Annotated in this window: 99 protein-coding genes and 2 pseudogenes; 16 read left to right on the top strand and 85 right to left on the bottom strand. The window is 46.0% G+C overall.

The window, feature by feature from the left end:
* From M4I42_RS02870 to M4I42_RS02840, 7 genes are all read right to left on the bottom strand, one after another.
* The coding region (locus tag M4I42_RS02870; RefSeq protein WP_268850740.1) for a hypothetical protein at window positions 1-327 on the bottom strand (327 nt) is incomplete at its 3' end.
* Window positions 324-746 (bottom strand): type II toxin-antitoxin system death-on-curing family toxin, encoded by a 423-nt coding sequence (locus tag M4I42_RS02865; protein WP_268850739.1) that lies wholly within the window; start codon window positions 744-746, stop codon window positions 324-326. The genes M4I42_RS02870 and M4I42_RS02865, both read right to left, overlap by 4 nt.
* Before the next feature lie 20 nt (window positions 747-766).
* Complete coding sequence (locus M4I42_RS02860; RefSeq protein WP_268850738.1) at window positions 767-1048, bottom strand: AbrB/MazE/SpoVT family DNA-binding domain-containing protein; 282 nt, start codon at window positions 1046-1048, stop codon at window positions 767-769.
* Between the two features lie 915 nt (window positions 1049-1963).
* A complete protein-coding gene (locus M4I42_RS02855) occupies window positions 1964-3346 on the bottom strand; it encodes a HAMP domain-containing sensor histidine kinase (RefSeq protein ID WP_268850737.1) in 1383 nt (460 codons plus the stop codon).
* Complete coding sequence (locus tag M4I42_RS02850; RefSeq protein ID WP_268850736.1) at window positions 3343-4017, bottom strand: response regulator transcription factor; 675 nt, start codon at window positions 4015-4017, stop codon at window positions 3343-3345. Before M4I42_RS02850 ends, M4I42_RS02855 begins: the two co-directional genes overlap by 4 nt.
* A gap of 13 nt (window positions 4018-4030) precedes the next feature.
* On the bottom strand, window positions 4031-4561 hold the full coding sequence (locus tag M4I42_RS02845) for a hypothetical protein (RefSeq protein ID WP_268850735.1): 531 nt from the start codon (window positions 4559-4561) through the stop codon (window positions 4031-4033).
* A 117-nt stretch (window positions 4562-4678) separates the two neighbouring features.
* Window positions 4679-5299: a PepSY domain-containing protein gene (locus M4I42_RS02840; protein ID WP_268850734.1), complete on the bottom strand. Its 621-nt coding sequence runs from the start codon at window positions 5297-5299 to the stop codon at window positions 4679-4681.
* Between the two features lie 175 nt (window positions 5300-5474).
* Between M4I42_RS02840 and M4I42_RS02835 the strand changes: the two genes are divergently transcribed.
* Together M4I42_RS02835 and M4I42_RS02830 are read left to right on the top strand one after the other, a co-directional pair.
* Entirely contained in the window at window positions 5475-5756 is a 282-nt protein-coding gene (locus M4I42_RS02835) for a hypothetical protein (protein WP_268850733.1), read from the top strand.
* Window positions 5757-5852: 96 nt separating this feature from the next.
* Entirely contained in the window at window positions 5853-6287 is a 435-nt protein-coding gene (locus tag M4I42_RS02830; RefSeq protein WP_268850732.1) for an Hsp20/alpha crystallin family protein, read from the top strand.
* Window positions 6288-6314: 27 nt separating this feature from the next.
* Here the strand turns inward: M4I42_RS02830 and M4I42_RS02825 are convergent, their stop codons facing one another.
* The 4 genes from M4I42_RS02825 to M4I42_RS02810 all read right to left on the bottom strand — a co-directional run bounded on the left by M4I42_RS02825 (window position 6315) and on the right by M4I42_RS02810 (window position 11082).
* Complete coding sequence (locus M4I42_RS02825; protein WP_268850731.1) at window positions 6315-7328, bottom strand: LacI family DNA-binding transcriptional regulator; 1014 nt, start codon at window positions 7326-7328, stop codon at window positions 6315-6317.
* A 66-nt stretch (window positions 7329-7394) separates the two neighbouring features.
* Window positions 7395-8951, bottom strand: a complete 1557-nt coding sequence (gene galT / locus M4I42_RS02820; protein WP_442864066.1) for a UDP-glucose--hexose-1-phosphate uridylyltransferase — start codon at window positions 8949-8951, stop codon at window positions 7395-7397.
* Window positions 8906-9898: a UDP-glucose 4-epimerase GalE gene (galE, locus tag M4I42_RS02815; RefSeq protein ID WP_268850729.1), complete on the bottom strand. Its 993-nt coding sequence runs from the start codon at window positions 9896-9898 to the stop codon at window positions 8906-8908. Before galE ends, galT begins: the two co-directional genes overlap by 46 nt.
* Window positions 9895-11082 carry a galactokinase gene (locus tag M4I42_RS02810; RefSeq protein WP_268850728.1) on the bottom strand — a complete coding sequence of 396 codons (1188 nt, stop codon included), beginning with the start codon at window positions 11080-11082 and terminating at the stop codon, window positions 9895-9897. Before M4I42_RS02810 ends, galE begins: the two co-directional genes overlap by 4 nt.
* A gap of 142 nt (window positions 11083-11224) precedes the next feature.
* Between M4I42_RS02810 and M4I42_RS02805 the strand changes: the two genes are divergently transcribed.
* Window positions 11225-12010, top strand: coding sequence for an EcsC family protein (locus tag M4I42_RS02805; protein ID WP_268850727.1), 786 nt, complete (start codon window positions 11225-11227; stop codon window positions 12008-12010).
* A gap of 49 nt (window positions 12011-12059) precedes the next feature.
* On the opposite strand, the gene M4I42_RS02800 is transcribed toward M4I42_RS02805, so the two are convergent.
* The 6 genes from M4I42_RS02800 to M4I42_RS02775 form a co-directional block, all read right to left on the bottom strand.
* Entirely contained in the window at window positions 12060-14195 is a 2136-nt protein-coding gene (locus M4I42_RS02800) for an alpha-galactosidase (protein ID WP_442864067.1), read from the bottom strand.
* Between the two features lie 147 nt (window positions 14196-14342).
* Window positions 14343-15980: a glycerol-3-phosphate dehydrogenase/oxidase gene (locus M4I42_RS02795; RefSeq protein WP_268850725.1), complete on the bottom strand. Its 1638-nt coding sequence runs from the start codon at window positions 15978-15980 to the stop codon at window positions 14343-14345.
* Window positions 15981-16137: 157 nt separating this feature from the next.
* Window positions 16138-16701 carry a glycerol-3-phosphate responsive antiterminator gene (locus M4I42_RS02790; protein WP_268850724.1) on the bottom strand — a complete coding sequence of 188 codons (564 nt, stop codon included), beginning with the start codon at window positions 16699-16701 and terminating at the stop codon, window positions 16138-16140.
* Between the two features lie 12 nt (window positions 16702-16713).
* Entirely contained in the window at window positions 16714-16869 is a 156-nt protein-coding gene (locus tag M4I42_RS02785; RefSeq protein ID WP_268850723.1) for a hypothetical protein, read from the bottom strand.
* A gap of 22 nt (window positions 16870-16891) precedes the next feature.
* Entirely contained in the window at window positions 16892-18298 is a 1407-nt protein-coding gene (locus tag M4I42_RS02780; protein ID WP_268850722.1) for a HAMP domain-containing sensor histidine kinase, read from the bottom strand.
* Window positions 18295-18969, bottom strand: coding sequence for a response regulator transcription factor (locus M4I42_RS02775; RefSeq protein WP_268850721.1), 675 nt, complete (start codon window positions 18967-18969; stop codon window positions 18295-18297). The genes M4I42_RS02780 and M4I42_RS02775 overlap by 4 nt, the downstream gene beginning before the upstream one ends.
* Before the next feature lie 413 nt (window positions 18970-19382).
* On the opposite strand from M4I42_RS02775, the gene M4I42_RS02770 reads away from it, so the two are divergent.
* Entirely contained in the window at window positions 19383-19850 is a 468-nt protein-coding gene (locus M4I42_RS02770) for an Hsp20/alpha crystallin family protein (protein ID WP_268850720.1), read from the top strand.
* A 134-nt stretch (window positions 19851-19984) separates the two neighbouring features.
* Here M4I42_RS02770 and M4I42_RS02765 read toward each other — a convergent pair whose 3' ends face one another.
* Window positions 19985-20122: a ribbon-helix-helix domain-containing protein gene (locus tag M4I42_RS02765; protein WP_268850719.1), complete on the bottom strand. Its 138-nt coding sequence runs from the start codon at window positions 20120-20122 to the stop codon at window positions 19985-19987.
* A 66-nt stretch (window positions 20123-20188) separates the two neighbouring features.
* On the opposite strand from M4I42_RS02765, the gene tnpB reads away from it, so the two are divergent.
* The gene (tnpB, locus tag M4I42_RS02760; protein WP_268850718.1) at window positions 20189-21346 is read left to right on the top strand and encodes an IS200/IS605 family element RNA-guided endonuclease TnpB; all 1158 of its coding nucleotides are present in this window, start codon (window positions 20189-20191) and stop codon (window positions 21344-21346) included.
* A gap of 198 nt (window positions 21347-21544) precedes the next feature.
* On the opposite strand, the gene M4I42_RS02755 is transcribed toward tnpB, so the two are convergent.
* The gene (locus M4I42_RS02755) at window positions 21545-21889 is read right to left on the bottom strand and encodes a YppG family protein (RefSeq protein ID WP_268850717.1); all 345 of its coding nucleotides are present in this window, start codon (window positions 21887-21889) and stop codon (window positions 21545-21547) included.
* Between the two features lie 165 nt (window positions 21890-22054).
* Here M4I42_RS02755 and M4I42_RS02750 point away from each other — a divergent pair, with 165 nt between their 5' ends.
* Window positions 22055-22255, top strand: a complete 201-nt coding sequence (locus M4I42_RS02750) for a YppF family protein (protein ID WP_268850716.1) — start codon at window positions 22055-22057, stop codon at window positions 22253-22255.
* Between the two features lie 76 nt (window positions 22256-22331).
* On the top strand, window positions 22332-22502 hold the full coding sequence (locus M4I42_RS02745; protein WP_268850715.1) for a hypothetical protein: 171 nt from the start codon (window positions 22332-22334) through the stop codon (window positions 22500-22502).
* Between the two features lie 64 nt (window positions 22503-22566).
* Here M4I42_RS02745 and M4I42_RS02740 read toward each other — a convergent pair whose 3' ends face one another.
* Window positions 22567-22800, bottom strand: a complete 234-nt coding sequence (locus M4I42_RS02740) for a hypothetical protein (protein WP_268850714.1) — start codon at window positions 22798-22800, stop codon at window positions 22567-22569.
* Window positions 22801-22999: 199 nt separating this feature from the next.
* On the opposite strand from M4I42_RS02740, the gene recU reads away from it, so the two are divergent.
* Window positions 23000-23593 carry a Holliday junction resolvase RecU gene (gene recU, locus M4I42_RS02735; protein ID WP_268850713.1) on the top strand — a complete coding sequence of 198 codons (594 nt, stop codon included), beginning with the start codon at window positions 23000-23002 and terminating at the stop codon, window positions 23591-23593.
* Between the two features lie 17 nt (window positions 23594-23610).
* Window positions 23611-26265 (top strand): PBP1A family penicillin-binding protein, encoded by a 2655-nt coding sequence (locus M4I42_RS02730; RefSeq protein ID WP_268850712.1) that lies wholly within the window; start codon window positions 23611-23613, stop codon window positions 26263-26265.
* A gap of 53 nt (window positions 26266-26318) precedes the next feature.
* Here the strand turns inward: M4I42_RS02730 and M4I42_RS02725 are convergent, their stop codons facing one another.
* The 7 genes and pseudogenes from M4I42_RS02725 to M4I42_RS02695 form a co-directional block, all read right to left on the bottom strand.
* Window positions 26319-26819 carry a YpoC family protein gene (locus tag M4I42_RS02725; RefSeq protein WP_328284579.1) on the bottom strand — a complete coding sequence of 167 codons (501 nt, stop codon included), beginning with the start codon at window positions 26817-26819 and terminating at the stop codon, window positions 26319-26321.
* 16 nt (window positions 26820-26835) lie between these two features.
* Window positions 26836-27480, bottom strand: a complete 645-nt coding sequence (gene nth / locus M4I42_RS02720; protein ID WP_268850710.1) for an endonuclease III — start codon at window positions 27478-27480, stop codon at window positions 26836-26838.
* Window positions 27481-27528: 48 nt separating this feature from the next.
* Entirely contained in the window at window positions 27529-28227 is a 699-nt protein-coding gene (locus M4I42_RS02715) for a DnaD domain-containing protein (protein ID WP_268850709.1), read from the bottom strand.
* A gap of 197 nt (window positions 28228-28424) precedes the next feature.
* Window positions 28425-29717: an asparagine--tRNA ligase gene (asnS, locus tag M4I42_RS02710; protein WP_268850708.1), complete on the bottom strand. Its 1293-nt coding sequence runs from the start codon at window positions 29715-29717 to the stop codon at window positions 28425-28427.
* Between the two features lie 529 nt (window positions 29718-30246).
* Window positions 30247-31449: a transposase gene (locus tag M4I42_RS02705; protein WP_268850707.1), complete on the bottom strand. Its 1203-nt coding sequence runs from the start codon at window positions 31447-31449 to the stop codon at window positions 30247-30249.
* 271 nt (window positions 31450-31720) lie between these two features.
* Window positions 31721-32122: an IS200/IS605 family transposase gene (tnpA, locus tag M4I42_RS02700; protein ID WP_268850706.1), complete on the bottom strand. Its 402-nt coding sequence runs from the start codon at window positions 32120-32122 to the stop codon at window positions 31721-31723.
* Between the two features lie 339 nt (window positions 32123-32461).
* Window positions 32462-33563 (bottom strand): annotated as a pseudogene (locus tag M4I42_RS02695) (IS4 family transposase).
* A gap of 14 nt (window positions 33564-33577) precedes the next feature.
* Between M4I42_RS02695 and M4I42_RS02690 the strand changes: the two are divergent.
* Window positions 33578-34549, top strand: a complete 972-nt coding sequence (locus M4I42_RS02690) for a hypothetical protein (protein WP_268850705.1) — start codon at window positions 33578-33580, stop codon at window positions 34547-34549.
* Window positions 34550-34599: 50 nt separating this feature from the next.
* Here M4I42_RS02690 and M4I42_RS02685 read toward each other — a convergent pair whose 3' ends face one another.
* The 14 genes and pseudogenes from M4I42_RS02685 to M4I42_RS02620 form a co-directional block, all read right to left on the bottom strand.
* Window positions 34600-35784, bottom strand: a complete 1185-nt coding sequence (locus tag M4I42_RS02685; protein ID WP_268850704.1) for a pyridoxal phosphate-dependent aminotransferase — start codon at window positions 35782-35784, stop codon at window positions 34600-34602.
* Between the two features lie 19 nt (window positions 35785-35803).
* On the bottom strand, window positions 35804-36280 hold the full coding sequence (locus M4I42_RS02680; RefSeq protein WP_268850703.1) for a cell wall elongation regulator TseB-like domain-containing protein: 477 nt from the start codon (window positions 36278-36280) through the stop codon (window positions 35804-35806).
* A gap of 13 nt (window positions 36281-36293) precedes the next feature.
* Entirely contained in the window at window positions 36294-36464 is a 171-nt protein-coding gene (locus M4I42_RS02675; protein ID WP_268850702.1) for a YpmA family protein, read from the bottom strand.
* A 264-nt stretch (window positions 36465-36728) separates the two neighbouring features.
* Window positions 36729-37787: pseudogene (locus tag M4I42_RS02670) on the bottom strand (exonuclease domain-containing protein); the annotation flags it as partial.
* A 64-nt stretch (window positions 37788-37851) separates the two neighbouring features.
* Window positions 37852-38235: an aspartate 1-decarboxylase gene (panD, locus tag M4I42_RS02665; protein ID WP_183251093.1), complete on the bottom strand. Its 384-nt coding sequence runs from the start codon at window positions 38233-38235 to the stop codon at window positions 37852-37854.
* Window positions 38236-38251: 16 nt separating this feature from the next.
* Window positions 38252-39103, bottom strand: a complete 852-nt coding sequence (panC, locus tag M4I42_RS02660; protein ID WP_268850700.1) for a pantoate--beta-alanine ligase — start codon at window positions 39101-39103, stop codon at window positions 38252-38254.
* Window positions 39100-39939, bottom strand: coding sequence for a 3-methyl-2-oxobutanoate hydroxymethyltransferase (panB, locus tag M4I42_RS02655; RefSeq protein ID WP_268850699.1), 840 nt, complete (start codon window positions 39937-39939; stop codon window positions 39100-39102). Before panB ends, panC begins: the two co-directional genes overlap by 4 nt.
* A 232-nt stretch (window positions 39940-40171) precedes the next feature.
* Entirely contained in the window at window positions 40172-41161 is a 990-nt protein-coding gene (locus tag M4I42_RS02650) for a biotin--[acetyl-CoA-carboxylase] ligase (RefSeq protein WP_268850698.1), read from the bottom strand.
* Entirely contained in the window at window positions 41119-42333 is a 1215-nt protein-coding gene (locus M4I42_RS02645; RefSeq protein ID WP_268850697.1) for a CCA tRNA nucleotidyltransferase, read from the bottom strand. Before M4I42_RS02645 ends, M4I42_RS02650 begins: the two co-directional genes overlap by 43 nt.
* Complete coding sequence (gene bshA / locus M4I42_RS02640) at window positions 42330-43466, bottom strand: N-acetyl-alpha-D-glucosaminyl L-malate synthase BshA (RefSeq protein WP_268850696.1); 1137 nt, start codon at window positions 43464-43466, stop codon at window positions 42330-42332. Before bshA ends, M4I42_RS02645 begins: the two co-directional genes overlap by 4 nt.
* The gene (bshB1, locus tag M4I42_RS02635; RefSeq protein ID WP_268850695.1) at window positions 43463-44176 is read right to left on the bottom strand and encodes a bacillithiol biosynthesis deacetylase BshB1; all 714 of its coding nucleotides are present in this window, start codon (window positions 44174-44176) and stop codon (window positions 43463-43465) included. Before bshB1 ends, bshA begins: the two co-directional genes overlap by 4 nt.
* Entirely contained in the window at window positions 44166-44588 is a 423-nt protein-coding gene (mgsA, locus tag M4I42_RS02630; RefSeq protein WP_268850694.1) for a methylglyoxal synthase, read from the bottom strand. The genes bshB1 and mgsA overlap by 11 nt, the downstream gene beginning before the upstream one ends.
* Window positions 44589-44609: 21 nt before the next feature.
* A complete protein-coding gene (dapB, locus tag M4I42_RS02625; protein WP_268850693.1) occupies window positions 44610-45410 on the bottom strand; it encodes a 4-hydroxy-tetrahydrodipicolinate reductase in 801 nt (266 codons plus the stop codon).
* Window positions 45407-45742, bottom strand: coding sequence for a nucleotide pyrophosphohydrolase (locus M4I42_RS02620; protein WP_268850692.1), 336 nt, complete (start codon window positions 45740-45742; stop codon window positions 45407-45409). Before M4I42_RS02620 ends, dapB begins: the two co-directional genes overlap by 4 nt.
* A gap of 131 nt (window positions 45743-45873) precedes the next feature.
* On the opposite strand from M4I42_RS02620, the gene M4I42_RS02615 reads away from it, so the two are divergent.
* Window positions 45874-46749 (top strand): YitT family protein, encoded by an 876-nt coding sequence (locus M4I42_RS02615; protein ID WP_268850691.1) that lies wholly within the window; start codon window positions 45874-45876, stop codon window positions 46747-46749.
* A 37-nt stretch (window positions 46750-46786) separates the two neighbouring features.
* On the opposite strand, the gene M4I42_RS02610 is transcribed toward M4I42_RS02615, so the two are convergent.
* From M4I42_RS02610 to M4I42_RS02425, 38 genes are all read right to left on the bottom strand, one after another.
* A complete protein-coding gene (locus M4I42_RS02610) occupies window positions 46787-46882 on the bottom strand; it encodes a sporulation protein YpjB (protein WP_268850743.1) in 96 nt (31 codons plus the stop codon).
* Window positions 46883-46890: 8 nt separating this feature from the next.
* On the bottom strand, window positions 46891-47784 hold the full coding sequence (locus tag M4I42_RS02605; protein WP_442864065.1) for an Rpn family recombination-promoting nuclease/putative transposase: 894 nt from the start codon (window positions 47782-47784) through the stop codon (window positions 46891-46893).
* A gap of 320 nt (window positions 47785-48104) precedes the next feature.
* Entirely contained in the window at window positions 48105-48893 is a 789-nt protein-coding gene (gene ypjB, locus M4I42_RS02600) for a sporulation protein YpjB (protein WP_268850689.1), read from the bottom strand.
* Between the two features lie 59 nt (window positions 48894-48952).
* Complete coding sequence (locus M4I42_RS02595) at window positions 48953-49546, bottom strand: DUF1405 domain-containing protein (RefSeq protein WP_268850688.1); 594 nt, start codon at window positions 49544-49546, stop codon at window positions 48953-48955.
* Between the two features lie 193 nt (window positions 49547-49739).
* Entirely contained in the window at window positions 49740-50507 is a 768-nt protein-coding gene (locus M4I42_RS02590; protein ID WP_268850687.1) for a menaquinol-cytochrome c reductase cytochrome b/c subunit, read from the bottom strand.
* Between the two features lie 45 nt (window positions 50508-50552).
* Window positions 50553-51227, bottom strand: coding sequence for a menaquinol-cytochrome c reductase cytochrome b subunit (gene qcrB / locus M4I42_RS02585; protein WP_183251107.1), 675 nt, complete (start codon window positions 51225-51227; stop codon window positions 50553-50555).
* A gap of 3 nt (window positions 51228-51230) precedes the next feature.
* Complete coding sequence (locus M4I42_RS02580) at window positions 51231-51740, bottom strand: QcrA and Rieske domain-containing protein (protein WP_268850686.1); 510 nt, start codon at window positions 51738-51740, stop codon at window positions 51231-51233.
* Window positions 51741-51884: 144 nt separating this feature from the next.
* On the bottom strand, window positions 51885-52340 hold the full coding sequence (locus M4I42_RS02575; protein WP_268850685.1) for a YpiF family protein: 456 nt from the start codon (window positions 52338-52340) through the stop codon (window positions 51885-51887).
* A gap of 81 nt (window positions 52341-52421) precedes the next feature.
* Window positions 52422-52952, bottom strand: a complete 531-nt coding sequence (locus tag M4I42_RS02570) for a ReoY family proteolytic degradation factor (protein ID WP_268850684.1) — start codon at window positions 52950-52952, stop codon at window positions 52422-52424.
* 50 nt (window positions 52953-53002) lie between these two features.
* Window positions 53003-54262, bottom strand: coding sequence for a tetratricopeptide repeat protein (locus M4I42_RS02565; RefSeq protein WP_268850683.1), 1260 nt, complete (start codon window positions 54260-54262; stop codon window positions 53003-53005).
* Between the two features lie 13 nt (window positions 54263-54275).
* The gene (locus M4I42_RS02560; protein WP_268850682.1) at window positions 54276-54548 is read right to left on the bottom strand and encodes a hypothetical protein; all 273 of its coding nucleotides are present in this window, start codon (window positions 54546-54548) and stop codon (window positions 54276-54278) included.
* Window positions 54524-55099 (bottom strand): hypothetical protein, encoded by a 576-nt coding sequence (locus tag M4I42_RS02555; protein ID WP_268850681.1) that lies wholly within the window; start codon window positions 55097-55099, stop codon window positions 54524-54526. Before M4I42_RS02555 ends, M4I42_RS02560 begins: the two co-directional genes overlap by 25 nt.
* 91 nt (window positions 55100-55190) lie before the next feature.
* Complete coding sequence (gene aroA, locus M4I42_RS02550) at window positions 55191-56483, bottom strand: 3-phosphoshikimate 1-carboxyvinyltransferase (protein WP_268850680.1); 1293 nt, start codon at window positions 56481-56483, stop codon at window positions 55191-55193.
* A gap of 5 nt (window positions 56484-56488) precedes the next feature.
* Window positions 56489-57592: a prephenate dehydrogenase gene (locus tag M4I42_RS02545; RefSeq protein WP_268850742.1), complete on the bottom strand. Its 1104-nt coding sequence runs from the start codon at window positions 57590-57592 to the stop codon at window positions 56489-56491.
* A 52-nt stretch (window positions 57593-57644) separates the two neighbouring features.
* Window positions 57645-58742 (bottom strand): histidinol-phosphate transaminase, encoded by a 1098-nt coding sequence (hisC, locus tag M4I42_RS02540; RefSeq protein WP_268850679.1) that lies wholly within the window; start codon window positions 58740-58742, stop codon window positions 57645-57647.
* Window positions 58739-59557, bottom strand: a complete 819-nt coding sequence (trpA, locus tag M4I42_RS02535; RefSeq protein WP_268850678.1) for a tryptophan synthase subunit alpha — start codon at window positions 59555-59557, stop codon at window positions 58739-58741. Before trpA ends, hisC begins: the two co-directional genes overlap by 4 nt.
* Window positions 59538-60749: a tryptophan synthase subunit beta gene (trpB, locus tag M4I42_RS02530; RefSeq protein ID WP_268850741.1), complete on the bottom strand. Its 1212-nt coding sequence runs from the start codon at window positions 60747-60749 to the stop codon at window positions 59538-59540. The genes trpA and trpB overlap by 20 nt, the downstream gene beginning before the upstream one ends.
* Complete coding sequence (locus tag M4I42_RS02525) at window positions 60730-61428, bottom strand: phosphoribosylanthranilate isomerase (RefSeq protein ID WP_268850677.1); 699 nt, start codon at window positions 61426-61428, stop codon at window positions 60730-60732. The genes trpB and M4I42_RS02525 overlap by 20 nt, the downstream gene beginning before the upstream one ends.
* Entirely contained in the window at window positions 61367-62143 is a 777-nt protein-coding gene (gene trpC, locus M4I42_RS02520; protein ID WP_268850676.1) for an indole-3-glycerol phosphate synthase TrpC, read from the bottom strand. Before trpC ends, M4I42_RS02525 begins: the two co-directional genes overlap by 62 nt.
* Window positions 62136-63155 carry an anthranilate phosphoribosyltransferase gene (gene trpD / locus M4I42_RS02515; protein WP_268850675.1) on the bottom strand — a complete coding sequence of 340 codons (1020 nt, stop codon included), beginning with the start codon at window positions 63153-63155 and terminating at the stop codon, window positions 62136-62138. The genes trpC and trpD overlap by 8 nt, the downstream gene beginning before the upstream one ends.
* Window positions 63148-64659, bottom strand: a complete 1512-nt coding sequence (trpE, locus tag M4I42_RS02510; protein WP_268850674.1) for an anthranilate synthase component I — start codon at window positions 64657-64659, stop codon at window positions 63148-63150. The genes trpD and trpE overlap by 8 nt, the downstream gene beginning before the upstream one ends.
* 281 nt (window positions 64660-64940) lie before the next feature.
* Complete coding sequence (gene aroH, locus M4I42_RS02505; RefSeq protein ID WP_268850673.1) at window positions 64941-65321, bottom strand: chorismate mutase; 381 nt, start codon at window positions 65319-65321, stop codon at window positions 64941-64943.
* Entirely contained in the window at window positions 65314-66420 is a 1107-nt protein-coding gene (gene aroB / locus M4I42_RS02500; RefSeq protein WP_268850672.1) for a 3-dehydroquinate synthase, read from the bottom strand. The genes aroH and aroB overlap by 8 nt, the downstream gene beginning before the upstream one ends.
* On the bottom strand, window positions 66420-67583 hold the full coding sequence (gene aroC / locus M4I42_RS02495; protein ID WP_268850671.1) for a chorismate synthase: 1164 nt from the start codon (window positions 67581-67583) through the stop codon (window positions 66420-66422). Before aroC ends, aroB begins: the two co-directional genes overlap by 1 nt.
* A gap of 114 nt (window positions 67584-67697) precedes the next feature.
* The gene (locus M4I42_RS02490) at window positions 67698-68471 is read right to left on the bottom strand and encodes a CheR family methyltransferase (protein ID WP_268850670.1); all 774 of its coding nucleotides are present in this window, start codon (window positions 68469-68471) and stop codon (window positions 67698-67700) included.
* Between the two features lie 70 nt (window positions 68472-68541).
* Window positions 68542-68988, bottom strand: a complete 447-nt coding sequence (gene ndk, locus M4I42_RS02485) for a nucleoside-diphosphate kinase (RefSeq protein WP_268850669.1) — start codon at window positions 68986-68988, stop codon at window positions 68542-68544.
* A gap of 97 nt (window positions 68989-69085) precedes the next feature.
* Entirely contained in the window at window positions 69086-70048 is a 963-nt protein-coding gene (gene hepT / locus M4I42_RS02480; protein WP_268850668.1) for a heptaprenyl diphosphate synthase component II, read from the bottom strand.
* A gap of 26 nt (window positions 70049-70074) precedes the next feature.
* Window positions 70075-70779, bottom strand: a complete 705-nt coding sequence (menG, locus tag M4I42_RS02475; protein WP_268850667.1) for a demethylmenaquinone methyltransferase — start codon at window positions 70777-70779, stop codon at window positions 70075-70077.
* A 4-nt stretch (window positions 70780-70783) separates the two neighbouring features.
* Window positions 70784-71596, bottom strand: a complete 813-nt coding sequence (locus M4I42_RS02470; protein ID WP_268850666.1) for a heptaprenyl diphosphate synthase component 1 — start codon at window positions 71594-71596, stop codon at window positions 70784-70786.
* 71 nt (window positions 71597-71667) lie between these two features.
* Window positions 71668-71889, bottom strand: a complete 222-nt coding sequence (mtrB, locus tag M4I42_RS02465; RefSeq protein WP_268850665.1) for a trp RNA-binding attenuation protein MtrB — start codon at window positions 71887-71889, stop codon at window positions 71668-71670.
* Window positions 71890-71905: 16 nt separating this feature from the next.
* The gene (gene folE, locus M4I42_RS02460) at window positions 71906-72472 is read right to left on the bottom strand and encodes a GTP cyclohydrolase I FolE (protein ID WP_268850664.1); all 567 of its coding nucleotides are present in this window, start codon (window positions 72470-72472) and stop codon (window positions 71906-71908) included.
* Between the two features lie 156 nt (window positions 72473-72628).
* Window positions 72629-72901 carry an HU family DNA-binding protein gene (locus tag M4I42_RS02455; RefSeq protein ID WP_149917072.1) on the bottom strand — a complete coding sequence of 91 codons (273 nt, stop codon included), beginning with the start codon at window positions 72899-72901 and terminating at the stop codon, window positions 72629-72631.
* A gap of 300 nt (window positions 72902-73201) precedes the next feature.
* Window positions 73202-74680, bottom strand: a complete 1479-nt coding sequence (gene spoIVA / locus M4I42_RS02450) for a stage IV sporulation protein A (protein ID WP_268850663.1) — start codon at window positions 74678-74680, stop codon at window positions 73202-73204.
* Window positions 74681-74834: 154 nt separating this feature from the next.
* Entirely contained in the window at window positions 74835-75554 is a 720-nt protein-coding gene (locus M4I42_RS02445; protein WP_268850662.1) for a hypothetical protein, read from the bottom strand.
* A gap of 20 nt (window positions 75555-75574) precedes the next feature.
* Window positions 75575-75778 carry a DUF2768 domain-containing protein gene (locus M4I42_RS02440; protein ID WP_268850661.1) on the bottom strand — a complete coding sequence of 68 codons (204 nt, stop codon included), beginning with the start codon at window positions 75776-75778 and terminating at the stop codon, window positions 75575-75577.
* A gap of 166 nt (window positions 75779-75944) precedes the next feature.
* Window positions 75945-76973 carry an NAD(P)H-dependent glycerol-3-phosphate dehydrogenase gene (locus tag M4I42_RS02435; protein WP_268850660.1) on the bottom strand — a complete coding sequence of 343 codons (1029 nt, stop codon included), beginning with the start codon at window positions 76971-76973 and terminating at the stop codon, window positions 75945-75947.
* Between the two features lie 19 nt (window positions 76974-76992).
* Window positions 76993-78303 carry a ribosome biogenesis GTPase Der gene (gene der / locus M4I42_RS02430; RefSeq protein ID WP_268850659.1) on the bottom strand — a complete coding sequence of 437 codons (1311 nt, stop codon included), beginning with the start codon at window positions 78301-78303 and terminating at the stop codon, window positions 76993-76995.
* 109 nt (window positions 78304-78412) lie between these two features.
* Window positions 78413-79006, bottom strand: a complete 594-nt coding sequence (locus tag M4I42_RS02425) for a YphA family membrane protein (RefSeq protein WP_268850658.1) — start codon at window positions 79004-79006, stop codon at window positions 78413-78415.
* 114 nt (window positions 79007-79120) lie between these two features.
* Between M4I42_RS02425 and M4I42_RS02420 the strand changes: the two genes are divergently transcribed.
* The 5 genes from M4I42_RS02420 (at window position 79121) to M4I42_RS02400 (ending at window position 83499) form a co-directional block, all read left to right on the top strand.
* Window positions 79121-79252 (top strand): YpzI family protein, encoded by a 132-nt coding sequence (locus M4I42_RS02420; protein ID WP_268850657.1) that lies wholly within the window; start codon window positions 79121-79123, stop codon window positions 79250-79252.
* Between the two features lie 135 nt (window positions 79253-79387).
* The gene (locus M4I42_RS02415; RefSeq protein WP_268850656.1) at window positions 79388-80989 is read left to right on the top strand and encodes a spore germination protein; all 1602 of its coding nucleotides are present in this window, start codon (window positions 79388-79390) and stop codon (window positions 80987-80989) included.
* Window positions 80982-82079, top strand: coding sequence for a GerAB/ArcD/ProY family transporter (locus M4I42_RS02410; RefSeq protein WP_268850655.1), 1098 nt, complete (start codon window positions 80982-80984; stop codon window positions 82077-82079). Before M4I42_RS02415 ends, M4I42_RS02410 begins: the two co-directional genes overlap by 8 nt.
* Window positions 82076-83275, top strand: a complete 1200-nt coding sequence (locus tag M4I42_RS02405) for a Ger(x)C family spore germination protein (RefSeq protein WP_268850654.1) — start codon at window positions 82076-82078, stop codon at window positions 83273-83275. Before M4I42_RS02410 ends, M4I42_RS02405 begins: the two co-directional genes overlap by 4 nt.
* Window positions 83272-83499: a hypothetical protein gene (locus M4I42_RS02400; RefSeq protein WP_268850653.1), complete on the top strand. Its 228-nt coding sequence runs from the start codon at window positions 83272-83274 to the stop codon at window positions 83497-83499. Before M4I42_RS02405 ends, M4I42_RS02400 begins: the two co-directional genes overlap by 4 nt.
* A 41-nt stretch (window positions 83500-83540) precedes the next feature.
* Here M4I42_RS02400 and fni read toward each other — a convergent pair whose 3' ends face one another.
* From fni to M4I42_RS02370, 6 genes are all read right to left on the bottom strand, one after another.
* Window positions 83541-84593, bottom strand: coding sequence for a type 2 isopentenyl-diphosphate Delta-isomerase (fni, locus tag M4I42_RS02395; protein WP_268850652.1), 1053 nt, complete (start codon window positions 84591-84593; stop codon window positions 83541-83543).
* Between the two features lie 12 nt (window positions 84594-84605).
* Entirely contained in the window at window positions 84606-85763 is a 1158-nt protein-coding gene (gene rpsA / locus M4I42_RS02390; RefSeq protein ID WP_268850651.1) for a 30S ribosomal protein S1, read from the bottom strand.
* A gap of 132 nt (window positions 85764-85895) precedes the next feature.
* Window positions 85896-86483, bottom strand: coding sequence for a lysophospholipid acyltransferase family protein (locus M4I42_RS02385; protein WP_268850650.1), 588 nt, complete (start codon window positions 86481-86483; stop codon window positions 85896-85898).
* Entirely contained in the window at window positions 86480-87151 is a 672-nt protein-coding gene (gene cmk / locus M4I42_RS02380; protein WP_268850649.1) for a (d)CMP kinase, read from the bottom strand. The genes M4I42_RS02385 and cmk overlap by 4 nt, the downstream gene beginning before the upstream one ends.
* 74 nt (window positions 87152-87225) lie before the next feature.
* Window positions 87226-87408: a YpfB family protein gene (locus M4I42_RS02375; protein ID WP_268850648.1), complete on the bottom strand. Its 183-nt coding sequence runs from the start codon at window positions 87406-87408 to the stop codon at window positions 87226-87228.
* A gap of 52 nt (window positions 87409-87460) precedes the next feature.
* Window positions 87461-88132, bottom strand: coding sequence for a flagellar brake protein (locus tag M4I42_RS02370; protein WP_268850647.1), 672 nt, complete (start codon window positions 88130-88132; stop codon window positions 87461-87463).
* Window positions 88133-88211 lie beyond the last annotated feature (79 nt).

Genomic DNA, 88211 nt, shown 5'->3' with positions numbered 1-88211 from the left:
ATATAACTGCATTACATTATAGTCAATATCTGATTTAAAATGGCGGCTGGGAAGTGGCGGAAGAAGAACGCGGCAGTTTTCCGTTGATTCCAAGTTTACTAGATAGAGAGAAAAATTTTCAGAAATCGTGCCCCAAAAATTTCTGTTGTACAATTTTATTCCATCATGCTTGCCCGCAATCATATGGTACAGGACAAATTGTTCGCAACTACCGGCCACACCTTTAATGTATAATGCGATATACCGAATGATGAAAGGTAAAAATACAAAAAAGTGACATAAAGCTACGAGTAGCAAAAAGGCGGCTTTTGGCCGCCTTTTTCTCATTCTTTTTGTTTTTGGATGGGGCGGATGTAACCTTCTAATTCGCGGACAAGGTGCTGGATGCAATCATTTCCTCGGAACTTGGCATCCTCGGCAAGATATACCGTGAAATCCTCCACTTCTTTATTGGTCATCGTGAATTCATACCCATTCAAATCAAGGAATGTGATGAATACGGCTAAAGCCGTCCGCTTATTGCCGTTGTGGAAAATATGCCCTGTCGCGATGGAATGGTAATAGCAACACGCCTTTTCAATAATCGAAGGGAACTGTTCCTCCCCGAACAATTTCGTTTTTGGCCTTTCTAACATCCATGCGAATTTATCGGGGAATTGGATCCCTGCTTGTTCTGCGTCGCCATACATTTCCATTATCGTGTAATGGATAAATATGATTTCTTCGGCTGTCAAATAATAAACCATGCTTTCCCCCGGTTGCTTCTTTATCTATATTTCAAGTTGCGCAGCGCTTCGTCATATTTGGAGATCGCGCGGTTCATCGCCATCACAACTTCCGGACGGACCACCTTTGGAATCCGGTTTGCGCGTTTCATCACGATTTCCCCTCGTTCCTCATTGTAATATATTTCGATTTCATCGCCTTTATTTAGGTTTAACATAGTGGCTAAATCTTTCGGTATACTAACGGATAAACTATTCCCGACTTGGCTAATCCGGCGTGTATACGTTTTGTCATCCTTGCTTCCTAACATTTCCACGCCCATTTCCTTTTCATCTCCTTTCCATAATATGGACAAAAAAGGACGTTTTTATCCATATAATTATTACTGTATAAACAATTATAACAACGTTTTTCCGAAAAGCAATACCGAACAATAAAAAAGGGCTTCTGCCCTCTAACGAGAAAACCGTTAAAGTCCGCGAAATGGTGTAAAAACAAAAATTTATTTTTCTGCAAGCCAATTTTGCTGCACTGGTAATGAAATTTTACAAAACCATTTGAACTTGACTAGAAAACCCGTATGCTATTTTCGAATGGACGACACTGGGAAAGTGGGCGGCCCGCCGCGGCCAAAGCCTAACGATCATGTAAATCTGCGAATTCGGATCTTTGGACAATAAAGTCGATTTACACAATGCGAAACTTCGTCGTTTTTCTATTTGCGTTTTTGCTCCGATTGTGGCTGTCAGAAAAGAGGACGAAAACTGAGGAGTGGATATGCCAAAATTGCGGAGCGCACTAAGCCTAGACGTAAATGCCACTAAAAACGCCTTGCAAGAAGGGACGAGGCTTATTTACCGCCGCGCTGGAGGATTTTAAGCTGAAAGGATTATCCGAGAATCTCCGCCTTTAGGCATGGGAAGTGGTGATGCAAAGCAAGAATTTTTCTTCTACTAAAAAATCACTTACTCCAAACGATATTCTCTTTCCTTTGTTGATAACTAATTTAAAAGTAATGACAAAAAAGTAAAATAATAGAAAAAAGCAAAATAAAAAAGGTGATTGGTCTTATCACACCCGATGCTACAACATCGGAAGGCAATCACCCTCACACCAACAAAAAACTCACACAAAAACACTCTTGGGACAATATACAGCAAAGTAGCAAGATGATCAAGCAATATTGAACATCTAGATAAAAATAGGTGTTCCTTCGTGTTGAAAAGAACACCTTCAATTACAGTCTAACAACCGGAAACGCCATTACAACCGTCGTTCCTTGACCTTCTTTGCTTTCGATGGAAATCGTTCCGCCATATTTTTCAACAAGACGCTTTGCAATGGAAAGTCCGAGGCCGTTGCCGCCTTGTTTTCTGCTGCGAGCTTTGTCCACTCGATAAAATCGGCGAAAGACGTAAGGAAGATCCGCTTGCGGAATCCCGATTCCAAAATCTTTCACTTCTATTTTGGCAACATCGTCCTCTTGATATATGGAAACGTGGATTTCTTTCCTTGATTCTTGGCTATATTTCACCGCATTGTCCAATAAAATGACGAAAATTTGTTCTAAATGACGCGCGACAATACGGATATATGCTGATTCGCTTCGTATTTGCCGAAATGTGTAATCAGCATATACGTTTTCAAAATTTCGAATGACAGAATCCATAACTAGGCGTACGTCAACCATCTCCCATTCTGTCATATTGGGCGCTTCCGATTCGGCACGTGATAGCTCTAACAGTTCGTGCACTAATTGATTGAGTCGTTCGACCTCTTTTAAACTGGACTGTAACGATTTGTTTAATACATTCGGATCATGTTTCCCCCAACGATTTAACATCGTTAAATGTCCTTTAATGATCGTTAATGGTGTTCTTAGCTCATGGGACGCATCTTCGACAAATTGCTTTTGTTGTAAAAACGATTGTTCTAAATCGTCCATTAAGTCATTAAAAAGCTTGCCAAGCTGTGCAAGCTCATCGTTTGTATCATTGACAGGCACACGCTCATTCAATCCATTTTTTTTAATTCTTTTCACCGTATTCGTCATCGCTTGAACGTTGACAAGAAGTTGTTTGGCAATAATACTTCCGCCTAAAAAACTTAAAATCACAGCTCCCGCGACCGTTGCTACCATAACGAGAAAAATCGTATCTCGAAAATCATCAAACGTTTCCATGTTACGAACAATTTCAATCGTTCCTGAGAACGCAGTCATCGGGGAACGAAGAATCAATAATCGATCTTCGTAGTGATGAACGATTTCATATTGTAACGATGTCGCTTTTTTCGGTTTGACCCAGCTGCTCGGGACGGAATGGGAGACCGTAAACACCGGCTTCCCTTTCTCATCTAAAATCCGAATCATTTGATTTTTTTCATTAATCGTCGCAAAATAGTGATCGTAACGTTGTAGCTCAGAAGGATCTCGTATCGACTTTTCCTTCAAAAATGCCTCGATTTCCGTTAGCTGATGCTGCATGTTTTGCTGTTCGTAGCTGACACTCCATTTTTCAATAACGATATACTGCAAAAGATTGTAAGAGATAAACAACACGCTTAACAGCACAGAAGACCAAATTGTCAATTTCCATTTAATCGGAAGTTTTTTTATCATTCTCGCATCACATATCCAACGCCGCGAACTGTCTGGATATACTGTTCTTTATCTTCTGCGTTCAGTTTATTGCGCAAATAGCGGACATACACATCGATCACGTTCGTTTCGATGGCATAATCATAGCCCCATACTTGATCTAATAACATCTCACGCGTTAGTACGCGGTTAATATTTCTCATAAACATTAAAAGCAACTCGAATTCTTTATTTGTTAACTCAATAAGCTCCTTTCCGCGTTTGAGCACGCGTGATTCAATGTCCAACTCAAGATCTTTAAACGTCAAAAGAAGCGGTTTTGCTTCCCTTTTTTCTTCGCGGCGCAAAATGACGCGAATCCGTGCCAACAACTCTTCAATGGCAAACGGTTTGACAACATAATCATCTGCTCCGCTATCAAGCCCCATGACACGATCCATGACGCTATCTCTTGCGGTTAACATAATAATCGGCGTATCTTTCTCATTCCGTAGGCGACGACAAACTTCCACTCCATTTAACCCCGGCAACATCAAATCAAGCAAAATGACATGATAGTCTTGCTTCATCGCAAGTTCAAGTCCCTGCCTTCCATCATAAGCTACATCCACTTCGTATCCTTCATATTTCAGTTCAAGCTCTAAAAATTCCGCCAATCCTTCTTCGTCTTCAATGATTAAAATGCGGTACATATTACCCCCTACCTTACATGAGCAAATGAATGACTAAGCTGATCCCGAACAAAAGAGCGATCCATTGATGCATTTTTTTATAGCTTTTTCCGTTTTTTCCTTTTCCAAACCGCTGCAAAACATATCCGAAAACGACAACCAATGTTAAACTGACAAACGCTCCAATTCCGCTATACACCCTTCCTATTCTATCAACACCGCTAAATAAAAAGTAAGTGCCATGGCTTATAACAAGCAAAAGCGTGATCCATCCGAATAACGTATGATATCTTCTAAAAAATAAAAACCATTCTTTCACATGATGTTGCCATGTTACGTTTCGTTTTTTCAATTGGATGAAACCGTGACGGACAAGCCATACGCCCCCGCCGGCGATCGCGCTAAACTCCGCTAAACTGCCTAAAAATTTATACATTTCTTTATAAGCTTCGCTTTGCCCTGTTAACAGCCCTAAAATAAACATCGCTACACTCAAAGCTACTAACAACGCCCCAACTACTTTTACGAATAAATGAAACAGGTGATGTGATAAAACCGCCCTCATTTTTTTGACTCCCTTCTATATTTATCATACCGTACTTTCATAAAGAGAAAAGAGAAAACAAATGAAAAAATTTTCATAAAACCAGCTCCTCCGAATATCCGAAGGAGCTGATTGACGTTAGTTTTGATCGTCTGCTTCTACTTTCAATACTTTTCCTGTTTCTGCATCAATTTTGACTTCTTGTTTTCCTTGTTTTGTTTGAATGGTTACACTATAAACCGCCTCATCGTTTTCTTTTTCCACATCCGCTTCTTTGACTTCTCCGCTTACTTCACGTAAAGCAATGTTGGTGGCTTCTTCTTTCGTGATTTTTACCGAATCCGCTTCATCTCCATTTTGGTCATCCTTTGTTTCTTTGTCGCTATATTCCCCCTCGTTTTTATCTTGATCGTTTTGATCAATGTTTACAACAGCACCTGTTTGTGCATCCACTTTGACATCAGACAATTTTCCTTGTTCATCTTTCACTTCGACTGCATACACAACGACACCGTCTTCATTTTCAAGTTCCGTTCCATTTTCTTGCCCCTTTACATGTTGCAATGCAATGTCAATCGCTTGTTTCTCCGTAATTTTCGCTTTTGCTTGCAGTTGGCCTTGCTCTTGTTCTTCAGGTACTTCTTTGTTTGCCGTCTGCGTTTGGCTTGCAGCAAACGCATCATGCTTGAATGTGGCGCCAACGACCCCACCTCCAACAATAGAAAGAGCTAATGCTGGGATTAAAAACTTTTTGTTCATCTCATTTCCTCCTCATACTGCAAAATTGTTTTACAGTTATGATCGTACCTTTTGCAAATGAAACGAACGAAAAACGGATATGAACAAGCACTAATATGTTCATGAAAAATTTTTCACATTTTCTCTCTTCGCTTGTATAATGATAACCGTACAAACGGAACAAAGGGGGGTTTTTGTGCTTACGTTTATGCAACTTTTCGAAGCATACCGTTCGCTTTGGTCGAATCGAGCATTGGCAAAAGAGGAGGCGTTGACAGAAGAAACGTGTAAAGCGTTGCTTTATGAGGCGATCGAAAAAGAGCTGCGCGATGAAATGACCCATCCGCGCGTTCGACAAGCGCCAGAAGTGAAGTTTCATTATGCCGTCAAACGAATCATGGCCGCACCTTTAGCAGAAGCGGAAAAACTAGATTTAATTGACCTGCATTTAGAAGTGATGGATCATATTATTGTATAAAAAGTAAGCGTAAATCGCTTACTTTTTCATTTATTGGTCATAAAACAAACGAAGTTGAACAAACTATGTACCGACATCATGAAAGGAGGAGATTCGATGCCTTTAGTTCCTTATGACCCGTTTCACCATTTGGAAACGATGCGACGTGATTTCCATCGTTTTTTCACGACTGATTTTCCGTCGCTTTTTCGGGCGGATGAGATGATGCCGCGCATCGATATGCATGAAACGGAGCGCGAGTATATCGTCTCATGCGATCTACCTGGTCTTGAGCGGAAAGAAGACGTACAAATTGACGTGCATAACAACGTGTTAACAATTAGCGGGACGATTCAACGCAATGAAACGATTAAAGAAGAGCAAATGCATCGCCGCGAGCGCTTTTTCGGTCGATTCCAACGGTCGATTCCGCTGCCGGCGAACGCTTCCGCGGACCAAATTCATGCGACGTACAAAAACGGCGTACTCGACATTCACATTCCAAAAATCGCGTCCGATCAACGGAAAAAGGTGGATATTCAGTTTCATTGAACAAGAAAACAGGTGAACCCGTTCTGTTCACCTGTTTTTGCGTGGGCCGCTGCTTTCGCGGACGATTAACTGAGTTGGAATGACCACTTTTTTTGACAGATGGCGCTTTGTCGTCAGCCTTTCCACTAACAATTCGACCGCCGTTTCGCCCATGAATTCGGTATATACTTTCACGGTCGTTAATGGCGGCTGGACAAATTCCGCCGTCGGAATGTCGTTAAACCCGACAAGCGAAACATCTTCTGGCACGCGAACACCGGCTTCGTGAAGCGCCCGCAATGCACCGATTGCCATCGAGTCGCTGGCGACAAAAAAGGCGGTTGGATAATCGGTTGTTAACGCTTCTTTCATGAGGCGATAGCCATCTTCGGCAGTAAACCGTCCCGTCCATACATAATTTGGCTCGCACAGTCCTTTCACATATAAATATTCATAAAACGTCGTTTCCCGCTCGTCGCGAATAAGCATCTCACCGTCCACATATTCTCTCCCGCCAATGTAGCCGATTTTTTCATGCCCAAGCGAAAGCAAATAATCCAACACCCGAATCATCGACTGGCGAAAATCGATCACGACGGAATCAAACCTCATTTCGTCTGGAGAACAATCAACAAACACGATTTGTTCTGTACTTGTCGTAAACACTTCCATATCTTTCGGGCCAAACTTTCCGACCGCGATAATGCCGTCTAGTCCTGCGAGCCATTCGGACTGGTACGAGTCACCTTGTTTAAACAGTTTAACAAGCTCGATTTGACGGTCAAAGCATTCTTTCTCCACCCCGAGCCGAATCGCCATGTAATACGGGTCGCCTAATTCTTGCAGTTCAGAATACCAATGTACTAATCCAAACCTTAACCGCTCTTTCGTTGTATGTTGATTTCGCTCGCGCAACGTTTTATAGTTCAGTTGTTGCGCGACTTCAAAAATTTTTTTCCTTGTTTCATCGGAGACAGATAGCGTCGGGTCATAGTTCAACACTCGCGACACCGTCGCCACCGACACCCCGACTTTCTCGGCGATTTCTTTTAATGTTGCCATTGATTCACCTCGCGTTTCATTGTAATATGCGATTGCTTTTCTTTCATGCGATTTCCAAAAGGGCGATCACTTGACACTGCCTTCGACCACCGTTTGCAAAAACCGTCGAAACGCCTGCTTGCCTTCTTCCGTTCGTTTGAATACTCCCGCATGCTCAAGTACGGTAATAAAGCGCTTCCCTACCTCTGTTCGTAAAATGTCCCACACATTTTCCTCTTGAATGGAAGGATGGGAGGCGCGAATTTGTTCATACCACTCCCAATGTTTGTGCATCGCTTCTTCCCATTTGTCTTTGCTTACGTTGTGAACGAGATAGGTGGCTAATGTTTTTAATTCTTCCGAAAGCCTTCCTGGCAATACGGCTAGCCCCATGACTTCGATGAGCCCGATGTTTTCTTTTTTTAGATGGTGCAATTCTTCATGCGGATGGAAAATGCCGTACGGATGCTCAGGCGATGTTCGGTTATTGCGCAACACGATGTCCATTTCAAACGACTCGCCGCGCCGTCTCGCAATCGGCGTAACGGTATTATGCGGCGTGTCGCCAGTATAGGCATAAATCCCGACGCTTGGGTCGCTATACGTTTGCCACGTGCGGTAAAGCAAATCGGCCGCTTCAAGCACCTCCTCTTTCCGGCCGCGAAGACGAACGACCGACATCGGCCAGCGGACGATGCCAGCAGTTAGCGTCGGAAATGCCGGCAATGAGATATATTCCTCCATTTCTGCTTTTTCCATCGCAAACGTATAACGCCCGCCTTGAAAATGGTCGTGCACTAAAATCGAGCCGCCGACAATCGGTAAATCGGCATTTGAGCCGATAAAATAGTGCGGGAATTTTTCGATAAAATCAAGCAGTCGTTCAAACGTTTTTCGTTCCATTTTCATCGGCACGTGCTCGGCATGAAAGACGATGCAATGTTCGTTATAATACACGTACGGCGAATATTGAAAATACCACCGCTCCGCAAGAAGGGATAACGGAATGATGCGATGATTCGCACGCGCTGGATGATGCCACGTTCCTTCATACCCTTCATTTTCTGCGCAAAGCACACATTTCGGATAAGCAGACGCAGGAGTTTCTTTTAATTTGGCGATTTCTTTCGGGTCTTTTTCCGGCTTTGCTAAATTAATTGTAATATCAATCTCTCCATATTCGGTTGCCACTTTCCAATGTTCGTTTTTCGCCAATCGCTCTGTTTGAATATAGTTCGAGGCGCGGCTAAGCGCATAAAACCAGTCGGTCGCTTGCTTTGGCGTTTGCTGATACCGCTCATAAAAGGTACGAATGACTTCCGATGGACGCGGCATTAAGCAGTTCATTAGTTTTGCTTCCCATACATCGCGTTCTGTCGTCGTGTTCGTCTGCAATAGCCCCTGCTCGTACGCCCAATCTAACATAGACGACAAAATCGCAGGAAGAGGGAGGGAGGAAGGTGCTCCCTCGGGAGGCTGCCATTCGTCTAGCTGTAACGCCGCAAGCAGCCGGTTGCGCGTATAAATGACGTCTTCTTTTTGCAGAAGTTCGTGCATAAGACCGTGCTGAATCAATTGTTCGATTGCCAAATAAATATTCACCGCTTCCCACCTCGATAGCCGTTTGGATTTGCTTGATGCCATTCCCAAGCGGAAGCGACGATGTCGTCGATTGTTGTGTATGTCGGCTTCCAACCGAGTTCGCGTTGCGCTTTTTCGGAAGAAGCAACGAGCCGCGCCGGGTCGCCCGCGCGTCTTTCAACGACTCGCGCTGGAATGTCATGTCCAGTGACGCGGCGTGCTGCTTCAATCACTTCTTTGACGGTAAATCCGTTGCCATTGCCAAGGTTAAATACGTCGCTTTTTGCGCCGCTTCTTAACTTTTCGACCGCAAGCCAATGAGCATCGACTAAGTCGAGAACGTGAATGTAATCGCGGATGCACGTTCCGTCATGGGTATCATAGTCATCACCAAAAATATGAATCTCGTTTCGCTGTCCGAGCGGAACTTTTAATATCAGCGGGATTAAATGCGTTTCTGGATCATGATCTTCCCCTAAGTGAGCGCCGTAAGCACCAGCGACGTTAAAATAGCGCAAGGAAATATAACGAATGCCGTACGCTTCGTCGACCCATTTCATCATTTTTTCCATCGCGAGCTTCGTTTCCCCATATGTGTTCGTTGGGACGGTCGGGTCGGTTTCGACAATCGGGATTTGCTTCGGCTCTCCGTATACCGCTGCAGTCGAGGAGAAAACGATTTGTTTCACCCCAAATTCGTGCATGACTTCCAACAATACTTGTGTTCCGTATACGTTGTTGTCGTAGTATTTTAGCGGCTTTTCCATGCTTTCTCCGACAAGCGAGTTGGCCGCAAAATGAACGACCGTATCAATGTCATGCTTTCGGAATACGTCGCGCAAAAAGGCGCGGTCACGAATGTCCCCTTGGTAAAACAACGCTTCGTGATGCACCGCCTCGCGATGCCCTGTCTGCAAATTATCGACGACGACCACTTGTTCCCCTTTTTCGATGAAGCGATGCACCGCATGGCTACCGATATAGCCAGCCCCGCCGCAAACAAGAATCATAACATCATCTCCTCTTTTTCTGTTATTTCTTTTGCGCCGTCACCAATTTTCACGACGTAAAAACTTGCTTCATAGCCGATTTTTTCCGCATATTCACGCCCGACTTGCTCAATGAACGAAGGAATGTGTTCATCTTTCACCATGTTCACCGTACAGCCGCCAAAACCAGCACCGGTCATGCGGGCACCGATCGTCCCTTCGTGCTTCCACGCTGCCTCAACAAGCGTATCAAGTTCTATCCCCGTTACTTCGTAGTCATTGCGCAACGAAAGGTGGGATTGTTTCATCAGTTCACCAAAGCGGGTGAAGTTGCCGTTTTCCAATGCCTCTGCCGCCTGCATCACTCGTTCGTTTTCCGTCACGGCATGGCGAGCGCGTTTTTGTTCGACAGGAGAAAGAACGTGTGCGTATTTCGCCAGCTGTTCGCTTGTCAGTTCGCCGAGGGAAGAAATCGGGAGGTGTTGCTGCAACTTCGTAAGCGCTGCTTCGCACGTCGCTCGCCGCTCGTTATACGCCGAATCGGCTAACCCGCGCTGCTTGTTCGTATTGGCGATGATAATTGAGCAATCGTTCAGTAAAAGCGGTAAATAACGATAATGCAACGTTTGGCAATCTAATAAAATCGCACGATCTTTCTTTCCCATTCCGACGGCAAATTGGTCCATAATGCCGCAATTGACGCCAATATAATTATTTTCTACGTTTTGGCTCATTTTCACAAGTTCAAGCGTGCTGAAGTTTGCTTGAAACAGTTCATTGACCATGACCGCTGTGACAAGTTCAATCGAAGCAGAGGACGACAACCCCGCTCCGTTCGGAATGTTTCCGTAATATAGCACATCAAACCCGCTGTCGATGATAACCCCTGACGCTTGGAACGCTGCGAGAATTCCTTTCGGATAGTTCGCCCAGCCATGTTCGTCGCGATATGCTAAATCTGTTAGCGGAACGGTAATCACCCCTTTTTCCGGAAAATTTTGCGAATACAGCCGAACGTTACCGCTTTTTGTTTTTCTCACGAAGGCATAGGTGCCGATTTCAAGGGCACACGGCAACACATGCCCACCGTTGTAGTCCGTATGCTCCCCGATCAAATTCACGCGGCCGGGGGCGAAGAAGGTGCGGATTTCTTCCCTTCCCCCACCAAACCATGCAAGAAAATCCGTCTTTACCTTTTCAATCATTGTTCTTCCTCCTAAACTGCTTTTATAGTAAATATTTTAGTAAATTTTTTAGTTAATCACAAGTGGATGGAAACATTTTTTTCTGACAAACGTATAACAATTAGCCGATTCATCCACGTTATGTATAAAGGGGGCTTTTGCCATGGAAACGAAACAATGGTTAGAACAAGAATTAGCAAAAATCGAACGATGGGAGCGCAGTCAAAAAGATTTATGGTTTTGGGAAAAAATTGGGCGCCTTCCGTTTAAAGTATTGGATAAGCTAACACCACCGATCGTACATAAAAAACTTGGACAGCTGCTCGACGAACTCGGTAGCTACATCCAAAGCGGCGGGCAATATTTAGTGAACGAAGCGAAAATGCTCGAAAAGTTTCCTGCGGCTTCTATTGAGCAAGTTGGACAGTTGCCGCTTGCAACGATGGATCGCGTATGCGACGAATTAGTGGAAGCTCGCATTACATTCGCCCAATACCAAGGGGCAACGACCGGTGTAGGCGGACTGTTTACGCTAGCCATTGACATTCCCGCCATGCTCGGGTTAGCGTTAAAAACGCTGCAAGAGATCGCGATTACTTACGGCTATGACCCGAAAGAAAAAAAAGAGCGCATTTTTATCGTGAAGTGCTTGCAGTTTGTCTCCAGCGACATCGTCGGCAAAAAAGCGATTCTCGACCAGCTCACGTCGTTTTCCAACGACCATCAGCAAGTATTTTCCCAGCTGCAAGGCTGGCGGGAAGTCATGATGACGTTCCGCGACCAATTCGGCTGGAAAAAACTATTCCAACTCGTCCCAATCGTCGGCATTATTTTCGGCGCCATGTTTAATAAAATGTTTATCAAAGACATCGCCGAAGCGGGGAAAATGCTTTATCGGAAGCGGAGGGTGTTGGAGAAAATTGCTCAATTAGAAACCGGTGCCGAATGAGACACCGGTTCTATTTCTTTTAGACACCTTGATAAGTTGTTTTTAATGGTCAATCTACGCTTCTAAGCCGCCATATTACGCTAACAAAATCGCCGTGACGTTCTGGCACGTTGAGCCCCACATACATCAGTTCATCTCCGCCATACACTTCTCCGGTACCCATGATCTCGTACTGTTTCTTCGGATTTAGTCCTTTCAGCCGTATAAGCGACAGTGGGGCGTTGGCTTCGGCTAGTACACGAAAATAAGCAACAAACGCTTCGGATTGGTCTTTCGATACAACCATCCAAGCCGCTTCATTGCCTTCAAACGGGCTTAACATTCGGTAAAAAGTGCCGAATTGCACAAGATGGCGAATTTCTTTGTAAAATTCGACTTGGTTTTTAATCTCTTCTTTTTCTTTCTCCAGTAATTTCGTCACATCAAGTTCATACCCGAAGTTGCCGGACATCGCCACATGCCCCCGCATCTCCAATGAGGTGATGCGATGAACTTGGTGGTTCGGAACTGCCGATACGTGTGCGCCGATGGAGCTAATCGGATAAACAAGGCTTGTGCCGTATTGAATTTTTAAGCGCGATACGGCATCTGTATTGTCACTCGTCCACGTTTGCGGCATGTAATAAAGCATTCCAGGGTCAAATCGTCCTCCGCCCCCAGAGCAGCTTTCAAATAAAATGTGCGGGAAGCGAGAAGTGATTTCATCCATCACTCGATATAGCCCGAGCATGTAGCGGTGCGCTGTTTCCCGCTGTCGCTCGGGAGGCAATGTGGCCGACCCAATTTCCGTCATGTGGCGGTTCATGTCCCATTTCACATAGGAAATCGGTGCACTTGCCAATACGTCGGAAAGCACTTGAATCATGTAGTCGCACACTTCTTTACGGGAATAGTCTAAAACAAGTTGGTTTCTTCCTTCCGAACGCGGGCGGTTCGGCACATGAAGACACCAGTCGGGATGCTTCCGGTATAGTTCGCTGTCCACGGAAACCATTTCTGGTTCCACCCATAAGCCAAACTGCATTCCTGTTTCGTTCACGCGTTTCGCCAATCCTTCTAATCCGTTTGGAAGTTTCCGTTTGTCAACGAACCAGTCCCCTAACGAACGTTTATCATCGTCACGCTTTCCAAACCAGCCGTCGTCTAATACAAATAACTCGATTCCTAGTTCCGATGCCGTTTTGGCGATCGTCAAAATCTTTTCCTCATCAAAATCAAAATACGTCGCTTCCCAGTTGTTGATCAAAATCGGGCGCTCCCGGTCGCGAAACACCCCACGCGCTAGACGAGTACGATATAATTCATGAAACGTTTGCGACATGCCGTTCAATCCTTCGTCAGAATACACCATCACCACTTCCGGTGTTTGGAACGATTCACCCGGCTCTAATAGCCACGTAAAATCAAATGGATTAATCCCGAGCGATACGCGTGCGGTATGAAACTGATCGACTTCGACTTGGGCGAGAAAATTGCCGCTGTATACGAGATTAAAGGCATACACTTCTCCGTGATCTTCATCCGCATTTTTTCTCAATAAGGCGATAAACGGGTTTTGTTGGTGGCTGCTCGCGCCGCGGCGGCTTTCCACCGATTGCGTGCCGACAAACAACGGTTTTCGTTCGATATATCGTTCTCGGCAATGTGCCCCGTAAAGATGAAGGAAATCAAACTGATCATCCGAAAAATCGACGTTCATACTTAACGCCCTTAATAGTTTGATATGTTCTGATCCATGATTTTCTAAACGAACCGAACGAGTAATGACGTTCCATTTTTCATAAACCGTATACAGTAACATCGCTCGTAAGCCTATTACACTGTCCTCTAAAACAATTTCGAGTGTTTCTGCTTCATTTTCATGTTCGACATACGTAGCCGGTAGCCCCTCTAGCTTCGGCTTTCCTTTATAGATGCGATGCGTTTTATAACGCAAATCCGAAATCGTTGAACCGTTTTCCAATTGCACTTGATACGCCGGTGTGCGGAAATCGGTATTTCCGTACGCCGGATACTCTTGCGGCAGCGTATCTAACGAAAACGCTCGGTCGGACGGGTCGGGGTTTGGGGAAAATCCACGGTCAAAAAACTGTAAACTCCTCGACAACCGAGGGATTCTAATTCTTTTCCCCCAATACATATGTGCTACATATCCATGTTGCGTAATTTTTAGTATGTAACTCATCCCACAGGATTGAATATGAAACACAGACTGGTCCAAGTAATAAGTAATCATGCTTCAAACCTCTTTTCAAAAAAATTCTCTCTATTATCACAATAGCATTTATTTAGTAAAAAATCATTATTTTTTAGTAAAAAAAGAAATGCCCTTTTAGGCATTTCTAAAATCTCCGACCGCTTCTTTTAACGCTGTTTCTAGTTCTTCTGTATACTCTCGCGTCATCTCCTCCGGCCATTGCCAATACTCCGTCATGAAGCGAATGACGGCGTCTTTCCATGTCCGCACCCATTGAATGTTAAATAAAAGGGCGCCGGTGCGGCGGATGAAGTAATCAGAAGGTTTGACGGCCATTTCGCCTTCGAGCGCGTATACAAGCGTTGCAAACACTTCGCGCGAAAGCCCGCAGTTTTCTTCATAATCCTTGCTTAATGTAAATATGCGGTCAACGTTCGTTCCGTATTGTTTCGCCAGGCGTTCTCCTTCTGCTTTCGTAAAGCCGTAGCGCGTCGCTTCTTCCGCTTTTTGCGCGATAAACGCAGGCAATTGGTGAGAGCCGCCGACATCGCCGCCAGAAATCGGCAAATGTTTCGTTTGGCAAGGACGGAATGTTAGTCCTTCTTCTTTTTCAAGCTGTTTGACGACTAAATCGACGACCGTTTCGGCCATTTTCCGATAGCCGGTTAGCTTTCCGCCTGCAATTGTCACAAGCCCTGACGGGGATTGCCAAATTTCATCTTTCCGCGAAATTTCCGATGGATTTTTCCCTTCTTCATAAATAAGCGGCCGCACTCCTGCCCAACTTGATTCGATCTCCCTTGCCGTCACGCGCACGGACGGAAACATATAATGAATCGCTTGCAGCAAGTAGTCACGATCTTCGTCCGTCATTACTGGATTCGTCAAATCCCCGTCGTAAAACGTATCGGTCGTGCCGACGTACGTTTTGCCATCGCGTGGGATGGCAAACACCATTCGCCCGTCCGGTGTATCGAAATACACGGCTTGTTTTAACGGAAAGTGTTTTTGGTCGATGACAATATGAACGCCTTTTGTAATTTTTAACATTTTCCCTTGTTTCGAGCCATCTTTTTCCCGCAGTGCATCGACCCATGGGCCAGCCGCGTTAATCACCTTTTTCGCTCGTACCGTATACGTTTGACCGGTAAGTTCATCGCGACAGCGCGCCCCGACGACGCGTCCGTTTTCGTAAACAAACGCTTCTGCCTTGACGTAATTTGCGGCGTCTGCGCCGCACTCGATCGCTTTTTTCAACACTTCGATCGTTAAGCGGGCATCGTCTGTACGATATTCGACATAATATCCTCCACCAATTAGCCCATCTCTTTTCAACAGCGGTTCTTTTTGTAGCGTTTCCTCCTTGTTTAACATCGTCCGGCGCTCACTTCGTTTCACCCCCGCTAAATGATCGTACACCCATAACCCAACCGATGTGCTCCATTTGCCAAACGTTCCATCTTTATAAATCGGCAACAACATCCACTCCGGCGTCGTTACATGCGGACCGTTTTCGTACACGATCGCCCGCTCTTTTCCAACCTCGGCAACCATTTTCACCTCGAATTGCTTCAAATAACGAAGCCCGCCGTGCACAAGTTTTGTCGAACGGCTTGATGTTCCGGCCGCGAAATCTTGCATTTCTACTAACGCGGTTTTTAACCCACGCGTCACTGCATCCAGCGCAATGCCGCAGCCCGTAATCCCGCCGCCAATAATCAGCACATCGTAATACTCCTTGTTCATTTTTTCTACCATCGTCGCACGTTTCATCGTTTCTCCTCCCCCTTTTTAAAAGCAAAAAGAGACCACAACAAACACGACAAGCCTTCGCTTATCATGTATGCATGGTCTCTCCAAATCTCCTGACATGTTATTAACTTACCTTCATTATAGCGAAAATCGCCCCGTTTGGCTAGCGAAAAAATCGTCAGCGCACCGCCGCATAATGCTCCCAAAGCGCTTTGTTTGACGTCGTAATCGCCGTCGCTCCGGCTGCTAATGCGCGCTCGACATCTTCTAACGTTCGCACAAGCCCGCCTGCTAAAATCGAGAGGCCTGTCCGCTCCTTCACTTCTTGAATGACATGCGGCATCGCGCCCGGCATCACTTCAATAAAGTCCGGCTTTGTTTTCTCAATCAACTGGTAGCTTTTTTCAAGGGCATGTGAGTCTAATAAAAAAATACGCTGGATCGCTAACACCTTTTTTTGCTTTGCTTTCATAATCACGCTTCCCCTTGTCGAAATCAACCCGCACGGCTTCAGCTCTTGGCACAAATATTCCGCCGCATACTCATCGTGGCTCAGCCCTTGAATTAAATCCGCATGGACGAACAAACTTTTGCCGCATTGACGCGCGTATTGGAAGACGCTTTTCAGCTGCGAAAGGTGCAATTCGAGCAACACCGCATATCCATATGGACTTTGCAAAAACGTTTCGAAGTCTTTCATCGTTTTAATCGCAGGAATGATTTTTTGTTGATGAAGGTTCAAAAAAATCGCCCCTTACTCATGATTTTTCGCTGCATCGGCTGCTGCTAAGCATGACGTAAGCAACGCCCGCGGCTTGCAAGCGCTTATTTTAATCCCCCGCTTTTGAAATTTCTCGATCACGTGCTGGATTTCCTTCTTTTGTCGATTGCTAGGCAAATGCTCTTCCATCTCTTCTCACCTTTCTTTTCCCCTATTCTTTGCTTTTCACTTTCGGAAGGAACAACTCTACGGTTGTCCCTCCCCCAACTTCGCTTTCGATCACAATTTGTCCACCGTATTTATCGACGATCTCTTTTGCGATAGCAAGCCCTAGTCCTACTCCGCCTTTCTCTCGGCTTCTTGCTTTATCCACCCGATAAAATCGTAAAAACACTTTTTCTAATTCGTCGCGCGGAATCCCGATTCCTTGGTCGCATACCGAAATAGACACATATTTTCTTTCCTCTTTTATGAAAATGGTGATTTCTTTTTGGTGCTGCGAATATTTGACCGCATTATCTAGTAAGATTAGCAACAGCTGTTCTAAATGATGTTTCGCGATCCGAACAAGCGCCTTCTCCCGGATCTCGTCGACGATGCGGAACTGAAAGCTTGGATGGAGCACTCGAAAATTTTTCACAATCTGCTCCGCAGCTTCTCTTGGAGAGGTCGGCTGCAACTCCGCAGGGATCGCAATCGCTTCGGCATGAGATAAATCTAAAAGCTCAAGCACAAGCTTTTTTAAGCGATACACTTCTTGCACCGCCGCTTCCAACGATTCCTCTAAAATCTCGCGATTATTTTTGCCCCATCGCTTTAACAGCGAAAGATGGCCTTCTAAAATCGCAAGCGGCGTCCGCAATTCATGGGAAGCATCTTCGATAAACTGCTTTTGCTGTCGGAACGAATGTTCAATCTCGTCCATCATTTCATTAAACATCGTCATCAACTTTGACATTTCATCGTTCGCGGCAGGAACGTCGATCCGTTTTTGAAATCCGTTATTTTTAATGTTCCGCATCGTGTCCGTTACTGCTTGCAAGCGCCCAACAAAATGTTTGGCAATAAATAGCCCAATGAATGCGCTCATAACCATTGCCACGACCCCGATTAACGTCATGATGAAAAAAATCGTATTAATCATTTGTTGAAATTTCACGAGATGGCGGACGATTTCAATCGTTCCACTCATCCGTGACACATGAAACGGCTTGCGCACAACAATCGAGCGCTCATCGTTGACTAAATGGTAATCCACCTCTAACTTCTCCGGTGTTTCCGCCGAAAGCAACGAAATAGGAGCACGGTTAGACACCGATACGATGACATTCCCTTTTTCATCTAAAATACGGATCGCCTGATATTTTTCATTTAACTTTTCGAGCAATGACTTGCCTTGACGAATATCGCTCAAAGATATATTACGTTTCTCCGCATAATAAGTTTCAATTTCTTCGATCGTTTTTTTCATCGCTTTTTCTTCTTCGTTCAACAGCCACTGCTTCACCGTTTCATATTGCAACCACGTAAACAAAAAATAAACGATAAAAATCACTGACGCCGAAAGAACCGTGAGCTTCCACTTTAATGAGACGTTTTCTAAACGAAAAAGTTTCATGACCGCATCACATATCCCGCCCCACGCACTGTCTGGATATAACGTTCCTTGTCCGTTTCGTCTAACTTATGGCGTAAATAGCGGACGTACACATCGACTACGTTCGTTTCTACTTCCGTATCAAATCCCCATACTTTATTAAGCAGCGCATCTCTTGTCAGCACAATGTCAACATTTTGTAGAAACGTCACGAGCAAATCGTATTCCCGCTTCGTTAATTCAATCATTTGTCCTTCTTTTTTCACAATGCGGGCTTTCATGTCAACGACAAGATCTTTAAAGGTCAAGCACTCTTGCTCCATTGACGGATGAACACGTCGGAACAAGGCGCGGATGCGCGCTAATAATTCTTCGATCGCAAACGGTTTCACAATATAATCATCCGCCCCGCTATCTAGCCCCATCACGCGATCAAACACACTATCCCTTGCTGTAATCATAATCACCGGCGTTTTTTTCACCGCTCGTAGCCTACGGCATACTTCCATGCCGTTTAAACTTGGAAGCATTAAGTCCAATAAAATGAGACCCCATTCCTCGGATAAAGCTAGTTCTAATCCTTCTCGACCATCGTGACATACGCGCACTTCATATCCTTCATGCAGCAAATCCAACTCGATAAACCGTGCTAAATTCGCTTCGTCTTCAATAATTAAAATACGTTTGTTCATCTTTTTCCCTCCTGTCCTTTATCATATCAAAAAGAAATGCCAACCGCTTCAAGCGGTCAGCAAGATGATAGCCGATTATGAATGTTTATCAAACAAATCGATAAATGCCTGCACAATTTCGATGAATTGGTACATAAGCAAAGATGCAGCTGTTCCTGAGAAAAAAAGTGTAATAACCATATTCATGCGCGCTCCTCCTTCTTGCTGCCGGTCTTTCGGTACTAAGGATGGAGCTATGATTTTCACAACATTTTTGCTTGTTTTCTAAGGAACGTTGCTTACATACCGGCTTTTTTTCATCATAGCTGTTCAATCTTAAAAACACATGAAATTTCGCTAAAAAATAATAGTGACCTTTTCTGCCGGTTGCACATACATTTAAAGATAGAGAAGAACGGAAGGAGCTGAATACGGTGAACGATCATTTTCAACCGCCAACAAGAAAAAAGTGGGATGAAGAACCGCTTCAACGTTTGCGCGAGATGGTTGACCAATTTTTTGACGAACGCCCGCTCAAAAAAATGTTTGAAACACTCGATGAATATTTTCACGAAACATTTTTACGCTCGTATATCCCGATTGACGTCCATGAAACCGCCGCTGAATACATCATTACCGCTCATCTCCCGAACGTCAAACGCCAGCAAATCCAGCTTGAATTCGATGACACGATGCTGCATCTCACCGTTCATAACAGCGAAGTCGTCGAATCAACCGACGAGCAAAACAACGTGCATAAAAAACAGCGCATGTATCAAAACATGACGCGCACAATCCCGTTGCCTTATCCGGTAAAAGAAAACGAAATTAAAGCATCATTTGAAAACGGCGAACTGGTCATTCGCCTGCCGCAGAAGAAAAAATTTATCGACATTGATTAAAGGTGCGCGCTCATCAATCATTGGAATGAAGTGTATGAGCTTTTATCATTTCCCGGCAGAAGACTCCCACTTCAAGGAACAAGAAGGGCGCAGCCCAGTGAGTAAGTGGGAGATGAATGCCGGTAGGCGACAGTCTAAGATTGCTTTTTGAGATATTCCTCAATTAGCTTTTCGAGAATCTTGCTGACATCTGTTCCTTCTTTCACGGCTTGAATTTTAAGTTTTTGGATAAGTTCTTCGTCTAATGTTGTAGTGAATTTTTTTCTAGCCATTGGTATCATTCTCCTTGTCTAAATACGTACTTACGTATATAATAACAGTTAAGGAGGTGATAATCAATGCTAGTAAACAAAGCGTATAAATTTAGAATATATCCAAATAAGAAACAAATTGAATTAATTAATAAAACATTCGGCTGTTCTCGATTTGTTTTTAACTTCTTTTTAAGCAAGCAGAAAAACAAAGATAACTATTGGTATATCGTTGAAGAAATGGTTCGAAACGGACAACTTCCCTCGAACAATTGGAAAGGCGAATACTTTAATAAGAATCAGTCCATAAAAGAACTCCCTAAATTAAAAAAGTATTACCCTTTCCTAAAAGAAGTAGACAGCATTGCCTTGCAAAAATCTGTTGAGAATCTAGGCAATGCTTTTGATCGATATTACAAAAAACAAGGAAGTTATCCATGCTTTAAGTCAAAAAAGAATCCTGTTCAGTCTTATACAACAAAATACACTAACGACAACATTGCCATTGATGGAAACAAAATTAAATTGCCAAAACTGGGATGGGTTCGTTTTGCGAAAAGCCGTGAAGTCAAAGGGCACATTTTAAATGCAACGATTAGGCGGAATCCATCAGGCAAATATTTCATCTCTATTGGTGTCGAAGCTGAAGTTTCAGAACTTCCAAAAACAAATTCTGCCGTTGGTATTGATGTAGGACTGAAAGATTTTGCTGTTCTTTCGGACGGAACGACATACTCAAATCCTAAGTTTTTTCGAAAATTAGAAGAAAAACTGGCGAAAGCTCAACGGATGATGAGCAGACGAAAAATTGGCAGTTCAAACTGGCATAAAGCTAAAATTAAAGTTGCCCGCATCCATGAGAAAATCACCAATGCAAGGAATGATTACTTGCACAAAATCTCCACCGAGATTGTCAAAAACCACGACATCATCGGCATGGAAGATTTGTCTGTAAGCAATATGCTGAAAAATCATCACCTTGCAAAAGCCATTAGTGAAGTATCATGGTCACAGTTTAAAACCACGATTGAATACAAGGCGAAATGGTACGGCAAACAAGTTGTTACGGTTGCGAAAAATTTTCCATCCAGTCAGCTTTGTTCTTGTTGTGGTTACCAAAACAAAGACGTTAAAAACCTCGGATTACGTGAATGGGAATGCCCGAAATGCCACGCAAAGCATGATAGAGACCTTAATGCAAGCATTAACATCAAGAATGAATCGTTAAAAATTTTAACAGCTTAAAAGCTATTAAAATTGCAGGAGACTATCTAAGTCGTTTGTACTGCCGAACCGTAGGAACTACGGGGGTAGCCTGCTTAAAACTAGAGGGATGCCTCGGTGTTCGCAGGAATCTCCCGCTTCAAACAAACCGTAAGGTTGTTAAGCGGTGAGTAGTTCAATTTAACAGAAAAGGTGTCCTTGGCTGTTTCGGACACCTTCTCACTTTTTAAACGTACTAAGCAATCCTTTCAGCACTCCGTTTGCCTGATGGACCGTATTGATCATTTGTCCTACCGTATTCATCATTTTGTTAATGTCGTACGTTCCGTCAGAAGTTTTAAACTGCGACATAATCGACGGAAGTCCAGACGCCGGCGGTTTTAACATTGGGCTTGGTTTCGGATACGGCGTCATGTACGGAGAATGTTGCCCCATCATCGGCCAGTGTGGCGGCTGCTGCTGGTACGGATGCCAGTTGGCAGGTGGATGATGTGGCCAATGGGAAAACGATGGTGGAAACGGAGCGCGCTGCGGATATGAATATGAATGCGGATATTGGTACATATATCTCCCCCTCTTTCTATATCACCATTGTATGCATTGTATAGGCGGAAGGTGCGCGCGGACATGTCACAAGTTGTCGGAAGTTTCAATTTTTTGAATTTATTTAAATGCTCTATTTTTATGATAAGATGTATAAAAACACGAACTGATGAAGGGGGATGCACGATGAACGCGACCGAATTAAAAAACAAATTCATCGCCACGAAAAATTACGAACCGACTGACTTGAACGAACTGCTCGATTTTGCGCGCCAACTATATTTACGTGGCGAGATCACCATCTCCCAATACCGCGACATTACTCGTGAACTCGAATTAGCGGGGGCTTACAAACCAGAACAGAAAAATGAATATGTGGGGCTATAATCGGGAGGGTGCTCCCGTTTTTTTATGTATGATTCATCGCTCTTTGTGACAAAGTAATGAACAAGGGGGTGGCATGATGGGTAGAGGCGTTCATTTTCACCATAAGCGAAAAGGACACGAACACGAACCGCCAAAACACGGTAAAAACGTTCCGCCGAAACAGACCGAGCGAGTCGAGTACGAAATTGGAACGGTGGCGACAGAAACGGGCGGCCCAGTTTCCATTAAAGTCAAAAAAAACGAGTAACGATAAAAACGGCTTCCCTTTCTATCATAGGGACAGCCGTTTTTCCGTTCGGTTTGTTTACTCATCAAACAAAATGCAATTTTGATGGCACAAATACGTTTTGTTCTGTTTTCTCGTCCATTTTTTGTTCTACTGCGTCTAGCTGCTGTTCGAGCTTTCGAATATGCGTTTTCTGATGCCCGCACTGTTCCTTTGCAAAATCGTCAATGACGTGATCCATTTTCGCTTCGACTTGCTGCATTAATTCTAAAATTTCCCCCAACTGTTTTTCCACTTCCTCTTTTTTTACCCACCGCATCGTCATTCCTCCCATCTCCGTTTGCTTTTAAACATTCGCCATTTCTTCTATGCTCCCTTCCCACTTGACAAAACTAGAACCATTTCGGCAAAGAAAGTCGTCTTTTCCATTTCTTCGTGCAATTTCGACATTTTCTTTATACACCCTATTCCTCCTCACCTATGGTATAATAAAAACCATTCAAAGGAGGGACAGGCTCATGTTCAACTACCCTAGCGGAAAACGATACAAAGCGAAAGAAGAGCAGCCAATCCACCGCTTTCATCCGAACTACGGAAACCGCGGCATGACGCTAGAAGAAGACTTAAATGCAACGAACGAATACTATCGGGCACACGGCATTGCGGTCATCCATAAAAAACCGACGCCGATTCAAATTGTCCGCGTCGACTATCCGAAACGGAGCGCGGCCGTCATCAAAGAGGCGTACTTCAAACAAGCGTCCACAACGGACTACAACGGTGTATACCGCGGCAAATACATCGACTTCGAAGCAAAGGAAACGCAAAGCGTAACGTCGTTTCCATTAAAAAATTTTCATGAACATCAAATTCACCATATGAGACAAGTACTCGCACATGGGGGAATTTGTTTTGTCATTTTGCGTTTTTCCGCGCTTGATGAAGTATATTTATTAGATGCTTCCCACTTGCTCACCTTCTGGGAACGCCAACAAGTCGGTGGTAGGAAATCAATTACAAAAAAGGAAATAGAAATGTGTGGACATTACATTTCACTTGGCTACCAACCACCAATTGATTATATTAAAGTAGTAGAATCCATCTACTTTTAAAGAAAGGTAGGATTTTTATGTCTGGTGACTATCGTTCTCGTGTAGAACGGAAACAAGCAACAAAGCAAGTAAAATCAAAAAAAGCGAAAAAACGAAAAACGAAATCGGCCTTCAAAATGATTGTACTGACACTCGTCATTTTCATGATGCTTAGTATCATCGGCGGTATCGCTGCGTTTGCCTACTTTGTCAAAGACGCTCCGCCGCTTGATGAAGCGAAAATTAAAGACCCGCTCTCTTCAACCATTTATGACATGAACGGCCGTAAAATTGCTGAATTAGGTGGACAAAAACGAACATATATTTCGTATTCCGATATTCCAAAAGTACTGGAAAATGCTGTGTTGGCAACGGAAGATGCCCGCTTTTACCAGCATCATGGCGTTGACTTCATCCGCCTCGGCGGAGCTGTTCTAGCTAACTTTAAAGAAGGATTTGGTGCGGAAGGCGGTAGTACAATTACCCAACAAGTTGTGAAACTGACCTTCCTGTCGCGGGAAAAAACGTTAAAGCGGAAAGTGCAAGAGCTATGGTTAGCGCTTCGGCTTGAACAAAAATATTCAAAGCATGAAATTTTGGAAATATATTTAAATAAAATTTATTATTCTAACGGTGTTTACGGCGTCGCGAAAGCCGCTGAATATTACTTCGGCAAAACGAACTTAAAGGACTTAACGCTTCCGGAAGCGGCGTTGCTTGCTGGACTTCCGCAAAGCCCGAACAACTATAACCCGTATGAACGTCCAGAGGCCGCAAAACAACGGCGCGACATCGTTCTCTCGTTAATGGCAGAACACGGCTTTATTACAAAAGAAGAAGCGGAAAAAGCGAAACAAGTGCCGATTCAATCGATGCTCGTCGATCGAAAAAAACATAATCAATCCGCGGCGATTCCGTACGATTCTTTTATCGACGAAGTCATTAAAGAAGTCACCGATCAAGCGAACGTCAACGTATATGAAGACGGATTAAAAATTTATACGACGCTTGATCCAGATGCGCAAAGCTACGTCGAAGATTTGCTCAATTCAAACGATCTATTTACAGATAAAAAAGATTTGCAAGCGGCGATCGCTTTGATCGACACAAAAACAGGCGAAATACGTGCACTTGGCGGCGGAAGAAATGAAGAAGACGTGACATTCGGCTTTAACTATGCAACACAGCGTGTCGGACAGCCGGGCTCCACGATTAAACCGATCTTAGATTACGGTCCAGCGATTGAGTATTTACAATGGTCGACCGCTCATCAACTCGTGGACGAACCATACCAATATTCAAACGGAACGCCAATTAAAAACTGGAACGGCACGTACGAAGGTCCGATGACGATGCGAATGGCGCTCGCGAAATCGCGCAACATTCCGGCGCTAAAAGCGTTGCAAGCGGTCGGATTGGAGCGAGCGAAGCAGTTTGCGAACAAACTCGGCATGGGTTTTGACAAAATTTACGAATCGTACGCCATCGGAGGCCTCGAAAAAGGCGTGTCTCCGCTGCAAATGGCCGGCGCTTACAGCGCGTTTGGCAATAACGGCGTCTATATTAAGCCGCATGCGGTAACGAAAATCGTCTTTCCGGACAATACGGAAATGGACTTGACGCCAAAACCGAAAGTAGCGATGAAAGACTATACCGCGTATATGATTACCGATATGTTAAAAACGGTCGTTCAATCCGGTACAGGAACGTTAGCGAACGTGCCGGGCCTACATGTAGCTGGAAAAACAGGAACAACAAACTATCCGGAAGATGTCGCGCGACAGTATGGGCTGCCGAGCAACGCTGTTCCGGACAGCTGGTTTGTCGGTTATACGCCGAACTACACCGCTGCCGTATGGACCGGCTTCAGCAAACGAAGCAGCACAGCGAATTTGTCGATATATGAACAAAAGCTGCCGCGCCTATTGTTTAAAAAAGTCATGGCGCATGTAGATCGAGGCGGAGAGGATTTCCCAATGCCGAAAAGCGTCGTGAAGCTACCAATTAAAAAAGGATCCAATCCGCCGCAGCTGGCTGGAAAATTTACGCCGAAAGACGAAATTGCATACGAATGTTTCGTGAGAGGCAGCGAGCCAACCGAAACGGCAAAAGACGAACAGCCGATTGCACCAACAAATTTACAAGCAACGTACGATCCGGCAGCGGATGCTATTTCATTAACTTGGCAATATGATAATGATCTAGAAAATGTTGCATTTGAAGTGCGTATAAAAAATGACAAAGGCGAAACGGCCGTGCTTCCGGCGACTAATTTATCGTTAACGATCAGCCGCCCAACGAAAGGCGCGGTTTACACATTTGAAGTATATACGATCAGCAAAGACGGACAAGTGAAAAGCGAACAGCCAGCGACTGCGACCTTACAAGTGCCGGACGACCAACAAAACAGTGAAACAACGCCTCCGCCCGAGCAAAATGGAAACAACAATAACGGATCGACAGACGGAACGAACAACGGAAGCAATAACAACGGTAACGGTGGAAGCAATAGCAGCGGTGAACAAAATAGTAATGGTGGCGGAACGGATGGCAACACCATCCCGACTAATCCGACGACACCGCCAACACAAAATAACGACAATAACAACACAACCGGAAGCAATTCGACAAATCGGATCGGAAAAAGCCTCCTTCCGTCATCCGGCGACGGATCGACGATTTCCATCCCATAAAAAAGCGGAGACTACTCAAAAATTTATTACCTTATCTTCTGAAAAAAGGGATGTCAGCGCGACATCCCTTTTTTCATCATTACTAATTTTTTGAAATAAAGCTTCTCTGTTTCGGCAAATAGCTCACTTAATTGAATAAATGAATGGTATAGATCGCAGCGGGCAAAGATGAACTGAAGCCGCTCGACCACGTTGACCGGTTTGAGTGCCAACGCTTCTACTTCCTTTTCCCACTCACGTACATTTTGCACTCGCTTTCCGTTCAGCCAACATAAGCAGACGAGCAAATACGACAATCCGCGAATCATCGGCTCGCGCGCTCTGGCTCGATCTTTTTTGGCAAAATAAGTTGCCAGCGCCTCCTTTTCTTCTTGCCAAAGTTCGAATACCGGAGGAAGCGACTGCTCAATTTGTTCCCATGGTGGCGGAGTAACACCAATTAAATCATAGTAAAAGTATACCGTTTTCATCAGCTGTGGAAACGGTACATCGTTCCTCTCTTTTATTTCATCCCCAGCGCAGAAAAACAGCGGATGAACAAATTCATTTGGCACTTGCAACGCTCCCACCTCACTGTTTCATGCGTTTTTTTCCTTCGCGGCACAGCTCAAGGAGCGGACAAATGTCGCATTTCGGTGCTTGCGCTTTGCAATGGTAGCGCCCGAAAAAAATCATGCGGTGATGCGTAATCGACCATTCTTCTTTTGGAATTTTCCGCATGAGCGTTTCCTCGACTTCTAGCACCGAATCTTTCCAGCGACAAAAGCCAAGCCGCTTACTGACCCTCTCGACGTGCGTATCGACGGCAATTGCCGGAACGCCAAACGCCACCGAAACGACGACATTTGCCGTTTTCCTGCCGACGCCCGGCAATTTCATCAGCTCATCGCGATCGTTCGGCACTTGTCCGTTATATTTTTCGATTAACATCGCACATAACTTTTGGATGTTTTTCGCCTTATTTCGGTATAGCCCGATCGAGCGGATGTCTTGTTGGAGTTCTTCGAGCGAAACGGATACATAGTCTTCTGGCGTTTTATATTTTTCAAACAGCTGCTTCGTGACTTTGTTGACGAGCGCATCGGTGCATTGCGCCGATAAAACGACAGCAATTAATAATTCAAACGGATTGCGGTGCACGAGCTCACAATGAGCGGTAGGGAACATTTCCCCCATTTTATCTAAACAATACCGAATTTGTTGGCGATTTAACAAAAAAATCCTCCTCTCTTACATAGAAAAACGAGAGACCGCGCCTCTCGCTTACGACTCAAGCCAATTATAAAACGTCACTGTCTGTTTGTGTTCGGTCTGTGATGATGGTTGCTTCGGTTGATGTTTGCGAAATTTTTTTCCGTAATCTTTCGCCTGCTCAATCGTACGGACGCCGTTCTTCTTCCATTCGAATAAAATGCGGTCAATGTAGCGAAAGTTCAATTTTCCGGACAGCACCGCCTCGCGCAGCGCCGCTTTAATAATCGCAGGATCATGCTCGTCTTGGTCCATCCACATCGTTAACGTTTCACATTCAAACGGAGAAAGCGGACGGCCAAATTCCTGCTCAAACATCGTATACAAGCTTTGTTCCTCTTCCTGCCGTCCGGCTCGCTTTTCATTGGCCGATTGGATGAGCAAGTAATACACAAGCTTTTCCCAAAGCGGTTTCAATGAGTATTTTTCGATGCGAACCGCTCGTTCATCCATCTGTTCTTCGATGGACACAAACCCTCTTTGCAATAGCTTTCGCAACGTTTCCATGCATTGTGCCGGCGTCAGCGTCATTCGCTCCGCCAACTCCATTGGCGTTGGGAATGCGATTCCTTCTTCGAGAAACGAATGTAAATGCAATAACAACATAAACTCGACTTCCGTTAAGCCGAGGCCTTTATAATGATGCAATAACAGCTTCGGAATTGCGATGCTTCCTTGTGCCAGCCATTCCGCCATTTTCCCTTTATCCATCGGAATACACCTCAACTTATAGTATAACACAACACCCGCCATACCTATATAAGTTGCAATAAAGAATTTCTGATTTTTCGTTTCCTTTTTCATCTAAATACAAACCGATATGATATAACGTGATAAGTGATCCGCTGGATGTAAAACAAAACTTCAACTTATAATAGATAAAAATCCCCCATCACCGGGGGATTTTCTTATGGATAAAGACGGTTTAACAAACGCGGGAACGGGATCGTTTCGCGGACGTGTTCGACGCCGCAAATCCAAGCAACGGTGCGCTCTAACCCTAGTCCAAATCCAGAATGTGGAACAGAGCCGTATTGGCGCAATTCTAAATACCATTTATACGCTTCAAGCGGCAAGTGATGCTCCTCTAAGCGCTGTTTCAACAGCTCGTAATCGTGAATGCGCTCCGAGCTCCCAATAATTTCGCCGTATCCTTCCGGCGCAATTAAGTCGGCGCAAAGCACGACGTCTGGGCGGTTCGGATCTGGCTGCATGTAAAACGGCTTTAATTGCGTCGGATAGTGCGTAATAAACACTGGTTTATCGAAGCTTTCCGCAATCGCTGTTTCATGCGGCGCTCCGAAATCGTCGCCCCACTCGATGTCGTCGAATCCTTTTTCGTGAAGAAGTTGAATCGCCTCATCATACGTGATGCGTGGGAACGGCGGTTGAATGCGCTCGAGTTTGGACGTATCGCGGCCGAGCGTTTTTAGTTCAAGCGAGCAGTTTTTCAAGACAGATTGAACGATATATGACACATATTGTTCTTGTACTTTTAAGTTGTCTTCAAACTCGTAAAACGCCATTTCCGGCTCGATCATCCAAAATTCGATTAAATGGCGGCGCGTTTTCGATTTTTCGGCGCGGAACGTCGGCCCGAACGAAAACACTTTTCCGAGCGCCATCGCTGCTGCTTCCATATAAAGCTGACCGCTTTGGGAAAGGTAAGCGTCCTCGTCGAAATACTTCGTATGGAACAATTCCGTCGTCCCTTCCGGTGCACTGCCGGTTAAAATCGGTGGATCCACTTTCACGAAGCCGTTATTGTTGAAAAACTCGTACGTCGCCCGAATAATTTCGTTGCGAATTTTCATAATCGCGTGCTGACGCTTCGAACGCAGCCATAAATGGCGGTGGTCCATTAAAAACTCGACACCGTGCTCTTTCGGTGTAATCGGATAATCGACCGCTTCATGAATAATTTCGATATTCGTCACGGCAAGTTCATAGCCGAACGGGGAACGCTCATCGACGCGGACCGTTCCCGTCACATATAACGACGTTTCTTGTGTGATCGATTTCGCTAATTTAAAAATGTCTTCCGATACTTGCGATTTTTCGACGACTCCTTGAATGAAGCCTGTCCCATCGCGCAACTGCAAAAAGGCGATTTTTCCGCTTGAACGCTTATTCGCCAACCAAGCGCCGATCGTCACTTCTTGCCCTACATATTTGCTTACTTCAGCAATTGTTGTTTTCACCTGCAAGTCCCTCCAAAACTTGTTCGAAAAACTATGTATGCATAGTTTACATTATACCTTTCGACAAAAAATCAAGCAAGATGAAAGAAAAGCGAAGGAGAGCGCCTAATTTTGCGCATGTAAAAATAGGTTTTATATTAGTTATTTGTCCGAAACATTTTTTCGGTCATTCTCATTTAATACAATAGGTGCGAAAGCATAAAATATATGAAAGGAAGGTAATATTATGGCTTGCTTATGTAATGGAGGATTATTTCCTCGTTTGTTTAGCACACAATTTAGAGCAGTTGCTGATAATGTCACTATCCCAACAACGGCTGGTACCACTACAGTGCTTACTCTTCCACCGATCGCTACGCTTAGCACTGAATCTCCCAACGACTAAAGTCGTGGGGTTCTTGCGTACAGAAGGGCTTCTCATGCACCTGCGTACAGAACTCACCCTTGTTCCGCAAGACTTTCATGGGCAAACACGCTAGGGTGCTTTGCGCCCTGTGCGCCCGATTCAAGACGCTTTTTACGATATTTATTATACACCCATGCTACCGACAAGCTGGTTATCCGATTTTAAACATTCTATTTCCTTGTCGTGCAAACATATAAAATGACTCCATCTTTCTAAACATTTTTGTCGATCTATTTCTTTTAAATTGTCTCTAACATTCATGATTAAAAATGCGCTGTATAAATCACGCTGGACTTTGCGTCCGTCTATTTTATGCCATCGTTGAGAAAGTGTTTTTTTGTTATACTCATCGTTTTGATGGTCGTATTGACTTGCTTTTACACGCATTGTATCAATAAAATGAAGCGTTCTGTTTTCATATTGTAACTTTTGGTTTAATATACTCAAAAACAAACTTGGCGCGCGATTCGCAATGCTTTTACCAAATCGCTTTTTCTTTTTACATTTGCCGTTCACATCCACTTTCGTTTCTTTGGCTCTTTTTTGAAGTGCTTTGAAGTTCATTGTTTCTACTTTGAAACAATCGCCAAGCGTAAGCATCCAGTTAGCCAGTCGATGGTGGTCTTGTTTTCTTTTGTCCGCCATTTTTCGTTGTAGTTCGACTAACTCGTTACGTGTTTTTATATAGTTTTTGCTCCACATCCATTTTTCTTTGTTGTCTTTTTTTATGGTGCCATCTTCATTGTATTTATGGGGATTATTTGCTCGTCTTTGGCGGTCTAGTTTGCGAAGAAGCAATCGTTTCTGTTTTTCCATGTTTTCTACGCTTGGCGCGAGAACAAGTAGCTTTACGTCGCGCGATGAACAAACAGCGATTGTTTGTGTACCTATGTCTATACCAACGTCACCTTGACCAAGTGGATGCTTGATTTCTCCTGTTTCTTTATTGGCTTTTTTAGGCGGGATGCCTTCAAGGACAAGTTGAATGTAATACTTTATTTTTCCTCTTATTCGCTTACGTAGGATACGGCAATACTTTACTCGATCTTGTAAAGCGATAGATGCATATATGTCGTTTTTGCGAATAATGACAGGAATAGATAATCCATTCCATAAAAGATGACCATCTTTAAAACGAATGCCTGTGTCGTTTGATTTCCCTTCTACCGAATCCATTTCGTTATGTTTTTTGAAATACACTTGCTTAGCATCTCCACATACAAGTTTTTCAAACGCCAACCATGCTCTTGTAGCGATTTTTTGCGCTGTGTTCGAGTCGATATGTTTTTTAAAAGGGGATCGCATTGGCTTGATAAAATCGTGCATCGCATATTCGCCGATGCCATACGAACGGTACAGTTCAGTCAATATTTTGTTTTTTTCTTTTGATGTTGGTTGTTGAATCCCTTGTTTATATTCGCGATCGTGTTGTAATTTTTTATATCGCTTCATGCATTCACGCAAGCAAGCATTATATAACTTTCTTGCGATTTCGAATCGCTTTTCAAGCACATGTTCTTGCCATCTTTCTGTTTTTAATGGTAGTGTCAACACATAGCTTTTTGTGTTTGATTTTGCCAATGCGATACACCTCCCTTTACACATTTTTTTGATTTTCAATATATTGCTTTACGGCATCTTCTGAAATATGACCAACTGTGCAACAAAAATAACTTCTCGTCCATAACGACGGTAATCTGCTTTTTAATGAAGGGTATTTTTCTCTTAATATTCGACTGCTTTTGCCTTTAAACGCTTGAATAATCTTATGCAAATGTTGTCGTGGGTCAAAAGAAATAAACAAATGAACATGATCGGGCATAATCTCCATCGCTTTCATTTCTACATCATGTTCTTTGGCAACTTCATAAAAAATTTCTTTTACATCTCGTTCAATATCTCCAACTAATACTTTTCTACGGTACTTTGGACAAAACACAACATGATATCGATTGAGATACACAATCCCTTTTTTATGGGTGTATTTTTTGGTTTCCAAAATCAATCACCTCTATATTAAATATACCATAAATATTAGATAAATGAAAATTATCTAATAAATTGGTTCATCACCACAACATGTACTTGACAAGCGGGGGATTTTCTTGAGCCGCCGTGTACGAAAAATCTGATTTACTGATTTTTCCTTATAAGTACAGAGAAGGCGTGTTCTGAAATAGTCAAGTACAACTTTCGGTGAAGAGCCAATAAATTTATTTAAAAAATACGCAATTCCTCCCCATGCCTAAAGGCAGGGGCTTCCTTGCGCTCCTTTTGTGATAAAGTGAAATTAGATTCCATGGTTGAATTAGCAATTGTATCGTTACACGGCTGTTGATTATCCAAAATTAGGCATACTCCTCCCATATATTCGGGCATACTCAAATAAGACAGCTGCCATCTCGGATTTCCATTCGAGAGGAAGTTGTCCAGAGAAAAAACGACGGACAAACGAAAGAAAGGAAAGAGACGAGGTTGTCCGTTTTTCCGTTCGATGATATAGCCATCTCCATAACACATAAGCGATCAATGCCGCAAAGAGCTGGTTGTATACCGCGTGCTCGTTAGTGCCAAACAACGTTGGAACGTTTAGGTATTGCTTTACCCATCGGAAAAAACACTTCCACCGTCCAACGTTCTTGATACATCTCGGCAATCTTTTCTGCCGATGCCCCCAAGACGTTTGTGACGACACGGATGTCGTGCCCCTTCGCATCCTGAAAAATCACGACGCGATGGCGCTTCTTGGAACGACATTGTTTCGTTCCTAGCTGACAAGTAAAATCCGCCACAATGAAAGAGGAGGAAGGAAGTCGCTTTAGGCTCTTTTTCTGATGAATCTCCACATTGTCTTTCATCCGAATCACAAATGGTTGCTTCTGTTCGACAAACCGATCGAGGCGTTCGATTTTAAAGTACGCTCGATCTTCGACAAGAACCGATGGCACGTCTGTGAGCTGCTCTCCCACCGGTCCATCGTGGCGCAACCCTACGGTTTCTACGATGTCGCTCGGCATTTGTTGCTCAGGGGAATACGCGACGTGCATGTTCACTCCGGATCGTTCCCCATGATAGGGCGCCCATGTAAGGCGGTTTTTCCCCACGGTGACGGTCGTGGAATCTACTACACGCAATGCTTTTGGAAAGCGAAGCGAACGGCGGGTTTGGCGATTGCATGTCGAAACCACCAAAGCAAATAAGCGTTTCATCACGTCGTACGGAACTTCTTTCGCTTTCTTAGAAACCGTCGAGTAATGAAACGTCGGCAATCCATACATCTTCGCCACATCGGCACCATGACGGAAACTTTTCCATTCGTGGAGTGCCGCCAACAGAAAAAAGTCAACCAACGTACGCACCGTAAACGTCCGCGAAGTGTCATGGTAGCCAACGGCTTCGATCATCGATTGGAGATCTTCATCCGAAACCATTTTTTGCATCAAATTTGGGAGTTATGGTAGTCCTGCAAAAACAAATTTTGCATCAGCACGTTGAAATTGAATCCCTCCTTGAAAAAACTTCTCACTTCACAAATGAAATTGAAAAAATATTAAATCAAATGGCCGATTTAACCGAACGGACCGAAAAGAAAAAAGAAGATTTATTAAATCCAGAAATGAACGAAATGAAAGAAATGTTATCACAGGTAATTCAACTGCTAACGTTCCAGCAAAAGCCCTTCTTGGCAGAAGAAAAGCGAGAAACCATTTCGCCGCCAAAAGCGAACACAATATCACCTGCCAACAGCTTTCTAAAACTACAGGAATTCATTGATGAAAAACAACAATCAATCATCGTATCCCCAGCTAAAAAGAAAAATCAATCCCTTTCGCAAATGTCTAATATATATCCTCAAAAAACAAGCCAGATTAAGCATGTGCAAATCGAAAATCAGCCTTTTCAAAGCGCCCGACCTCCATTGCGACATAAGTCACCGGGAGAGGATGATGACAAATTACCCAATTCAATAATTCCTGCCGTTCTATACACAACTGATTCAGATGACGTGGCAGACACATATTCGTTCAACGATTCCTATGCATCGATCCATGCTTTCATTGCTTCAACAGAAGAACCGCCAGTAATGATAGAACATCATATGGAGAATACCGAATGTAAGCCGTCAATGCTGCCTCAAGAAATAGCAGAAGCAGAACTTCACCGTGAAATCACTTTAACTATAGGCAATGTACAAGACACAACGGTTACCGCGCTAGATGCTTTTCTGCATAACGATAATTCAACAGGCGAAGAAAAAGCCGATTCAGTACCGATTCAAGCAGCCGACGACACACAACCGTACTCTTATGCGTCGCATGCAGTACGAACAAACGAATCCGTTTTTGATCGAGCCGATGAAAAGTATGCCGAAAGCAAAAAATGGCGATTGTTCTCTTTGTTCAAAAAAGCAAAAGCAGTGAAATAACAGAGAAGGAGAGGCGCTTTCTCCTCTCCTTCTTTCCTGCTTGGTGAAAATTATTTCGCTTTTTGTTCCATAAACTGCTTGATCCGCTCGACCGCTTTTTCCAATACGTCAAGCGATGTCGCATATGACAAACGTACGTTGTCTGGGGCACCGAATCCAGAACCTGGAACAAGTGCCACTTTCGCTTCTTCTAAAAGCGCCTCGACGAGTTCATCGACGCTACTGTAACCAGCCATAGAAGCTGCTTCACGGGCGTTCGGGAACAAATAAAACGCTCCTTGCGGTTTGACGCACGTAAAGCCCGGAATTTGAATTAATTTTTCGTAAATAATGTTTAAGCGCTCTTCAAATGCTTGCCGCATTTGTTCCACTGGTTCTTGCGATCCATTGTACGCCGCAATCGCCGCATATTGCGCGATCGAGGTTGGGTTGGACGTGCTATGGCTCGCAAGGTCCGTCATCGCGCGGATGATGTCTTTATTACCAGCGGCATAGCCAATACGCCAGCCAGTCATCGAATGCGATTTCGACACACCGTTAATGATGACCGTTTGCGCTTTTAATTCTGGAGAAAGCTGTGCGATCGATACGTGCTTGTTGCCATCGTACACTAACTTTTCATAAATCTCATCCGACACAATAAGAATGTCGTGTGCTAAACAAATCTCACCGAGCGCCCTCAACTCATCTTCTGTATAAATCATGCCGGTCGGGTTGCTTGGCGAGTTGATGATGACCGCCTTCGTCCGCTCAGTAATCGCCGCTTTTAGCTGCTCCGGCGTAATTTTGAAACGATTTTCTTCGCGTCCTTCCACATAAACCGGCACACCGCCTGCCAGCTTCACTTGCTCCGGATAGCTGACCCAGTACGGCGTTGGGATAATGACTTCATCGCCTTCATCTAAAATCACTTGGAACAACGTATAGAGCGCGTGTTTCGCTCCGACACATACAATAATTTCTGCCGGTTCGTAATGCAACTGCTGATCGTTTTGAAATTTTTTCACAATTTCCGCCTTTAAGCTAGCTAGCCCACCAGACGGAGTATATTTCGTATGACCTTCGTTCATCGCTCTTACAGCTGCATCGATAATATGCTGAGGGGTGTTGAAATCCGGCTCGCCTGCTCCTAAACCAATCACATCGTGACCTGCTGCTTTTAGCTCTTTCGCCTTCGCTGTAATGGCAAGCGTTGTGGAAGGTGTAAGCGATGATACTCGTTTTGCTAATTTCATGATCCATTTCCCCCTTGAATTATTGTTGGAAACTATATCTTTTCAAAAAAGTACCATCTTCAAAGCTGAGATAATAAAATGAATAGCGATTATCTTGTTCAATATATGTTAGCTCCCAAAGAGGTACTCCTTTTTCCATTCCAAGTTTCGCCGAGATAATTTCCTTCGGCTGTCGTTCCGCTGTCAGCTTTGCGATCGCTTCTTGTTTCGTGATTCCACTTTTGGCGCGCTTCACGACAATATGCCCACCTTTTATTGGAACCCAAACGATTTTTTTCGTGCCTTTCTTGTCCGTTCCTTCTAATACGACGTACGCTTTTTCGCCATAATATATATCAACGGCGTCTATATTCGCAAATGCCACTTTTTGCGCAGCTCGCTGCTTAGCCATTTCGATTAGCGTCTGCTTTGGCGCCATCGCCGCGCGGTATACGCTCACCGTCTGCCAACTAACGATACATAAAAAAATGAGAAAGATAATGCCCCATCTTTTCATCGTGATCCCATCTCTATGTACGGTAAATCGTGAAAACCGCTTTGTTTGGATCTTGTTCGTCAAGCGCCAGGCCGAACATTAAATCGTTTTTTTTCAACGTTCGGTTAAGGCAGTCAACAATTTTATATAAATCAGGCGACTGCTGAATTTTGACGGTCGCCAATACTTGGATTTTGCTTTCCACGCACAAGTTCCCCCTCTATGCCACAAATTTTGTTACTAATAAGAACAAAGGCGAGTAGCCACACTATACATACAACAACTTTCTGTTGTATCTTCCCACTTATTATAACAGGTTCGTTGTGTAATTTCATAAAAAATTTTCCCACCTACACAAGAAAAGCGGAGGCGACTGGGTAGCTGCGACAGGCAAATGTTCTTCCCTCTCGAAGCGGTTGCTCGAGAGGGAAGGAAAACGCCTGTCTATATGGTGTGTCTTTTTTCAGTGAAGAAACGATACGAACTTGTCAAGCGACAAATAATTTCGTCTTCCCTTTAATAGCGCCACGCGAAAGGGAAACGGAACGATTTGTTGCAAGAGCGGGACGTCGCGCTCGATCAACTGTTTTTGCAAGTGCAGTGTATATGTGCTAATCACGACCGGTTTTTGTTGCTTACGGGCAACATAAAGGCTCGGGATTAAATATGCGAGCGATTTGCCAATTCCTGTCCCTGCTTCAATTAAAGCGTGCTGCGATGTTTGTAGCGCCTCATGAACTAACTTCATCATTTCCCACTGTCCGTCGCGATGTTCGTAGTGAGGAAATGGGAGCGGTGATCTTTCTGCAAGCCATGTCGTGAACGAAAAGGGAGTTTCCTGTTTTTTCGGTGTTACATCGACCCGTTTTTTTAATGCGATGCCGCGATAATACACGTACCCTTCTTCTTCTCGTAATGTCATTTTTTTAGCGATCATCGCATCTAACATCGCATACATGTCGCTTTTCCAATCACGCGATAGTCGCTTTAGCTGTTCTAATGTCGCCAGCGGCAATGACCGTAGTTTTTCGAGCAACCGTAGCCAAAGTTTTGCCGTTACTTCCGCACCGCTATCTGCTTGGTGCGGATTTTCATGGGCGATGTTTAGCGTTTGCGCGAGATCGCTTAATTTATAGCTTTCAAACGTCGGAAATAAAAGTCGTGACAATTCGACCGTGTCAATCATTGGCGGCGTCGGAAGCGATATGCCTGCCAACTGCAACTCCGCTTGCAAAAATGGCCAATCAAAGGCGACGTTATGTGCGACAAAATACGATTGCTTTAACTTCGCCGCGATTTCTGGCGCAAGCTCCGCAAAAACAGGCGCCTCTTTCACCATTTGTTCATCAATTTGCGTTAGCTGCTGAATAAATAGCGGAATATTACATTCAGGATTGACAAAACTAGAAAATCGTTCCACAATTTGTCTGTTTTCGATCACTATCATACCAATTTGGATAATCCGGTCGCCTTTTTGTGGAGCATTTCCCGTTGTTTCCAAATCGATCACGACAAACCGTTCGTTCATTGTTCCACCTCAAAATTGCGTAATAAGAGGGGCGTTCTCCTTCGAGAAACAGCCCCCTTCCCTCTTATAAAATCGTATGCGCTGGCTCTTCGGCGATCAGCTGCTTAATGCGGTTGTTTTCGTCCATAATCGCAACTTTCGGACGATGTTCCGCAATTTTTTCTTCCGGAACGAGCGCATAAGAAATAACGATAATAATGTCATCTTTTTGTACGAGGCGTGCAGCCGCGCCGTTTAAGCAAAACACGCCGCTGCCGCGCTCCCCTGGAATAATATATGTTTCAAAACGTGCCCCGTTATTGTTGTTGACGATTTGTACTTTTTCGTTCGCCACCATGCCGACTGCATCTAAAATATCCGCATCAATCGTAATGCTCCCGACGTAATTTAAGTTCGCTTCCGTCACACGGGCACGATGAATTTTCGCGTTCATTAATGTACGGAACATAATGCTCCCCCTTTTTTCATGATTCCACGTCAACAGTAATATTATCAATGAGCCGTGCATTTGTAAACCGAACAGCGAGCGCAATGATGATTTTTCCAGCTAATTTTTCAAGCGGCTTTAATTCCGGATATGAATACACTTCGACGTAATCGATCACGCCGTTCGTATATGTTTTCAAATGATCTTCGACAAGCGCGCGCACCGCTCGTGGGTCACGCAATCCGTTTTCGATCGCGACTTTCGCTTTTTTTAGCGCCGCATACAACGCCGGTGCTTCTTTTCGCTCTTCCTCTGATAAATAGACGTTGCGCGAACTTTTCGCCAACCCATCCGCTTCGCGAACAGTCGGAACCGCTACTAGCTCAATCGGAAAATGGAAATCGCGAATCAGTCCGTCCACCACAGCGACTTGCTGGGCGTCTTTCATGCCGAAATACGCCCGCGTCGGCATGACGATATGAAACAATTTCGTCAACACCGTTGCTACTCCGTCAAAATGTCCCGGCCTTGATTTTCCGCAAAGCACGTCCACGCGCTCTTTGACGACGACTTGCACGCTTAACGGCCGCGGGTACATTTCGGCAACGGACGGATAAAACAACACATCGACACCGGCTTCTTTCGCAATTTGCTCATCGCGCACAATGTCGCGCGGGTAACGGTCAAAATCTTCGTTCGGACCAAATTGCAACGGGTTGACAAACACACTTAGTACGACGACGTCGTTTTCTTTTCGCGCCGCTTGTAACAGCGCCACATGCCCTTCATGCAAATAGCCCATCGTCGGGACAAAGCCGATCGTTTTGCCTTCTTTCCGATATTCGATCATTTTTTGCTGCATCTCTTTAATGGTAGTCACGACAATCATGATTGTTTTCCTCCATATAACGCAACCCATTCTTCTTCTTTCATCGTAAACATGTGCGGGCTTTCTGGAAATTGGCGAAGTTTCACTTCTGCCACATAGCTAGAGAGCGCGTGATGAATCGTTTCTTGCACGTTCGCATATTGCTTGACAAACTTCGGCACACGCTCTACTCCGTAGCCGAGCACATCGTGATACACAAGCACTTGACCGTCGACTTCATCGCCAGCGCCGATGCCGATCGTCGGAATCGTCAGCTGTTTTGTTATTTCGGCAGCTAACTGCTTCGGCACACATTCAAGAACGAGCGCAATAGCGCCAGCTTGTTCACACAATTTCGCGTCGTTCAACAGTTTGCGAGCGCTTTCCGCATCTTTTCCTTGCACCTTATAACCACCGAGTACACCAACCGATTGCGGCGTTAATCCTAAATGCGCCACGACTGGAACGCCTGCTCTCGTTAACGCGCGAATGACATCGACCACTTCGTCGGCACCTTCTACTTTCACCGCATTCGCGCCCGCTTGCTGCATGATACGCTGCGCATTACGAAGCGCATCTTCTTTCGATACATGGTACGACATAAACGGCATATCGGTCACGATAAACGTATTCATCGCACCGCGGCGCACTGCTTTCGTATGATGAACCATATCCTCCACTGTCACGGGAATCGTCGAGTCATACCCTAATACGACCATGCCGAGCGAATCGCCGACAAGAATCATATCGACCCCTGCCGCTTCCGCGAGCTTCGCCGACGGAAAATCGTACGCTGTCAGCATGACAATCGGTTCTTTCGCTTCTTTCATTTTCAAAAAATCGCTTTTCGTTTTCATTCGTTTCCCTCCTCTTTGTTTGCAGAGGAGATGAATCACCGAATAAAAAAACCTTCTTTCCCTGCCTAGAGAAAGAAGGACGTGTATGTATCGGTCGAGTTCATCCCTCTGTCCCAGTCCTACGACGGATCAAGGCAGATCGCTTCCAATTTCGTTCCTTTTTCGATGGTGCAGTTCTTTACGAAAGATACTGCCCTTTCAGCTGTATTTTAACAAAATTCTAACATTTTCGCTAGAAGGAAATATCCGCAGAATGAATGTAATGGACAACGCCGTCCGCATCTTCGAGCATCAATACCCCTTCTTCCGTAATGCCGCGGGCGATGCCGCGAATCGTTCCATTGAGCATGCGCGCCGTAATTTCTTTGCCGATGCTGATCGCATATCCTTCCCATAACAGTTTAATCGGCAAAAAGCCGTGTTGTAAATATTGACGATATAACGTTTCCATTTTTGTCAATATTTCTTGAATCAGTTTCGCGCGCTTTATTTTTTCACCTTTCTCAATGGCTAGCGACGTGGCAATATCGCGCAGTTCTTCTGGAAACTGATCGCGTTCGTGGTTGACGTTCAACCCCATGCCGATAATGACCGAATGGACACGGTCTGGATCAGCTTGCAGCTCAGTTAAAATTCCTACACATTTTTTGCCATGAATTAAAATATCGTTCGGCCATTTAATGTCCGGAACGAGTCCGGTTACTTCTTGGATCGCCTGTGCGATGGCCACCGCCGAAAGCAGCGTCAACTGCGGCGTTTTTTGCGGCGGAATCGGCGGACGCAAAATTAAACTCATCCAAATCCCCGTCCCTTTTGGCGAAAACCATTTTCGGTCCATCCGTCCGCGTCCAGCCGTCTGCAATTCCGCGACGACAAGCGTTCCTTCTTTTGCGCCTTCTTGGGCAAGCTGGTGGGCAATTTTTTGCGTCGATGCTACTTCTTCTTCGTAATGGATCACTTGCCCGAATATATCCGTTTTCAATCCAAGGCGAATTTCGTTAGCGGTTACTTTATCCGGTGTGTTGACGATTCGATAGCCGAGCCGACGCACCGCCTCAAGTTCAAACCCCTCTTTCCGCAACTCTTCAATATGCTTCCATACGGCCGTTCGCGAACAGCCGAGAATTTCGCTAATTTTTTGTCCGGAAATGAAATCGCCTTTCGCTTCCGAAAACAGCTCTAACAATTTTTTTCGTGTGTCTGATTCCATCGAATGAGCCACTCCTTAATCCGCTCCTTCTCATTTTCTACAAGACCGGCTAAAACCGCCTGCTCGATTTGTTGCAACGTTTGCGCCACCCACGGTCCGCCACGCTGGTTGTACCATTCGATGACATCTTTCCCCGTCACCGCCAACTCGCTCCGATCTTGAATCGGAAGCGCTGCCAATCGTTGACGCAGCTTCTGAACGTTTTGCGTGCTATTTTCCCCGTTGACGAGCGAGCGCACCGTTTCCGCTGCGAAAGCGGCTGTTGCGCCTATCTCATATAGTCGCTCGTTCGTCCAATCAGCAAAAGAACGGACGACAGAGAGTGCATATAAAATCGTTTGCACGTCTTTCATCAGCCGGTTCGACAGTTTCCACTGACGCAAAAAGAGAGAAACTCGCTCTACATGAAGTAAATAGACGAGAAAACCCCATCGTTCCGCCGGCGAAGTGAGCGCTGTCCATTCGTATTGGGAAAGCTTTTGCAACTCTGCGCGTTTTCCAGCGAGCCCTGGCAAATATAGAAACGTATTTGTTTCCACTAACAACGAAAACGCAGCGGCCGAAAACGGACCAGCCATTAATTTTTCAAACTCGACCGTCTTTCGCTCGACGGAAATGTGCGCAAGAAGGGAAGCGTGTTCGATGATCGCCTGCTTCGTTTCTTTCGCAAGCTGAAATCCGAGCTGGCTGACGAAACGGATGGCACGCATCATGCGCAGCGCATCTTCGGAAAAGCGATCTTTCGCCGCTCCGACCGTGCAAATGACCTGCTCGGCGATCGCCTGCTGTCCGCCGAACGGGTCGATCAACTGCCCCGTTTCATCCATTGCGATCGCATTCATCGTAAAATCGCGCCGCTCGAGATCTTTACGAAGCGAGCGGACAAATGTGACCGACTCCGGCCGGCGATATTTTTCATACGTTCCTTCCGTCCGAAATGTCGTCACTTCATATGGCGTTCCATCATGAAGCACAACGACCGTGCCATGTTTCAGCCCGACAGGAACCGTTTTCGGAAATATCGCCATCACTTCTTCCGGCAACGCCGATGTGGCGATGTCAACATCACCGATCGGCCGGTTCAGCAAATGATCACGAACCGCTCCTCCGACAAAATAGGCTTCATATCCGTGCTGCTTCAATGTGCGAATGATGCCGAGCGCGCGGCGAAACGGCTCTTTCATCGCTTCACCCCTTTCATCAACGAAAAATAAATGTTTTCGTATTGCTTGACGATTTGTTGCGAATGAAATTTGTCGTAAACGGTTTTTAACGCCTGTTCAGCCATGTATGTATGAAGTTTGTCGTCTTTCAACATTCGCAACGTTTTTTCGGCGACTTCTTCGATATGGCCAAGCTCGCAAAGAAACCCCGTTTTTCCGTCTTCAATCACTTCCGGAATGCCGCCGATGTTCGTGCCGACGCACGGAACGCCGCACGCCATCGCTTCAAGCAACACAAGGCCGAAGCTTTCTTTTTCCGATAGCAGCCATTTCACATCGCTGATCGAATACAATTCTTCCAAGTTTTCTTGTTTTCCTAAACAGCGAACGTCTTCTGTCAATCCCAATTCCTTCATAAGCCGGCAGACAACGGTCATTTCCGGTCCATCGCCGACAAGGAGCAGCTTCGTCGGAATTTGGCTGCGAACAAGCGAAAACGCGCGGATGACATCCGGCACGCGTTTGACTTTGCGAAAGTTGGAAACATGAATGATCACTTTTTCATGATCTCCTATGCCATACTCTTCTTTTAAATGATGGACATTTTTTTTCCGATATACACGTTCATCGACAAAATTGTAAACGGTGTGAATCTCTTTTTGCACATCGAGAAGTTCGTACGTTTGCTTGACAAGCGCATTCGATACAGCGGTTACGACATCCGATTGTTCAATGCCGAATTTAATCATATCGCTTAACGACGGATCATAACCGAGAACGGTAATATCTGTCCCGTGTAGTGTCGTTACGATTTTTACATCGCGGTCGACCATTTGCTTGGCGAGCACTGCGCAAACAGCGTGCGGAATCGCGTAATGAACGTGCAGCACATCGAGCTTCTCCCGATTCGTCACTTCCGCGATTTTGCTTGCAAGCGCAAGGTCATATGGCGGATATTGAAAAACAGAATATTGGTTGACCGTCACTTCATGGTAATAAATGTTGCAATACACTTTATTTAGGCGAAACGGCATGCTTGAAGAAATAAAGTGAATTTCGTGCCCTTTTTCTGCCATTAATTTTCCTAGTTCGGTGGCGACAACGCCAGAGCCGCCGACCGTTGGATAACAAACGATGCCTATTTTCAATCTCATAGTTTCTCTCCTATTAAATCGTGTGAAATCACAAGCGGCTGTTTCGTTATAAATCCTTCGGCAAACTCGACACCGACTTGTTTTCCCCATAACCGCTCCCTGCTCTCGACGGTTTCGATATAACCGTTCGTTAACGGTGTATCGACCGATTGTGCCGTCTTTTCAAACTGACTTTCGTATGCGCGCAAGCTTGCAAGTTTCGTTTCAATCGTGTCGCTAATATCAACGACAAAATGCGGACGGTCGTACGCATTAATCATGTAATAATAAAGCGACCGCACACGGTGGGCAGAATATCCACCTGCTTCATAGCGGTGAATGCCTGCTGAAAACACTGCTTCTTCAACAAGAAATGCGCAATTGGCATGGTCCGGATGGCGGTCGACCCAATACGGCGCGAAAACAATGCGCGGGCGGTATTGGCGAATGACCGTGGCAATTTGCCGGAGCGCTTCTTCTGTTTTATACAAGCCGCGGTCTGGGAGGCGAAGATTAAGCCGTGTTTTCACTCCTAACAGTTGAGCGGCACGTTCGGCTTCTTTTTGCCGCATGTCGACCGTGCCGTTCGATGACAATTCCGCCAACGTTAAGTCGCAAATGCCAATCGCATAGCCTTGTTGCGCATATTTAGCGATCGTTCCGCCCATGCCGATTTCGACATCGTCCGGATGGGCGCCGAATGCTAACATGTGCAGCTGTTCATGATCCATGCTGCTCACCTTGTCTTTCGTGAACGATGTTTCGCCATGCCAAGTCACCGCGCTCAAGCCCTTTAATGAGCAATTCTGCCGTTCCGATGTTAGTCGCTAGCGGTACAGCATACACGTCGCATAAGCGCATGAGCGCGCTTACGTCTGGTTCATGCGGCTGCGCCGTTAACGGGTCGCGGAAAAAGATGACCATATCCATTTCATTGCGAGCGATGAGCGCACCAATTTCTTGGTCGCCACCTAACGGACCAGAGCGAAAGCGGTGCACGCGCAAACTCGTTGCTTCCTCAATGCGCGCACCAGTCGTTCCCGTCGCATATAGCTCATGCGGCGCTAAAATTGGTTCGTACGCGGTGACAAATTGAATCATTTCCGCCTTCTTTTTGTCATGGGCAATTAACGCAATTTTCATCACTATCCCCCGCTTCACTTTTCATTCGATAATATGTTCGAGCCCGTACACAAGCGTTTGCAGCTTCATCACTGTTTCCACCGATAATTTGACACCGGACATAAACGATCCGCGGTGGAACGAATCGTGGCGAATCGTTAACGCTTGTCCATTGCCGCCAAAAATCACCTCTTGATGGGCGACGAACCCTGGTAAGCGAACGCTATGAATGCGAATGCCATCGTATTCCGCGCCACGCGCTCCTTTTAACGTTTCTTTTTCATCCGGATGCCCTTGTTTTTTCGGCGGGCGTATGTCCGCAATTAATTGCGCCGTTTTCACCGCCGTCCCCGATGGCGCGTCAAGCTTTTGGTCGTGATGTAACTCAATAATTTCGACATCTTGAAAATATTTCGCTGCCATTTGTGCGAACTTCATCATTAAAATCGCACCAATCGCAAAGTTCGGGGCAATAATCGCGCCAATCCCTTTTTCCTCGGCAAGCTTCGTTAGCCGCTCAATATCGTCTTCTGTAAATCCTGTCGTTCCGACGACGGGGCGAACGCCGTATTGCAAGGCAAGTTCGGTGTGGTATTTCCCGCTTTCTGGCGTCGTTAAATCAATAAGGACATCTGGTTTTGTTTCTTGAAAACAACGTTCGATGTCGGTATAAATCGGCGCATGAATGCCGGAAAAGCCGTCTAGTTCGGCTAAATCTTTCCCGTCATGTTTCCGGTCAATGACGGCGACTAGTGCAAAATGCTCTGTCTGATGTACTAACGCAACCGCTTCTCTTCCCATGCGTCCGCGCGGCCCGGCGATTGCTACTTTAATTTGGTTCATTCGTTCCCATCCTTTCTTGTCCAACGGTGTTCATCGCGCGTGCGAAACTTTTCCATCACGGAATCGTGCGCTTCTTGCAAATCGATATGAAGCGAATTGGCAAAACAAATAAGGACAAACAATAAATCACCTAGCTCCTCTTCGATTGTTTTTTCTTTTTCCGTTTTCTTTTTTGGCTTTTCGCCGTAATAATGATTGACTTCCCCTGCGAGTTCGCCTAGTTCTTCCGTTAATCGTGCGAGCATCGCTAACGGGCTAAAATATCCTTCTTTAAATTGGCTTATGTATGCATCGACTTCTTGTTGTACTTGTTTGATCGTTTTTTCTGCCACAAAGCGTCACCTCTCATGCTTTCATGTTAGCGAATCACAGCGGTTTTGACAAATATTTTTCTCCTGCATTGCCGAAACGGACAACTTCCTCTATAATGAAGGCGCTGACTATTATCGAGCGGAGGTGGCGTATGGTTTTTGGGTTAAAAATAAAAAATATCGCGTTTATTTTATTGGGCGCGGCGATTTTCGCGTTTGGACTCGTTCACTTTAATATGCAAAACAACTTAGCGGAAGGCGGGATTACAGGCATCACACTTCTTCTTTATTTTTTGTTCGGCATGGACCCGTCGTTTACAAACTTAGCGTTAAACATTCCGCTTTTTTTTCTCGGCTGGAAATTGCTCGGCCGCCAATCGTTTTTCTACACGGTCATTGGAACGGTTGGGCTGTCGGTGTTTCTTTGGATTTTCCAACGGTTTGCGATTCACATGCCGCTCAAGCATGACTTGACGCTTGCCGCCCTATTTGCAGGCGTATTTGTCGGGATTGGACTTGGGATTATTTTCCGTTATGGTGGAACGACCGGTGGGGTTGATATTATTGCAAGACTCGTCTACAAATACAAAGGAATTAGCATGGGGAAAACGATGTTTGCGTTTGATGCCGTCGTCATTACGTTATCGCTTCTTTTGTATCTTTCGTATCGAGAAGCGATGTATACGCTTGTAGCGGTATTTGTCGCCGCACGGGTCATTGATTTTATGCAAGAAGGCGGATATGCGGCAAAAGGGGCGACGATTATTTCGGAGAAAAGCGAACAAATTGCCCAGAAAATCTTAACGGAAATGGAGCGCGGAGTGACCGTATTAAAGGGGCGGGGGTCGTACACTAATCGTGAGCGGGACGTTCTTTACTGCGTCGTGGCGAAAAACGAATTGCCGCGCTTAAAAACCGTCATTACTTCCGTTGACCCGCATGCGTTCGTCGCCGTCACTGACGTCCATGACGTGCTTGGCGAAGGGTTTACCCTTGACGAAAACAAACAGCCGATCGATCCATCATGATGAAAGGGGCTGAGTGATGCAATCAGCCCCTTCATTTTCATTGTTTTTCGTGTGAACGAGCTTTTTGTTTTTCTCCACGATATTTTCGCCAGCCGACGTACGTTAGCGTCGCGACAATGATGCCGCCTCTCAAAATCAAGACTAATCTTTCAATCGCTCACGTACTTCCGCTTCTTTCATATCAAGTATATTAGCAATTTCCGCTACACTCATGCCTTTTTCGCTCATTTTTCTTACTGCTTCTTTTATGCCTTGTTCTCGTCCTTCCTTCCATCCTTCCTCCCGACTGCCACGAATGTTTGAAAGTTGATCGAGCAGCCACTTCAATCGCATCTCGTAGGCATAGCGGTTTTCTGGATCGACGCTTAAATTTTGCCACTCTTCTAGCGCTTCTAAAATTTCTTGTTCTGTCATCGCGACTCCCTCCAATTCGCGAACCATTTCCTCATCCACCTTCTTTGATCGGCTATCCACTGCGGACAACATCGTTAGCCATGGCCATTCCGGTGACTGTTTTATTTCTCGACGGTATTTCTTCCATTTTACCATAAATTGTGACAAGTCGAGTACATGGAATTCAAGGTGAGAGCTCCAAAGAAATTGCTCTTCGTCTTCGCGGAGGTGGAATATCGTATGAAAGCGGTCCGTTTCATGCGGAAAAAGTGGGTAGTTGAGGATGGCAATCATAATCGTCGGGGAAAGGGTATCGTACCGTTCTCCTTTCGATAACGAAGACGAAAACAACCGCGCCCAGTAATACAATAGCCGTTCTGGCATGCCATATTGCGGAATAATTTGAATTTCGACGTGAATACGCTCGCCGCGATTCGTCCGAACGATGACATCTAACCGCCCTGTTTTTCCGTCTTCCGTTTCTTTCGTGAGCTCGGTGTTTTCAAACTGGACATCGACGATACGGTCATCTCCTGTTCGACGCAAAAGTGCGTTTAAAAACGCCATCGTAATCGACTTGCGGCTTGGGTGACCAAACAGCTGTTTAAACATAAAATCCATTTTTAAATCAAGATACTGCACGAACCTCATCCTTTCGCAAAATATTCCGATACAATTTGATTACACTCGGGAAATAAGGGAAATGCAACTGCAGAAAATTGAATTTTGTGACACTCTTTTCGCAAAAATAGGCGAAAAAAGCAGCAGGGGTGAGGATTTGTGAAGGGAAAAATGAATTTTAGCAGAAAAGAACGTTTTCTCGAAACAGAAAACAAAAAGGCGTCCCAAAAAGATTGGGCACCTTTTCTCATTGCCTTATACAATATAGCATTTTCTCCCGTACTTAAAAGCAGGGGCTTGCTTCCGTAAGTTTTCGTAAACCTCCCCGCTTGGGACAACCCTTATTCTTTTTCCCGCGCGTGCGTTTTTTGTTTTTCTCCACGGTATTTGCGAAAGCCGACGTACGTTAGCGTCGCGACAATGATGCCGCCTGTCGAGATCATGACCCACCATAGCGACGGGTCCGCTTCGTCTTTTTTCACATCGGCAAAAAGTGCCTCTACATCCGCTTTCGTTTGCGCTAATATTTCGATTTGCTTCGCTTGTGGAAGCGCTTGGAATTGCTCGGTCTGAAGATTCGCAATATCCGTATCGACTTTTTTCGCTCGCTCTGGTGTGACGTCGATTTTGACGCTTGGCTCAATGATTTCGTACTCATGTAAAAATTTTGCTAACGCTGTTGGAAAGTGATTGTTGTCGCCTTTTTTCACGGCATCTTCTAATTGCTGCAACGCTCCCATCACCGCTTGTTCCATCTCCGTCCAAATCGGTTGGTAATCGGAGCGAATCGCATCAATGACAAGCCGAAACTGCGCTACTTGATCAATGCGCTCCTCAGCCGGCAATGTCGAGGCGGTAATCGTTTTTAACGCCTTTTCGTGCGTCACTGTAATCGCGCGAAGCTCATCCATCGATTGGAGCCGCTCTCGCGCGTTCAATTTGAAAAATTCATTTGCAAAATAATCCAACACTTCTTTTGCTTCTTCAAACCGCTTGTTTTTCGCCAGTTGCAACGCTTCATCAGAAATTTTATCAAGCCGCTGCCAGCTATCTTCATGATGTGTGGCATAGGCGGCCGATGGAAATACATAAATGATGATAATTATCAATAAAATCGCGATTCGCCCCATTCTCGTCCCTCCTCCGCTAACTACTACCAATGTATGAGGAGATGGACAAGGTTAGACCATCATTTCAATGGAATTTGCAGCCGGTTTTCTTTGACGCACAAAACATAAGCGACCGTGATAGAAGCGATGCTTAGCCAAAACGTAAAATAGCCGATTTGCGGAACGTATTGGTCGAGCATGCTGTAGCGCGGCATCATGCGAAATACGTAATCAATGACATCGTTGTGCAACGTCCACACAGCCGCAAGCGCTAAATGCCAGCCTTTCATGCGATAAAACGGGGTGTACAGCAGCCCTTCAATCGCCATTGCACTGTGAGAGAGAATTAACATCCATCCCACCCAGTCAAGCGTGCCTGTTACTTTCCAAACTAATAAATTCATTACAACGGCCCAGATTCCGTATTTAAACAATGTCACCACCGCCAGTGCTTCCAATAGCGGCCAATTTCTGTTCAATAAAAAGGCGAGCAAAACGAATACAAAAAATAAGCTAGCCGTTGGACTATCAGGTACAAACAATAAAAATTTGGCCGGTGTTTCTGCAAGTTGTTGGCCGTACCATACGTATCCGTAAATCGTACCAGCGATGTTCGCAACAAGCAACACCCAAAGGATGGTACGGTGAGCAAGCAAAGAAAATATCCACTTCATATGGCACCTACTTTCTATATAAGTTGAAATTTTGTTTTACATCCAGCGGATCACTTCACCACGTTATATCATATCGGTTTGTATTTAGATGAAAACGGAAACGAAAAATCGGAAATTCTTTATTGCAACTTATATATATTGTGTAAAGAAAAAAGCTGACTAACAATAGCCAGCTTCTTTCCTGTTGTGTTGATTACTTCGCTTTTAATCCAGCGATAAATTCAGAAAGCTTTTTCAACTCTTCATCTGTACCTTTGAAAACACCTGGTGGCATGTTCCCTTTACCGTTTCTCGCAATTTTAGCGATCTCTTCAGGCTTTAATCCTGTACCAACAAGCGACGGTGCAGCCGGTCCGCCCGATAAGTTTTCACCATGACAAGTAATACACGTATTCGCTTGTGCAATTTTATAGCCTTCCGCATTTTTGTCAACTTCAACTTGAGCGCGAATTTTTCCTTGCTCAGCTGCTTTTTTCCAGTCGTGTGTCACAACCGATTGCCACGTTAAGAAAATCATCGCCGCAAGCGTCAATAACATCATGCCAACCGCTACCGGACGCTTCGTTGGACGACGCTCCGGCCCGCGATCTAAAAACGGTGCGAGCAACAACGCTCCGAACGCAAGGCCTGGAATGACGATCGCCCCGATCACCGTATAAGGACCTGAAGCGTATGAGTATTTCAGCAATTGGTATAAAAATAAGAAATACCAGTCTGGAAGCGGAATATATGACGTATCTGTTGGGTCAGCGACACGCTCTAACGGAGATGGGTGAGCAACGGTTAAAGATAGGAAACCGACTAAAAAGACGGACCCAACCATCCATTCCTTCAGCAAGAAGTTCGGCCAAAACGCTTCTGTTTTTCCCGGATATTCCGAATAATCTTTCGGGATATTCGGCTTTCTCACGGCAGAAACGCGGGAATCGCCGACAAATTTCATCCCTTTTCCGCGATGCATACCATGTTTCCCTCCTTTGTCTCATAAACTAAACAGCCGTACATTTTACAGTGGACCAGAAATTCCTTGTTTGCGAATCATTAAGAAGTGCGCTGCCATTAAGCCAAGCAATGCACCTGGCAAGAAGAAGACGTGAATCGCAAAGAAGCGCGTTAACGTTTGGGCACCGACGATTTCTTGGTGACCCGCTAACAACGTTTTCACCGCTGTGCCGATGACAGGGGTTGCCTCTGCGATTTGCAAACCTACTTTTGTCGCGAATAGCGCTTTCATATCCCAAGGCAATAAGTACCCTGTAAATCCAAGTCCCATCATAACCATGAAAATTAATACGCCGACGATCCAGTTTAATTCACGTGGTTTTTTGTATGCCCCTTGGAAAAAGACGCGCAACGTATGTAAAAACATCATGACGATGACAAGACTTGCTCCCCAGTGATGCATACCGCGCACAATTTGACCGAAGGCCACTTCGTTTTGTAAGTAATACACCGATTCCCAAGCGTTTTTAATATCCGGAACATAGTACATCGTTAAAAACATTCCGGACAAAATTTGAATGACGGTGACAAAAAAAGTTAACCCGCCAAAGCAGTAAACGAACGCCGAAAAATGATGTGCTGGGTTCACATGCTCCGGAACTTCATGGTCAGCGATATCTCGCCACAAAGGCGTAATATCTAGACGTTCGTCCACCCAGTCATAAATCTTATTTAGCACGTATTACGCCTCCCCTCGTGGTTTCGCTTTACCTAAATATAACTTTCCATCTTTTACTTTGTACTCGTAACGATCCAATGGAGCAGGTGGCGGCGTTCCCGGAACGTTTGTACCGTCTTTTGTGTAACGGCCGAAGTGGCACGGACAGAAAAACTGGTTTGGGTGCGATTTATCGCCATTCCAGTTGACGGTACAGCCGAGATGCTTACAGATTGGCGATAATGCGATAATCTCGCCTTTCTCATCTTTGTACACCCATGCCGATTTTGGCTCTTCTGACTCATACCAAGCGTCTTTGACTTTCACTTTAAAGTCGAAGCGTTGCGGCTCTGTCGTGAGATCCTTCACTTGCGCAACCGGCACCATTTCTGTCCCTGCTTCTTCTTTCAAGATTGGGTCTAACGCAAAACGAACCATCGGCATGAGAATTCCTGCGGCCATAAATCCGCCTACACCCGTTAACGTGTAGTTTAAAAATTGGCGTCTAGATACACGGTGTTTGTTCTCGCTCATCATTTTCCCCCCTCTATATAAGTTTAAGTCCATCCGGACATAATCGTATAACACATATAAAACTAGGACATTCTAATGATAGCTCAAGATGAGGACAAGGTCAATATAATCGTCAATGAAAACGCTCACACTTCGACAAGATTCTCACATCCACCACGAAATAAACGCGTTTAATAGCTTAGACGTTTGTTCATGTACGATTTGCTGTTTATACGATTCGTCCATATGCTCAAACGGAACGGACGGAAGGAAAAATAGCGCCCCGGATAACTCCTGTTTCGCTTCTTTCCATTTTTGGTCGGTTGTCACATAAAACACATGGCTCATTCCCGCCTCTTTCAATTCGCGCGTCCAATCGTTTAAACGCTCTACACATGCATCAAGCGTTTCGGACAAAAAATATGTAAATGATGGAAGAAGAAAAAGCCGTCCTTTTAGTTGTCGCTCGATTTCGTTTGTTATAAGCTGCATAAACTCTCCATCCGCCGCCACTAATTTCGCGCGTTCGGAAAAAGTGAGCGGCAGGAGTGGAAGAACGGCTGTGTCAATATACTGTTTTTCTTTTTCATACATGTCAACGTCATGAACTGTCCATTTCATTACTATTCTCCCCTTTTTCATCGTTCCTTAATCAGCCTATCACATTTTTGGAAAAAAGAAAAACCTTGCGTTGCGCAAGGTTTAAAGCCGCCTTAATTGGTCGGTCAGCCGCTTAAATTCTTGTTCGTCTTGGCGGTCTAACGCCTCATCGATAAGTTTCATCAGCCGCTGTTTTTGAAAGTTATGCAGCGATTTTTCTAAAAACTGCTCCGCTAATATTTGGTCAGTTTCGTTTACTTGCGCCTGTTTTGGGGCATACGGATTTTCCTCTAACACGGCAACGTACTGCGGTGAATGAAAAGAAGCTCGGAAGTTCAGTTGGATGTAAATGTCTTCGTCACGATTGAGGCGAATATCGTGAAACGATTTTTCCGCATCGGTTGTCATCACGTTTTCTTTGTAAAAGCGGAACGGAACATCATCGACGCAATGAGTTGACATGACCATGCCGCGCGGACAATATTGGGCGTTCTCCACGAAATGCACTTTTTGCATTAATTGGTCATGGCTCATTAAGTAGTTTAAAATCCAGACACACTCGCGCCGTTTTAGTTGGTAATGGCTTAAAAACCAGCGGATGAACTCTTTTTTTTCGTTCACGGACACCGTCATTCTTCTTCCCCCTTTGCCGGTTTCCAAGAAAGAGGTGATGTCGCAAGTTATTACTCTTCTTCTAGTTGCAATAGCATTTGCGCCGCCTCTGTATGAGCAGGGTCGAGGCGCACAATTTGCGCAAACATCGCCTTCGCACGTTCGCGATCTCCTTCTTCGATTAAAAAATACCCATATTCTTCTAAAAACGCCACGTCATTCTTAAAGAAAGTATATGCCTCTTGGTAATGATTTAATGCATCGGAATACATTTCAAGCTTATGTTTCGCGCGAGCAAGGTACCATTCAAATTGCGGGTCGTACTCGCCTTGTTTCATCGCGGACTCTAGGGAAGCAACAACTTCGTCATATTGCTCGTTATGCATAAGCACCCCCGCTAACGCTAAAAGTGCTTCGACATAGCATGGGTCGATATCGACCGCCTTTCGCAAATACGTTTCCGCTTCCTTTTGCTCGCCGAGTTTTAACGCGGTTTTTCCAGCGTATAGCAATAACTCTTTATTCCATTCGTCGACAAGCAAACCTTCTTTCGCAATGTCATAGCTTTTTTTCGTATCGCCTTCATGTTCGTACGCTTTCGCTAAATACAAATAAAGCGGTATATAATCGCGATCTAACTCTTTTAGCTGCGTGAGCTTTTCAATTGCCGTTTGATAATATTCCGCCTGAAACGCGGTAAAGCCGTAGCCGAACAACGTGTGGCTGTCGATTTTCTTTTGCACCGTTTGTTCATAATACGGAAGCGCTTGTTCGAACTCCCCTAACAAACTAAGCGCTTCCGCCAATCGCCCTGGAATAAACGTGCCGGCAACGGTCGTTTCGCGCGCGAGTACTTTTTCATAAAACGAAACGCTTTTTCCGTACTGCCCCGTCGCAAAATAAAGCTCGGCAAGGGCAAATTCGATAATCGGTTCATTCGGCGCTTTTTCGTACGCCTTTAATAACTTTTGTTCGCTCACTTCCTCAAGCCCTTGCATTTGGTAAAGATCGGCTAAAAGTAAGCATGCCCGCGGAAAAAGCGGGTCGTCTTCATCAATGTCTGCTAACAAGGCGAGCGCTTTTTCGTCTTCGTCAAGTTCTGTATAAATTTCTGCTAAAAATAGCGCCAGCTCGCCTTCTTCGCGGTAGCGCTTCATGAGCTCTTCGACAAGGTCGCGCGCTTCTTCTAATAGCCCCCACGAAAAAAGATGGTCAGCAAGCATATATTTTTCGTCGTCGGTCGCTTCTTTTTTTATATTGGGAAGAAGGGAAAGGGCACGTTCGATATCACCATTTTCCACAAGTTGCACAAGTTCGTCGATTCGGTTCATGGTCCACACTTCCTTATGTAAAATTTGCCGTAAACATCCCTGGCGCACGGACAACTCGTTCACGTCCAAAGCCCGGCTGAAAAAAGAGTTCGTCACCTGCTTTCATCACTTTGCCGTTATGAACGGTAATCACCGGAACATGTTTATCATAATCGACAACAAACGTTTCGGCAACCTTGCTGCTTATGTGCGCATATAAATTATAATCTACTTCGCCGCCGATGCGGAGATCTCCTTTTTGCGGGTAAATGCCGATTTTCTTTAATACAGCAAGCGGCAGCGGCACGCGCTCTTTGTCGGCGGCGTTAACCAATAGGGAACGAGTAAAAGCGGATACGAAGCGAACGTGTCGTACATCCAACCCCAAGCGATTTTTTCTAGCGGCTCTTCCCCATTCAGTTCAACAAATAAAACAGGAATATGGAGGCGTTTACACGTTCTGACAAACGATGGGGTTAGCGTGCGCAGAGGGATTTTCACTCCGATGAAAAAATCAATTGGGCTGTTGAGTAAATGTAAGCGAAGGTGTTGTAAAGAAGGCAACAGTTGTTTTTCATACAGAACATCGCACACTGCTAATAGCGTCGTACACCCTTTCGTGAGGAAATGTTGTTGCATATACGCCTTAAATTGCAAAAAAGGTCGCGGATTGCTAAACGAAAAATCGAGCATGACATGGCCTGGTGTCATCACAAATTCGCCAACCGGCATGCGCACCCACCGGTACATCGCCGCTTGCTCGCCGATGTAATCGATGCGGTTGTTCTCCACCACAAGCGAACAGCGCTTCACCGCTCCTTCCCTCACTACCGTTGCCTCATCGATAATATACGGCACGTCCCCACCCCCCTTTAAGACAAGCTATGAAGGGGCAGGAAAAAGTATGAACAGTTTTTTGTAAAAAAAGAGACCGCCATGCGGCCTCTTTTTAGTTGGAAAGCAACGAGTCCAAATGTTCAAAAAACGTCGGATACGAGACGGCGATCGCTTCCGAGCGATGAAGCGACATCGTTCCTTCGGTGATGCACGCAGCGATCGCCAGCATCATGCCGATGCGGTGGTCGCCGTGGCTGTCGACTTCAACGCCGTCCGCTTTGAGCGGCGTTTTGCCGCGGATAATCATGCCGTCATCGGTCGCTTCAATATGTGCGCCAAGCTTTTTCAATTCGGTGACGACCGTATCAATGCGGTTCGTTTCTTTCACCTTTAGCTCTGCCGCATCTTTAATGACGGTCGTGCCTTCCGCCTGCGTCGCGAGTAATGCAATAATCGGAATTTCGTCAATTAAGCGCGGAATGAGCGCCCCGCCAATTTCGGTCGCCCGTAACGCCGACGTGCGAATCGTAAGGTCGCCAATCGGCTCTGTGTCTTCGTTGCGGACGTTTTCGATCGAAAGTTCTGCCCCCATTTGCTCGAGCACGTCGAGAATACCTGTTCTCGTCGGGTTTAGCCCAACGTTTTTCAAGACGATTTCGCTATGTGGTACAATCGCGCCAGCCACTAAGAAAAAGGCAGCGGACGAAATATCGCCAGGGACGTATACATCCGTTGCTTTTAGCGTTTGTTTGCCGCTTACCGATACCGTCAATCCATCGACGACGACTTCCCCGCCGAATAAGCGCACCATTCGTTCCGTATGGTCGCGCGATTTCGCCGGCTCGGTCACCGTCGTCGTCCCGTCGGTGAACAGCCCTGCTAATAAAATCGCTGATTTCACTTGCGCGCTGGCGACTTTTGATTCGTATTGAATCGGGCGCAAATTGCCGCCGCGAATCGCAAGCGGCGTATAGTTGCCGCCCGCACGTCCGTCAATATGTGCTCCCATCATCGTTAGCGGCTTTGTCACCCGCGCCATCGGCCGTTTCGCAATCGACGCATCACCAATTAAGCATGCGTGGAACGGGCATGCCGCTAAAATGCCGAGCAACAATCTCGTCGTCGTTCCCGAGTTGCCGACGTTTAATATGTCGGCCGGCTCTTGTAGCCCGTCAAGTCCTTTTCCTTCGACGACAACATCTGTCCCGTTTTGCGTAATAGCGACTCCCATTTTGCGAAAGCAATCAATCGTACTTAAACAATCTTCCCCTGGCAAAAAGTTCGCAATCGTCGTCGTTCCTTTCGCAATCGCCCCGAGCATCACCGCCCGATGGGAAATCGATTTATCGCCAGGGACGTGAATCGTTCCCTTTAATGATTGGACATTCGTTTGTAGCTGTTTCATTCCGCTCACCCTTCGTACGTTTCGTAGTTCGTATGTTTTTTAATGCATTGTTTCGCACGCTCGCGATCTTCTTCGCTTTGGAAACTTAAACGCAACACGCCGTAAATTTCTTCCCGCGTTTCAATGATGCGAATGTTCGTAATGCTGATGCGCTCCTCGGCCAAATAGCCAGTAATTTCGGAAATAACCCCGGGATAGTCCGGCACGTCGACATATAAATCGTAAAACGACGGAATCGCCCCTTTCGTTCGGACAGGCAACCCATCGCGAAACTGCTTCGCTTCTAAAAAATAACGGTAAATTTCGTCGCTTTCTTCCCGCTCGACAAACGACCGCACTTTTTGCATTTCCATCATCCAGCGGTCAAATAACGCGAGCAACTCTTCTTTGTTATGTAAAAAAATGTCGCGCCACATTTCCGGATTGCTTGAGGCAATGCGCGTAATATCGCGAAACCCGCCCGCCGCAAGCCGGCTGACTAGCTCGTCTTCTTGTTCGTGCTGCTGCGCTTGGTGCACAAGGCTTGCGGCGATAATGTGCGGAAAATGGCTAATGACGCCGGTAATCCGGTCATGTTCTTTCGGCGAAAGCGTGACAAAATGCGCTTTCGTCCCTTTTAGCCATTGTTTCAATCGCTCGACTTCGCTTTCCGGCACTTCTTCCGTCGGCGTTAAAATGTAAAACGCATTTTCAAATAAATGCGCTCGTGCTGCCGTTACGCCGCTTTTATGCGAACCCGCCATCGGGTGTCCGCCGATAAACGTAATCCCTTTCTCTAATAGCCGCTTCGCATGTTGCACGATGCGCTGCTTTGTGCTGCCGACATCGGTGACGATGACAGACGGCTTTAGACGGTAGGTGAGCATTTCTGCTAAAATTTTTTCCGTCTGCATGACCGGCGTCGCTAAAATGATGACGTCCGCTTGCGCCATCCCTTCTTCAAGGGAAAAAACAGCATCATCAATGACGGCAAGCGTCTTCGCAAGCTTCATTTCTTCTTCATTCACATCAAAGCCAATCACGACAGACTCAGGATGTTCTTTTTTGATTGCTAGCGCCATCGAACCGCCAATGAGCCCAAGTCCGACGACAAATACCGTTCCTTCCAACCGTTTCACCTTCTCCTATAAAATGCGCCCGCCGCAATGTGCGGCGAGCTTGTTAGACGAATTGTTTTTCTTTTAAGAGCTGCGTAATCGCCGCAAACACGTGCTCGTTTTGTTCTTCCGAGCCAACCGTAATGCGCACCGATGTTGGAAACCCGAGCGCATTTCCTGAGCGAACAATGATGCCGCGTTCAAGCAAATATTGAAACACTTCGTTCCCCTCAATGCCAAAATCGACTAAAATAAAGTTCGCTTCCGACGGATAATAGCGCAAGCCGTGCTGCTGGCAAAAACGGTAAAATGATGCAAGCCCTTGCTTGTTTTTCGCCGCACACGCTTCGATAAACGCTTGGTCATCAAGCGCTGCGACGGCTGCTACTTGGGCGATGCTTGACGTATTAAACGGCTCGCGCGCAGGCTCGATTTGCCGAATGATCGCTTCGCTCGCGACGCCATAGCCAACGCGCAAACTTGCTAAGCCGTACGCTTTCGAAAACGTGCGCAACACCATTAAATTGTCATACTCCGAAAGCAACGGCACCGTTTGTGGATAATCGTCCGCTGTTACATATTCGTAATACGCTTCATCCGATACGACGAGCACATGTTTTGGCACGTTCCGCAAAAACTCAGAGAACTCCGCGTCACTCACGTACGTACCGCTCGGATTGTTCGGGTTGCACACCCAGACGACGCGCGTCTGTTCGTCGATTGCTTCAAGCATTTTTTTCAAGTCGTGCCGTCCGTCCACGAGCGGCACTTCGCGAATTTCCGCCCCTTCAATGACGGCGTTATGGCGATATTGTGGAAACGTCGGCGTTGCCATCACCGTATTTGTTCCTTTCGTTAAAAAGGCGCGGCAAATAATTTGCACGACTTCGTCCGAGCCGTTGCCAAAAATAAGCTCTGTTTCCTTTACGCCGAGATGCTGTGCTACTTTTTCCCGTAATACGCGCGCATAGCCGTCTGGATACAATGCTAACCGGTCAAGTTCTTTTATGATTGCTTCTTTCACTGCCGGCGACGAGCCGTACGGGTTTTCGTTCGACGCAAGCTTAATGACATTCGTCAAGCCGTACTGCCGCTTCACTTCCTCGAGCGATTTTCCTGGCTGGTAAGGAGTGAGCCCTTGCAGCTCTTTTTTCACGTTCATCTTCTCACCTCATTACAAAAATCGGCGCCTTCCTGTAATGGTGCCACTAGCTGTTCAACGTAGCAGCGAAACTCGTCGAGTGCATATTGCTTCGTTTCTTGTTGCAACAATCGGTCGGACAGCTCTTCCACTTTTTGCACGAGCGCGCTGCCGACGACGACCCCATCGCAATGCTCTTTTAATACTTGCACTTGTTCGCTTTTGGAAATGCCAAAGCCAACGACGACCGGAACGCGGCTATATTGCTTCACTTCCGCTAAAAATTCGTTAATGGCCTCCGGCAACGTATCGCGAACACCTGTCACCCCTAACGACGATACACAATACAAAAATCCTTGTGCCTGCGAAGCAATTTTTTCGATCCGCTCTTTCGATGTTGGAGCAACGAGCGAAATAAGAGGCAACCCTGTTTCTGCGCTCAGACGACGAATCGGCTCGCTTTCTTCAAATGGTAAATCAGGAATGAGGACGCCGTCTACCCTGTTTTCTTTCGCTAAAGCGAAAAAGGATTCTTTTCCTAATTGTAACACAGGATTGTAATACGTAAAGATAATAATGGGAATTTTCACCCCTTTTTTTCGCATGTTTCCGGCTAATTTGATTGCGTCTGGAAGCGTCATGCCCTGCTTTAGCGCACGCGCGGACGCCCGTTGGATAATCGGACCGTCGGCGAGCGGGTCGGAATATGGGACACCGAGCTCTATTACATCTGCTCCCGCCGCTTGCAAGACAAGCGCTAAATCAATTGTCACGTCCGGATGCGGGTCGCCAGCGACAAGAAACGGAATAAACATATTAGTTCCCGATAAACGCATGTTCGCTCGCTCCTTTCAAATGGGTCATCATCGCTTGCACGTCTTTATCGCCGCGGCCGGATAAACAGACGAGCACCGTTTCGTCTTTGGAACGTTGTCTGGCGATTTGAAACGCTTTAGCGAGCGCATGCGCCGACTCAATGGCCGGAATGATTCCTTCTTCTCGGGCAAGCTGTTGAAATGCTTCGAGCGCTTCTTCGTCCGTCACACTTTCGTAGCGGACGCGGCCGATGCTCGCTAAATACGCGTGTTCCGGACCAACTCCCGGGTAGTCGAGCCCGGCGGAAATCGAGTACGGTTCCGTAATTTGCCCGTATTCATCTTGCAATAAATACGTCATCGAGCCGTGAATGACCCCTTTTGTTCCTTTCGTAATCGTCGCAGCGTGATACGGTGTGTCGATCCCCTTTCCAGCCGCTTCCACTCCGACCAATTCGACATCGTCTTCTAAAAACGGATAAAACATGCCGATCGCGTTGCTGCCTCCGCCAACGCACGCGACGACCACGTCCGGCAACTTTCCTTCCCGCTTGATAAACTGCTCTTTTGCTTCATCGCCAATAATGCGCTGAAATTCGCGCACCATTTTCGGATACGGATGCGGACCGACGACAGAGCCGATCATGTAAAAATGGTCGTCGCAATGTTGCACCCAATAGCGAATCGCTTCGTTCGTTGCATCTTTTAACGTCCGATTGCCGCTGTAAACCGGCACCACTTCTGCGCCTAATAATTTCATACGGAATACGTTTAGCTCTTGCCGCTTGATATCTTCTTCGCCCATAAAGACGATGCATTCCATCCCAAAACGGGCAGCAACGGTCGCAGCTGCCACTCCGTGTTGTCCCGCGCCCGTTTCGGCGATCAATTTTTTCTTCCCCATCCGCTTTGCCAACAGCGCCTGTCCGATGGCGTTATTAATTTTATGGGCACCGGTATGGTTTAAATCTTCCCGCTTGAAATAAAGGCGGGCGCCGTTTAATTGTTTCGTGATATTTTCCGCAAACGTTAGCGCCGTCGGGCGACCGGAATATTCTCGTAAACTATGCATATATTCCTCGCGAAACGACGCATCAATAAGCGCCTCGTTAAGTGCCCGCTCGATTTCTTCAAGCGGACGCATTAGCGTTTCTGGAACAAATTTGCCGCCAAACTCGCCGAACCGGCCGTTTTCATTTGGTACATTGTACATCACACTTCACCCTCTTCTCGATTTCGTTCATTTTCGCCACGCTTTTTTTGCCGTTTTCTTCAATGCCGCTGCTAATATCAATTCCGTGCGGCTGATAGATAAGTAGTTGTTCGACGTTTTCCGGCGTAATTCCTCCGGCAATAAAGCAAGGGACGCCTTGCCTTGCTGCTTCTTCTAAATAAAACGGTACCGCCTCCCAATCAAACGACACTCCCGTTCCGCCCCATGCGCCGCGCACCCGGCTATCCACGACATATCCGTCGACGACACGCGCGTATTGTTTCATTTTCGTTAGCGCGTCTTCGCCATGATGAATCGCCTTCCAGACGGGAAGTCCCGTCGCCTCTTTAATTTTCGCCACTTGCTCGGCCGACTCATTGCCGTGGCATTGAATCACCGAAAGCGGAACGAGGCGAGTTACTTGGCAAATACGTTCCGCCGTTTCGTTAACAAACACACCGACGAGTTTTTTGCCGTGAAGCGGCACCGCTTCAAGCCATTCTTTCACTTGATGCTCCTCGACTTTCCGCTTACTTTCCGCAAAAATGAGGCCGAGATAGTCTGCTTGACTGCTAGCTCCTTTTTGTAAATCAGCAAGCGAACGATGGCCGCAATATTTAAGAAGGACGGACAAAATCTTCGACCCCCTTATATAAATCGCGCACTGCTTGAGAGACATCGTTCTGCCTCATAAGCGATTCGCCGACTAAAACAGCGTGTGCTCCGTAGGCGTGCACCGTCTGCAAATCGGCGGAAGTGGCGATGCCGCTTTCGCTGACGATCACGCTCGTTTTCGGCACAAACGGCACAACTTCTTTCGTCGTGTCAAGCGACGTCGTAAACGTATGCAAATTGCGGTTATTAATCCCGATAATGTCCGGCGTAAACAGCGCTAAAATGTTTTCTAACGTTTCACGACTGTGCACTTCCACTAAACATTCTAGCCCTTTTTCATACGCTTCTTCATATAATTCGTATAACGTTTTTGGTGGAAGCGCTTCGCCGATTAATAAAATCGCATCAGCGCCGATTCGGACGCTTTCTTCAATTTGCAGGCGGTCAATAATAAAATCTTTGCGCAAAACCGGAACGCCAACCGCTTGTTTAATATCCGTCAAATATTGCCGATGCCCTTGAAAATACACTTCGTCGGTCAAAACGGAAATCGCATCCGCCCCCGCCTGTTCATACGCTTTCGCGTGATCGACCGGATGAAAATCACGACGAATGATTCCTTTCGACGGCGACGCTTTTTTCACTTCAGCGATGAGACCGATTGCTCGTCGGCGATTTTTTAGCGCCGCGGCTAGTGAAAAGCGCGGTACATCACACTCCGGTGGGAGCGTGAGCGTACGGATTTCGTTTCGTTTCGTGGCAAGAATTTGCTCAAGCATAGTGTTCGACCTCTTTCGTTTGCAAGCGGCATAATTGGATGAGCGCCTGCTTTGTCATAATCGCTTCTTTCGCCAGATCGACTCCTTCACGAATGGATGCTGCCTTTCCAGCTACATAAAGAGCAACTCCGGCATTTAGGCTGACAATATTGATCGCGCTTTCGTTCGCCGTCCCTTCCATCACGGCACGAAGCAGCGCAGCGCTTTGCGCCACCGTATGAACTTGAATGTCTTCTAATGTTCCGCGCGGCAATCCGCACTCTTCTGGCGTTAAGACGAACCGGCGAATTTGACCGTCTTTTAATTCAACGACGTCCGTTTCCGTCGTAATGCTACATTCATCTAATCCGTCTCGGCCCGTCACGAACAATACATGAGAAGAACCGAGCCGTTTTAACGTTTCGGCCAGCTTTTCCGCATAGCGCGTCGAGTACACACCGATCACTTGCCGCTTACAGCGCGCTGGATTGGAAAGCGGCCCAAGCAAATTAAAGACGGTGCGGAAGCCGATTTCTTTGCGCGGAATAGCCGCATGTTTCATCGCCGCATGGTACAGCGGGGCAAATAAAAACGCTAATCCTTTCGTTTGCAACGCCGCTTTCGCTTCTTCCGGCGTCGTTTGAATCGGAATATGAAGCGCCTCTAGTACATCGGCGCTGCCACTTTTCGACGATACCGCTCGGTTTCCGTGCTTGGCGACTTTGACACCGAGCGAGGAAGCGACGATCGCCGCCGCGGTAGAAATGTTGAACGTCGCTTTTTCATCGCCCCCTGTCCCGCACGTATCAATGACATCGTCTTCGCATGCGACCGTCACCATATGGCTGCGCATGCCGCGGGCCAACCCTGTTAATTCATCGACCGTTTCGCCGCGCAGGCGCAAAATCGACAGGAAGCTCGCAATTTGGCTAGCGGTGGCTTCCCCTGACATGATCGCCATCATCGCCTCATACGCTTCTTGTTCCGTCAACGTCTCGCCTTCAATGCATTTCGCTAGCAGCTGCTTAAACATATAAATTTCCTCCTTTTGCAAATACCGTTTCCGCTAGTTCGATCGCTTTAATTAGCGCGCTTGCTTTATTGCGCGTTTCTTTCCACTCGAGCTCTGGGATCGAATCTGCAACAATGCCAGCACCCGCTTGCACGTATGCATAACCATCTTTCACAACAGCGGTGCGAATCGCAATGCACGAGTCGATGTTTCCGTCAAAGCCGATGTAGGCGACCGTACCAGCATATACGCCGCGCGCCGTCGGCTCTAGTTCATTTAAAATTTGCATCGCCCGTACTTTCGGCGCTCCGCTCACCGTGCCGGCAGGAAACGCCGAAAGTAAAGCATCGATCGGGTGAACATCATCTTTTAACTCTCCCGTCACTTTCGAAATTAAGTGCATCACATGAGAAAATTTGCCGATTTCCATAAGCACAGGCGTCTTGACCGTGCCGTATTTGGCGACTTTGCCGATATCGTTTCGCGCTAAATCAACGAGCATATAATGCTCTGCCCGCTCTTTCGGATCGTGAAGCAGCTCTTCGGCAAGCAAAGCATCTTCCTGCTTTGTCCGGCCGCGCCGGCGCGTGCCGGCAATCGGATGAATTTCGATTTTCCGATTTTGCACTTGAACAAGCTTCTCCGGCGAACTGCCAACAATTTCGGCGTCGCTCGTTTGCAAATAAAATAAATATGGCGATGGATTAATTTTTCGCAGCATGCGGTACAATTGAAAACCGGTGATGCGAATCGGAAGTGAAAACCGTTGCGACAACACCGCTTGAAAAATATCGCCAGCGGCGATATACTGTTTGATCGTTTCAACATCTCGCAAAAAAGCGGCACGTTCATACGTCGATGTCACCCGTTCAAACGACACATGTTTCGTTTGTTCTTCTTCAAACAGCGGCAATAGCGGCTGGCTTCCGCTTGTCGCCTTTTTCATCAGCGCTTCGATCGTTTGCAGCGCTTCTTCGTACTTTTGCCGCATTGATTGTTCATTGTCACCTTCATGCAACCGAATGTAATGAAGTAAGACAACTTCCCGTTTTGCGTGGTCAAAAGCGATGAGCGATTGGCACACGAAAAAATGAGCGATTTTCATTTTCAAATCACGACAAGAATGAAAGGGAACTTTTTCAATCGTCGAAATGAAATCGTAGCTTAAAAATCCGACGGCGCCGCCGACGAACGGAATGTCCGCTTCCACCGGTTTCACTTGCAGCGTTTGCTCAACGTACAATAGCGCTTCTTTCAGCGACGAAACCGATGTGACTACCGCTTTTCGTTCATCGAGCACGGAAAAAGACTGTCCCGTTTCGCTTTCAATTGTCAAAAACGGAGAAAGACCGATAAACGAATAGCGCGACCAAGGCGATTGTTCATCTTTGCTTTCGAGCAAAAAACTCGCTTCGCTCTTTAAATTTTCAAACAACTGCAACGGCTCTAACGCATCGGCAAAAAAGCGGCGCACAATCGGAATGGTGCGAAACTGCTTCGCATCTTCTAAAAAGGTGGTCAACATGTTCTCTCCTCCATTCAGACGGAGAATGAGGGTTTAATGAGGCAAAAAAGAAGAAAACCCAAAGACGTGATAGCCTTTGGGTAGATCGGTTCATATTTATGCTCCGCTCACCTCAGCTAAACTCGCTCATTCTCATCTACCCTATACTCATCTCACTCAACTTATTGACTTCTGCTCTCTACACTGTCTTCGCTTTCCTACGCTTAACTCCTAGCTGTTCAGGGCAACTTTCGCGGAAGAACGATTGCCTGCCACAGCCACCTTTGCTTTTCCCTATCATATTACAATTCTCTTTTTTTTGTCAACGATAAATCTGGCCGGAGCTGGACGGCGTCATGCAAATACACATGGACGACGTCTTCTTGCGTTTTTTTCGTTTCAGCCGTTATCATAATGCGAATGCAGCGCGGCAAAGAGCCAGGAACGGGAATTTCCCGCATGCACATGACCGGCACGTACGTCCAGCCTTCGATGCGACGAAGCGCCTGCGCAGGAAAAGCAGCGGTCAAATCTTCCGTTACGGAAATGAGCACGGACGCCACATCGTTTGCTTGCACACCGTTAGCGCGAATCATTTCCCGCAACAGTTCTTCCGTCGCAGCGACAATTTCGTCCGCCTCATTGGCCGTGACGGTCGTCGCTCCGCGAATCCCTCTAATCATGTCGTTCTCCCTCGCTTTGTGAAAATTCGTATAGCCATGCTAACAGCTGTTCATCGGCAATCGTTTCAACTTGCACATGGCCAATCTCTTTTAGTAGCACCATTCGGATTTGTCCGGCTTTCGCTTTTTTATCCCCCTTCATTTTTTGCAGTAGCCGCTCAGGGGCAAGTTGCTTCGAGAGAGCGACTGGAAATCCGTACGATTGAAACCAGCTTGTAAACCGTTCTTTTGCAAACGACACACCGTACATGCGCTCGCTCACAAAAATGGCAAACAACATGCCGAGCGCAACCGCATCGCCGTGGGTAATGGTACCATATCCGAGCTCGCTTTCAAGCGCATGGGCGAGCGTATGACCGAAGTTCAAATGGGCGCGCACGCCTTTTTCTTTTTCATCTTCAAGCACGATGCGCGCTTTCACTTCGATTCCTTTGCGAATGCAATATTGCAACGCTTTCCCTTCGATATCTTCTAAACGATGAATATTTTGCTTCAACCATTCATAAAAGGGACGGTCGCCGATGAGCGCATGTTTGATGACTTCGGCAAATCCGGAACGCAACTCACGCTCAGGAAGCGACTGTAAAAAGCGAATATCGTAAATGACCGCTTCCGGTTGATGAAACGCACCGATCATATTTTTTCCGAGCGGATGGTTGATCGCCACTTTTCCGCCGACTGCGCTGTCATGGGCAAGCAACGTCGTCGGCATTTGCACATAAGCGATGCCGCGCATAAACGTCGCTGCTACAAAGCCGGCTAAATCACCGACCACCCCGCCGCCAAAAGCGATGATGAACGAATCGCGGTCAAGGCCGTAGGCGAGCGCGGCCGTTTGACACGCATAGTAATGCTCAAACGATTTCGCCGTTTCCCCGCTCGGAATGATGTGTGTATACACATCATAATAGCGGCGCAACGACATCATGAACTCTGATAAATACAGCTTCTCAAGCGTTTCATCGGTTATCACAAGCAATTTTGTACCATGAGCAAAACCGAGTTCTTCCAATAGCTGCGGCAACCGCTCTGTCATTCCTTCCCCTAAAAAAAGCGGATATTGTTTTGTAGCCGTCTGGATGGTGATTCGTTCCATCATCAAAACTCCTTTGCATACCGGCGCATATTTTCGATATTTTCTTTAATCAAGTCCATTCGATCTTGGCCGAACTGATCGACGATCGCTGCGGCAATTTCCCAAGCAACGACCGCTTCTGCCACAACGCTTGCCGCTGGAACCGCGCAGCTGTCGGAACGTTCAATGCTTGCAGCAAATGGTTCTTTCGTGTCAATATCGACGCTCGCCAGCGGTTTATAGAGCGTCGGAATCGGCTTCATCACCCCACGCACGACAATCGGCATGCCGGTCGTCATCCCGCCTTCAAAACCACCCGCGCGATTCGTACGGCGGCGGAATCCTTCTGCTTCACTCCAAATAATTTCATCGTGCACTTGGCTGCCGGGAAGACGGGCCGCTTCAAAACCGATGCCAAATTCGACCCCTTTGAACGCATTAATGCTGACGATGGCTGCGGCAATTTTCGCATCGAGCTTCCGATCGTAATGAACGTAGCTACCTACCCCTGCTGGCATGCCTTCCACAATCACTTCGACGATGCCGCCGATCGAATCGCCATTTTCTTTCGCTTGGTCAATTGCCTCCATCATTTTCACCGCTGCTTCCTCATCAAAACAGCGCACTGGAGACTGCTCAGTTACATGTTGGAGCTGCTCGAGCGATTCATACGCGACATTCGTAGCGCGCACCCCGCCAATTTCGAGCACATGCCCTGCGACTCGAATGCCAAGCTCCGCCAAAATACGCTTCGCAACCGCGCCAGCGGCTACGCGCATCGTTGTTTCGCGAGCGGAAGAGCGCTCGAGCACGTTGCGCATATCGCGATGCCCGTATTTCATCGCTCCGTTTAAATCAGCATGGCCTGGGCGCGGACGTGTGACTTTCCGCTTCACTTCTTCCTCTTCCGTCGGCTCGATCGCCATAATGTTCGTCCAATGTTTCCAGTCGCGATTTTCGACGACAAGTGTAATCGGCGAACCGAGCGTTTGGCCGTGGCGCACGCCGCTTAAAATGTGGACTTCATCTTTTTCAATTTGCATTCTTCTCCCGCGGCCGTAGCCTTTTTGCCGGCGCTGAAGCTCGATGTCAATATGCTCTTTCAAAAGCGAAAGCCCTGCCGGAACACCTTCTAAAATCGCGGTTAGCTGCGGACCGTGCGACTCCCCTGCTGTTAAATACCTCATGTTTCTCTCTCCCTTCAACTCTTTAACGCGTTTATGTAACAATATATCATAATTTCATAAAATGAAAAGTGTTTATAAAAAAAGAATTCATCCTTTCGATGAACTCTTTCTGAGTTATTCCATTTTTCGGTAGAAAAACGTATCTTCCGTATCAAACCCGTAAGACGACGGGTTAAAAATTTGTTCCGTGCTGCCGACAAATAAAATCCCGCCTAGGCGGAGCGCCTTATTAAATTTATGGTAGAGTACTTGCTTCGCTTCTTCCGTAAAATAAATAAGCACATTGCGGCATACGATTAAATCGTAGTTTGTGTCAAACGGATCGGCTAGCAAATTATGTTTTTTAAAGGTGACTGCCTTTTTTATATTTTCGTCTATTTTATAATACATTCCTTCTTTTGTAAAAAACTTTTTTTTCATCTCTTCTGGCACTTCTTGCAATGAGCGCTCCGCATAAACGCCGATTTTGGCACGAGAAATCGCATTTTCATCGATATCCGTTGCCAACACGGAAATTTGCGAGAGTGGGAGAAATTTCGACAGCACCATGACTAACGTATATGGTTCTTCTCCGGTCGAGCAAGCCGCGCTCCATACTTTTAAACGGCGGTTTCGCTCCAAAAGTTTCGGTAAAATTTTCTTTTCGAGCACTTCCCACCGATTCGCATTTCGGTAAAACTCGGAAACGTTAATCGTCATGCGATCGAGAAATTCATGAAAAAGCGCGTCGTTTGTTTCCATCGCTTTAAAAAACTCTTGAAAGCTTTTAAAGCCGCGCTTTTCATAGAGCGACGTCAGCCGCCGCTTCATTTGCGCCTCTTTATATTGCGCTAAATCGATGCCGGTTTTCTTTTTGACGTTGGCAATAAACTGTTGGTAATCACTCATCTGCCCCTTCTCCTTCATTCCCTTATAACAAAAGCGACTGGCTCCGTCGCGAAGCCAATCGCCGTTTGGATTAATATACCCACTCATTCATCAACTTTGAATAGTTGACAAGCTCTTCTTCTTTAAAGAATAAGTTGATTTCGCGCTCAGCACTTGCTGGTGAATCCGAGCCATGAATCACGTTTTTGCCGACTGTAACGCCAAAGTCGCCGCGAATCGTTCCTGGCACTGCTTCCTGCGGATTTGTTTTCCCCATCATTTGGCGCGCAGTTGCGATCACGTTTTCCCCTTCCCATACCATTGCAAATACAGGACCGGATGTGATAAAATCCACTAATTCACCGAAAAACGGACGCTCTTTATGTTCCGCGTAATGTTGCTCTGCTAATTCACGCGATACTTGCATTAATTTTGCGCCAACAAGCTGAAACCCTTTTTTCTCAAAGCGAGCGACAACCTCGCCGATGAGATTGCGTTGAACCCCATCTGGTTTGACCATTAAAAACGTTCTTTCCATTCAATACTCCACCCCTACAAAGTTATGTACTAGGAACAGGATTCCCACCAAAATAGTACCATTGTTTTCCGCCATTCGCAATATGCAATGAAAGCGGTTAAAACTTTCGCTTGCCAATGTATTTCGCCACTTCGTAAAGCGCGGTGCGCGCTTTGTTTTTCGGCAACGTTTCCAACACCGCAAACGCCTTTTGCAAATAGCGGTCGCTCAGCGCATACGATTGATCAATCGCTCCTGTTTGCTTAATGAGCGCGATAATTTCGTTCATTTCCTTTTCCGATGTATGCGAATGCACGGAAATGATTTTTTCTTTCACGCCCGCATCGTTCATGGCAAGCAACGCCGGTAGCGTTACATTCCCTTGCAATAAGTCGCTTCCTGCCGGTTTGCCGAGCTGTTCCGGTGTCCCGATAAAATCGAGAATATCATCGGTAATTTGAAACGACATACCGACATAATAGCCAAATAAATAAAGGCGGTCGGCTACTTCCTTCGAGGCGTTCGCCGCAATCGCACCGAGCTGGCAGCTGACTGCAATGAGTAGCGCCGTCTTTCGTTTAATGCGTCGCAAATAACAGCGCAACGTTTGGTCGAAGCGGTATTTATCTTTTATTTGTTCAATTTCTCCGCGGCACACTTCGACGATCGTGCGCGCCAAAATCCGGTGAGCTAATGGGTTGTCGAGGCGCGTCATCAACTCGAGCGAGCGAGCAAAAATATAATCCCCTGTATACATCGCAAAGCGGTTACTCCATTTTGCTTTGATCGTTTCCCGACCTCGCCGAAGTTCGGCATCGTCAATGACATCATCGTGAACGAGCGAAGCCATATGAATAAGCTCCAGCGCGACGGCGACATGCTTGATGCGCTCGATATCATACTCACCGAATTTTCCGGCGAGCAACACCAACACAGGACGAATCCGTTTGCCACCCGCCTGCAATAAATGAAGCGCAGCAGTGCTCAATAACGAATAGTCCGACTGAATCGCTGCCTCCAGCTCTTTTTCTACTAGTTGCAAATCCGCATTCAAAAACGAATACATTGCTTTTAACTTCATTATTTTCACCTTAATCTTTGATAGCGTTACGGTTTATACCCTAAATGCATTGCCGCTACGCCAAATGTATATGGCTTTACTTCCACATTGACAAAGCCAGCGGCGCGAAACATTCGCGCCAGCTCGTCCATCCCTGGAAACTCGCGCGCTGATTCTTGAAGCCATGAGTATTCTTCATAGCTTTTCGCAAAAATTTTCCCGAATAATGGCATAATGAACCGAAAATAAAAATAGTACAATTGTCGAAAGCCGAATAATGTCGGCTGCGACGTTTCTAAACAGACGACTTTCCCGCCCGGCTTGACGACGCGGTACATTTCTTTCAACACGGTCATATAATCTGGTACGTTTCTCAGTCCGAAACCGATCGTTACGTAATCAAACGTATTATCTGGAAATGGTAGTTCCATCGCGTTTCCATGAATGAGCGTTACGTTTGTCAAATGGCGCTCTTTCACTTTTTGCTCACCGACGCGCAACATATTTTGACTGAAATCAAGCCCGTACACTTCGCCTTCCGGTCCGACCGCCTCCGCAAGCGCAATCGCCCAATCCGCCGTACCGCAACAAACATCAAGCGCTTTCGTGCCTTTTTGCACGTTCATCCGTTTCATCGTATCTTTTCGCCATTTAATATGGCGATTGAAGCTGATGACTGAATTCATCTTATCGTAATTTTCATATATTTTTTCAAACACATGGTGAACCCGTTCTTCTTTCGATCGTTGCATTGTTCTACCCTTCTTCCACTGTCTTTTTGGCAGCGGCGGAAAAACCGCCGATTAATTCGGCAAGGCGCGTTTTTAATAGCTCGTTACATTCGAGCGGGAGGTTTAGCAATTCCTCTTTGCAATGTTCCATATAGCGGTTGCAAATATGGGACAAATAATGCTTCTGCTCTCTTGCCATCGCTTTATTTTTCGGAAAGACAATGTTCGCCATTTGCTCAAAAAGAACGGACGTCCCGTTTTTAATAAACTGTTCTTTTTCGCTCATTAGCCGCTTGAGCAACAAATAATAATACGCAAACTTGGACCATAACGGCCGCGAAAGATGTTCACTGATTTTCACAATCAACGATGACTCAATGACGGCCACACTGTGAAACAATGCTTCAATTTTGCTAATATCTTTTTGGTATAAGCGAATTTTATGTTCGTTAATTTCTTTAATCGCTTCGGCCAGCACATGAATCGTCGTAAGATCGCTTCGCTTCGCTAAATAATCATAATAAAGCCCACTATATAAATCTCCCGCAAGCACCGTTAGCTGCCTCGTTTTCAATTCATCCTCTGCTTGATGCGGAAGCGAATTTGTCACTTCATCATGGGTATCAAGGGCGATTTGTACAAGCATCATTGGAACAATGTAGCCATCTGCTTCTTCTGTGAGATGCGCGTTTTCAAACATCGACAGCGACAATAAAATCCGGTCTTCATCGATTGGCTGCATCGGGATATGTTGCAACAAGTACGGATGGTGGAGAAAACGCTCAATTTGTTCTTTTAACATCGCCATTTTTTTTAAGATTGGTTTCAATCTGATCACCCTTGTTCCCCTAAATTCAAAACATAACGCCTTTAATTATAGCATGAAAAGCGTCCGTTTCATAGAATGGCTTATTTTTTGCCCTCGGAATGAATTTCGCCGTGATGCGTTTGGATGAGCGCTTTTCCCCGCACTTTAATGGCGGACGTATGCTCAGTAAATTGGGCGATCAACACTTCCCCTTTGTCTAGCTTCTCCGAATGGTGGAAGCGCGTATCTGCCCCTCTTGTCAACCCGATGACATTGACGCCGTCTTCTAGCGCCTTAATGACGATATAGTCACTATTATACATAAAACTCCCCCTTTTATTATCCTTTAATCAACGAGAGCACTTCCGCACGAGCGGCATGGTCGGTTTCTAACGTGCCGCGCACGGCCATCGTGACCGTTTTCGCACCTGGTTTTTTGACGCCGCGCATCGTCATACACATATGTTCCGCTTCCACCACGACCATCGCACCATACGGTTCAAGCGTTTCCATAATCGCATCCGCCACCGTTGCCGTAATCCGTTCTTGCAGCTGCGGGCGGCGCGCCACCGCCTCAACGGCGCGGGCGAGTTTGCTTAATCCCGTCACTTTTCCGCCGCGCGGAATGTACGCAACGTGCGCTACACCGAAAAATGGTACTAAATGATGCTCGCACATCGAGAAAAATGGAATATCTTTCACTAATACTAACTCTTCATGTTCTTCGCTAAAAATCGTTTGAAAATGCTCCTTCGGGTCTTCGTTCATCCCGGAAAATACTTCCGCATACATTTTCGCCACTCGTTTTGGCGTATCTAACAGTCCTTCGCGATTTGGATCTTCGCCAATCGCTTCTAAAATCAAGCGCACCGCGTGTTCAATTTGCTCGTAATTCACATTTAACATCGTGCCTTTATCCTCCTGCATCCAACAAAATCTCCATTTGTATGTACAAACGGGAGTTCCCGTAATCCGATTCTAGCATATATGCGAAAAAAAAAGCAAAAAAAGAAGGGCAGCGAATCTAGCTTGCCCTTCTTTCAAGCTCTTTTTATGTAGCGATTACTTTACAGCATCTTTAAGAGCTTTCCCTGGTTTAAATGCAGGAACTTTGCTCGCAGGGATTTCCATTTCTTCGCCTGTTTGCGGGTTGCGTCCTTTGCGTGCTGCACGCTCACGAACTTCAAAGTTCCCAAAACCAATCAATTGAACTTTATCACCATTTTTAAGTGCTTCCGTAATGGATTCAAAAACAGCATCGACTGCTTTCGTTGCATCTTTTTTAGAAAGGCCGCTAGTTTCTGCAACCGCGTTGATTAATTCTGTTTTGTTCATGCCATTCACCTCCTCCCAAGGACGAGCCCATAAATTTATTACATTTCTTCACCATTTCTCCTAATTCTATACATCGCAAGTATAATAATTTGTCGACATGCCTATCTTAAACGATTCGTCGTCATAATTCAACATCATTTTCAGCAAATCCATGCAACCGAGGCACATTTCGCCAAAGAAACTAAGTTTTACTGATAAAAGATTATCATATGTCGCAACCGTTCGCAAGCAGAAATCCTTATTTCAAGGCGCTTTCCGTCTATTTTTCTCAAAAAAAAGACCCCGAATCGGAGTCCTTTGTTACAAAATAATCGCTATTAATCCTCCCGAACCTTCGTTAATGATACGTTCGAGCGTTTCTTTTAGTTTATAGCGGGCGTTTTCCGGCATAAGCGCAAGTTTCGCTTGAATGCCTTCGCGCACAATCGAGCTGAGCGAACGGCCGAAAATATCGGAGTTCCAAATCGATAGCGGATCGTCCTCAAAATCTTGCATGAGATAGCGAACAAGCTCTTCGCTTTGCTTTTCCGTTCCGATAATTGGGGCAAATTCCGACTCGACGTCGACTTTAATCATATGAATCGACGGCGCAACTGCTTTTAGCCGCACACCAAACCGCGAACCTTGGCGGATGATTTCCGGCTCATCTAAGCTCATATCAGACAGCGCTGGAGCGGCAATGCCGTAGCCGGTTTGTTTCACCATTTTCAGCGCATCGGCGATTTGGTCATATTCCGCTTTCGCGTGGGCAAAATCTTGCATTAACTGAAGCAAATGGTCTTTGCCGCGAATCTCCACGCCCACAACTTCTTTTAAAATTTGATCATACAAGTCATCCGGTGCGTATAAATCAATTTCAGCGACCCCTTGCCCCATTTCGATGCCAGCAAGGCTTGCTTTTTCGATGAAATCGTATTCGCCGAACTGCTGGACGACGCGGTCCACATCACGCAATCGCTTAATATCTTTGACCGTATCTTTCACTGCTTCTTGATAGCTTTCTCGGAGCCAATGGTCTTCACGAAGTACCATCACCCAACTCGGCAAATTGACATTCACCTCTAGTACCGGAAATTCATATAATGCTTCACGAAGTACGTTGTAAACGTCCGTTTCACGCATGCTTTCCACGCTCATCGCCAACACCGGAATGTCGTATTTTTCACACAATTGCTGACGCAGCGTTTCCGTCTCTGGATGGTGCGGACGCACGGTGTTAATAATCATAATAAACGGCTTGCCGACTTCTTTTAATTCTTGAATGACCCGCTCTTCCGCTTCGACGTAGTTTTGCCGTGGAATGTCGCCAATCGTTCCGTCGGTCGTAATAACAACCCCAATCGTCGAATGCTCTTGAATGACTTTACGCGTGCCAATTTCCGCCGCTTCTTGAAATGGGATCGGTTCTTCATACCATGGGGTATTGACCATGCGCGGGCCGTTTTCGTCTTCATATCCTTTTGCGCCTAGCACCGCATAGCCGACGCAATCGACGAGGCGAATGTTCACTTCCAATCCGTCATCGACTTTCACTTTCACCGCTTGGTTTGGCACAAATTTTGGCTCTGTTGTCATAATCGTTTTGCCGGCGGCGCTTTGCGGCAGCTCGTCTTGCGCACGCGCCTTATCGGCTTCGTTACCGATATTCGGAATAACGACAAGTTCCATAAATTTTTTTATAAACGTAGATTTTCCAGTGCGGACAGCACCGACGACACCTAAATAAATATCGCCACCCGTTCGTTCCGCGATATCTTTGAAAATATCGACTTTTTCCAAATGACTCCCCTCCAGTCTTTGAGTCGTTGGGGCCGGTTGACCCGTGAAAATATGGTAGGACACTATATGAATATGATGTTGTCCTATTCATTTATGACTGCCGAAAGAAAAAATCCCTTCTCTAGAATGTATGCCTTCGAGAAGGGTTCATGACTTATTTAACGAAAAAAACCGGTTCTCCTTTTCCATCGACGGTATACGGAAGGGAATACGCAGGAACGAATAGCGAATTTTTCACTAACACCTCGCGAATGTCGTCACCCGGTTTATAGGAGTGCTTCGTTTTTTTCAACGCCTCATATAAATCCATTCGGTAATCGACGTATATGTTACCGTGATAATCAATGACAAATGGTAAATTATTGCCGGAATAAGGGCTAACGGCATACGGCGGTTCTTTATACCCGAGCTTTTGATAATCGAGCGTAAACACTCCTTTCGCAACCATTTGTTTAAACGGCGGATATCCATGAGAATCGCGATACATCGACAGACGTAAATTCAAATCGCGAATTTGCTCGGCGATGCGTAAATCTAGTAATTTTACCGTTGGGTTCGTTTCCGCATCGACGATGACGTATTGGAAAACGCCGCCGCTTTCAAACGCATTTCCTGGCGGTTCTGGAATGTAGCGCGGCACGAGTTTTTGAAAATCAATCGGATATTTTTGATAAATCGGCGTTTTCATATCGCGCGTTTTGATCGGCAACAATCCACCCGTCGCTTCGCGATATTGATTCACCGCTTCCTGCACGCTCGCCACTTGATCTTTATACGGAATTTGGTTTTGCTTTAAACGCTCGTCGGGATACAAACAACCCGATAACAATAGCACGATAACGCTCGCCATCATCCATCGAAAAACACGTTGCATATCGACTCCATCCTCGTCCATTATTCTGGTGTTGGTCCGCTAAAAACAACGAAAATAATAATAATTCCGGCTAAAATCATCAATACATACGCAATCAATGCCAATGCCGCTTTTATTATTTTGTTTTTCACTTTATAGCGGCTAAAGTAAATCGAAAAAACAGAAATAAACATAAAAGCCATGGAAGTTAAAGCAATCCACATTTTCGCTAACGCAGGCGACATTTTTCCTCCCCCTTTTCGACAATATTATATAAAATATGCAAAAAAAACTGAAGTAAAGCGGGGCGCCTTTACTTCAGTGAACGAGATACCCTTTGTCCGGAAGTTCAAGTCTATGATTGTTCGCCATATTGTATGCGCGGACAACCCCCGTTGCGTCGGCAAACGCCTATTTTTCTAAAATGTTAACTAAATCTTCCATTTCATGCGTTTTGACCCGCGCCATGAGAGAATCTGCCCCTTCTTTCGGGTCTTTGCCATTGAACAAGACGTCATAAAGAACTTCTGTAATCGGCATTTTAACCCCTAGTTTTTTTGCAAGTTGATAGGCCGCTTTTGTCGTACGCACGCCTTCCACCACCATTCCCATGCTTTCGAGCACTTCATCGAGCGGCTTCCCTTTACCAAGCATATGTCCCGCCCGCCAGTTGCGTGAATGCACGCTCGTGCATGTGACGATTAAATCACCAATGCCTGTTAAGCCGGAAAACGTCAGCGGGTTTGCCCCAAGCGCACAGCCTAACCGAGCAATCTCCGCAAGCCCTCTTGTCATAAGCGCCGCTTTCGCATTATCGCCGTAGCCTAATCCATCGGTAATACCTGCGGCAAGGGCGATAATGTTTTTGAGCGCACCGCCGATTTCGACCCCGATTAAATCTGGATTCGTATAAACGCGGAAATATTGCGGGTTCATAAATAAGTCTTGAATGCGTTCCGCTGCTTCCATATTTTTTGAAGATACCGTCACCGTTGTTGGATGGCGCAAACTCACTTCTTCCGCATGACTAGGTCCCGATAAAATGACGACATCTTTTAAAAGCGGCCCCATTTCTTCTTCGATGATTTCCGAAATGCGCTTATGCGTATCTGGCTCGATGCCTTTGCCGACGCTGACAATCGTTAGCGGCTTGCGAATACATGCGCGCACCTTTGGCAATACGTCGCGAATCGCTTTCGTCGGCACGGCCAACACGACCGTTTGGACGTTTTCTAACGCCTCACAAAGGGACGAGTAGCCGACGATCGCCTCTGGTAACCGGATGCCCGGCAAATATTTTTCATTCGTTCGCTTATGATTAATTTCCTCTATTTGCTCCGAGCGCTGACCCCAAAGACGAACGGCATGTCCGTTATCCGCGAGCACCATCGCCAGCGCTGTTCCCCAGCTACCTGCTCCTAACACCGCAATTTGTTCCACCGTTATCACTTCCTCGTCGTTATTTTCTCGGTCTGGCAATGAGTTTAATTGGCGTGCCCGTAAAACCGAACGCGTCGCGAATCCGATTTTCTAAAAAGCGCTCATACGAAAAGTGCATCAATTCTGGATCGTTGACAAATACGACGAACGTCGGCGGTTTGACCGCAACTTGCGTGACGTAGTAAATTTTCAGACGCTGGCCGTTGTGCGTCGGCGTCGGATTCATCGCCACCGCATCCATAATCACTTCGTTCAATACGTTTGTTTGCACGCGCATCGCGTGGTTTTCGCTCACCATTTTCACAAGCGGCAACAGTTTATGCAAACGTTGCTTCGTTTTAGCGGATACGAATAAAATCGGCGCGTAATCGAGAAATTGAAAATGATCGCGAATCTTCCGCTCAAACTCGATCAACGTTTTATCGTCTTTTTCCACCGCATCCCATTTATTGACGACGATGACGACACCGCGTCCCGCTTCGTGGGCGTAGCCAGCAATTTTTTTATCTTGCTCAATAATGCCTTCTTCCGCATTAAGCACGACTAACACGACATCCGACCGCTCGATTGCTTTTAATGCGCGCAATACACTATATTTTTCGGTCGTTTCATAAATTTTTCCTCTTTTTCGCATTCCGGCCGTATCGATAATGACATATTCTTGTCCTTCGCGCGTAAACGTCGTATCGACCGCATCCCTTGTTGTTCCAGCGATGTCGCTGACAATGACGCGCTCTTCGCCCAAAATGGCGTTGACAAGCGATGATTTCCCGACATTCGGACGGCCGATTAAACAAAATTTAATCACATCGTCTTCATATTCTTCATCGCTTCGTGTCGGGAAATGCGCGACGACCGCGTCCAACAAATCACCAAGCCCTGTTCCGTGCGATCCGGAAATCGGATACGGTTCGCCAAAACCGAGCACATAAAAATCGTAAATAAGGTCGCGCATGTCCGGATTGTCAATTTTATTCACTGCCAGCACGACCGGTTTGTTCGAGCGATGCAAAATTTTCGCCACTTCTTCATCGGCCGCCGTCACCCCGTCGCGTCCGTTCGTCATAAAAATAATAACATCCGCTTCGTCGATGGCGATTTCTGCCTGTTGCCGGATTTGCACTAATAACGGCTCATCGCCGATGTCAATTCCGCCGGTGTCAATGATGTGAAACTTATGATTCAACCATTCTCCACTGCTATAAATCCGGTCGCGGGTCACGCCCGGCACATCTTCCACAATCGAAATACGCTCGCCCGCAATCCGGTTAAAAATCGTGGACTTGCCGACGTTCGGACGGCCAACGATCGCTACTACTGGCTTGGCCATTATATCACCCTTTCTTTTATTGAACGCAAAACTTTGACATACGTACTCTCGCAAAAATACAGCTGTTTTATTTTATCAAAAACAACGACGCTCAACAATAGAAAGAGCGCTACAACGGTTTATTCCGTTTCATTTGTTTTTGCCATGCGTCCACATGATGGTGCATATTTTCAAACAGCGACCAAACAAATAAACAAGCGCAAGTAAGCGCCAGCGCATCGAAAAAGGGAAGCGAACCGATCGTATAAGGAAATACATCTCGGACTGCGACCGCATAGACGATTTCTCCTTGACAGCTGCCGATGATCGCTGCAAACAGCCTTGTTGCCGAATCGCGATGCAACATTAAACAAATGGCCGCCATGCTAATCGCGAGCATCCACCGCTCGTCCGCCCACACCCAAACAGGATCCGCAAGCGCCAACAAACGGAAGGCTGCGGACAAAAAAGCAACGGCCAACGCGGCCATGAACAAATAGCCGAGCTGTTTGCCACCGTTTGCCGTCAGCGCGAACGCAGCGACAAAAAGAAATAAAAACGAATACGTCAGTGAAAAAACGCCGATTCCAACATGATAAATGGAACCGCTCATTAATAAAAGCACGCCAGCCGCCAAAGCAGTGCGCCATTTCGTCTTTTTCATTAAAAACGTCGCATAAATCCAAACAACCCATGCACACCAATAAAAATAAATCCCTTCCATCCGACTACCTCCTAGCAAATTCATTATTTCATATTTTCGTCAAAAATAATCTTGCATAGAAAAAAGAAAAAAGAGGCAGACTAACAGCGACATCGGGCAAAAGGAGGGAAACATATGGCAAAGGATCGGCAAGAAACAAAACTAAAAGAGTCACGCCGCGTCGAATCCGACCGTGACCCAGCGATCGAAAATAAAGGAACGACTCGACTCGACACACCGGACGAGGCAAGAAGACAGCAGCGATAACGATCGCTCTCGCCATTCCTCACAAGGCAGTCAAACAGCAGTTTGACCGCCCTTTTTCCATTTCCCGTGATTATTTTGTTCCCTACATGACAACACTAAAACTACTATGTTCATCGTCGGAAAGAAGGGAAGCGTATGCGTTTTTTTTATCAACCGAGAAAACTCACCAAAAATCGCAGCGAGCCGCTCACCGCAACGCAAAAGGAACGACAAGAAGAGCGGCAAGACGCTCTTTCTTTCGATTTAGCACAAAACGTACAGACCTTACAGTCGATCTATGAAAATTGCAGCGACGTCGTGTTTCGTCCGCTACGAGTCGGCGGTACGACTAAAGCAACACTTGTTTACATCGATGGTTTAGTAAATGTCGATGAGCTCGACTCGATTATACTTCCATCTGTCATGAAATCGACCGCTTCCGATCCGCTCGAAATGCAACACCTTTTTGAACAAACATTGACCGTTGCCAACATTCAAAAAGCAAAGACAGTAGCGGAATGCGTCGAACACATTTCGTCCGGCCATCCTATTTTGCTCATAGATCAACAAAATGAAGCGTTTTCATTCGGTATCGCCAAATGGGAAAAACGTTCGCTCGAGGAGCCGACAGGGGAAGCCGTCATTCGCGGACCACGCGAAGGATTTACCGAGTCGCTTGGCACGAATCTCTCATTATTGCGGCGCAAGATTAAAAGCCCAAAATTGAAAACGAAGTCGATGAAACTTGGAGCCTATACGCAAACAAATATCATCATCGCTTACATCGACGGCATCGCTAGCGATACGTTGCTGGAAGAAGTGGAAGCCCGTCTAGCGCGCATCGATATCGACGGCATTTTGGAAACGAGCTATATTGAAGAACTGATTGAAGATAATCCGTATTCACCGTTTCCTCAAGTATTAAGTACAGAGCGGCCTGATGTGGTAGCGGCGAATTTATTAGAAGGGCGAGTCGCCATCTTACAAGACGGCACTCCGTTTGTACTTGTTGTTCCAGTTTCCTTTTATTCACTACTACAATCGAGCGAAGATTATTACCAGCGACATTTAGTTAGCACTGCCATTCGTTGGCTTCGGTACTTGTTTCTTTTAATATCGCTATTATTGCCATCATTGTACGTCGCTGTTCTTACCTTTCACCAAGAAATGGTGCCGACGACGCTACTATTAACAATGTCTGCGTCGCGGGAATTGATTCCGTTTCCTGCGTTAGTCGAAGCTATAATTATGGAAATCGTGTTTGAAGCATTACGGGAAGCCGGGGTACGCTTGCCGAAACAGGCTGGGGCCGCCGTCAGCATCGTCGGCGCTCTCGTCATCGGTCAAGCTGCCGTGCAAGCAGGGATCGTTTCCGCCCCAATGATTATAGTCGTCGCCTTAACTGGAATCGCCTCATTCACGATTCCGCGCTATACAGCAGGCATTGCGTTGCGCATGTTACGCTTTCCGATGATTTTTTTGGCCGGCTCATTAGGGCTGCTCGGCATTATGCTCGGACTTTTGATCATTTTAACCCATATGGCGACGCTTCGGTCATTCGGTGTTCCGTATTTATCGCCGATGGCGCCGATGCAAGGGCGGGAAATGAAAGATGTACTCATTCGCGTTCCATTATGGAAACGGAATAAGCGGCCACGTTTAACCGGAACAGACAATCTGACCCGGCAAGGTCCGAATCAAAAACCGAATCCGCTTGACGGCGATGACAAAACAAGAAAGGAGAACCGTCATGATTGAAAAAGGAAAAATATCAGCCTTGCAAATGGGAATAATGATGCATCCAGCCATCATCGCCACCGCCATTTTATTAGTCCCGGCGATTACCGCCCATCACGCAAACCAAGATATGTGGATATCCCCGATTTGGGCATCACTGACCGGCTTTGTAACGGTATATATCGCCATTTTGTTACATAACTACTATCCGCAGCAAACGGTGATCGAATATAGCGAACAAATTGTTGGAAAATTCTTTGGGAAAATCGTCGGTTTTATTTTTCTGCTTTTTTATTTACACACAAACGGGATCATCATCCGCGAATACGGCGAATTTATTGTCGGCAATTTTTTTGTCCGCACACCGTTAATTTTTGTAATGGGAAGCATGATTTTCGTCTGTGCATTGGCCGTCCGCGGTGGCGTAGAAGTCATCGCTAGACTTTCAGAAATGATTGTTCCGGTTGTGATCATCGTCATTGTTTTTTTCATTATCCTGTTAATTCCTGATATGAACATAACCAATATGCTGCCGGTCATGGAAAAAGGGATTTTTCCTTCAATTAAGGGAGCCATCATACCACAAAGCTGGTTTAGTGAATTTTTTCTAATCGCTTTTTTTCTCCCGTATGTTGCCGATCAGGAAAACAGAAAGAAATGGGCAATCATGTCAGTCGTAGCTGTCTTGTTCACATTATTTCTCGTCAATATTACCGTTCTCTTCGTGCTCGGAAACATTACAGCCCGTTTCGTTTATCCTGTTATGAGTGCGGTCCGATATGTGAGCATTGCCGATTTCCTCGAACATTTGGAAGCGTTTGTGATGGCGATTTGGGTGGCGGGAGCGTTTTTAAAAATTTCCGTGTTTTATTACGTATTTGTGCTTGGCACGGCACAATGGCTCCGTTTGTCCGACTATCGCCTCCTCGTATTTCCATCCGGCTTTTTATTGCTTGTATTTGCCGTATGGACTGCGCCGAATTTAATGGAATTATCCCTTTTTTTAGGCACAACTGTCCCATTTTATTTAGATTCAGTTCAAACCATCATTCCTTCCTTTCTTCTATTGATAGCAAAGTGGCGAAACAAAATGAGGGATGAGCAAAAATGAATAAATACAAAAAACGGAAAAAATGTGTCATTTACTTTTTCATTTGCGTCAACTGTCTTTTCTTAAGCGGCTGCTGGGACCGTACCGAGATTAACGATTTAGCGCTTGTCACCGGAATCGGCATCGATCAAAAAGGAAAAGACGTCATGCTGACGGTGCAGCTTATCGTTCCGAAACTGCTTGGTGCAGGGACGTCAATGAACGGAAGCAATACGGGAGGAGGCGGGGCGACGATCGTCCGCTCCGGAACGGGCAAAACGCTTGCCGATGCCATCGCCAATTTACAAGAAAAGCTACCGCGCCGCTTGTTTTGGGGGCACGTGAAAGCGATCGTATTCGGGGAAAAAGCGGCCGAAGCCGGCATCCGTCCACATATGGATTTTTTAAGCCGCAACCCGCAAATGCGCCTTCGTTCGAACGTATTAGTCGCGAGCGGAACGGCCAAAAGCGTACTTGAGCTACTGCCGCCGATCGAGCAAAGCTCGGCAGAAGTGATGCGGGAATTATCGAAATCAGAAATTTTAATGAACGCGACGCTGAAAGACGTCTTGCAAATGCTCAGCGACGACACAAGAGCAGCGGCATTGCCGATGGTAAAAATACTACCTGTGGAAAAAGGAAAAACAAAACTAGAAACTATTCCATTTATTAATGGTACTGCCATTTTCAAAAAAGATAAAATGATTGGGTCAATTGGCGATAAACTGACGCGCGGCGTACTTTGGCTCCGCAACGAAATCAAACAAGCGAATATTACCGTTTCCGTCAAAGGGGTGAAAGGGAAAATAACCGCCACGATCATTCACGCACATACGCAATTAATTCCGAAATACGAAAAAGGCAGTTGGAAAATGGTGGTAAATATCACCTCGCAAGATGACATCTTGCTCAATGCAACGAATTTCAGTTTGTATAACGAACAGCATATTCATAGGCTAGAAAAGGAATTAGCGCGAGCAACAACCGCTCGGGTGGAAGCGGCTTTGCAAAAAGTACAAAAAGAAATGAACGCCGATATTCTCGGGTTTGCGGATGCGTTTCATCGAAAATATCCAAAAGAGTGGAACCGCGTGAAAAAACGATGGGACGAGATTTTCCCCACTATTGAGGTCACGGTGAAAACAAAAATAACGATCCAGCGGCCTGGAATGAACACTACACCACAAGGCATCCCAGCAGAAGAGGTGGAAAAATGAAAATCGAGTTTCTATTAGGAAGTAGCATTGTTGTCGTTCTTATTTGCCTCTTGGAATGGCCGCGCTTCCAACGGGCACACAAAAAAGAAAAAGCGACCTTTCTCGTTTTGTTAGGGCTTGGGATGGCGTTGGCAGCCGCGCTCATTTACAAACCTGACCTTCCCGGTCCGTCGCAACTAGTTGATTACATGTTTCGACCGTTCGCACGGATGTTGAAACTATAATAAAAAGGCGTCCGCAGCATAATGGGACGCCTTTCTTGTTACTATCCTCTTTGGCTGTATGCTTTCGTATTAAAGCCCCGCTCCGACAGCCAATGATACGTAGCGCCGGAAACAACGAGCGGAACATACTTCAGCTCGTCGATCGTTCTCGCGCCGAGCGCGGTCATGATCCGTACCAAATCCGCATGCCATGCTGCGATCGACGCGATAAGCGCCTCTGTTCCTTGCTCAGTGAGCGTTTTTAAAAACGGGCGAGCGATACCAACCGCATCTGCGCCGAGAGCGATCGCCTTCGCTGCATCTATTGCTGTGCGAATGCCGCCGCTAGCGATGACGGAAACCGTTGGCGCGCTTTGCGACACTTCGACAATGGAAGCAGCGGTCGATATGCCCCATTCATTAAAATAGGCAATTACCTCTTGGCGTCGCTTGTTTTCAATGCGCGCAAAATTCGTTCCGCCAAAGCCGCCGACATCGATGAACTGGACGCCAACATCGACAAGCTTTCGCGCCGTTTCTTTGCTCATGCCAAACCCGACTTCTTTGACAATGACCGGCACACCGACTTCATGAACGATTCGTTCAATGCGCGCTAAAGCGCCCGTAAAATCGCGGTCGCCTTCTGGCATCACTAATTCTTGCACGACGTTCAAATGAAGCTGCAAGGCATTCGCTTCAATCATCTCAACCGCCCGTTTCGCCTCATCAACGGTCGTTTCGCTGCCGATGTTAGCGAAAATCATACCGTTCGGATTGACACGACGAACGATCGTAAACGATGAACGTTCTCTTGCATCTTTAAGTGCTGCCATTTGCGAGCCGACCGACATCGCAACGCCGCTCGCGTTCGCTGCTTCTGCAAGCCCTTGGTTAATTGCGAGCGTTGCCTGTCCGCCCCCGCCCGTCATCGCATTGATAAAAAGAGGCGAACTTAAGGAAAGTTCGCCGAAAGCCGTGTGCAATTGGACATCGCTTGTTCGAATGTCAGGCAAGCTTTGGTGTACAAATACGATGTCATCGAGCCCGTTTGCCCTTTCTTGCTCAACAGAAAGCGCATGCTCGATATGCTCAAGTTTTCGTCTAGCTCTATCCACCATCCATCACCGTTATTTCAGCTTCTTCAACTGTTCGCCGATCACTTCACCAAGTTGGAATCCAGTCGATTCCGCTGGTTTTGTATATTGACTGTAATCTTCTTCTTGCGCCGGTTCTTCGATGAGCTCACGCATGCTTAACGAAATGCGGCGGTCTGCTTCATTCACATCAAGCACTTTTACTTTTACTTCATCGCCTTCTTTTAATACTTCATGCGGCGTGCCGATATGCTTGTTCGAAATTTGCGAAATGTGCACAAGTCCCTCCACGCTAGGGAAAATTTCAACGAACGCCCCAAACGGCACAAGCCGCTTCACTTTCCCAGTGACAACATCCCCAGGTGCGAGCTTTTCGGAAATGCCTTCCCACGGACCAGGCAACGCTTCTTTGATGGACAACGAAATGCGGCCGCTCGTTTCATTAACCGACAGCACTTTCACCCTCACCGTTTCGCCTTCTTGGACGACTTCCGATGGGTGAGCAACGCGAGTATGTGCAAGCTGCGAAATATGTACGAGTCCGTCAAAGCCGCCAACGTCAACAAATACGCCGAAATCGGCGATGCGGCGCACCGTTCCTTCAAGCACTTGCCCTTCTTGAATCGTTTGGAACGCTTGCTTCCGCTTTTCTTCTTGCTCTTGTTCTAACACAGCACGGTGTGATAAAATGACGCGGTTTTTCTCGCGATCTAATTCGACGACTTTTACTTTTAATGATTTTCCTTTATAATCGGAAAAGTCTTCGACGAAATGCGTTTCGACAAATGAGGCCGGAATGAATCCGCGAACACCGACATCCGCAACAAGCCCGCCTTTGACGATGTCTTTCACGACGACGTCAAAGGCCTCGCCGCTAGAAAACTTTTTCTCTAACTCTTCCCAAGCACGGTCAGCGTCAACTGCTTTTTTCGATAAAATAAGCAATCCTTCTTCTTCCGTTTCGCCTTCTTCCACTTTTTTCACTTTCGCCGTAATCTCGTCACCGACAGAAACGGCATCGCTCGTCTTTTCGATATGAAGGCTTGAAAGCTCGCTAATCGGAATAATGCCACTTTGCTTGCTGCCTTCAATGTCGACAAGCACTTGCTTTTCTTCGACTTTTACGACTTTGCCGCGGACGAGATCACCTACCTTATATACGTTTACTTCTACATTCATGTCCTCTACCATCAAAAACCCTCCTTCGTCAACTACCCACATAGCTCAAAGCACGACCATACGGAAAAAACGCGACCTTTTTCCATCAGGCCTACTTTTCTATTTATTATACCATATTTTTTCAAAAAGCATGTATTACAATGCTCATTGATGTTCATCTAAAAGTGCTTGAATATGGCTCATAATATATTCCGTCACTTCTTCCGGCGACGCTTTCCGTTCGCGGAGCGAACTCATATCCATCGGTTTTCCATATACAACTTTCAATTTTTTGAGAGGACGGTACGGACCGATAATCGCGCACGGAACGACTTGCGCATCGGTTCGAAGCGCAAAAAAGCCGACGCCGGATAACCCTTTTTGCAACTTTCCGTCTTTGCTTCGCGTCCCTTCTGGAAAAATGCCTAATACGTGCCCTTGCTTTAATACGTCTATCCCTGTCCGTAATGCTTGACGGTCACTCATCCCTCGCTTCACAGGAAACGCATGCAACGGGGGCAAGAGCGTTTTTAAAACAGGCACACGAAACAGTTCTTCCTTCGCCATAAAATGAATCGGCCTTGGGGCAGTGATGCCGACAACGGGAGGGTCGAGGTTGCTAATATGGTTCGCACAGAGCAAAACGCCCCCCTCTTTTGGAAAATGCTCTGCGCCGATCACTTCGATACGGTAAAGAGGCTTTAAAACACCAGATACAACTCCCTTCGCAAACGCATAAAAATCCACGATCATCCAACCCTTTCGTTCACGATTTTCATAATCTCGTTCACCACATCGTCGATCGTTAAGGAAGTCGTGTCAATTTCTACGGCGCCCTCTGCTTTTTGGAGCGGTGCGACTTCCCGTTCAGAGTCCATTTTGTCGCGGCGAGCGATTTCTTCTTTTAATGTTTCTAAGTCCGAAGCAAACCCTCGAGCGATATTTTCGGCGTGACGGCGTCGCGCTCGCTCTTCTACCGATGCTTTTAAAAAGATTTTTACTTCGGCACGTGGAAGAACATGCGTGCCAATATCGCGCCCATCCATTACTACGCCGCCTTGTGCTCCTAATGCTTGCTGACGCGCTACCATTTCTTCGCGCACAAGCGAATGCTTCGCCACGAACGAAACGTTATTTGTCACATCTTCACTGCGAATGACGTTCGTGACGTCTTCCCCGTTGACGAATACAAGTTGTCCTTGTTCTGACGGCTTTAATTCAATATATGTATCGCGCAATAGCTTAAGTAGCGCTTGTTCATTGTGCACGTCGATTCCTTTTTGCAATGCGAGATACGTGAGCGCTCGGTACATCGCGCCTGTATCGATATAGAGATAAGAAAGTTTCTCTGCCAATTTTTTAGCGACCGTGCTTTTTCCTGCCGCTGCTGGTCCGTCAATGGCAATCGAAATTCGTTTCATAGTTCCTCCTAATTATCGGTATTTTTCAAAGAAAAAAGCAGGAAAACTCCTGCGTTTTTATTTTATCATATCCATTATGGCTGGTCGACGGTTGTTTCGATCGTTTTCGTTTTTTCTTGCTTTATGACACCTTCATATTCGTACACTTTCGCGACATATGGCGCAAACGGGGTGTATAAAATCAAACATTGGGCGAGCAATAAAAAAAGAAATTGCACGATGACGATTTTCAGTAAAATTCGTTCGATTCGCTTCATCGACCAACCGCCTTTTCTTTTTTATGTTTATCGTTCCCCTTTTTTCTTTCGTCTATTCCTGAATCCCTTCTTCTTTTTTCCTCAACTCGAGCTGTCGTTCAAAACTGTAACGAATTAATAGGACACGCTCTTTTGGCTCCATTGCCAAAAACTGCAGCGACGCTTTATACACGTGGCTTCCTTCCACTTGGAAAACGCGAATAACTTTAGACGGGATTTTCATGTAATGATAGTCGCCTGATTTCATATGTAACACTAACCACGCTTCAACGACCGTTCCCGGAAGCAGCGCAGCCGCCCGTTCCGGCAAGACGATCGCTGCTCCGCCAGCGCTAATATCCGTTGTAATGGTGGCAAACGGTAGAAGTTCGCCGTGAAGCGGATGAATCGCGATATCGACATTTGCCTCTACGCGAACGTATTGGCGCCGTTGAATTCGAACGAGCTTTCCGTCTCCTGGATAGGAAAGGACAAGCATCGGAATCGGCTCCCGCACTTTTCCTGTCACTTCCGTATCGAACAAATAAAGGCTTTCGTCCTTTCCGACAAAGCTTGCCTTAAACTGCATCCCGTTGATTAAATACACCGTTTTCCCTGTTTTTTTGTTCACCGGGTAATCGATATATATACGGTCCGAAAAAATCTCGGTCACTTTGCTTTTATATTCGTTCACTTCTTTTTCATTTCGCGATTCCAAAATGATCGTATCCCCTATTTTAAGCATCGTTTCTCCCTCACATATATCCATCTCTCCCTTTTATTTAAACAAAAAAGAAAAGCTTTTGACAAGCTTTTCCTCATTC

Origin of the sequence: Anoxybacillus sp. J5B_2022, assembly GCF_026847645.1 — a bacterium.
GTDB lineage: Bacteria > Bacillota > Bacilli > Bacillales > Anoxybacillaceae > Anoxybacteroides.
This window is presented reverse-complemented; position numbering and strand designations above follow the sequence as displayed.

Excerpts from the sequence above, each read along its gene's own strand:
- M4I42_RS02410 (WP_268850655.1), top strand. The coding sequence starts at position 80,982 with ATGATTGAAAAAGGAAAAATATCAGCCTTGCAAATGGGAATAATGATG.
- M4I42_RS02755 (WP_268850717.1), bottom strand. The coding sequence starts at position 21,889 with ATGTACCAATATCCGCATTCATATTCATATCCGCAGCGCGCTCCGTTT.
- M4I42_RS02645 (WP_268850697.1), bottom strand. The coding sequence starts at position 42,333 with ATGAAAGAGCCGTTTCGCCGCGCGCTCGGCATCATTCGCACATTGAAG.
- M4I42_RS02730 (WP_268850712.1), top strand. The coding sequence starts at position 23,611 with ATGTCTGGTGACTATCGTTCTCGTGTAGAACGGAAACAAGCAACAAAG.
- M4I42_RS02580 (WP_268850686.1), bottom strand. The coding sequence starts at position 51,740 with ATGAGCGAGAACAAACACCGTGTATCTAGACGCCAATTTTTAAACTAC.
- panC (WP_268850700.1), bottom strand. The coding sequence starts at position 39,103 with ATGATTGTCGTGACTACCATTAAAGAGATGCAGCAAAAAATGATCGAA.
- M4I42_RS02400 (WP_268850653.1), top strand. The coding sequence starts at position 83,272 with ATGAAAATCGAGTTTCTATTAGGAAGTAGCATTGTTGTCGTTCTTATT.
- M4I42_RS02370 (WP_268850647.1), bottom strand. The coding sequence starts at position 88,132 with ATGCTTAAAATAGGGGATACGATCATTTTGGAATCGCGAAATGAAAAA.
- M4I42_RS02525 (WP_268850677.1), bottom strand. The coding sequence starts at position 61,428 with ATGTCTCTCAAGCAGTGCGCGATTTATATAAGGGGGTCGAAGATTTTG.
- menG (WP_268850667.1), bottom strand. The coding sequence starts at position 70,779 with ATGCAACGATCGAAAGAAGAACGGGTTCACCATGTGTTTGAAAAAATA.
- M4I42_RS02375 (WP_268850648.1), bottom strand. The coding sequence starts at position 87,408 with ATGAAGCGAATCGAACGAATTTTACTGAAAATCGTCATCGTGCAATTT.
- M4I42_RS02690 (WP_268850705.1), top strand. The coding sequence starts at position 33,578 with ATGGTAGTCCTGCAAAAACAAATTTTGCATCAGCACGTTGAAATTGAA.
- M4I42_RS02785 (WP_268850723.1), bottom strand. The coding sequence starts at position 16,869 with ATGGAAGAGCATTTGCCTAGCAATCGACAAAAGAAGGAAATCCAGCAC.
- trpB (WP_268850741.1), bottom strand. The coding sequence starts at position 60,749 with ATGTACAATGTACCAAATGAAAACGGCCGGTTCGGCGAGTTTGGCGGC.
- mtrB (WP_268850665.1), bottom strand. The coding sequence starts at position 71,889 with ATGTATAATAGTGACTATATCGTCATTAAGGCGCTAGAAGACGGCGTC.
- trpE (WP_268850674.1), bottom strand. The coding sequence starts at position 64,659 with ATGTTGACCACCTTTTTAGAAGATGCGAAGCAGTTTCGCACCATTCCG.
- recU (WP_268850713.1), top strand. The coding sequence starts at position 23,000 with ATGTTCAACTACCCTAGCGGAAAACGATACAAAGCGAAAGAAGAGCAG.
- M4I42_RS02575 (WP_268850685.1), bottom strand. The coding sequence starts at position 52,340 with ATGAAATGGACAGTTCATGACGTTGACATGTATGAAAAAGAAAAACAG.
- M4I42_RS02845 (WP_268850735.1), bottom strand. The coding sequence starts at position 4,561 with ATGAGGGCGGTTTTATCACATCACCTGTTTCATTTATTCGTAAAAGTA.
- galE (WP_268850729.1), bottom strand. The coding sequence starts at position 9,898 with ATGATTCTTGTTTGCGGCGGGGCTGGCTATATCGGTAGCCATGCGGTG.
- M4I42_RS02765 (WP_268850719.1), bottom strand. The coding sequence starts at position 20,122 with ATGGCTAGAAAAAAATTCACTACAACATTAGACGAAGAACTTATCCAA.
- M4I42_RS02615 (WP_268850691.1), top strand. The coding sequence starts at position 45,874 with ATGGTTTTTGGGTTAAAAATAAAAAATATCGCGTTTATTTTATTGGGC.
- M4I42_RS02685 (WP_268850704.1), bottom strand. The coding sequence starts at position 35,784 with ATGAAATTAGCAAAACGAGTATCATCGCTTACACCTTCCACAACGCTT.
- rpsA (WP_268850651.1), bottom strand. The coding sequence starts at position 85,763 with ATGGTAGAGGACATGAATGTAGAAGTAAACGTATATAAGGTAGGTGAT.
- M4I42_RS02490 (WP_268850670.1), bottom strand. The coding sequence starts at position 68,471 with ATGAGTGATTACCAACAGTTTATTGCCAACGTCAAAAAGAAAACCGGC.
- aroA (WP_268850680.1), bottom strand. The coding sequence starts at position 56,483 with ATGAAACAGCTACAAACGAATGTCCAATCATTAAAGGGAACGATTCAC.
- trpA (WP_268850678.1), bottom strand. The coding sequence starts at position 59,557 with ATGCGTTTATCGGGAACTAATATGTTTATTCCGTTTCTTGTCGCTGGC.
- M4I42_RS02855 (WP_268850737.1), bottom strand. The coding sequence starts at position 3,346 with ATGATAAAAAAACTTCCGATTAAATGGAAATTGACAATTTGGTCTTCT.
- galT (WP_442864066.1), bottom strand. The coding sequence starts at position 8,951 with ATGGCATCAAGCAAATCCAAACGGCTATCGAGGTGGGAAGCGGTGAAT.
- aroB (WP_268850672.1), bottom strand. The coding sequence starts at position 66,420 with ATGATGGAACGAATCACCATCCAGACGGCTACAAAACAATATCCGCTT.
- trpC (WP_268850676.1), bottom strand. The coding sequence starts at position 62,143 with ATGCTTGAGCAAATTCTTGCCACGAAACGAAACGAAATCCGTACGCTC.
- M4I42_RS02740 (WP_268850714.1), bottom strand. The coding sequence starts at position 22,800 with ATGCGGTGGGTAAAAAAAGAGGAAGTGGAAAAACAGTTGGGGGAAATT.
- M4I42_RS02680 (WP_268850703.1), bottom strand. The coding sequence starts at position 36,280 with ATGAAAAGATGGGGCATTATCTTTCTCATTTTTTTATGTATCGTTAGT.
- bshB1 (WP_268850695.1), bottom strand. The coding sequence starts at position 44,176 with ATGGATCATGAACAGCTGCACATGTTAGCATTCGGCGCCCATCCGGAC.
- ypjB (WP_268850689.1), bottom strand. The coding sequence starts at position 48,893 with ATGGGGCGAATCGCGATTTTATTGATAATTATCATCATTTATGTATTT.
- M4I42_RS02415 (WP_268850656.1), top strand. The coding sequence starts at position 79,388 with ATGCGTTTTTTTTATCAACCGAGAAAACTCACCAAAAATCGCAGCGAG.
- M4I42_RS02705 (WP_268850707.1), bottom strand. The coding sequence starts at position 31,449 with ATGCACGATTTTATCAAGCCAATGCGATCCCCTTTTAAAAAACATATC.
- M4I42_RS02795 (WP_268850725.1), bottom strand. The coding sequence starts at position 15,980 with ATGAAACGTGCGACGATGGTAGAAAAAATGAACAAGGAGTATTACGAT.
- M4I42_RS02565 (WP_268850683.1), bottom strand. The coding sequence starts at position 54,262 with ATGAACCGAATCGACGAACTTGTGCAACTTGTGGAAAATGGTGATATC.
- M4I42_RS02830 (WP_268850732.1), top strand. The coding sequence starts at position 5,853 with ATGCCTTTAGTTCCTTATGACCCGTTTCACCATTTGGAAACGATGCGA.
- M4I42_RS02590 (WP_268850687.1), bottom strand. The coding sequence starts at position 50,507 with ATGCATCGCGGAAAAGGGATGAAATTTGTCGGCGATTCCCGCGTTTCT.
- M4I42_RS02715 (WP_268850709.1), bottom strand. The coding sequence starts at position 28,227 with ATGGATAAAGGGAAAATGGCGGAATGGCTGGCACAAGGAAGCATCGCA.
- M4I42_RS02745 (WP_268850715.1), top strand. The coding sequence starts at position 22,332 with ATGGGTAGAGGCGTTCATTTTCACCATAAGCGAAAAGGACACGAACAC.
- M4I42_RS02860 (WP_268850738.1), bottom strand. The coding sequence starts at position 1,048 with ATGGGCGTGGAAATGTTAGGAAGCAAGGATGACAAAACGTATACACGC.
- M4I42_RS02840 (WP_268850734.1), bottom strand. The coding sequence starts at position 5,299 with ATGAACAAAAAGTTTTTAATCCCAGCATTAGCTCTTTCTATTGTTGGA.
- M4I42_RS02800 (WP_442864067.1), bottom strand. The coding sequence starts at position 14,195 with ATGAGTTACATACTAAAAATTACGCAACATGGATATGTAGCACATATG.
- ndk (WP_268850669.1), bottom strand. The coding sequence starts at position 68,988 with ATGGAAAGAACGTTTTTAATGGTCAAACCAGATGGGGTTCAACGCAAT.
- aroH (WP_268850673.1), bottom strand. The coding sequence starts at position 65,321 with ATGATTAGAGGGATTCGCGGAGCGACGACCGTCACGGCCAATGAGGCG.
- M4I42_RS02865 (WP_268850739.1), bottom strand. The coding sequence starts at position 746 with ATGGTTTATTATTTGACAGCCGAAGAAATCATATTTATCCATTACACG.
- trpD (WP_268850675.1), bottom strand. The coding sequence starts at position 63,155 with ATGTTTAAGCAGCTGCTAGCGAAATGCATTGAAGGCGAGACGTTGACG.
- der (WP_268850659.1), bottom strand. The coding sequence starts at position 78,303 with ATGGCCAAGCCAGTAGTAGCGATCGTTGGCCGTCCGAACGTCGGCAAG.
- aroC (WP_268850671.1), bottom strand. The coding sequence starts at position 67,583 with ATGAGGTATTTAACAGCAGGGGAGTCGCACGGTCCGCAGCTAACCGCG.
- M4I42_RS02780 (WP_268850722.1), bottom strand. The coding sequence starts at position 18,298 with ATGAAACTTTTTCGTTTAGAAAACGTCTCATTAAAGTGGAAGCTCACG.
- M4I42_RS02750 (WP_268850716.1), top strand. The coding sequence starts at position 22,055 with ATGAACGCGACCGAATTAAAAAACAAATTCATCGCCACGAAAAATTAC.
- M4I42_RS02455 (WP_149917072.1), bottom strand. The coding sequence starts at position 72,901 with ATGAACAAAACAGAATTAATCAACGCGGTTGCAGAAACTAGCGGCCTT.
- hisC (WP_268850679.1), bottom strand. The coding sequence starts at position 58,742 with ATGAACGTGAAAAAAGAGCTGCAAGGGCTCACTCCTTACCAGCCAGGA.
- folE (WP_268850664.1), bottom strand. The coding sequence starts at position 72,472 with ATGTTAAATGTGAATTACGAGCAAATTGAACACGCGGTGCGCTTGATT.
- panB (WP_268850699.1), bottom strand. The coding sequence starts at position 39,939 with ATGAAAACGAAAAGCGATTTTTTGAAAATGAAAGAAGCGAAAGAACCG.
- dapB (WP_268850693.1), bottom strand. The coding sequence starts at position 45,410 with ATGAACCAAATTAAAGTAGCAATCGCCGGGCCGCGCGGACGCATGGGA.
- M4I42_RS02405 (WP_268850654.1), top strand. The coding sequence starts at position 82,076 with ATGAATAAATACAAAAAACGGAAAAAATGTGTCATTTACTTTTTCATT.
- tnpB (WP_268850718.1), top strand. The coding sequence starts at position 20,189 with ATGCTAGTAAACAAAGCGTATAAATTTAGAATATATCCAAATAAGAAA.
- panD (WP_183251093.1), bottom strand. The coding sequence starts at position 38,235 with ATGTTCCGTACATTAATGAACGCGAAAATTCATCGTGCCCGTGTGACG.
- M4I42_RS02420 (WP_268850657.1), top strand. The coding sequence starts at position 79,121 with ATGGCAAAGGATCGGCAAGAAACAAAACTAAAAGAGTCACGCCGCGTC.
- mgsA (WP_268850694.1), bottom strand. The coding sequence starts at position 44,588 with ATGAAAATTGCGTTAATTGCCCATGACAAAAAGAAGGCGGAAATGATT.
- M4I42_RS02445 (WP_268850662.1), bottom strand. The coding sequence starts at position 75,554 with ATGCAACGTGTTTTTCGATGGATGATGGCGAGCGTTATCGTGCTATTG.
- M4I42_RS02850 (WP_268850736.1), bottom strand. The coding sequence starts at position 4,017 with ATGTACCGCATTTTAATCATTGAAGACGAAGAAGGATTGGCGGAATTT.
- bshA (WP_268850696.1), bottom strand. The coding sequence starts at position 43,466 with ATGAGATTGAAAATAGGCATCGTTTGTTATCCAACGGTCGGCGGCTCT.
- hepT (WP_268850668.1), bottom strand. The coding sequence starts at position 70,048 with ATGAAGTTAAAAGCAATGTATTCGTTTTTGAATGCGGATTTGCAACTA.
- M4I42_RS02570 (WP_268850684.1), bottom strand. The coding sequence starts at position 52,952 with ATGACGGTGTCCGTGAACGAAAAAAAAGAGTTCATCCGCTGGTTTTTA.
- M4I42_RS02385 (WP_268850650.1), bottom strand. The coding sequence starts at position 86,483 with ATGATCGTGGATTTTTATGCGTTTGCGAAGGGAGTTGTATCTGGTGTT.
- M4I42_RS02775 (WP_268850721.1), bottom strand. The coding sequence starts at position 18,969 with ATGAACAAACGTATTTTAATTATTGAAGACGAAGCGAATTTAGCACGG.
- M4I42_RS02825 (WP_268850731.1), bottom strand. The coding sequence starts at position 7,328 with ATGGCAACATTAAAAGAAATCGCCGAGAAAGTCGGGGTGTCGGTGGCG.
- M4I42_RS02425 (WP_268850658.1), bottom strand. The coding sequence starts at position 79,006 with ATGGAAGGGATTTATTTTTATTGGTGTGCATGGGTTGTTTGGATTTAT.
- M4I42_RS02805 (WP_268850727.1), top strand. The coding sequence starts at position 11,225 with ATGGAAACGAAACAATGGTTAGAACAAGAATTAGCAAAAATCGAACGA.
- M4I42_RS02440 (WP_268850661.1), bottom strand. The coding sequence starts at position 75,778 with ATGTCGCCTGCGTTAGCGAAAATGTGGATTGCTTTAACTTCCATGGCT.
- cmk (WP_268850649.1), bottom strand. The coding sequence starts at position 87,151 with ATGAAACGAATTTCGATTGCCATTGACGGACCAGCAGCGGCAGGAAAA.
- M4I42_RS02595 (WP_268850688.1), bottom strand. The coding sequence starts at position 49,546 with ATGAAGTGGATATTTTCTTTGCTTGCTCACCGTACCATCCTTTGGGTG.
- M4I42_RS02810 (WP_268850728.1), bottom strand. The coding sequence starts at position 11,082 with ATGATTGAAAAGGTAAAGACGGATTTTCTTGCATGGTTTGGTGGGGGA.